Source organism: Anabaena sp. 54, from assembly GCF_017355725.1.
In the GTDB taxonomy this organism is placed as follows: Bacteria; Cyanobacteriota; Cyanobacteriia; order Cyanobacteriales; family Nostocaceae; genus Dolichospermum; species Dolichospermum heterosporum.
Genome location: NZ_JAAVWA010000009.1, coordinates 1 through 115,343, shown reverse-complemented (window position 1 = coordinate 115,343; position 115,343 = coordinate 1). Strand labels below are relative to the sequence as shown.

Below are 115,343 nucleotides of genomic sequence, written 5' to 3'. Positions count from 1 at the left end.
TATGTCCCCTATGTCAGCCGTTGGGACTACGCTGCGGGGATGTTTAATGAAGCGGTGACAGTTAACGCACCGGAAAAATTAGCGGGTATCACCGTTCCTAAACGTGCCAGCTATATTCGCGTGATTATGCTGGAATTAAACCGCATTGCGAACCACCTATTATGGTTTGGTCCATTCTTGGCTGACGTAGGCGCACAAACACCCTTTTTCTACCAATTCCGGGAACGGGAAATGATTTATGATCTGTGGGAAGCTGCAACTGGCTACCGCATGGTTAATCATAATTATTTCCGAGTTGGTGGTGTAGCTGCGGATTTACCTTATGGTTGGGTAGATAAGTGTTTAGATTTCTGTGACTACTTTATTCCCAAAGTGGATGAATATGAACGCTTAGTTACTAATAACCCGATTTTCCGCCGCCGGATTGAGGGTTTGGGAACTATTAGCCGTGAAGAAGCGATTAACTGGGGACTTTCTGGACCAATGTTACGGGCTTCTGGGGTAAAATGGGATTTACGAAAAGTTGACCACTACGAGTGTTACGATGATTTCGATTGGGATGTTCAGTGGGAAACTGTTGGTGATTGTCTTGCACGTTACATGGTACGGATGCGAGAAATGCGCGAGTCTGTTAAAATAGTTCGGCAAGCGATCGCTGGATTACCCGGTGGACCCTACGAAAACCTAGAAGCCAAGCGGTTAATGGCTGGGAAAAAATCCGAGTGGGATGCTTTTGATTACCAATTCGTTGCTAAAAAAGTTTCTCCTACTTTCAAAGTTCCCAAGGGTGAAATCTACTCCCGTGTTGAAAGTGGTAAGGGAGAATTAGGAATTTATTTAGTTGGTGATAATAATGTTTTCCCCTGGCGCTGGAAAATTCGCGCCGCAGATTTCAACAACCTACAAATTCTACCTCATTTACTCCGAGGAATGAAAGTAGCAGATATTGTTGTTATTCTCGGTAGTATTGACGTAATTATGGGTTCTGTTGATAGATAATCAATCTTGATACTCCAGGACAAGGACTTCAATGTGTATCTTCTGGAATTCTTGTAGAGACGTTCCATGGAACGTCTCTACATTACCTGCCACCTAATGTCTAATTGGCTACGAATTTTCAATTTTTAATTGTTGAAGGTGGGGTTTGATTTTGGAATAAAGGGCGCACAATTAAATACCCAGCGGCAAAACCAGTTATCATAATGAATATAATGGTTATTGCCAGCCACCAACCATTTAAGCCTTTACCCTCAGACTTAGATTGGGGATAGTAGCTAACTTTCTGTTCTTCTATAAATACTGTTTCTGATACTGGTAAGTTTATATTCATCCTTGGTGCAGTAGACTCCTGATGACGGTTTTCAGAAGGGGTAGGTTTTGTTGATGTTTTTGGTCGGGGACGATTTGTTGGCTGACGCGGAGATTCTGCGGTAATAGTTGGTTTAGATGTGTGTTTTACCTCCTGATGATAATGAGGTGTCGGCTGAGGCTGAGGTGGGTAATTAACTTCATGATCAGATAGAGATGGTGCGGGAGAACTGGGTGATGGTGTACTAACTAGCTTTTGCAGTTCTAAGCAAGACTGAATCACCTTAGTAATTTCTTGCCGCAGTTGTTGATTTTCTTGGACTAATTTCTGATTATGACTGGTAATGACATCCAATTTAGATTGGACTGCTTGTAACTCCGCTGTCAACTCTCGATAAACGCAGAGGGGAACAGAAGGGGGGTAGTTATTAGTTGGTTGGCTATAGTGAGATCCTGTAGTTGTTTTCATGGAGATTTTAGTATCAAAATACGGTAGTTAGAGTAAGGGTACGCAAAACCAGAATATGATTATTTATGAGATTATGCCCAAGAATCATAGAAAAATGCACAAAAGGCAAAGATGGGGAAAAATATCAGGAGTCGAGAATGAAAAAAGAAGCAAGAAGGGTTAAATAATTAAAACTACCAGTATATTAACTGATTTTATGTAATTAATACAACGATTAATAAATAAATTTATTTGATCAATAATGGGAAAAAGTGTCCCACTGGTCCTTGTCCTTTGCCAATATCCAAGGAATAGGTAAGGGCATTTGTCACATATTCCTTGGCTATTTGCACTGATGTCCATAGGTCTTTACCTAAAGCTAGATTAGCAGCGATCGCCGCTGATAGAGTACAACCTGTACCATGAGTATTTTTTGTCTCTACCTGTTTCGTTGTCAAAATCTCCAATTGTTCCCCATCAAACCAAACATCAACACCCCGCAAACTTCCAGACATTCCCCCACCCTTGACTAAAACAGCCTTGACTCCTAATTCCCTGTGGATAATTTCCGCTGCTGCTTGCATATCTGCTAAAGAAGTAATTTCTAACCCGCTTAAAATCTGCGCTTCATAACGATTTGGGGTAATAATAGCTGCTAAGGGAATTAGAGTCTTACGAAGAGTTTGTATGGCATCATCATCAATTAATTGCGCTCTTGTGCGTGATACCATCACAGGATCAACCACTAGATTCTCAATTTTATAAGCTGTTATTTGCTGGGCTACAGCCAAAATAATTTCTTGATTGAGCAACATTCCCGTCTTTGCAGCCTGTACGCCAATGTCCTCTACAACCGCCTGAATTTGAGCAACAATAGACCGGGGAGCGATCGCATCAACCCTACTAACTCCCACAGTATTTTGGGCTGTAATGCAGGTAATAGCACTTGTTCCGTGAACACAGTGAAAAGCAAAAGTCCGTAAATCAGTTTGAATTCCTGCACCCCCACCACTATCAGAACCAGCAATAGTTAAAGCCACAGGCACGAAAGTTTTGTTTATTGTCATAATAGAGTTTAATAGCAAATCGTCAAGTCTGTAGGGGCGCAGGGTCTGCGCCCTCGATTATATTACATATATAGCAATTCCCATGCAAGTGAGGTACAAGAAGTCAGAATTAAACGCAGATAAACGCAGATGAACACAGATAATTTTGTCCCTCATTAGACTAGGAAACGCTATAATTGCATCCTAGTGACAACGGCTATATCCTAAAATTTAGTCTGCTCAAAAATCATTACCAGATTAACCTTTACTTGGCATTTAGTTTCTCTAGTTGATTAACTCGAATTGTCAACTTATTAATTTTCTGATTTAATTCAACCACCAAAGTAGCTAAATTCTTAAACATCTTTTCCTGTTGTAACTGTGATAAATTCTGTCTTGCATTAGGAGAAGATTGAGGACTATTAGCAACAGGTGATTGATTATTTTTACTAACCATTAACTCAAGTTGTTGTAAGCGTAATTGCAAACTCCTAACATCAGACTCTAAATTATTAACGCGAAAATCAACTTGCTGCGGTAAAGCAGAACTTAATAAAACACTACTCCAAAAAATAAACACACACATCCCAGTTACTAACCATCTTTTTAAGATCATATTATCAATTACTTAAATAAAAAATAAAAATTGTAGGTTGGGTTGACAAAGGAAACCCAACAAAATTGCTAATTAATCAATTTCTATTTATCAGCTTGCAAAGAAGAAAATAGATTTTTCCAATCTAGATTATTAGCAATTGTTTCACTCTCCTTAACTTCAAAAGTGAGATAACTTGCTTTTGGTTCTTTAATTGCTCTAACACAAATTTCCGCAACATCATCACGGCTAACTTTTCCTTTAATATTATCACCTTGCTCAAAAATTAACTCCTTCCCTCCTGCTGCTTCCGTCAAAGCACAAGGTCTAATAATTGTATAGGGAATACCACTTGCTTTCAGACTTTCTTCTCCTCGCAACTTCCAAGTTAAAATTCCTCCCAATTGGTCATTTAATCTCACTGCTGGTGGTTCTTCATCTAAATTAATTCCTGGTCTTCCAGGACGAGTTACCCCAGCAGAACTGATTAATACAAATTGAGGTAAAGTTTCCCCCCCATAAGCTTGAATGGAAGCAACTTCCAGCGCGAACCCCCCCGGATTAAATGCAGGATTTAAAGCACCATCATATTCAAACTTACTCAACATTAATTGCACAGAACAAACTTTGCTAATGTCCATTGGTGGACAGTCTTTAACAATTTTGGCACGAAATACGGGAACTAAATCTGTAAAAGGAATCTGAATATCTAGCCAAGTATTAGCAACAGTATCAAAAGAATAGCTATAACCAACACCATCCCAAGTTGACTCTGTGCGGATAAATATTTTATAACGTTGTCCATCACCTTTAACCCGCAATTTCACACCTTGATAGCCAGATAAATCCAGCAGAGGTGAAAAATTCTTAGTTCTCACCGAAGCAAACCCCCCAGAATTAGCAGTAGAAACATTACCTGTAAATACTGCTGTATTTTCCCTAATTTGGAAACTACTAGCACTAACACCCCCCATAACCACATCATCTAAAGCACCCCAGATATTTTTGATTTCATCTGATGGTTTCGTAAAATCAAATATCGGTTTTTCACCCGCAGCAACCAGATATTTTGCGGCCGCTGTTACTAAATTTTTCACACCTTGATATTCAACATTTTCTGGTGTATCCCCGACAATTTCCGGCAGATAAAATTTCACACCTTGATTATATTTTGCTCTATCGGGTGTATCTCCCTCCACAGGTTGAACACGCACTGAGGTACAACAAATTACAGCTTGAATATTAGCTATAACTAAATTTGTCAAAGTCTCTGGTTTGGTAATATCTCCAACTACCAAATTAATATCATCACCCAAAACTTGCCGCGCTTTTTCAATATCCCGAACTAAACAGCGCACATTATAACCCTGTGTTATTAATTTCTTAACAACTCGTTTACCCACACCACCCGTTGCACCAGCTACCAGAATTACAGCCATATTTCCTCCTTGTTTTGGTCTATCTTGATAATCTGTGGAACTACCTGGAAATAATTTTTGAATCCAATTAAGAATCGGAAATACTTCAAAGTAAGTTAGGGTTTTAATGAACCTGCATAAATCCCATTGAGAACGGTTGTTATTATTCATAGTTACGATTTAAACATGGTATTTTAGTGTTATTGTATCAATTTTTTGTAGATTTAGATCCCCGACTTCTTTGAGAAGTCGGGGATCTGGATAGCCAGATTACTATTTTTTGGTATAATGCTCATAGAATATGATAATTGCCGTGATGAGCCAATTTGCCAACGCCCAAGCTGAATATGAAAAATTTCCTGAAGAATTTACCAGCATTATTATTAGTACGGTAAATACACAAGGCATCCCTAATGCTAGTTATGCTCCTTTTGTGATGGATGATGATAAGAACATCTATATTTATGTGAGTGGACTAGCTACTCATACGCAAAATATTCAAAATCATCCTTTTGTAAGTGTTCTATTTATTGATGACGAAATTAAAACTAAACAGATTTTTGCTCGTCGGCGGTTAAACTTTGATTGTACCGCAAATTTGCTAGAAAGGGAAACTGAAAAATGGCAGCAAATTGTTGATAAATTTCAGCTTCGTTTTGGAGAACTGATTTCTACATTACGCAGTTTACCAGATTTTCGGATTTTGCAACTGACACCGAATAGCGGACGGTTTGTAATTGGGTTTGGGGCTGCGTATAATATTAGTAATGATAATATAAATCAACTTGTACAAATTACCAAGGATTCACTTTCATAATTATGCTGAAATTTCAACCTCCGGGTTTTGGTAGTAAATTCATTCATACATCTTTGGGGGCAATGGTTTATTATACCCAAATTAGCACTCCTTGGGAAAATACCAAAAATCAAGATTTACCACCATTATTGTTTCTACATAACTTTGGTGGTGGTGCGTCTGCTTATGAATGGTCAAAAATTTACCCAGCTTATGCGTCAAAATATCGAATTTTAGCCCCGGATTTAATTGGCTGGGGAAAATCTGCTCACCCTGTGAGAGATTATCAAATTGAAGATTATTTAACGACGATTCTTGAGTTCATTTCGCAAACTTGTGATCAACCTGTAACCGTCATAGCATCTTCTTTAACTGCGGCTTTTACTATTCGTCTGGCTGTTACTTATCCCGATTTATTCAACGCTTTATTTTTAGTTTGTCCTGCGGGTTTTAATGATTTTGGAGAAGGTGCAGGGAGAAGATTACCACTTTCTTTAATTAATACACCGTTAGTAGATAATTTAATTTATGCTTTAGGTGCAGAAAATGAAATTGCAGTGAGAAACTTTTTGCAGAGTTTTCTATTTGCTAAACCGGAAAGAGTGACACAAGAAATGGTGTCAGCTTATTTAAGTTCTGCACAAAAATATCAAGCTAAGTTTGCAGCTTTGTCTTTTTTACGAGGAAATTTGTATTTTGATTTGAGTTTATATATTCAACAGCTTCAAGTTCCCACTGTGATGTTGTGGGGCGAAAATGCCCAATTTACAAATATGCAATTAGGACGACGGTTAGCAAATTTAAATACTGAGGCAATTCAGGGTTTTCATGAAATACCCGATACGGGAATTCTGCCTCATTTAGAAATACCAGCAGTTGTGATAGGAATTTTGCAAAAATACAACAAAACTGGAAAATTAGAAATCTAAAGGACTAAAATTATCTGTGTTCATCTGCGTTTATCTGCGTTTAATTCTGACTTCTTGTCCGCAAAAGGTTTACACCATCAAGAAAGTTGTAATATAGAAAAAGTAACATAGCTCTTCACTCACCACAACCAATGACATCAACTCTGCTGAAATTTCCACGCCTTAATGCACCTACGCTGCACTATTTACCCAACGGTTTGACGATTATCGCCGAACAAATGCCGATAGACGCGGTTAATCTTAACCTCTGGGTAAAAACCGGTTCTGCAATGGAGTCAGATGCTATTAATGGTATGGCTCACTTTTTAGAACACATGATTTTTAAGGGTACGCAGAAACTCATTAGTGGTGAATTTGAACGCCGGATTGAAGAGCGCGGTGCGGTGACTAATGCTGCTACTAGCCAAGACTACACCCACTATTACACCACAACTGCGCCTAAAGATTTTGCCGAATTAGCTCCTTTGCAAATAGATGTTGTTTGTAATCCGAGTATTCCTGATGATGCTTTTGAACGGGAACGATTAGTAGTTTTAGAAGAAATTAGACGTTCTGAAGATAATCCTAGACGACGAATTTATCGTCATGTCATGGAAACTGCTTTTGATTCCTTACCTTATCGTCGTCCTGTACTGGGACCTGAATCTGTTATTTCTCAAGTTAAACCGCAACAGATGCGAGATTTTCATGCTCATTGGTATCAACCTCAGTCAATTACAGCAGTTGCTGTGGGTAATTTACCAGTAGAAGAATTAGTAGAAATTATTGCGGCAGAATTTAATAAAACTTATCAACAAACTACCAATAAACTAACACAAACAGCAGCAATTCCTGAACCTGCATTTACAGAAATAGTCCGTCGGGAAGTTGTTGATGAAACTCTCCAACAAGCAAGATTAGTGATGATGTGGCGAGTTCCTGGATTGATGGAGTTAGATGAAACTTATGCGCTTGATGTTGTAGCGGGTATTTTAGGACATGGGAGAACATCTAGATTAGTGCAAGATCTACGGGAAGAACGGGGTCTGGTATCTTCAATTTCTGTGAGTAATATGAATAATCTATTACAAGGTGTGTTTTCGATTTCTGCTAAATGTGATGTAGAAAATTTAGCGGCTGTGGAAGCAGGAATTATTCAACATCTTCGCAGATTACAAACAGAATTTGTCAAAGAATCAGAAATTGCCCGTGTTCAACAACGAGTAGCTAATCGGTTTATATTTGGAAATGAAACACCAAGCGATCGCGCTGGGTTGTATGGTTATTATCAGTCATTGATTGGTGACTTAGAACCAGCCTTTAATTACCCCCAATATATTCAAGCACAAGCAGCCACTGATTTAATCCAAGCTACAAAAGATTATCTGTCCCCAGATGCTTATGGTGTCGTTGTCATCAAGCCTGTTTAGTTAAACCTCATCGAAGATAAAAATCGTAGATTAGTTGTTAAACCCTTACAGTTAAGTAGGTGAACACAATAAAACCAAACTGTGTAAAGAAATGTAAAATCCCCCAAACCCTCTTCACTCTTGCCTTTTGCCTTTTGCCTCTTGCCTTGCCATAACGACGATTTTCAATGCTAACCTACTTACCCAAACTATCAAAGATAGTGAATTCAAAGTTGACCAAATCCCCTCCACTAATTTGAGATTTGCGGCTGCTGTGGCAACTTTTGGGATGATATTACGTGATTCTGAATACAAAGGGAATGCTAACTATGATTTGGTGATGAAATTAGCAACTCAAGGTCAGGGGGAAGATCAGGAGGGCTATCGGGGTGAGTTTATGCGTTTGGTAGAGAAATCTAGAAATTTAATGATCAAAAAGTGATGCAATACTGAGCAGTTAAGGAAATATAGTAATCTTATTTGATTTGTGATAGCGTAGCGTGCCGTAGGTATACATTGCAAGAGTCAGATCCCCGACTTCTTAAAGAAGTCGGGGATCTTATTGCTATAAAACCATCCTCTAGAAAGATGATCTATATCAGCAGGGGAAATAAATTAGTGACCATATCAACTCAGAATTAATCTCAATTAAATTGTGAGAAAAAAGAGATTATTTAACTTTTTAGGATTGGTAATAACAATAGCGATCGCTCTTATTAGTTGTCATAATTTGCTATTACCAAAATCACCCCCACCCATTACCGTCAAACTCAGTGGTTGGACAGGTAATCCTCTAGAACAAACACTGTTAAAACAGGTAATCCAAGACTTTGAAAGGCAGGAGTCCCAGATCAAAGTCAAATATGAAGCGATCGCCGATCAATATATGGATGTGATTAAAACCCGCCTAGTAGGAGAAGCCGCACCAGATGTATTTTATCTTGACGCTTTAGAAGCCCCTTTTTTAATGGGTCAGAATGTCCTAGAACCCCTTGATAAATACATTAACCCCAAATTTGACATCACAGACATAGAACCCAACCTCCTCAACAATTTTACCTACCAAAATCATATTTATGGTTTACCTAAAGACTATTCCACCCTAGCCCTATTTTATAACAAACAAGCATTTACTCAAATTGGTTTAACCAATCCACCAACCACATGGGAACAACTCCGTACCTATGCCAAACAATTAACAGGCAAACTGAATAAATATGGCTTTGGTGAAATTCCCGAATTAGCCCGTCAGGCATATAAAATTACCGCTTTTGGCGGAGAAATTATTGATAAAAATGGTTATGCTACCTTTGCCAATGATCCAGGTTTGCAAGGTTTAGAATTAGTCATTAATCAATATCAAAAAGACCGTTCTTCCGCTCAAAAATCTGATGTCGGTACAAATTCAGGGAGTGAAATGTTTGGACAAAATAAGGTAGCAATGGTAATTGAGGGGAATTGGGCAATTCCCTATTTGCAAGAAACCTTTCCCAAACTAGAATTTGCCACAGCAGAGATTCCTAAAATTAATCATCAGAAATCTACAATGGTTTTTACTGTTGCTTATGTCATGAATAAACAAACACAGCATAAACTTGCAGCTTGGAAACTTATTTCCTATCTAACAGGAAAAGAAGGCATGAAAAAATGGACAAGCAAAGGATTTGCATTACCGGCTCGTAAATCAGTAGCACAGCAATTAGGCTATGATCAAGACCCTCTTAGAGCATCATTAGTAGCAGGAGTTAATTATGCCACACCCTGGCAATTAGGCAAGTATCCCGCCGCAATTATCAACAACTTTGATAATCAATTTATTAGTGTTTTGCTAGGACAACAACCATTGAAACAAGCAATGTTAAAAGCGCAAAATGCAGCCAATCAACAAATTCAGGCAGATATGTAGTGTTTGTAATTAAAACTTGTACCCGACTCCAATTTTTCTATTCCTTTCTTCCTTTGCGCCTTTGCGTGAGATATAAAAATGTGTTTCATTTACCAGAAAATCACTGTAATAGACAAATCAAACAAAATTTAACAGCTTATTTATTCATAACTCCCAGTATTTTAGTTTTAGGCACATTTGTAATTTTACCTATACTCTATGCCGTATTTCTTTCCTTACATAAAGTGCAAATGCTAGGAGGGATTCATTACCAGTTTTTCGGATTAGGTAATTTCCAAAGATTGCTAACAGATGAAAGAGTAGAAATTGCTTTAAAAAATACCGCAGAATATGTAGCCATTGTTGTTCCCACTCAAACTATTTTAGCTTTAGGTTTAGCTGTAACACTCAATTCTGGCATTCGCGGGAAAAATTGGTGGCGAATTCTTTACTTTTTACCAACAGTCACATCTTCCGCCGTATTGACACTAATTTTTATGTGGATTTATAACACAAATGGACTCCTAAACAATTTTTTAGCTTTCCTAAAATTACCTATTTATAATTGGTTAGGAGATCCATCTGTTGCTCTTAAAGGAATTATGATCATGAATATTTGGTCAACAGCACCGTTTTTTATGGTGATTTATTTAGCAGCTTTACAGGACATCCCCCAAACCCTTTACGAAGCCGCAGAACTTGATGGTGCTAATAGTTGGGAACAGTTTCTTTATATTACCTTGCCTTTATTAAAACCGGTGACTTTCTTCGTCATAGCAATGGGGATAATTGGGACTTTTCAATTATTTGATCAATCTTATATATTTTCTGGAGGAACTGGTGGACCAAATAACGCTACACTCACCTTAGTTTTGCTAATTTATCAAACCGTATTTCGGAATTTACAGATGGGATATGGTGCAGCGATCGCTTTTTTACTAGCATCTGTAATTATTATCCTCACATTAATTCAGAGACAATTCTTCGGAGGTTATAAAATTTGAATAAAATCCTTGATATTTTCTGGTTTAAAGTTCTATTATATATCTTCCTCACAGTTTATGGAATTATCACCATAATTCCCTTTCTTTGGGCATTTTCCGCATCATTTAAGCCCCTTCCTGAAATCATTAGTGGTGAGTTTAATTTCATCCCCAAACATTTTACTCTTGATAACTACAAACAGATATTTCTGCAAGAACCTTTATTTTGGCGATGGTTATTTAATAGTGTAATTATTGGCGTTACCGTCACAATTTTAAACTTACTATTTAACTCAATGGCAGGTTATGCCCTAGCCAGATTACATTTTCATGGTAAAAGTTTCTGGTTCTTCCTAATTTTGACAGTCTTAGTAGTTCCAGCGCAAATTACCCTAATTCCCACATTTTTAATTCTCAAAGCCATCGGCTGGTTAAATTCATACCCAGGGATGATAGTTCCGAGTATGGTTAATGCTACTTTTATTTTCATGATGCGGCAATTCTTTGTTAATTTCCCTAGAGAATTAGAAGAAGCCGGTCAACTAGATAGTTTAAATGCCTGGGGAATTTTTTGGCACATAGTTTTACCTCTAGCCAGACCAGCATTAGCCGCACAAGCGATTTTTGTATTTATGGGCAGTTGGAATAATTTTTTACTGCCCGTAGTCATTCTTTTTGACCCAGAAATGTTCACCTTACCCTTGGGACTAAACACCTTTAAAGGTCAATATATCAGCTATTGGAACTACATTATGGCAGCCTCAATGGTATTCACCCTGCCCGGTTTAGCCATTTATGCCTTCTTTAACCGCTACTTAATTCAAGGTATTACCTTTACCGGTAGTAAAGAATAATTCCTCAAACTCTTCCTCTCTGCGCCTCTGCGCCTCTGCGTGCAAAAATTCATCCTTTCCTGCCCACAGCAACACAATAAATAGCCGCATGACGTTGCCCATCAATCCCCAACATAGCGTTTAAACTCATATCATGAAATCCACCGAGACAAAGACTGTCCAGCCCCAATTGCACAGCCATTAAACTTATGTTTTCAGCTTGATGACCAGCTTCCAACAGTGCAAAACGATAGCCTCGCGCTCCATATTTGCCCATTGAGCGCATAAAAACCGACGTGAACACAAACAGAGCATTGGCATTGACAATATAATCTTGCTGCAAAAATGCTTCTATAAAATCTGTTGGTACAGCATCATTCACCCAATGTAAACCGTGTCCGCGAGGTTCATAGTGATAAAGTCCGGCAACCAAACCCTCCACTGCTTGTGTAGATACGAACACCTCCAGGGGATACAATCCTCCCGCAGAAGGAGAGTTGCGAGCCTCATAGCATTGATTATCTACCTCACGCAGTCCATTGAGTCCACACCCTGCATCCAGTAGTTGCGCTAAGGAGACAAGTGGCATCACCTGATTTTCAAATGATCGCACAGAACTACGCCGTGCTAAAAGTTCCGACAGCGGGTTATCACGTGGTGCTGGTGGCAATTCCAGAAAGGGATCTTCTGGCAGATATCGCAGTTCAGTAGCCGGAACACGCTTGACATAACTTTTGGGGACTGGAGAGTTCAAATGATAGAGAAGAGCTAACTCCAGAGGTTCATTGACTGTGTGCATTGTTCTAATTTCCTCGTTTTAAGCCATCGGATGTGGGCAGGGATTCAAGTCATTTTTGGTACGTCGGCCACCATAACCTAACCTTTCTGGGACTGCAAACAACCGTCGAGTTCCCAGTGGCTCTTGTCCATAACCAAAATAGATAGGAACTAATTCACTGGCTAAAGTCCGCACGACTCGGAAACCAAGAGAGGCGATATCAGGGGCGGTAATTTCCACTACATAAGGTTCAACACCCACTGAATTCAACTTGGCAACTACTGATTGCAAATTTTCCGCTTCTGATTTAGGTTCATAAATTGGTAAATCTTCAACTTGGCAAGATTGATGATGATGAAATAAGAAATCCAACTCACTCAACCGAGAGGTTGTATAGAAAAAAGCGTTGTGATCATCCAAATTCTGAACATCACTATATTGATGAAGATTAGCCCCAGCACCAGTTTTCATCCGTTCTATGTCGCCAAAGCGAGCCTGACAAACTTCAAAAACTGCCTTGTGAAAAGCCGTTGCTCCATCAAGATGACATCCCATACCAGTGGAAACAGCGGGACCTTTGCCCGAACGGTCAATTAACATAGCCATGAAAACTGGGACTTGAATATCAGTAATCAACTGGAAGACAACTAACTCAATGCCAAAGCGGGCATAGTGGCGGGCAATTTCCGTCTCAATTCCTGGCAGGTGGTCAAAATAGATGCGCGGAGCGGGGAGACGATTTAACCAAGTAATGATGAAAGCATCGCGTTCAATTAATTCGCACAAACCCCTGTAGGCTGCAAACTCCCAAGATGGTCCACTAGCCATACCGTTAGTAGTGACAGGTAAAATATGATCTCCTGGTTGGTTGCCATCCCAGTCTAAATAAACCAAAAACGCTGGAATTAAAACCTGTTGGTTACTAGATAAAGAAAGGGCATTTATCCACGAAGTCTGCATTGTGGGATTAAAAGCTGGAAAAGGGAAATTTGGATCAGAGTATTGTTGGTTAGAAAAAGGGGAAAAAACCGCAGGAGAAACGGCACGATTACCTAATTCTTCATAGTTACTAACAGTCAGTTGCCGATGATCAACAATACCACCGCAGTATCTTTCTATAGCTTCGCCCACAGCCCCAAAAATGGCTTGTTCATCCGTCATGCCTCTGCCGACACCGTAGCGTAAATCATCCTGCTGTTTGCGAAGCTGGAAATTTGCTAATTCGGCTTGCCACAAAACCGGGAAATCGAACTCTGTATAAGGCTTGGTGAATCTATCTAAGGATCGAATAATGCCAGTATGGGGGCTGACTAAATCTTGCCAGCGGGGACTGGCGATCGCCCCTGGTACTGCGCTCTGCGAAATCGCTGTATTCACTGTGTTCTCTCCTATCTCCTATCTTTTTCCGTTCCCTGTTCCCTGTTCCCTATTCCCTTTCTTTGGTGAACAATGGGGACAACCTGGTTTCTTGAGAACAACATTGTGAGTCAGCTTTGTACCAAGTAAGTCTATATGTAGTAATTTTCCGTCAGTAGCCATAGGTAGACCGAGCATCATCTTCACCGCATCAAGAGCCATATAACTTCCCACCAACATCTGACCTATTGGTAAATTTTCCCGTAGTCGTGGTTGAGAACGCCGTTCCCGGTTGAGCAACTGTTCAACCGCCAATTCCGCCTCTGGAAACTTAGAACAAGCCATAGACCGCATCCGATAGCATAGATAACAGGGTCCATCCTTGGCAAAAACCAGTGGACCGACATTTCCCTCAATCCCAGCCGCCCCACCCGGTAGCAATGGGCGCTGCATCTTCAGGCATAGTCTATTTAGACGATAGGCTAGATTTACAGATACGGCATCAGTAGCAACAATCACTAGATCAACATCCGCCAACAAAGGATTGATGGTTGTATCGTCATTTAAATTATCTGTAACAATCTCAGTTTGAGTAACTCCACCAATGGCTTCAATTTGTCGAGCCGCTTCCACACCCCGAAAAGCACCAATTTTATTCAATACTGAGCCTGACATCATCAAGGAATCCGACGGCAGGATACAGGCATCATCGCACAAACGGACAAAACCAATACCAGCAGTAGCCAGATTAATTGCTGCTATCAGTCCCGAACCTCCCAGTCCAAAAACAGCAATCCTGGCATTAGCTAAGTGTTTCCGAGCATCTTTTTGGTTAAAGCCTAATTCATGATAAAGACTAATTTGAGGCAGTAAATAAGCACGACTATCTAAATCATCTGGATTTTCCAAAGACTCTTCCACTAGGCGATTGTCCATCAAAAACTCTAAACATTGATTTAGAGAAGAATCGGTCAATTGTTCGCCAATAGCATCGCGGATTTCTCCTATTGTGCGAGAGCCGTCTAGTAAAGGTAAAACAATTTTTTCTACATTATGCAAAGCGTGACCCTGTACTCTCAGGGTTCGCCGTGTCGTATTAAATATCATACTTTCTTCGCCACTGCAATCTGCCGGCATTACATTAATGACAACGTGTTCTAGTAGCCGGAGCCGCTTACCATCATTTAATTTCATAGACTTTATTGCAAAAATTGAATCCTGCTATCAATAGCAATTAAAAGAATTAAAAACCCTGTTTTTGCTAACAAAAAATATTGAGAAAAAACAGGGTTTTTATTACGCTTTTTCAGCCAGATGTTGGGTATCTAAACTCAAAAAACTCGGTTTCTTGAATTACTGAATTGCTGTTCTATCTCTAGGTTTAGTTAGTATCCAAATCCAAGTTCATCAGTGTCTTCCAACACACTTGATACTGTTGCATGACATCCTCCACAACCACCACAAGGTCTACCACAACCACCGCAAGGTCTACCACATCCACCACAAGGTCTACCACATCCACCACAAGGTCTACCACATCCACCGCATCCACCACAGCCACCGCAATGAGCAAACCATCTTTGGGTGGTTTCAGAGTCAAATACTCCCGACATTGCTAATTTTTCTAAAGTTGCTATTTCCTCCTCAGACAACAGAAGTTTCTCTAATTTGTCGGCTTGATCTACCAAACGCATTTCTATTGTTGGTTGATTCAGTGTTTTTTCTGCCAGCATTGTCACTTACTCCTTTTAAATTGAATTCAATAACCTGTTTGCACATCTGTATTTGAGTTTATGAAAAGCTGTGATGATTTTTTGAGTCATTCAGTATTCACAAGTTTGAAGAATAATCAAAAAATCAAGCAATCACTAATGCCTAACTATTATCCCGATACAGATATAGTTAAAAAGCATGAAGACTCATTCTTAAGATTTCACTAGTCCACAAAAGAGCAAAACCAATTTATAATCAATGCGGGGAAGTATCAGATGAGATTTATATTTCGTAAAACCTTGTCTTTTAGGAAAATTGCTCTTGTCAGAATTGCCAATTATGTCTTCATTTGCTTATCCAACTTCTACAAGAATATCTTTTTCTAGACAATTTTCTTCTTTCTTGAGTAGTATTATTTTATCTCTTAATAGATTCAGGCTCAATTTATAAAATTGTGCTAATGATGAATCAAATTCTTATAATTTAAAGTAATTTTGTAGTTAAAGCCAATTTAAAATAATGCTCATAGGTAGGTGAACACAATAAAATCAAAGTGTGTAAAGAAAAGTAAAATCGCCCAAAGCTTCTTCACTCTTGCATGATTGCCTCTTGCCTTCCCATAACGACAATTTTCAATGCTAACCTACTTAGCTGATTTAAAAGCGTAGTTCTATTTCTTTATAGTTACTCCTTTAGTAAGATTGTCAGACAGCATACAGTTGAAAAATTTTAAAATATTCATCCTTAAGAAGTGGAGAACAAAAATTTTCAAAAGTAAGATATTAAGTTAATAGACAGCAAAATCCGAAAAATCTCTGATAAATTTGCTAGTAAATGATTAAACTTCTCCGGTAAAGATTGTAGAGACGTTCCATGGAACGTCTCTACAAGGGTTTCAAACTACGCACTAAAAGGGATGAAATTTGATCACTGCATATTTTATTTTTGAAGAATCTCTCCCAAGTAATAGATCTAGTTATTACTTAGAAAATATCAAACTTTTGGAAATCAGGGAATTATCTAACAGCTTATAAAAAAAATCAGGGTTAATTAATGAGTGATTTAAGAGTTTGGGTGGAAGATTATAGTAGAGTTTTATGGCGTTCCTTACCCTTGTTATGGACAGCAGCACCTCAAGAAATGGTGTTTTTGATTGCTGTAACCTTATTGCAAGGGTTTCTTCCTGGGGTTAGTGTTTGGATTACCAAACTAGTGGTAGATACTGTCGCTACAGCCTTAACAACTGGTAAAGCATTAGATGATTCAATTTTGTGGCTTTTAGTAGCAGCATGGGTGGGAGCTTTGCTATTAGAAAACCTTCTCTATCCTTGGATATTGGCACTTCAAGGAAATCTCAATGATAAATTAGCGGCTCACATTAGTTTATTATTAATGCGAAAAGCTGATAGTTTTTCGGACTTGAGCCGATTTGAAGATGCTGAATTTTATGATGAGTTACAAATTCTTCAACAACAAGTTAGCTATAAACCCTTAAACTTAGTTGAAAATTTGGTGGAATTAAGCCGCTCATTGATTACTTTAATCGTGGTAATTGGGCTATTAATTCCCCTGGCTGTTTGGATACCATTGGTAATTGCGATCGCCACTATACCCCAGATCGTAGTTTCTTCCCAATATGGTAGAGAGATTTGGATCACTTTATTTGAAAACAGTCCCCAATCTCGGAAAATGCAGTATTACACGACAGTAATGCTCACTGATACCTATGCCAAAGAAATCAGGTTGTTTCAGCTAGGTACATTTTTTATGCAGCTTTACGGGCAAGCATTTCAATCTTTACATCAATCTATGCGTCATCTGCGAGGTAAACAAGCATTTTGGTCATCTAGTTTAGCTATTCTCAGTACATTAGGAAACGGATTTTCTTTCTATTGGGTAGTCAAGCAAGCTTTTAGAGGACAGTTAAGCCCAGGAAGTGTCCTTTTATTCGTACAATCATTAACTTACTTCCAGAATAATTTAGAAAGATTTGTCAGTCATTGGTTGGATTTATTCGAGAATATTATCTATATGCAGCAGTTTTTCAACTTTCTCGACAGTCCCACCCCAATGGTATTGAACATACCTGGAGAAAAAATCCCCACTCCGATTCGTGCAGGTATTACCTTTGATCAAGTTGATTTTCACTACCCAGATGGTAGATTAGCACTCAAGGATATTTCCTTTACCCTTTACCCAGGACAAACAGTAGCCATAGTTGGAGAAAATGGCGCAGGTAAAACCACTCTAGTTAAGCTATTAACCAGGCTCTACGACCCCACCACAGGACGGATTATCGTTGATGGTATAGACCTGAGAGATTTGAACTTAGAGCAGTGGCGGCAGCAAATTGCGGGGGTTTTCCAAGACTTTGGACATTACTCGCTCACCCTGGGAGAAAATATCGCATTAGGAAACCTAGCCGCCCTAGAAAATCGAGAAATTCTCAGATATGCAGTAGAAAAAGCCGATATCGTCAAACTAGTGGATGATTTTCCCAGTGGAGAAGATACACAATTGGGTAAACAGTTTGGCGGTACAGAACTTTCTGGAGGACAGTGGCAAAAATTAGCTCTAGCTCGTGCCTTTGTCCGCCAAGAAGCCCAACTACTCCTTCTAGATGAGCCTACCGCAGCACTAGACCCCCGCAGCGAGTGTGATTTTTACCTACGCTTTGTGGAACTAGCGGAAGGGAAAACTACCATCCTGATTACCCACAGATTAGCCTCAGTGCGAATGGCTGACCGCATCTTAGTCCTCAAAGATGGTCATTTAATTGAAGATGGCACTCACCAAGAACTTTTACAACTGGGAGGCGAATATACCGCCCTCTGGAATATGCAGGTAGAACAGTACGGAGTGTAATACAAAAAAACTTAATTCTAGGACTTACGCAGAAATCATCTTCCACTCTCATTTCTCTGTGTCCTCTGCGCCTCTGTGGTTCGTTATTCCATCAGTCATGAACATCAAAAATCCGATTCCTTGGCTCATTGGGCTGACTGCATTTGGTTTATCTGGAATGGGTATTGCTTACTTCAGCCATTGGTATCAACCCAGCAAAAAAGATATTACAGATTTAACAGTCCCTGTGACTACCAGCAACTTAAACATTAAAATCAAAACCAATGGAGTCGTGCAACCAGTTCGCAAAATTAACATTAGCCCAAGAGAAGCCGGTCGAATTGCCAAACTCTATGTAGATGAAGGTAGTTCTGTCCAAAAAGGACAATTAATCGCAGAAATGGAGCGTCAAGCCTTTCAAGCCCAGGTGAATCAGTATCGAGCGCTGTTATGGAAGGCAAAAGCCGAATTACAAGAAAAGCGTAAGGGTTATAGACCAGAAGAAATTGCGATCGCTCAAGCTGATGTACGTAAGTATACAGCCCAAGTCCGGGAAGCTGAATCTCGCTTGGTATTAGCCTCTCAACGAGTTAAGCGTAGGCAATATCCTGTATCTCAAGGAGCAATCTCCCGTGATGAACTAGATGCGGCTTTAAATGAAGAAAAAAGTGCTAAAGATAACTTAGAACAAGCTAAATTTAGTCTGATATCTGCCCAACAACAACTGAAAAAACTACTTTCCGGTTATCAAACTGAGGAAATTACCAAAGCCGGTGCTGAAGTAGCTCAAGCAACTGCCCAATTACAATTTTACGAAAATCAGTTAGAAAATACTTTCATTCGCGCTCCTTTCTCTGGCTTAATTACCCGACGTTTTGCCCAAGCGGGGGACTTTGTAACTCCAAATACTTCTGTTTCCACTAATGAAGGGGGAACTAGTGCCTCCATTGCCGAATTATCCAGTGGTTTGGAAATAGAAGCTAAAGTTCCCGAAGTAAATATGGCGCAGATTCAGAAAAATCAGCCTGTAGAAATTCGCCTTGATGCTTTTCCTGATCAAGTTTTTCAAGGGAAAGTCCGTTTGATTGCCCCCAGAGGAGTTAAGGAAGAAAATGTCACATTTATGCGAGTCAAGATTGCTTTGGCAACGGGTCAAGATAAACTCAAGGTAGGGCTAAATGTGAAGTTAACTTTTCTAGTAAATGACATTCGCAATGCTTTGGTAATTCCTTCGGCTGCTGTGGTTTCTGGTAAACAGGGGCAAGTGGGTGTATTGTTACCAGATAAGGATAATCAAGCCAAATTTCATCCGATACAGGTAGGAATTACTTCTGGTGATAAAACGCAAATTTTGGGCGGACTTTCTGAGGGTGAACGGGTTTTTATCCAACCACCAGCTAATCAATTAATTGATGGTGTTGATCGTCCTATGGGATCTTAGGGATTTCTAATTAAAAAAATACTTAAATAAACGAACCACAGAGACACAGAGAACACGGAGGAATGAGAGTTTAAGAAATTTTTTGCTTTAGGTGGTTGGGTGTTTTTTATTTGCAGGTTTCTTGGTGTAAGGAGTCAGCAGAAGAAATTTATCTTTTTATCGTTTTAAATTATGAATTTGCTAGAAAGTGTGAACATGGCTTTTGCAACTCTCGCTGCTAATAAACTCCGTAGCGGACTAACTATGCTGGGAATAATTATTGGCAATGCTTCTGTTATTAGTATGATTGGGATTGGACAGGGCGCACAAAATCTTGTATTGGGCAAACTTGAGGCTTTTGGCGCAAATCAACTCACGGTATATAGTAATTTTGAAGATGATGAAGGCATGAAATTTCCTGATGCCCAATTGGTGTTATCAGACGCAGAAGCAATTAAAGCTCAAGTTCCTAGTGTTAGCAAAGTTGCTCCTATAGATGAGCAGAAAATGCCAATTAGCTTTAATAATAAATTAACATCCACAACTGTTAAAGGAACTACGTCTGATTTGCTCGCTGTGCAAAATCTTGTTCTTGCCACTGGTAGAATGTTTAATCAAAAACAACAGCAACAACAGGCTCAAGTCACTGTTTTGGGTGCAGAAACTAGCCGCAAGTTGTTCGGTGATGAAAATCCTGTGGGACAAGAAGTGATGATTAATAATATCTCGTTTCAAGTTATTGGTTTATTGCAATCAAAGGGTGCATTTGCTGGGGAGAATTTGGATCAAACTGCAATTGTCCCACTGACAACATTTGCTAATAGATTAGTTGGACGTAGATCAATATCTGATATTCCTCTCAGTTATATTTTAGTGACTGCCAAAAATAGAGATAGTGTTCGCGCGGCAGGTTTTCAAATTACTAATATTCTGGCTCGACTACATGGTAAGAAAGATGTGGCTGTTTTCGCTAATAAAAAGTTTCAAGAATTGGTAGTTCAGGTGACTAGTATTTTATCTTTATTATTAGCTTTAATTGCTGCCATTTCTCTGTTAGTAGGTGGAATTGGTATCATGAATATTATGTTAGTTTCTGTGACTGAACGCACTCAAGAAATTGGTTTACGCAAGGCAGTTGGGGCAACTCAGAATGATATTTTAGCGCAGTTTTTAATTGAGGCAATTATTCTCTCTCTTTCTGGCTGTTTGCTGGGGATAATTTTAGGAGTTGGGGGAACTATCCCCTTGGCATTTTTCACGCCTTTAACTCCTCAATTTCCTCTATATGCGATCGCTGTGGCTGTGACAATATCTGGTAGCATAGGCTTAGTTTTCGGTGTCTTTCCCGCCCGACAAGCTGCTATGTTAGACCCCATTGTCGCCCTCAGAAGTGGCTGATTATCTTAACTCCTGCTGTAATTCTGCCCGATAATCAGCTTGACAATGATATTGGGATAATTCTTTCCAGTTGAGTACGGCTTCTAACAAGTCCTGATAACCCAGTGTGTTGGGGTGCAGTCCGTCACTGGTGAGGCGATCGCTTCTCCATCCTTGACTCCGCTGCATCCATTGATCAAAAATATCTAAATAGGGAATTTGTCTTTGTTCACAAGCTTGTCGTGTTGCTTCTTTGTAGCGGTATTGGTCGGCATGATTATAGAATAAACAATCAAGGAAGGGCATTTTGCTTTCGTCTACGGGAACCATCCCCACAAACAGCACGGGGCAGAGTTTTTGAGATTGATCCAGCAATGTAGCGATTTCTGATTCAAACTGACTAAAATCTGTGTAATTTCTGCCGTTAGGACTTCTTAACCGAGGTGTATCGTTAACACCCACAGACAAAATAATCAAGTCAGGAACACGATTGCGGATTTCTCCCCGGTGACGAAATTCTGCTTCTAAACGTTGGCATATTTGTTGTGTGCGATCGCCCCTTACCCCCAAATTATAAAGCACATGACCCACACTGTCCGGTAACATCCACCACCGTCGCAATTGTTCCACCCAACCGCCTTTCTCTGGATCACCGTATCCATATACTAGGCTATCCCCCAAGGCGACAATCTTTAAAGGTTGACAAAGTTTTGGCGCTACAGATATTTGCATTAAGGTAGAAGTCGGAAAACTTGGCATTTCAAAAAGTAATGTAATGGATATTTCCAGAATATTCTATATATTTTTACACTATTACCACAAAGTAGGGGCGCAGGGCCTGCGCCCAATCATTGATTTTTTGCATTTCCCCAATTATAAATTAATTGGTAACACACTATAACTACCAAAAATTTTCAAAATTTCCGTATAATTTCGCAACTCTTCCAAAGCAGATTTCATAATTTGTGCATTTACATCTGCTTCAATATCCAAATAGAATAAATATTCCCCTAAAGAACGTTTTGTCGGACGCGATTCAATCCGACTCAGATTAATACCCAAATGAGCAAATACTGACAATACTTTCATTAATGCACCTGGTACATTGGCTGGCACGCTAAAGGCTAAAGATGTATGAGTACAATCAACGGGATGATTTTCTTCCCTGCTTACTACCCAAAACCGAGTGCAGTTTTCTGGATAATCATTAATCCCTCTGGCAAGAATAGGTAAATTATACAATTGTGCCGCCCGACTAGAAGATATAGCTGCTGTAGTGACCTCTTCTTCTAATCCCTGTAGTGCTTCAGTGGTTGAATTTCGGGGAATTAAATTGACATTTGGCAAGAACTGTGATATCCATTCTTGACATTGCGCTAACGCTTGAGGATGAGAATAGACAGTTTTAATATTATCTAAACTTGTGGCATAGGAAATTAATGTATGTTGGATTGGTAAAACTAAAGCTAATTGAATTTTTAAATTTCCTAATTGCCATAAGCTATCCATTGTCATGTTGACACTACCCTCAATAGAATTTTCCACCGGAACAACAGCTATGGCTGCTCGTTTATCGGCGATTGCTTGTAGGGACTGAGCAATGGTAGAATATGGACATAATTCAAAGCTTCTTTGAGAATTAATATCCGAATGGGCTTTTAACCAGTTGAGATAAAAAAAAGCCGCTTGTTCGGCATAAGTTCCTGGCGGACCTAAATGAGCGATTTTCTGGTTCATGCTGTTAAATTTGGCGAATTTGATGAATAATAAATTAAAAGTTAGATTTTTGGCAATTCAAATTGTTAAAAAATATTACAATTAAAAAACAAATGGTTTAATTTGCTCATGGTTACTAAGTTTATTGCCTCTCAATCGGTGGAAATTTCCCTTCCTAAGCAATCTATTCCTATTCAACACTACCTGCGGCAGCCTCAACGTTTAGTCAATGCCTTAGCTGATAATACAAGAATTCAACAACTTTCTGAAGAAGGTTTTCGATTAAAAATGCGTCCTCTGTCTTTTATGTCACTGAGTATTCAGCCGACTGTAGACATGAGAGTCTGGGCAGATGCCAGCGGTACAGTTTATTTGCGATCGCTCGGTTGTGAGATATTGGGTTTTGAGTATATTAACGAAAGGTTTGCACTGAATTTAAAAGGCTATTTGTCACCAGTTCAACTCAATGGTGAAACTTACTTGCAAGGGAAAGCTGATTTGGAAGTTTTAGTAGACATACCGCAACCATTTTCCTTTACACCCAAATCAATTTTAGAAACTACAGGGAATGGATTGCTCAAAAGTGTATTACTAACAATTAAGCAAAGATTGTTACATCACCTCTTAGCAGATTATCGTCATTGGGTAATCTCACAAACTCAAAATAACGAAACTGATCATAACATCACTGATAGCGGTAGTGTGGCGCAAGCCATATTACCAAGTTTAAATTTTGAGTAGTTTATGGAAAAATAAGGCAAATTTGGCAATTGTTCTCAAAAACTGGAAATCCAAAATCTCAAATCCAAAATCTCAAATCTCAAATTATTTGGCAGGGACGAAAAGAGCGACGATGTAAAGATGAAGGTCCGTATTTTTGAAGTGCGAGTAAATGACGCGGACTTCCATAACCTTTATTTTTTTCTAGATCATACAGGGAATATTTTAACGCTAACCGTTGCAGCAAATCATCACGCCAAACCTTTGCCATGATACTAGCTGCGGCAATATTAAGCGATCGCTCATCACCTTTGACAACTGTTTCTTGAGGTATTGGCAAATTCTTCACCAACTGATTACCATCAATCAAAAACAGTTCCGGCTTTACCCGCAACTTCAAAACAGCCCGCTTCATAGCCAAAAGAGTCGCCTGTAAAATATTCAACTCATCTATTTCCTTCGTTGTAGCATAACCAATTCTCCAATCTACAGCCAACGTGGCAATTTTTTGAGCCAGTTTAGTTCTCCGAGAACTAGACAACTTTTTACTATCCTTAATGTTATCTAACATCAGTATTGATAAAGCGTCTACTGGTAATATAACTGCCGCCGCTACCACAGGACCAAATAAAGCGCCCCTACCTACCTCATCTACACCCCCAACTGCACCCTGCATATTTGAGTAAGTAGAAAACTCTAACCAACTCGAATTATCCCAGGATGCAGGTTTAATGTCTGCCATTGTCTAAACTATGATTTGTTTGATTTATTTGATGTAGATGATTAATCGGAACTATGATTTATCTCATTGATTTGATTTACCTGATTGATTCATTAATCAATCAATTAATTAATCAATTAATTAATTAATCAATCACAAAAATCACACAAATCATGAAAATCACAGTCCAAAACCATCTGTATCTAAGGCTGATGAACGACGACGACGACGACGATTAGGAATAGAACTACTATTACTATCAGATTCTATTTCTTTTTCAATTTCCGTTTTTTCTTCAACTTTAGTTTCTTTCTCAGGTTCTATTTTTCCTTCAGCTTTAGTTGCTTTTTCTTCAGGAATTTCTGTCAATTCTGGAAATATTACTAATGGTGGAAAGGATGAATCTTCTTCTATCTCAAATTTTGATGTCGGTAGTTTAATAGCGACAACTTCAGGAAGTGTTTTTTCAGTAACAATTGGTTCAGGGACAACTTCAGATTCTTCAATAGGTGATTGTCCTGGTTGCACAACATTGATAATCACCGATCTAGGATTTTTTCCCTCCCGATCTAACTTGAGTAAAGGAGAAATTCCCATTTCAGCATAAGTATCCTGTTCCTTTGCTGACATTTCCACCGTAATCACCTCTGGTGGTTCTACCTTAATCGGGTCTAATTTTACCTTTGTCCGTTCTGGTCTTTCCGTCCAACCTGATTTATTAATAGTTGGGGGAGAGATTTCTGGTATTGGTAATTCAGGTTCTTCTAAGTCTAAATCTGGATCATTAACAAAAGCTAGAGGATTACTAGGTAAGCGGGATTCATCCTTACCGTTACCACCATTCACACTAATGCGGCTACGGCGGGTCCGGGTACGACGCTTATCATTTAATTCTTGGTAACTAGGATGATTGATCAGATGCAGAGAACTAAATTCCGGTTCAGTTTCAAATCCATCACCAAAGCCATCATAGACATCTTTTGGTGTCACTTGTGGCACACTACCAATATCAGGTATGCGAGTAGTGGGTGCAGGTGGACGAGATTCCCTTTGAGGCATGGGTACAAATCGCTCTGGGATGTCCGCAGCCGGGATAGGCAGACGGTTTTCTAGTTCTCCAGGTAATCTGACGGTATGTCCTAAGCCGCCACAAGTAGGACAAGTTTCGCCAAACAATTCATAAATGTTTTGACCTTGACGCTTACGAGTAAGTTCCACCAAACCTAGTTCAGTCAGTTGGGCAATTTGGGGACGGGCTTTATCAGCTTTAAGAGCTTTGTTAAAGTGTTCTAAAACTTGCATTTGATCACGTCGGGATTCCATATCAATGAAATCAACCACAATCACACCTGCAATGTTCCGCAACCGTAACTGACGAGCAATTTCCGCTGCTGCTTCGCAGTTTGTCCACAGCACTGTTTCTCTAGCAGTTGCCGAACGGGTGAATGAACCGGAGTTCACGTCTATGACTGTTAAAGCTTCCGTTGGTTGGATGATCACATAACCGCCTGATGGTAAATCTACCCTCGGTCTGAGGGCTTCACGGACGGCGGCATTGATGCGGAAATATTCTAAAATGGGTGAGCGATCGCGGTGATGATCAATTAACAGTCCTTGGGGTGTTTGTCCACCACTCCAGTTTTGTAAATACTGCTTCACTCGTTTTAAACCAGTGCTGGAATCAACAACTATGCGATTCACATCACTACCATACATATCTCTAAGAACGCGCTGAATAAAGTCATCATCACGATTCAGTAGAGCCGGCGCACGGGAAGTCACTGCTTCTTGCTGGACAATTTCCCACTGCTTTTGCAGCACTTCCAAATCTTCAATAATGGCTTCTTCTGGCTTACCTTCTGCTTCTGTGCGTACCAGTAACCCCATCCCTGCTGGTTTCACTAAAATAGCCAAAGCTCTGAGGCGGTTACGTTCACTTTCGCTTTTAATCCGTCTCGATAAATTTACCCCTCGTCCATAGGGCATTAACACTACATAACGTCCAGGTAATGTGATATTACCTGTGAGCCTGGGACCTTTTGATCCGGTTGGCTCTTTCATCACCTGCACTAAGGTTTTTTGTTGTGGTGTCAACAGTTCTGTGATTGCTGCTGCACTACGTTTCAGCCTTAATGGACCTAAATCAGTGACGTGAATAAATCCGTTGCGTTCTGGATCGCCGATATTGACAAAAGCCGCATCTATCCCAGGTAATACATTTTCTACTACACCCAGATAGATATCACCAATTTGGTGATGACCCGTAGCTACAACTAGTTCTTGTATTTGATCTTCTGAAAATACAGCAGCAATTTGATACTGCTCCGCGATGATAATTTGTTTTGGCATTCAATTTCCTCAAAAATTGGCAGCACCGCTGGGAATTACCAGGAATTTCTTTGTTATCCCGCTTGTCCTAACGGTCGCTGCTACAAGACGCTACTAGTAATAAAAAATTCCAACTTGAGTAGCTCTGCAAAGTTATGAAGAGCTAATGATACTGTGATTGCGTTTACACGCCGGATTATTCCTGGATAACTGCATATAGTTTAAGAACTTCCATCAACCGCCCTTGGCTGATTTCCCCTACTATACGCTGCTATTTAAACTTTGGATATCCGTAGATATCTGTTTCAAAGTTAAGATTCATTAAGTAAAGCTGACCATATCTAAATATAGCAACACACAAGGTAGTTAGGACATCAATTAATCATGAAACTCATCCCCAACCAGGGTTTTACTCCTGACTCGCTGACTCCTGACTTCTGACATCACACACGCATGGTAAAAAACCTCTGCGTCTAGATACGGTATCTCTTTGGGTTTACCATCTGCCGATGTAGGGAAATCTGCCTTAATCACTGGATTCACTATCCGTGTTTTTACTAGAAAGTCTAGCTAGGTGCAGATAACTCATGTGGTCATCCTTGTAAGAATTATGGCAGGGTTGTAATCTCTGTCAATACTTGTGTTGTACTTTTACAATTTAACACACTTGCATTCATAGCAATTGCTTAAAAGCCCGCAATAAAAGCAAGTCTTATTTAAGAGATGGACTTGGATCGGTCAATGGAGAAGTTAACGAAAGCTATTGTTATTGACACTCTGCGGTCTGAAGACACGCGGATTCTTTAAGACTTGCTTAAAAGGGACAGTCAAGTACCCCTTAGACACTCAAAACAATTACTAGTACGACAGGTATTGCAATTGTGCTTACTTTTAGATTGATTTAGTGCTTTCCGATGCCATCAGTTTTTAGTGTTAAACGCTCCATGCTTCACCATTGCTTGTTTACCCAGGCTACGGCTATGCCGAGACGAGATAAATCAGGGGTTTCTCCTTAATAAAACACTTCTTTGCGTTGATAGTTACTCCTACTAGCTCATTAATTCTATCATGTCACTGCGAATAAATTCGCCGTTGGCACTTCCTCCATTGTCTAAAGCCAAATGGCTTCCGTGCCATTCGTTATTTCTTGTGATTTGTAATCAGCAGTAGAGTTTCTCTGGGATACAATCTTAGAAGTGACATTCTTACAGCAGAATTCACCGAGTTAGGAGTAAAACTGGCTTGCTGTCCGGCTTTGAATTTAGATCCTGTACCTCATTAATTTGCAATCTACTGTATATCTTTGCCTTCGTTCCTGTGATGATCGCAGGTAGTGAATCAAGTCATTCAATGCAGTGCCAGAAAATTTCTCTTGATCATCATTCTAACGCAACCTTGCCAAAAATCAATTCCTACAATGTTCTAATTTTTGACAACTACTAGCAAGTTAGCCAATAACTAGAAGTTCGTCAAATTTATTTTGACGGGTAATGAGCGGAAAAAACTTCTGTTCTTCCCTCCCCTGCCCCCCCTTGCCTCTCTTCTCCCCCTGCTTGCCTTCACCCGTCATTTTCGGGTTGACAGACTACTAGACGCTGGCGGTGGATATGCAAGATGTGAAATTCTACATTTGCCACTGTTTCCAGCATAGACAAGATTTGCTCAGTACGCAAGATTACTCCATCAGGACGACAGCTACCCAAGTAACGCACAACGGCTATTGAGTCCAATTCTTGGTGAGAGACTGAAATTAATTCTATCTCCCACAGGCGATCGCGCAGATTTATTAATTGCTGTTTACCGGATTTGGTTGTATGTGCCGATAAAATCTCCTCTTGATGTTTAATAGTCTCAATCCAGTTTTGCCATTGTGCCGATTGTCCCTCGCTTTGGGCTGTAGACAATGTGAGTAAATACTCGGCTGCTTCTAGCTTTTGGGTAGCGGAGGGAGACTTAATGTCTATTTCTACCACATTATACACAGGAATGTCAGTAGGTAGTTGTTTAACCAATTGGGTATGAAAAGTTGCCACATCAATTGGTTCAGTCAACTCAAAATCAACTATTTCTCCACTACTGGTAGCACCTAAACTTAAAGCACTGGCTAAAGCAATCCTCGGTCCAGGATGAAAACCACCTGTGAAGGTGATGGGTAAACTGGCACGGCGCATAACTCGATCAAATAGACGCATCAAATCTAAGTGACTGACTAAAGCCATATTTCCTTGTTTACCAAAGCATACTCGCAATCGTTGGGCTTTGGTGGTGTTGGGGACAAAATCGCCGGCAAAGCTGGGAATGGGTGGTGCAGCCATAACCACATTATGACCGAAATCAGTGCCACAGACTCCACAATGAGAACAACCTTCAAAAGAGCAGTCAGGGACAATTGCAGCTTCTAGAGCGCGTTGTAGGTCTTGTTGCAGCCACTTTTTATCAATGCCAGTATCAATATGATCCCAAGGTAAGGGAGTATCCAGAGGTGATAGAGTTTCTTGTTCGTTGTTGCTGACAGCAAACAGATTCCATTCGCCATTTTCCACTTGACGGTATTTCCAGTCTAGACCGGCTTCGGTAATGGCTGTTCCCCAAGCTGTAAAGGCTTTATCTACATTATCAAACCAAGCATCCATGCCTGCACCCAATTTCCAAGCCCGATGTAACACTTTCCCCAGAGTGCGATCGCCTCTACCAATAAAGTCTTCCATCGCCGAGATCCGAAAATCCGTGAAATTTACTTTCACATTCCGCATTCCCCGAAATTCTTCTCTGAGTAGGTTTTGCTTTCTCGCAAACTCAGTTGTGGAAACTGAATGCCATTGAAAGGGAGTATGGGGTTTGGGGGTAAAGTTGGAAATGGTCAAAGTGAAGTTTAAGGATCTTCTGCCCTTTTCCCAACATTCTTGCTTTAACCATCTTACCGTTTCCACAATGCCAATCACATCGGCATCTGTTTCACCGGGTAAACCAATCATAAAATACAGCTTAATTTTATCCCAACCTTGTGACCACGCTGTTTTTACACCCCGCAATAACTCTTCATTTGTCAAACCCTTATTAACAATATCCCGCATTCTTTGTGTACCCGCTTCTGGGGCAAAGGTTAACCCACCTTGGCGCGTACCTCCCAGGATATTGGCAATATTTTCATCAAACCTATCTACTCTTTGACTAGGTAAGGTGAGGGAAATGTTGTCATTTTTTAAGCGATTTTTTATTTCCATCCCCACCGCTGGTAGGGCTAAATAATCTGAACAACTTAAAGACAAGAGGGAAAACTCATTGTAACCAGTTTCCCGCATTCCCTTTTCTATAGCTTCTACCACTTTTTCCGGTTCGACATCCCTCGCTGGTCTAGTTAGCATTCCTGGTTGACAGAAGCGACAACCGCGAGTACAACCGCGACGAATTTCAATGGTGAGGCGATCATGTACTGTTTCTACATAAGGAACTAAGCCGATAGAATAGGCAGGAATGGGTGTGGCGACTCTTCTGAGGACTCTTTTGGGTACATCTGGACGCAGGGGATATACAGCCCCACCTACACCCATCTCATAGAACTGCGGCACATAGACACCAGGAATTTGCGCCAAGTCTAATAATAGTTCTTGACGACTCAAGCCTGATTTTTTCCCTTCTTCTAAAACCAAGCCAATTTCGGGAAGTAGTTCTTCACCATCTCCCAAAACCATGAAATCGAAGAAATCTGTATAGGGTTCGGGGTTAGAGGTTGCTGTTTGTCCACCGGCAAAAATTAGCGGGTAATTTCCCTGTAACCGTTCTTCTCTAGTCACGGGGATTCCGGCTAAGTCCAACATTTCTAAAATATTGGTGCATCCTAATTCGTAACTGAGACTAAAGCCTAAAATATCGAAGTCCGTCAACCACCGTTTAGATTCCACTGCAAACAGGGGTGTCTGCGTGGTGCGAAGTTTGGCGGCTAAATCCGCTCCTGGTAGATAAGCGCGATCGCATAACTGGCGAGGCTGGGCATTCAAAATATTGTATAAGATGATATGCCCTAAATTTGATGCCCCTACCTCATACACTTCTGGATAGGTCAAAACCCAACGGATTGTTGCCGTATCCCAAGGTTTATGGACTGCTAAACGCTCATTACCCAGGTAACGGGCAGGTTTTAAAATATCCGATGTTATTAATTGTTCAACTAAAACAGCCACTTTGCTATCTTCTAGCTACCATAAATTACAGCTAACCACCCCAACACTAGCATTAATTAGAGATTTTGACTGGAGTTCAATAATTTTATTTAGGTTATGCCTACACGCTGCGCGTTAACGAAGTTCCTCTGAAAGAGTCACGTGCAGAGGCTTCCAGAAGCAAAGGCGCAAAATTTTAGGAATTATATTGACATTATCGTCTAAGCTTTTATAAGTGTAAATTTGCATCTTGTTTAAAGATCAACTTTTTTTTCTGACTTGGCTACAAGTTTGAAGTCTCTTTACTCAATCTTTATAGCTTGACTGGGTTTATTTAAAGATTGTCATAAGTCAATGGTAAAGTGTAATTATATATACATTTTTTTTTAGCAAGTTAAAAAACAATCTACTTATGCCTTCTGAATGCAGATTAATCATCTGTCCCTATAGCAGTTACTCTTGCTGAAACTGTGAATGGAGGTAGTTCCAGGAAAATTTCTCTGTGATTGTCCACCTTGACTTTTACCCTTGTCATTGATAAAAACAGAGTTATAGAATAACTGGTCTTGATTATTTAGTAGTGATCTAAATCACAGGGTTGAGAGGTATAAATCACCTTTTATACCGAGCATTGTCTTAGATAATGACTAGTAACTGCAATTTGGTTTATTTGTTATGAAAACTCGATACGTGATTCGTCAGTTGGTAGAAAAAGCCCTGCATATCCGCAAGCTAACGCCAGAAATCGAAAATGAGATTAACTCGGAATTAACAAAGCTAGGTCATATCTCTGATGTTGACTATGAAGCTTTAGAATTACTAATGGCAGAGATGGATGCTGGTCGGGTACAGTTAGTTCCTACCTGGGGATAATACTCATACTGGAAGGTACTGACAATGCGTATTGACATCCTGTATTGCTAGTATTACCTATGCAATTAAGTCTCTTTATGTTTCTTGTCCTTGTTGATATGCTTGCCACAGTTGATGAATAAATAAATTAAATTGTTGTTTAGCTACTAAATCAGGCTCAAATTTTAGTTCTTTAGGAAAAAGTTGCCCTAAAAAAGCAATAACTTCTGTATCTAAAGCCGGTTTAAACAAATCTAGTGGCCAGAACAAATCTGATACACCTTGTAAATCAATTATAAGTGGTAATTCTGAGGTAGAGTTCACAAGCAGTAAAGGACGCACCCAACACAATTGTCGGGAAACGACGATTTCAATAACTTCTGCATAAAGATGCTGATGGCTATAATCCAAGGATACAATTTGTCCTGGTTGAAATTTTGGGCTGATATCCATAACTATCTAGAGTATTGACTTCTGTGTGGCAGTTTCCTTAATTTTAATAATTCCCGTTGCCAGTGATGAGATAGAAAATAAGGGAAAATTTTTCTGTCCCAATTATTAATGTAAATTTCTTGTGTTTGTGCTATGATGTCATAGGAAAAGCTTCTCAGCAACGCCAAAGGTATTTTAAGATGGAAATACGGCAATGCAGAAGTAAATAACTGTTCAGCATTTGCTTAACAGGAACATATTCTAGTAAATCAACGATAAAAGAGCAAAGAACCGTGTCAGTCGAAACCATTGAGAAGCGTTCTACATCCCGCAAGCTTGCGCCTCAGTATCGCGTCTTGCTCCATAATGATGATTATAATCCGATGGAGTATGTTGTACAAGTGCTAATGACTACTGTTAATAGCATTACCCAACCGCAAGCTGTTAGTATTATGATGGAAGCTCACCATAACGGGTTAGCTTTGGTTATTACTTGCGCTCAAGAACACGCGGAGTTCTATTCTGAAACCCTCAACAATCATGGTTTAAGTAGTACGATTGAACCAGAAGAATAGTTTTTGGTCATTAGTCATTGGTCATTAGCAGTATATTGTTGACTGATGATAATTGACTAACTTTATGAAAATTAATCTCACTCAACTTACCCAATACCCCGTTCCTGTGAGGCTAGTTTGTTTTATACTGGCCTTACTGTTTTTATGGCTACCCCTAGCTGTACCAATTTATTTGCTAGTCAAAGATACTAATTTAGAAAGTATTTTGACGCTGGTGATATTATATGTAGAGTTTATTTTTCTGCTGAATATTTGGGGTAAGCAAGTTTATCAACAACCAAAAATATTCAGCCATTATGGTTTAGAATTTACACGCCTGAATGGGGTGAATGTGTTGCAGGGGTTGGCTATTGGACTAACTACTGTTTTAGTTTTATTTGGTTTAGAAGGTGTACTGGGTTGGTTGATATGGCAACAACCACAAGTATTTTTAGGGAGAATAATTTTAGAAGGTTTATTAGTTGGTTTTGGGGTGGGTTTTGCAGAAGAATTATTATTTCGGGGTTGGTTATTGGATGAGTTACAACGAGATTATAAATTAAATATCGCTCTCTGGATAGATGCAATTTTATTTGCTGTATCCCATTTTATTAAACCTTTGGAGGCAATTATTCATACTTTACCCCAGTTTCCGGCTTTGGTGTTGTTGGGTTTAACGCAGGTATGGGGAAAACGTTGGAGAAGGGGACGTTTGGGTTTACCTATTGGTTTACATGGTGGGTTGGTTTGGGGTTATTATATCATTAATGTCGGGCAATTAACTAAATATTCGGGACAAGTTCCTGACTGGGTGACTGGTGTGAATAATAATCCTTTACAGGGAGTTATGGGGGTATTATTTATGGGTGGTTTGGCTTGGTGGATAGGGAGTAAACAGCAGGTGACAGGGAAGAGTATAGAATTTGAACATAAAACCTGATTCAGAAAAAAGCGTTGCTGATTAAGGGTAGGAATTTTAGTCTCACGCAAAGGCGCAAAGACGCAAAGGTAAGAGGTTAAAATTTATCCTGTCAATCCTCAAATCCTGGACATCCTGATTCTGACAATTTAGGCTTGACAAAGCTCAAGTCTTGAGTTATCCTTATGTTATGGGTGGGGAAGTGTGCGCCCATATATATAGACTTTTCAACCACCAATATAATTATGATGATTGTTTGTGGGAATTTGGGATTTTTCAGGATGTTGTTTAATGATTGTTTGTGGGGATTGTGGAGATGATTTTGTCTGAATCAGGATATCCAGGATTTGAGGATTTTCAGGATGTTGTTTAATGATTGTTGGTTGAGATTTTGGAGATGATTTTGTCTGAATCAGGATATCCAGGATTTGAGGATTTTCAGGATGTTGTTGGATGATTGTTTGTGGGAATTTGGGATTTTTCAGGATGTTGTTTAATGGTTGTTTGTTGAGATTTTGGAGATGATTTTGTCTGAATCAGGATATCCAGGATTTGAGGATTTTCAGGATGTTGTTTAATGGTTGTTTGTTGAGATTTTGGAGATGATTTTGTCTGAATCAGGATATCCAGGATTTTCAGGATGGGTAATTGGTAATTGCGAAAATGCTGTAAACTAACCATCTAAAGAAGAGCATAAAACAATCTTTCCATCACATCCTGAAAATCCTCAAATCCTGGATATCCTGATTCAGACTAAAAAAATCACCACTTCATCAAAAACAATCTTTCCATCACATCCTGAAAATCCTCAAATCCTGGATATCCTGATTCAGACATTTAAGCGACAAAAGGATACCCAAATTCTTGAAAGTATGAATCATTTATAAATAAAGACCCTATATATGGGCGAACACTTTTCCACTCGTAACATAAGTGTAATCGAAACTGAGAATTTTGTCAAGGGTTAAAATTGTCAGAATCAGGATATCCGGTTACTGAGCGGAGTCGAAGTACAGGATTTCAGGATTGACAGGATAAATTATTTGTGTATGGTTTGCACAATTTCCCAGCCATAACAGAAGCATGGTGGAAACTGAGAATTAAGGTAAATACTTTTGCACAACAGTCCAACCACTGAGAGATACCCAAGCAAATCCTAATAATAAGCAGAAATTACACCCAAGATGTAATGGTCTAGCCCAAGGTTTGATGGTACTAATTTGAGTGGCACTAAAAGCGGATACTAAAACTAAGATGACGACTATTAAACCAGCGACTAAATGTGGTGAGTGTCCTAGTGAACCGAAGTGTCCTAATGTACCAACAATGCCAACGGCTAGGAGTAGTAATACTAGGCTAACTATAGTTATGCCGATTATATAATGGAGCGATCGCACTTGCGGACGATACGAAGGTAATAGAATACCGAAAGATTCTGGGTTTGTTCTGACCCGTAACATCCAAATACCAGTTATGGCTAAAAATAAATAGGCTAGTAAAGATAATCCCATTGACCAAGCGGCTATTTTCCATAACCATAGAAAGGAAGGTAGGTGCATAAAACAGTTCAGTTCCAGAAAGTTACCTATTGAGCTTAACAGGACTTCGGCTTTTTTCGGTATGCACTTGAATGAAATCCAGAATTTACCTAAAAAACAATCCACCAAAAGACTTTTAATTCTGTTCCCTGTTCCCTGTTCCCTGTTCCCTGTTCCCTACTATAAACATAAATCAAAATTATGGCTGGTTCTAGAAATGACTGGTTTCCCACTTCTGTTTGGCATTTTTCCCTAGAAAATTATCAACAATTAAATCCTCCACTCTTACAAACTATCTATGCAGAGGAACGTCGAGATAGTCAGGGTGAGAAGTGGTCAAATATACTAGGATGGCATAGTACAGATAGGTTGCATGAAAGGGATAGTTTTGACAACCTGATACAAATCATTAATCAAAATGTCTTAGAAGTTGCCACATTTTTACAATGGGACTTACAAAAGTTTAGTCTCAAAATTACAACTTGTTGGGGAATTATTAATCGTAAACTTGCTTCCAACTCTGTACATAATCATCCCAACTCAATTTTAAGTGGAGTTTATTATCTGAAAACTCCTGAAAATTGTGGTGGCATATTTTTCTCTGATCCGCGACCAGCTTCACAGATGATCGTACCACCATCTATAGAGTTTAATCTCTGGACTTTCCCCAAAATCACTTATAAAGCTCGTGAAGGGACAATGTTAATATTTCCCAGTTGGCTGTTACATGGTGTGGAAATGAATACGAGTAATGAAGATCGGGTGTGTATTAGTTTTAATATTGGCATAGTACCTATAAATAGATAATCTTGCCTTAATCAAAAATTAACTTTTAGAAGGATTTTTAATTAAGAAATAGCCAATTCATAGTGCCTTCTTAACCTCTGAGTGAGAGGCTAATAAAAAGTGATATTCGTATTCGGTAAATATAGGTTTTCCTAAATTTACCAAACATTCATTCAGTAAGCACTACACAGAGAATTGAGGGATTTTATGGCTATATCATTCGATACAACCCAACCATCTCAAGTTAAAGGGCTAAATGGTTACACAGTCGATCCTATTTTTACAGTTGGTGACAAAATTGGCAACTATGTTGCTCCTGGGATTCTTGACGGTATTGGCGCTTACTCACTCAACGATACAACTGTTCGTATATTAGTTGTTAATGAGGTAGCGGCTACTGATGGTTATAAGTACACCCTGAAAAATGGGACACAACTCCCCGGCGCAAGAGTTAACTATTTTGATGTTGACAAGCGCACATTGCAAATCGTTGATGCTGGATTAGCCCATGACACAATTATCAACCGCAAAGGTGAAGTTGTTGATGCTGCTGCTGACTTAGAATTTGGTGGTATTCAACGTTTTTGTTCTGCTGCTTTGTTTGAAGCCAATCAGTTTGGTGCGGGTATTGGTTTAGCTGATCGTATTTTCTTCTCCGGTGAAGAAACCAGTAATGGTACACAATTCGCCTTAGATACACAAACAAATACTTTATATGCAGTCCCGGCATTTGGTCGCGCTTCGTGGGAAAACGTCACAGAACTAAATACAAGCCGCACTGATAAAGTTGCCTTTTTAATTGGTGACGATAGCAATAACGCGCCTTTATATCTCTATGTTGGCGATAAAAAAGCTGGTGGTTTCCTGGAACGTAATGGTTTAGCACAGGGTAAACTATTCGTATGGGTGGCTGACGATCCTGCAAATGCTACTGATGCGATTGAAGCTAATCCTAGCCAGTTCAAAGGCAGTGGTAACAGCACAAACGGTCAATTTGTAGAAATTTCTTACTACGATCCCACAAAAGCAAATACTACAGGTTATGACGCTCAAGGTTTTGCTACACAAACAAAACAAAATGAGTTAGCTACCGCCGTTAATGCCTTCAGATTCTCTCGTCCTGAAGATATCGCTACCAATCCTTTCGATGGTACTCAAGCTGTTTTAGCCTCCACTGGTATTACTGCAGGTCCTGATGTTTGGGGTACAACCTACAAAATTGATGTTGACTTTAGCCAACTTCTTTCTACTACTGCTACTGTTCCTACAGCAGAAGACACTGCACCCTTTTTACTACCAACAGGATTCACTCAGACAGAAATTGTTGACCGCAACAAAGCTAATCTAGATCCTCAATTTGCTGCCACCTTTGGTAACTGGGACATGGTGGCACTCGATCCCACCAACCGCTACATCTACATTCCGATGGAAGTAGGTCAAGGCGCTGGTTTAGCTCGCTACGACACCCAAACTGGTGACTTTGTTTCAGCCTTGACTGGTCAAGCGGCCTTACCCTACACCACCAATCCTACGGTTTGGGATAAGAATAATGATGATTTTGGTCCTTTTGACCCTGCTGTATATACTCCTTACGGAACAGTTCTTACCGCCGAAGAAAGAACCAATGGTCGTCTATTTGAGTGGCTTAACCCCTTGATGGCTGCTGGTGATCCAGCCAATGTGGTTTGGCGCAGCAATATTCCTGCGGTTTCCCATGAAGGATTGAAGTTTGACACCTCTGGTACTTTGTACTTTATTGATGAGAGCAACACTGGTTCTATCTACAAGTTTGTACCTAAGACTGTTGGTGATTTGAGTGTTGGACAAAGTTTTGTCTTGAAGGTAACTGCCTTTACAGGTAATGCTTCGGAAAACTGGAACTCTACTGCAAATGCAGCTACTACTCGCACTGGTGCAGCTACTTGGGTGGCGATTACCGATGCTAATGGCGTGAAAACCACCACCGCCGATCCCTTTGACTTTAGTAGCACTACTACGGGCGGACGGGCAGCAGCGGATGAAGTTGGTGGTACACCCTACGGTCGTCCAGAAGACTTAGAAATTATTGGTGACATTCTTTATGTAGCTACAACTAGCGAAAACGCAGTTTATGGCATTAACCTCAAAACTAATGAAGTTAAGCTTTTTGCTAGTCGTAGCACAATTGATGGTGGTACTGCTTTAGCTGCGGGTACCAACCTCAATAACCCTGACAACTTGGCTAGTGATGCTGCTGGTAATCTTTACATTATCGAAGACAACGGTCCTGGCGATATCTGGAAAGCATCTGATAGCAATAAGGATGGTGTAGCTGAATCCATCACTCGTTGGGCTAGTTTGGGAGTTGCAGGATCTGAACCTACTGGGTTGATTTCTACAAACAATCCCAATGAATTTATCGTTGCCATTCAACACCCCACATCTGGAAATGATGCTCTGTGGAAGATTACAACTGCACCAGAAATCACTGCAAAAATTGACATCCTTTACGATGGCAACGACGCTGGTAAACAAGATTTCGGTATGCGTAGTCCTGATAACCTCGACTGGGCTGATAATGGCAAAATTTACTTACAAGAAGACCGCGCACTAGGAGCAGATATCTGGGGTGCAACTTCTAAGCAAGAAGCCTCTATTTACGTTCTTGATCCTGCTGCTGCCAATCCAGCGGACAGCTTAACTAAAATTGCACAAGTTGATCGCTCGGCTGTTCCTTCTGGTCAAACTGATTCTAGCCCCACTGATATCGGTAACTGGGAAACTTCAGGTATTCTAGACGTTTCTAGTCTTTTTGGTAACGCTCCTGGTACACAGTTTGTGTTTGATGTCCAGGCGCATAGTATTCGTTCTGGAACAATTATTACCGCCACAAATATTGATGGTAATGGTGATGGCACAAAAACTAGACAAGAAAACCTGGTTGAAGGTGGTCAGTTATCTTTCTTGACTGCGCCTAATGCCAATTTGATTCAGGATACACAATACTTTGCCGGTACACCTAATGCCGATACAATTGTCGCCAAACAAACTCCTGGCTTTAGTGGTATTAAGGATGTCGTGTTTAGTGGCGCTGGTAATGACGAGATTGATAGTGCGGCTGCGGGCGCTCTTGCCAGTAATAACATTATTGACAGTGGTAGCGGCAATGATACCGTGTTTTTAGCCAGTAGCGATCGCGCTTTTGGTAGTGATGGCAATGACACATTTTTCGGAGATGAAGCCAGTAATTTCCGTGCCTCTGGTGGCACTGGTAATGATCTGTTCTTCCTGGGTAATGGTAGTAATGGTCGTGCCTTGGGTGGTGATGGTAATGATACCTTTGAAATCGGTCTTGGTGGTGGTCACACCCTATCTGGTGGTGCTGGCGCTGACCAATTCTGGATTGTGTTTGGTGAATTAACCAAAGCTACTAACACCATTCTAGATTTCCAAATTGGTACTGATGTAATTGGTATTTCTGGTGCTGCCAGTTTAGGTATCACTACAGCCAATCTTACTTTGACTCAAGTTGGTGCTGATACTGCGGTTATGTTTGGTGGTCAAACTTTAGCCACTTTAACTGGTATTCAAGCGAGTGCTTTGAGTGTAGCTAATCCTAATCAGTTTGTTCTGGTTTAATTAAAGCGAGGATTTAATAGTAATTACTTGTAATTAAATACCTTGGCAGAACTTGATATTTTTCGAGGTTTTGCCAAGGTTTTTTATGATGATAGGAGTTAGGAATTACGGAGTTAAATGGGAATGATTTGTAGGTGGATTAATCTGACTTGGGGATAGTTTCAAAGCCACAATAGGTATTATAGGTGCGGTGTTGTAAGTGATTTTTACAAAAGTTTACGTAATAAAATGTAGGCTGCTGTATGTTTATAGGGTAAATTTTAAAGTTTAATAAAATAATCTTTTCATAACTAAAAATTAATTTTAAAACCAATTTTTTAATCAATAAATTGTTAAATCATAGTCCTAGCTTAACCTTTACGTGAAATTTTGAGAAAGCGTAATATTCATACTCAGCAAATTAGATTTACCTAAGTTTGCAAAAACAGGATTTATTCATTCAGTAAGTATCATCAAGGGAATTAAAGAGTTTTATGGCTAAGAATACAATTATCATGATCGGCGACGGTTTAGGCTGGGAAATGGCTCGCGCTGCGGCTATCTACCAACAAATCAGTGAAGGTAAGACTGGTACAACCCTCAATGACTTTTATACATCTGGCAAGGGAACAGGGCTTAATTTCCAAACCTTGACAGGTTATACACAAGCAACTACCTACGGAACTACAATTGCAGGTAGTAACGGTATATATAACGTATCAAACTCAGCCCTCAATGGTAATACCTTCACTAATGTGACAGGTACAGCACCTATCCGTCCTGGGTTTGAATTTAATCCCACATTTAACCCTGGAACTACCCCTAATGGAGGAGCAAACGCTAACAATGGTGTTGTTGGCAACCTTGTGGGTTACGATCCAGTTAGAGGTGGTATAAATCCTTGGACGGCAGGTATTGATGCTGAGTATATTAAGTACAGCTATCCTGACTCTGCTAACACAGCTACCACCCTTTATTCAGGGATTAAGACCTATAACGCCGCTATTGGTGTTGATATTTTTGAAAATCCTGTTGAAAGTGTGCTTTCTAGAGCGGCATCTCTTGGTAAATCAACTGGTATAGTGTCATCTGTTCCTGTTGATCATGCTACTCCTGCTGCTGCTGCTGCAAATGTCAATAATCGCAACAAGTTTGATGGTGAATTTCCTTCACTAGATAACATCTTGCAGCAAGAACTCCGCATTTTCCAACCAACTGTACTCCTTGGTGGTGGTCATCCTCTTTCTACACCAGGAAATCCTTTACCAGTAGGTGTTGAACCAGATTCAATCAGAACCAACACTTACATTACACAATCAACCTATACAGAGTTACGTACCAAGCCTACCAGCAACATTTACGACTACACCTTTTTGGAACGTGGTGCAAATGCGGCTGAGGTATTGGCGAATACTGCGGCTCAACTTGATCCCGAAAAAGGCGATCGCCTCCTTGGTCTCTATGGTGCGCGTGGACAAGATGGTAACTTGCCCGTTAGTTCTGCCGATGGTGACTACAGCACCACTGGTTTGGGAATGTTCACCGTCTACTCAACCAAGGGTCTAAATCCAGATACCCTGAGACCTCTCAATCCTGGTGAAACAGATACACAGTTCATTGCCAGAGAGACTGACGAAAACCCAACTCTTGATGACCTGACTAAAGCCGCTTTATCTGTATTAGGTAAAGATCCCGATGGTTTCTGGTTGATGGTTGAAGCTGGTGATATTGACTGGGCAGCCCACGACAACAACCTTGACAACCTGATTGGCACAATTTTAGACTTTGACAAAGCGATTGGCTCTACCATTGAGTGGATTAACCAAAATGGTGGTTGGGCGGATAACCAACTGATCGTTACTGCTGACCATGACCATTACCTTACCCTTAATGGCGACTACCCTACATTAGTCAGAAACCTCGGTGCTGAACAATTAACTACCATTGACACAATCTCTGGTTCTGGGCAATTCTGGGGAACTAGCGCCACCGATAAATACGAATGGGGAACCCATACCAACCGTCCTGTCCCTGTTTACTATCAAGGTGTTGACTCTGAAACACTAACAAATTCAATCGGTACAGGTTTTGAATCCTACGGTTTTCAAATCCCCGGTCTTGCTAATACCGTTGATCAAGTCCACATTGCTAAAACTTTGTTTGCCTCAGTAACTGAAGTTAATCAGGAAGACTTTGTTTCTGGAACTACTGGCGCAGATACCTTAATTGCACTTCAAAATATAGATGGGGTTCAAGACACTGTATTTAGTGGTGCAGGAAACGATGAAGTTGATTTAGCATTCAATAGCAATGCTCGTAACAACATCATTGACACTGGTAGCGGTAACGATAAAATCTACGTTAGTCGCAACGACGTAGCCTTCGGCAGTGATGGCAATGATGAATTTGATGCTAGAGATGGTAAAGGTGAGAATCGGATGTCTGGTGGCGCTGGTGATGATACTTTCTATTTAGGTAGCAATGACCGGGCATTAGGTGGTAGTGGTAACGATAAATTCTTTGTCGGTTTAGGTGGTGGCAACCTGTTATCTGGTGGTGTTGGCGCTGACCAATTCTGGATTGTCAACGCTGAATTACCAAAAGCCGCTAACACAGTTCTAGATTTCCAAGTTGGTTCGGATGTGATTGGTATTTCTGGCGCTAAGAGCTTAGGTATCACCACCGCCAATCTTACTTTGACTCAAGTTGGTGCTGATACTGCGGTTATCTTTGGTGGTCAAACTTTAGCCACTTTAACTGGTATTCAAGCCAGTGCTTTGAGTGTGGCTAATTCTAATCAGTTTGTTCTGGTTTAATTCCAAGAACCCCACCCCCAACCCCCTCCCCGCAAGCGATGAGGGGGCTAAGATGCAACTCATAAGAGCAAAAATCGCTGTAAAGTTGGGATTTCATAGTAATTACTGATAACTAAATACCTTGGCAGGACTTGATATTTTTCGAGGTTTTGCCAAGGTTTTTTATGATGGTAGGAGTTAGGAATCACAGAGTCAAATGGGAATTATTTGTAGGTGGATTGATTTGACTTGGGGATAGTTTTATAGCCACAATGGGTATTGCAGTTGCTACAATCAAAACCGCAATAGATAAAATCACAGCAACAGGTTTACCTCCAAATGTTAATAAGTCTTTGAAAATGGTTTCTGTGGTCAAGCTGAGGAAAATAATGATAATACTCAACAAATACTTTTAAGTCACCTGGCAAAACACACCGCAGGATTAGGTTTAAATGAATGAATTAATTGAGTTGACGGGAATAGATGAAACTGATTTACAGAAAGCTTTAGAAGTTTTGAAACATCATGATGTGATTGTAGAAAATCAGGGACGCTGGAGAATAATCGTAGAACTATTTCGGCATTGGGTTGTTAATATGTTTTGTTGAACCTACAAACAGATATAACCCACATTCCGCACCCTTGACTGTCACAAACGGTGATTACGGAGGTAAATTGATGAAAAATGAGTGAAAGAATACATTTATCTATAAAAAAACAAATTTTAGATAGGAAAATTGATTCAGATACATTCTCAATAAGAAGCAATAAAGAATGAGGGTGGTTTCTGGCAGAAAATATAATATAATTTTATTGTTAGTCTATCAAGACTTAATCATAACTTATATCCTTCTAGAAATAAACTTAAAAACAGCATTAAAACTTAAACTCATTAATAAAATCAATGAGTCAAATTGTATAATTAAACTATTAATAATGTTGATAAATCAACTTATATATCTGTAGTAATTACGGCAAGCTTCTGGGAGGAATAGGAGAATGTACTTCATTTCTGATGTCAAATTATAAAATTCTCTTTTTCCTTGAAAAGTCACAAGATGAACTGATTGAAAACATTGAAATATCCACCGCATAGTTGGATTGTTTATGGCCTTTCCTAATTGATTTTTTACAGTATAGTTTAAAGATTTTAAAGCTGCTCTAATTTCTCTTTGTGCTAGAGTATAAACTAGCAAACATAACCCCATTATCATTGCCAATGCTTCTATTCTTTCTGGGCTTTTTAGAAAAATACTATCTGCTAAAAATAAAGGATTTTTGAGAAAACTAAATCCCCTTTCACAGGATTGCTGCGCTTTATATTCAGACAGCATTTTATCTTTACTCAGTTCCTTTTCTGATAAAACATTGGTGGCAATTATAAACCTTCCTGCACTTGACATTTCTTGCTCAATAGTATCTTTATTTTCAACAACTGTTGCTAAGATTTGATAGTATTTTGATTGATTTTCTTCTTTGATTTTAGGACTTTTTTCGATAACTTCAATATTTTCTACTTGATGATATTTAAATTCTTTACTTATTTTTGTTAATTCCTTTCTAGCATCAGCCGCACAAGCAAATTTTTCTTGCGATAGGTTTTTTAACTTACTTTGAGTATTAGTCAAAGCTTTTTCTATTCTCTTTGATAATTTCTTTAAGTCAGATTTTTTTCTATCTTGACTTTGTACGATTAACCATCTTTGCTCTATATCTCCATAAGTTATTTTCTTCTCGGCATAAGAATATCCTGCTTTTTCACTTTTAACAAATTCCGATTCTGCTAAACTCATCACTAAGTTTTTTGCTGATTTTATCGTTAAGGGTACTCTGGTTAACCATTTGAGACTCGACATTAACTTGATATTTGATTCTGTATATAATGCGCTATCTGCTACTATCAAACTATCAACTTGTATTCTTTTCTGATATTCAACTGCGATTTCTCCAAATTTTTTAGAATCAACTTCATTCCCTGATACTGCTTTTATATATATTGGTATATCTCCATCTCCTGAACATACTAATTGTGTAATAAATTGTTTTAAATCTGGACGATGATCTCTAGAATAACCGTAAGTCAGCTTTATCGCTTGAGGTGATTGACTCTCTTCATTTTCTTTTTCTAATGAACCTGATTCTTTTGAATCTTCAAATATTACTGATGGTAAACTATTTTCATATTCTCCATGTACATGAAATGATGTTGAATCCAAGTGTGATGATGAGAGTGATATCTGATATATTTCTACTGCATTTAAACTGACGGCTAAAAATACTGTATCTAGTCCTTTTATAAATAATTTATCTAATACTCTCCCCAGCTTGTCATCATTGAGATATTCTGCTTTTACTCCTACACCAATTAAATGTTCACAAGCAATTAATTCAAAGAATTTTGGAAACATATATAACGGCTGTGACATCATACTTAAGCCGTTCAAAATCATCGCCTTTACCACCTGACCTGCACTGACTTTTTCTCCTGGCTCTGAACCTACTAAATTATTAATTATTTCTACAATCCCTATTGAATCTACTATTCCTGCTACTATCCCTAAATGGTCTATCTTCTTCAATTCCAGGTCTTTTGTACTAAACATGGTAACAGAAACTCCATATAAGTATCTGTTACCATGTTCTCATTTTTCTGTTGATTTAAAACGTTTTTTTAGTTTTTTATAGTCATTGAGGATAAAGCTTTCAATGATTCTGGACTAGGTTTTCCATTACAATCACCTCAGAATCAAAATTTCGTACTTAGTCGTTTTATTGACTATATATCTGCTTTAATAGTAATTATTCCTATTTAGCCTCAATAAATTTTAATCACCCCTCACAGGTATTAGTTCTTATGTACTAAATATATCGGTTTTCTTGGGGTGTGACACTTGGGGGTGCGGAATGTGGGATATAAATTTGATTAAAATATGAATTTGGTAGGAAATATTGCTACTATAGAGCAAAATAGAGGTATGACCTATGCCTAACGTCGAAAAACTTAGCATTGCCCTAACACCAGAAATGGCTACTTTGGTTCGTGATGCGGTAAAATCTGGTGAATATGCCAGCAGTAGTGAAATCATCCGCGAAGCACTGCGGGACTGGAAATATAAGCGGTTTATTCAATCCCAAAATATTGAGGAAATACATCGTTTGTGGCAAGAAGGTATTGATAGCGGTACTGGAAAGTATGCAAACATAGACGCTATTAAGCTAGAAGCACGAAAGCGTTTCGCTCAGATTTCTGAGAGGGATGTGTAATTAGATGGCATATTTGCTTCGTACTACCAAAGCGGAAGAGGACTTGATTCAAATATGGTTGTATATTGCTACTGATAATCAAGTAGTAGCGGATAGAATTATTGACCTTTATAACATTACGGAAAACCCATAGCCCGCCTGGGAATGAATTCCCAGTCTAATAGCAAAAGTCATCTGAAGATGACTAAAAATCCCCATAAATCTATAGTTTACTTTAGTAAACTTTGACTATTAGCCATGAAATTCATTTCATGGCGGGTGCGAAAGCCAATAAATAAGACATTTTTCGGTTAAGTTGACAATCTCTAAAAATCATTAAGTCAGATTTAAATACTATCAGGATCTACACCCAAAGCCTTTAACTTTTCTGCTAGTAATTGAGCGCGTGCTTCGGCATTTTTAGCCCGTTCATCACCAGTTAGTAAAATATTACCATTTTGATCACACCAACGTAACCAAGAATCATTTCTACCTTCAAATTCTCCAGTCCATAAAGTTATTCCTAAACCAATATCTTCTAACCAGTTATTTGTAGTTTCTATATAACGTCTACCCTGGATAGAATAAATTCTGAGAATCTCTTCTCCTAAATTTTGATGTGGGTCATAGACAATATAGTAAGAAACTCGCATTTTTTCATAAATTTGCAACTTTTTATCTAGTTCTGCACCTTCTCGATTTGATACAATTTCAATAACAACTTCTGGCGATTTACCAAATTTCCAAACTAGATAACAACGATTTTGTTTTTCCCACCAGTTGTCAGGAGTTTGTACATCAAAACTAACAAATACATCAGGAACGATCGCAGGTTCACCATAAGTATGATAAACACCAACATTGGCTTCAGCTAAAAAAACCTGATTTTGTAAAGAACTGTAAAGAGAACCGACTAGAAGGCGTTGTTGTTTGGCAGATGCAAAATCATCCACAGGTGTATCATCTTCAGTGACTAGCAGGTTGGCATCTGGTACATCACAATCATCAATTTCAGTTTTGATGAGAAGTTGGTCAATCATGATTGTATCCACTAGTTGAGATATGGAAATTATAACACTAAATACAGGAATACTATGGTTGTTTTACAGTTATGAAATAGAATGTTTAATACCTATATTCTACATGGGCAAATACAAGGGAAATTTGGACAAAGTTCTGTCTCTAGCGTAAAGTCCGAAATATCACTCTTCCTGGATACTGTTGCTGATTAATTTTGGCATAGACTCGCAAACAGGTTAATACCTCGCCAGGATTACCACCACAGTCTAATTGCAGGTCATCTTTAGAAAATTCACAAACATCAGCATACAGTCCTGATAATTGTTTGAGTCGGACTTCATTACCTGCTTTAACTGCTTTATCAGCGGCTTTTTTTAACAGATGCCGGGATTCTTTTTGTAATTTTCCCCACCAAGAATAACGTTCAGCAGGGGGGATAAATACTAAGGAATGAATGGCTTCATCCATGTCAATCCAAGCACATAAATTAATAACTGCATCAGTATTTTCATCTATTTTTTGGATGCGGTGCAAGCGATCGCTTAAAGCATCAATATATTGATGACGTTGTTCCAATTTGGCAGATAAAGAAACTATATCAAAGCTAAAAACACTTTTTAAAGCATGATATAAATCTGGATCTATTTCTATAAACTTAATATATAAAAGTAAAAATCCGGCGATTAAATATGAATTTTTAGAAAGATGAGTTTGGGCAATTTCTGAATTTATCAAAGCTGTTTGAGATAAACATAGTCCTTTGGCTTGAACTGTACCACTCAACCCCGGATAAATAATTTCATCACGCACAAATGGCAATTCATTCAGATTTATATTATCTACAACTGCCCCTACTTCCTGTGCTAATTCTAAAGCCTTATGTCGCCAAGATGTCGCTACATCTTCAGGAACTCGCAATAGTTTTCTATGAATTTCGTTCCATATTTCTCCATCAGTTTGACCTTGAATATGAGAATTACCTAAATAAGAATTTAATTCTGGATTGTTATTGAAAATATCTTTTAATTTTAATAATTTTAATTCATTTATTAATTCAGGTTGTTTTAGATCCCCGACTTCTTTAAGAAGTCGGGGATCTGGGGATGGTACAGGTTCTAATAATTGATGAAGTTCCTGCAACAGTTCTTCGCATACCTGACATCCGGCATCAAATGGATATTCTTGATTTGCTTTTGTTAAAGTTGCAGCTAATCCATATAAATTAAACCGCAATATTTTGGCTAATTCTGAGTTTTCTATAGTTAATAGTTTATGTAGATTCTGCATAATTTTATCAGGATGAAAATAAAAGATTTTAGATCCCCGACTTCTTCAAGAAGTCGGGGATCTTGAACTTAATGAATACCGCAAAAAGGATCACGTTCTTTATCAACTTCATTGGGTTGTAGTTCCAATTCTGCCCGATAAACACATCCTTCTTGTTCGAGACATTCTTGATTATTAGATGTCCAATAAGGAACTGCCCCCGCGTGCATTCTTAATATGCCTGTATTATCAAGAGTTACATGATATTGACAGGGATAATCTGTGATAATATCTGGTCTGCTGAGTGTACCAATCCGTAGCCATTTTTTAGTATTTGTCTCACTATCAGTTTGATAAATGTAGAAAGTATGTTGACCACTTTGAGGAAATGGTGGCAAAGGTTTACTAATTAATCCTGTGCCTGGTTGCTTCACCCCATCTTGTAAATAATGAAATGTTTCCATTGATTTACTTTCATTATTATCAATGGCAAATACTAAATGATAAGCATGAGGTTGATCAACTGTGGCAGATTCTAAAACATTGACAGCAATATCACCATCATTTAAGTTGTGTTGGTGGTTTTCTACAGCGATATTCCACTTTAAATTACCATCAGTAAACAAGGCATTTTCAGTAGATTTAGATATGACTGAATTAATATCAATACCAACCACGTCTATTAAATAATGGGGATTACCTCGACATAGTAAAATACTAAATTGTAAAGCTTGGTCAATCTCAAATTGGACTTTGATTTTTTTGAGAAATTCCTGTTCTTCCATGCCCAACTTATCCATCAATATTTTACCGTCGAAACTACCCCACAGACGAAAAGTTCCATTTTCATAATCTTGACGATGGATAATATTAGTTAATTGAATGCCCTGCCAAGGTGTCCGCACTTTAGCAACCGTATCCCAAGGTGCAAGCTGATATAGTTCTTGTCCAGCACTAAAAATGGCTAATGGGTCGTTACTTTGGGTTTTGCGTTTGAAGTTGCAAGGAAGATAATAAAACAGGTTTTTGACATCAATTTCTAATTGATTTGCACCTTTGCGTAATAGACTTTTAGATTCTTCAGGATCAAATCGAAAGCGGCGCAGTTTTTCGGCATAACAAGCACCTGCGGAAGTGGCAAGTTTAGTAAATTCTAAAACAAAAGTAATTCGTTCGGGATTCCAAACAAAATATGGTGATTGACTAAATTCCTCGTAAATTTGTTGTTGCACAAGATCAAGACTACAGGTTTTTCCAGAAAGAATTAACCAATCTACTTTTTGATTAGGTTCTGAACTGAGACGGCTTTCTATTAAACCTTTAGCAATCCCAATTGCTTCTTTAATTGACGAAGTTGCTGCCCGTTCAAATTGCTGATGATCTAAAGTTAAATAAATAGATTCAGAACTTCTAACTTGAAATTTAACAGCACTTTGGGCAAGCAGTTCGCCAATTTGTTGTTCATTTAAAGTGAAAGTTAATAAAGAACCATCTGTGGTTGTTTTTTGTCCTAATTTGAGTTTGGCAGCTTCCGCATGATCCCACAATGTGTAAAAGGTTTGTAGGCGTTGGGGTGCCTGTTGCCAACGAGTTGGTAAGACTTTTTCCGCAGTATCCAGGGCATCTTTAAAGGCAACATCACCTTCAGGATTTTCCTTATCTATACATTTTAATAAACTACCAGTTTTAAATTTCCCATCTTCTAAAAAACGGTCGTTTAATTCGGAGTTAATTAAGTCTTCTAATTTATCGCTTTCGATATCACCTGTAGTGACTGCGGTAAGGAGAAAATCAGAAATTGCAACTTTTAACAAACGGAAAATTCGTAAAGTAATTAATTCACCACCTAATTGTAAATGTCCTGAAGAACCTAATAATTTAGGAGTCAGTTTATAGTAACGTCCTCCTAAACCTCGATCTTCATGATCTGCAAAGAAAGGGGTTTTATCTTCGAGGGTAAGTTCAATTAAAGCTAAGTCAGTTGTGCCGCCACCAATATCTAAAACTAGGACATTTTGTGACCATTTATTCCCATTTTGACGACAACGAGTTTTAAAAGATTCAATGCCAATATTCAGATTTCCGCCAAATTCTCGCCACAGGAAAAAGATAGCAACAGACACAGCTTCATCATAGGCTGTTTGCACATCATCAATGCCTAATTCCTGTACCAATTGCTTGATTTCTTTACGAACTACGGGAGGGGCAACGGTGGGATAGGTAACAACTGCTGTTAAAAAATCGCCTTCTGAAAATCTGCGTCTAGCCCGTTGCCGATAATCTTCTGTTAATTCAATTAATTGCGCCCAAGCTGCTTGAATGAGGCGATTAACTTGAATGTTTTCTTCGTCGTCTTCTAAGATAATGGGAAAAGATCGATCTTGTCCAAAATAGCGTTTGGGTGAATGATGAAATCTGCTAATAATTTCTTTGACTGAAACAGTTGTTCCTTGGGCTATGGCTTTTTTTCTATTATCTCTTGCGTCTCTACCCATGCGTAGTTTTAAAGGGATTAATTGCGATACTTCCATTTCACTGGGAATTTCTGTACTGCGTCGGTCAATATCTAAAACTACAGGAATTAAATTTTGTGATTCTAATGTGGGAACACGAAAAACTTCATGATATATAGCATAAAGCTTTTTGCTAACAGCCCGCCGAAATCTATCACTTGTTCCTAGACATAATTCAATTTGCCGAATTGCTTCTAAAAATAATTCTTTGTTATCGCTTTCAAAAATTTCACTTAATTGATCTGATTCTATTTCTAAGTTTTTGCTAATATCAACCAGGAATTTTTCCCACTCACCACTACTAACATCTGGTAAGGCTAAATCTGGGGAGGAATTAAACCATTCCGCCATACGTTCTCTTAATCTCAGTTCTTGTTCTCTGGGTAAAACTTCGGCAATGGGAACTTCTATGGGGTCAAAAAGTGTCACTGTAGAATTGGAAGTACCAAAATCTAAAGCTAACCAACCAGGAAATCTTTTTCTTTGTTTTTCGTTGAGTTTTTCACTGAGTTGTTGACTTAAATTATGCAAATAGTGATCAAATTGTGAAGTATTCATGGGTGGATGATTTTTTGTAGATGAACTTGATGATGTTTGTAAATTGGGTATAAACCAAAGATCACATTCAGCACATACATGATTAGATATGGACAAATTTGGTTTTCCCGCAGCGTCAGAATCAAAATATTCGACAATTACCTTTAAGATACAATCAACTATTGTGGTTAAAGGTGCATCTAACTGACAGGAGTTTTGTCCTAGTTGAGAAATATTATAAATTTGTTTGGGTGTATCTGAGTGAAATTGTCTATAGCTGCTTTGAATTTTTGCTGCTAATTCATTTGGTGTACCTCTGACTATGCAGGTAATTCGAGAAATGTAGGGAATGTTGCTTTTAATAGGGACAATTTGGATGGTGGGTAGATGCAACTGTGCGTTTTCTTTCATACCTAATTTAAAGCTAGGTAGAAGCTGAATTTCCACAGGCATTTTTATTTTCCTTTTTTGTTTGTTAATATTTCATTGATAGTGCATTTCCCTAAATTTATTTGATAACTAATAGAAGAGTACGGATTATATCAATTCCTATTTCATTGAGGTAGATAAGGAAGATTTTAACCGCAGATGGAGGAGGATAAACGCAGATGAACGCAGATGAATTTGTACTTTATTAGATGTTATACCAATTTTGTATAAAGATGCGCCAAATTTAGAAAGGAACGTTAGCGAAGCGTGGCGTTAGCCATACCACAGAGGCACAGAGAACACAGAGGAGGAAAAGACAAGGTTACAAAATTCAGCGCAGTCTCATAAAGAAATGGTATTACCAATTAAATGCAGGTAAATAATTCTTCTTCATTAATTGTGGCAATATCGGTTAAGATTTCTAGCCAAGCTGGAATGGCTAATTCGGTTTGTGAATCTCTTGCAGCAATATATCTTAGTAGTGCTTCTTTTTTGGAAAGGTTTTGCAAGCTGGGAATAATTTGATCTAAAATTCCATTGATTTCTATATTTACTTGCTGATTGCTTTCACTGACATATTGCACAAGGTGAAGACTAGCACTAGCGGTAATTTCATCTCGCAGTCGTAATACGAAAAGTTGATGATTGACACTTCTTGATGGGTTTTGGTTTCTTTCTGGTGACCAATCAAAAATTTGCCCAACACTGTGTTTTTCGTCTTGTCTAGCTAGGGGAAAAATACTTTCTGGTTTGATGGTTTGATTATGGTTATTGATTTCGGCAATAATTGCTTCTTTCCATTGACGAGGATCAGATCCTAGTAACAGTTTATAAAATAAATCTGCTTCTTCAAGTCCAAATTTTGATTCAATTTCTTGTTCCATTTCTGGCTGAAGAATGGCTTGTAGTTTTTCTCGTTCTAAGGTGATTTGATGTGCCAATGAGCTTAATAAGTCTATCACGGCTTGACGAATGCGATCGCTCGCAAAGTTTTCCAGTTCTCTAACTGTTTTCTCAAAGGCTGGATAAAAGTCATCACTCTTAGTCGGTATGGAGGTATTAACCCGATTTCCTCTATCAAATAATTTCCCCGCTGCACCTTTAAATTCTGCTAAGGTAATTGTGCCATTTTGGATTTTATTAAATAATAATGTCCACTGACTCCAATTCAAAATTTTTAAAGTTAGTTCATCTTTAATGACATCAGTAACTACAATACCTCGGCGGTCTTTCAACTGTTCTTTACCTAAATCTTTTTGAAAGTTTCTGTAGGTTCTATCTAAACTTTCTATAGCTAATCTCAATTCTAGTAAAGCCGGAGTATCAACTGTTGGTATACCTTGTTCGTGAATTTCGGCAATAATTTCTTTGAGATATTCTTGTTGTTGACGAATACCATCAGCCGCCCGACGGGTATCTTCATATAATTGCTTTAGTCCGTGATTAGCAACATGAGTTTGAATTAGTTCTCTTAATTTACTAATACCACCATCTTGAGCAAAATAACCCAATTGTTTCCCTAATTGATTTCTCCCATCTGCTGCTAATAAAGATTCACTTAAATCTCTCCATTTCTGTTGTAATTTTTTCGGTCTTTCCAGATATTCTGGATAATCTAAATTAGCGAGAAATTCCTCAGAACCTGCTTTCACTTGACCAGAACGTTTGGCTAATTCAGCTAATCCTAACAGGGGTGATAATAAAACAATTCTGTCTTTTTGACTGGTAAATGCTTCCGCTCCATCAATAATGGTTTTGAGAACTTTTAATTTTTGGAAAACTGTATTTGTTTGTAACGGTTGAGAATCAGATTGATTATTAATTAATAAATCTAGTTCTCTTTCTCCACCTTCACTTTCTAAAGGCAGTTGATCAAAACGTCCCACACCGACGAGAATTAAATCCTTGAGGTCTTGTCCTGGGCGTTGTTGCTGCATCATTGTGAAGATTTTATGGGCGCGATCGCTCCCCGGCGATTTACCATTCAGTAAGACTAGAATTGTCTGTACCTGTGCCAATTCTCGCAACGATAAAAATGTATCCCTAGCCCCAGAATTAGCAGCACCCAACCCCGGAAAATCCAACAACACAAATTCTTCTGCACCCGTAACATCCCAAATTTCCCGTGATATTTTCACTTCAATATCAACGCGACGAATTAAGAGAAAACTGGTTTGTAATAATTGCGTTCCTAATCGTTGTGGCGCATTTGGTAAGCGAACATTCGCCGCTGGTAAATCCTCAAACTTGAGAGATTGAATCGCCATTGGCATTTCTGCCAGTTGTAAACCCTCACGAGCAGTAATACCATCAATTTGGTAAAAGCGACCGCATAAAGCCTCACCATAAGCCTGATAAGCCCGCAAAAATAGCACTAACTCCCGCACCAAATAACGCAACTCTAAATTATTTGAGCTTTTCCAAACTTCCTCACACCAAATACTGATATCCTTACCAGTTTTAATTTTAGCTACCTGTAAAGGTGTCACCCCAGCGGACGTAGCGCGACGGTTTGCTTCTTTGAGAATGAAGTGTAAGCACTCATTTACCCCTTCATGGGATAAATATTCCACCGTATAATTATTTACTTGAGTAGTTGCAAAATCATCCTGGGTTTTAATATGAATAGCTGTGACATTACCTGTTGTCGGATTTTCACTCACAGGTAAAGCATCTGCATAACCAATCAGACTGCCTAGCAGCAAACTTTTTCCGCTGCTAAACTCCCCCATTACGCCAATTTTCACTGGTGAGTTGGCTAGTTCAACAGTTTTCTGTGCCGCCTCTCGCAGCCGCAACAGACAATCATCAAGGCTAGTGGGAACCCAATCTTCCTCTTGGGAAGGGCGTTGGGGAACTGAGTCAATTTTGCGGAGGATAAATTCACCGTACTCTTTCAATCGCGCCAGCTTGTCTGGTTCCATAGAGTAGTCTTTCGTTTGAGTTCATTTTCACAACTGGGTTATAACACAAAACCCAGAAACCACCACCACTGATACAACAAAAACAGACAAGACTGTTCGGTTAAGGCAATGGTTTACGAATAATCTTTAACAAAAAACATACATGACTTGTTAAAGCAGAAGATAATGTTATTTAGAGAACTCCACAAAAAAGATAATCCAATGTTGTGGGATGGGCATCTTGCCCGTCCTTGTATTATTAGCGGGCAAGATGCCCGCACCACAAGAAATTTTGAGATATTTTTTTAATTGGAGAACTCTTAATTTTGTTCAATTTGTCAATTATTGACCACCAGAAAAAAACAAAGGTAAAATAAATGCTGAGATAATTCCCCCTAAGACAATTACCTCAATAATTTGCAATAATAAACCACCCTTCATAAACTGATTAATTTCTTCCCGAAGATTATGGGAAAAATTACCCAACCAAACACAGAGACGACTATACCAGTTAGTAGGACTATCTTCTGGACGGAATTTCCAGGATAATATTGATAATAATAATGGCGCACCACCAACTTTAGCCGACATCAAAACATGAATTGCTAAACAAAAAATTATGATTACCCAAGCTATGAGATGAGCATAATACCAAACATGATCAAGTTCTCCTAGTGGTAGCCATTCTTCCTTCATCATTCTCCCAGATACCACCACTAAAACAGCAGCAAGCAACATTTTAGTATTCACTAAACGTTGCAGACTTACCCACCAAATTGGTTTACCAAATTGAGTTAGATTTTGGATAGAGTCTGGTTGTAACAGTCGTCTTTTTCCAGCATGAAAACTATAAACAGCAAAAAATGGCAGTAAAATCAAGAAAAATACTGCTAATGTCCCATGAATATCCTGTATAGGATTGATTTTGGGAATTGCGATATATCCAAATCTTTTGTCAAAAGTATTGTAAACTAAGAATCCGCTAATAATTGCACCAATTCCTAAAATCCCGCTTATACCATGCAGGATTCGGAATATTAATGGTTGATAGGGGGCTGAACGATTCATAAGTTGATATAGTAAGTTTCCACAAAAGCTAATTTTAGCTGAGTATATTAAAACATAGGATTTATATTACAGCAAATTGCAGATTAATTAGGTACAGGATCTAAATTTAAAGCCGAACAGTAGGTTGGGTTGAATGAAGTGAAACCCAACATTCGCAGTAATATAGTAAGAGTTTGTTGGGTTTCCTTGCGTCAACCCAACCTACAATAAATGTTGTTTTACTGAATCCTGAATTCTGCTATATTCCCTCTGCAAACTCAAATAACATGAATATCAAAAGTCCTCTCCGTTATCCTGGTGGAAAATCAAGAGCAATTAAAAGCATCGCTGAATGTCTTCCAGAAAAGTTTTCTGAATTCAGAGAACCTTTTGTTGGTGGTGGTTCAGTTTTCATTTATCTCAAACAACGATTTCCCAATTTAAAGATTTCCATTAACGATTTAAACCCAGAATTATTTTTATTTTGGCATTTGGCAAAATCTGATTTACCAAAATTAGTTTCCGCAGTTCGTCAAGTTAAAGAAAATTCTCAAGATGGAAAATTACTTTTTGCCGAATTAGCTCATGTAAATGTTAACACCTTATCAGAGTTAGAAAGAGCGGTCCGGTTTTTTGTTCTGAATAGAATTACATTTTCTGGAACTATAGAATCCGGTGGATTTTCTTTAGAATCTTTTCATAAAAGATTTACCAATTCATCAATAGATAGACTAGAAAAATTAGAAAATATACTAACACAAGATATCAAAGTTACTAACTTAGATTATAGCCATCTGATTAATGAACCAGGAAAAGAAGTATTCATATTTTTAGATCCTCCTTATGTTAAAGCCGAAAAATCTAAATTATATGGAAAAAAAGGAGATTTACATACAGGATTTGATCATCAAAGATTTGCTTCAAATTTAAAACAATGTCCCCATAACTGGTTAATTACCTATGACGATTGCCCAGAAATCAGAGAAAACTTTAAATGGGCAAATATCATTACATGGGAATTACAATATGGCATGAATAACTATAAACAAAAAAAAGCCGAAAAAGGCAAAGAACTATTTATTAGTAATTATCAGATCCCCGACTTCTTAAAGAAGTCGGGGATCTAAACCTCTAAATCTGGTAAAATCACATTCAACATCATAAAAAAGCCGAACAATGGATTTTACTATTTGGTCTAACTTACTCAAACAATTATTGGAACGGCAATCATTATCCCGGACTCAAGCCGCAGAATTGATGCAAGGATGGATAAATGAAACGATTCCCCCAGAACTGTCAGGGGCAATTTTAATGGCCTTGAACTTTAAAGGAATTTGTGCTGAAGAATTAACAGGAATGGCAGAAGTATTAAAATCCCTGTCTTCTATATCCATGAACAAGGGCGGGGAAACACCATCCCAACGGTTAATTGATACTTGTGGTACAGGTGGTGATGGGGCATCAACCTTTAATATTTCCACCGCTGTCGCCTTTGTAGTGGCTGCTGCTGGTGTACCTGTGGCTAAACATGGTAGTCGTTCTGCTTCCAGTCTCACGGGAAGCGCGGATGTTTTAGAAGCCTTGGGAGTAAATTTGACTGCTGCCAGTGAAAAAGTCCAAGCAGCAGTGCAAGAGGTAGGAATTACATTTTTATTTGCCCCTGGGTGGCATCCAGCCCTGAAAGCCGTTGCCCCATTACGGCGAAATCTCAAAGTGCGGACTGTGTTTAATTTACTAGGACCTTTAGTAAATCCCCTGAATCCTACTGGTCAGGTAATTGGTGTTTTTGATCCTCAACTGATAGAAACCGTTGCTGAAGCCTTAAATCTCTTGGGAACACAAACAGCGGTGGTTCTCCATGGACGAGAAAAATTAGATGAAGCTGGTTTGGGCGATATTACCGATTTGGCGATTTTAAAAGATGGTAAAGTATTCCTAACTACTGTTGATCCCCAGGAAATTGGTGTGATTCCTGCTCCCATTACCGCTGTTAAGGGTGGTGACGCACAAGAAAATGCGGTGATTCTTAAAAAAGTTTTGCAAGGGAAAGGCACACAAGCGCAACAAGATATAGTGGCGTTAAATGCTTCCCTGGCATTGCAAGTAGCAGGTGTAGTTCCCTGGCTAAATCATGCCCAAGGGGTGACTGTAGCTAAAGAAATTTTACAAAGCGGTAGCCCTTGGACAAAGCTGGAACATTTAGTGGATTTTCTGAAGGATTAGCTTCTGAGTGGCCTTGGGGACGAAATTCTACGACATTACGTTTGATAGTTACATCGTAATTACCGAAAAAGTCATGTCCTAAAAGTCCTGTTTCTAATTCTGTACCAGCGATCGCTACTGGGACCTTATTTACGATCATGCCCCCGGCTTCCATAGAATCAAGATAGCCAATGGGGAATTCTACCGCTTTGGCACTGGCAGTATTCGCTTTAGCTTTGCCGACAGTAACTACACCCAAAGCCGCTGCTATCTTCTGGGTAATCACAGTCCCACTCGCCCCCGTATCTACAATCATCTCAAACTGCTGTGTCCCATTGAAAGTAACTTCAATAATTGGTGTACCACCAACTCGCCGTTTAATTGGGGCAATAAATACCTCGTGGTTGCGAGGGAGGGTGGGTGGTTGCGAGAAACTAGGCTTAGATTTAGATAAGGATGGTTTTAGAGCTTTATCAGAGGGACGAGCCGAAATTATCCCATTACCCGGTAGTTGAGGAACCTCAATGACCACTGATTGCGGCTGAGTTACAGAAGATGCTAAATTTTTGGGGTAAGCCTTCCGGCGAGCTAAGGCAACTTGACGGCGGTATTCAAGGATTTGACGTTGAGCAAAGGCAAAATTGCCACTATTGCGCCTAACTTGCTTCATGAGAGCGATCGCATCTTGCCACTGATTCACCACCAACTTCCAATCATCCACAGATACAGCGGATTGGCTGATACTTTTAGCACCAGCAGCTTTATCTAGTGCCATTTCCAAAGAACTTAATTGGGTGGAAGCAGATGCTCGTGGCGTTGAATTTGGACTAGCTAACAGTTGTTTACGTTGACTGGAAGAACGGATAGCTGCCAAACTCCCATTTGATAAAGATTGTTTAGACTCACCAGCTATCTTTGTCTGCTGATCTTGATTACAAGCAACAGTCAAAACCGCTAAACTAACGGAACAAAAAATGAGGGCTGTCCGGGACAAAAAATACTGAAGCATAGTGAATGTTTTAACCGCCCTGGCTGCTCTTCCCAAGTGTACTCCTCCCACCCAATTAAAAATGCTTGACTATTGAATCATTTTAAAATTAAAGTTTTGATGAAGAATTTCTGGTGATTTTATATACATATATATGATTTATAGGATTTTTTTTGTAAAGGATTGTATAGTAACTACAGGAAGGTTCTGAGTTTTCGATCAATATATGAATATATTGTCTGTCTGGCATTACCAGATATTATCCGTGAGGAGTTATATTCTCTAGAAAGGTATTTAAGGTTGTCATTTATATACAAGTAGAGGTATTAACCATGTCTAGCGCAGTTTTAATTGATTTTGGTCAAATTTATCAAGTTCGAGGCAACAAGGTTGCTTCTGCTTCAAAATTTGATGAAATTACTTCACGTTTAAAAAAAGCATCTAGAGAGATCAAGACTGAGTGGAACAATTTTTCTTCTGAACAACGTGATTACTTAACAGATTTTGCCTACTCTTTCATTGAACAAACGCAGGGAGCTACAGGGTTTTTGGATATCCTCAAATCAAAAATTTATTTGCTTTTTTTGAATCTTAGCTCCCAAAGAGAATCTTTTGATGCTTGTATTGATGCTATTGATTTCTTGGTTGATACAATTCTTGATTGTATTGAGCAAGATGATCCCGGCTATCAGGCTGTTTTATCTGATACTTTAGAGGAATTGCGTTTAAATTACGAACGGATTCCAGAAGTAAAGCCGGAGGATAGTAGTGCCTGGTTGCGAAATATATTCGATAAGGCCATTGCAGAAGTTTGAGATTAGTCTTGTTAAACTTGTTAAAACTCACTACAAAAAAAATAAAAGAGCTAGAGATTCATTTGAGACTTTGATACAAAAGTATATAGAGACTCTTGCAAAAGATCCGCTTTTTGATGAATCAGATAGCGAGAATTTTCCTAAAGGTGCTTACAAACCAGATTTTGAATTTAGAAAAATTCGGTTTTTGATGGCAGAACTTCAATGTGCTTCTCGTAGAGGCCGATTTATGTATGTTGTTCATCAAAATTCTTGTTCTGTCTATCCTGTATGGGTTTATACCCATGAAGAATACCCTAAAAGACCTAGCGACCAGGACTTGAAAGAGCAACTGACAATTATAGAAATGAATATTGTAGATATAGACTCTCCACCTTCATAAACCATGAGAAGATATACCTTTGCTGTCTTCTAAAAAAATAAGTTATAGAAGATATAAAACCCTCTTTTCTCTCCAATTACTAATTACAAATGATCTATGTCCTTATCTGACGCAGTACCTGCTCTACTTGTCCTAGCAGATGGCTCTACTTATCGTGGTTGGTCTTTCGGCGCTACAGGAACTGCCATTGGCGAAATCGTATTCAACACTGGTATGACCGGATATCAAGAAGTGTTAACCGATCCTAGTTACTGTGGTCAAATCGTCATTTTTACCTATCCCGAACTAGGAAACACTGGTATTAATTCCGAAGACGAAGAATCAAATCAACCCCATGTTAAGGGAGCGATCGCTCGCAATATATGTCATAAACCTAGTAACTGGCGTTCCAGCCAATCCCTACCCAACTACCTGCAACAGCACCACATTCCCGGTATTTACGGCATAGATACCCGCGCCCTCACCCGGAAAATTCGGATGTTTGGAGCCATGAATGGCGGCATTTCCACCGCAATTCTCGACGAAACAGAATTGTTAGAAATGGTACAAGCAGCACCCAACATGACAGGCTTAAACCTAGTCAAAGAAGTCACCACACCAACCGTTTACGAATGGATGGAAGCCACAACCACCCCTTGGGAATTCAACCCCGAAGCCGTAGCTAAAATTAGCGAAACCTTCACCGTCGTCGCCCTAGACTTTGGAGTCAAGCGGAATATCTTACGCCGTCTCGCCAGTTATGGATGTCGCGTCATAGTTGTTCCTGCCGATACACAACCAGAAGAAATTCTCAAATACAATCCAGATGGTATTTTCCTCTCCAACGGACCAGGAGACCCCGCCGCCGTCACAGAAGGTATCAACACCACCAGAGCCTTGCTAGAGAGCCAAAAACCCATATTTGGCATTTGCATGGGACACCAAATTTTAGGTCATGCCCTGGGAGCAGAAACCTTTAAACTAAAATTTGGACATCGCGGTTTAAATCAACCTGCCGGCTTACAAGAAAGAGTGGAAATTACCAGCCAAAACCACAGTTTTGCCTTGAACCCAGACTCCTTACCCACAGCCACAGTTGAAATCAGCCATTTGAACCTCAATGATCTGACCGTAGCTGGAGTCCGTCACAAGACCCTACCTGTGTTTTCTGTCCAGTACCACCCAGAAGCCAGTCCTGGACCCCATGATGCCGATTACTTATTTGAGCAGTTTGTACTAAAAATGCAAGCAGCACGGCAATAAATTTTAGATTTGGGATTGCCGATTTTAGAAGAGCATCCGGTAAGCGTAAAGCGAGCGTGTCTTTAGACCTGAGATACAAGCGACACTTCGACAAGCTCAATGACCGCTCGTGCGGTTTTAACCGCATAGAGTCTTTTTTTCATGAAGATTGGTTGAGGTGCGCGAAGTTTTGTTATCTTTGCTCTCAATGGTGTTATACTGTTCACAACAGGAATGGTAATCAACCTGTATAAAAACCTAACTGCCTAACCGCAATCTGTACCTTGACTCTTGTTGATATGGGGTTCTATTCCATAGTTCTAGTGACTGCCCTCCGAATAGGTAAAATCTTCATGGGAGCTAGACGACACAGAATTTAAACTCAATCAAAATTTGCAGTAATGCAACTACCTTCGGGCAGGAGGAAAGTTAACGCTTGGGGAGAGAACCACCTCTGGCTTAGATACCGCAAGGGTTCTAAGTTAAGTGGACTCGTTGAACCAAGAATCTCAGTGGCTTTAGCCAGTGAGAGTGTCAAATTCACAAACTTGGATTCATGCCAGCAGAGGTAAAGCATAAACCCATAAACCCCAAAAAATCTAAAATCTAAAATCTAAAATTCCCAGGTCATGATGGACATTGGTAACTAGTAAAAAATTTTGCCAGTTCCCAACATAGACAAATTGCTCAAAAACCATCTATACTAGAACGTTTACTTTTAGTAAAAAGAACGAGGAGAAAATCATAGCTGAACCACTAAATCTAACCGTGAGCCTGAGAGGTACACGCGAAGTCCGCGATAGCTGTCAGCTATTACGCCTCACAGGTTTATTAGACGCTTTCTCTGAGCCGACATTCACTAAAGTAATTGGCAGTAAAATCGAGGAAGGTCCAAAAAACATCATTTTAGACCTCTCACGTATTGACTTTGTGGATAGCTCTGGCTTAGGTGCGCTTGTAAGACTAGCCAAACTGGCTAAACCTGAATCTCAAAGTGAAGGCAGTTTCCAAATTGTCACTAATGCTCGTGTCACCCAAACGGTTAAGCTTGTTCGTTTAGAAAAGTTTCTCTCCCTACAAGTTTCAGTTGAGGCAGCCCTAGAAAACATCCCAGCAGATTGATTGCTTGAATGGAAAATCTAAATTAAGCTATCCGATGTCAAATCTGGATAGCTTAATTTTTGGATTACAGTAGAAGTTAGGAGTCTCTTTCCGTATGGCTTTTATCTCAGATTCTGGATCTCATTCAACTACACACCCCCATCTCAAAGAAGAACCCCCATTTAATGTATTATGTTGAGAGTTAAATATAATTTAAGTTGTTTTAGATAATGACGGCAAAAATTGTCTCCCGATGTAGTGCTTTCTTAAGGAATGATTAATCTGTGAAGTCCAAGGAGGAAACAGGCGAACACGAAGAAGATGAAACCGCTACACAGCATTCATCAGAGATTTACCCGTGGTTGGTAAATGCGACGCAACTACCCCAGCAAATATCCCCAGCCCAAATAAAACAGATATCTCCTTCAGCATTAGCCTACTTGGGGGACGCAATTTACGAATTATATGTTAGAATGTTTTATCTGTGGCCACAACAACGATTGGAAAATTACCATCGTTCCGTAGTGGATCAGGTAAGAGCAGAAACACAAGCGCTACATTTGCGAATGTTAACTCCTTACTTGAGGAGTAACGAATTAGAAATTGTTCGCAGAGGTCGTAACTCTGCTACGAGTCGTCATAAACGACTAAATCCCGAAATTTATCAACAGGCAACTAGTTTAGAAACCTTAGTTGGCTACCTATATCTTACTGATTACCCCCGTTTAACCGAGCTATTACAAAAACTTCCCCTAGAGAAATAGTGAGAAGCTACATCTGGCGATTGTTACTGATTTGTAATGGTTCATTAAATTGATGTCATCGGGCTGTTCACTCATTTAAATCAAACCTCAATACTGTTATGACAAGTCAACCAAAGAAAAATCATGCCGGCGGACAACCAAAACGTGGTCAGCCAGTGAAAATCAAGGGCAAACGCGTTGTGCCTCAACCTAGCCGTAATCAAGGCAAAAGTGATGGTAAACCCCTTTCCGTTAAACCCCGGACATCTCGCTATGCTTCTGAACCATCTCCAGAAGTTAGAGGAGACAGAGAAGGTAAATCCTATTCTGCAAAACCCCGCTCTCGCTACGGTTCTGAACCATCCCCAGAGGTTAGGGTAGACAGAGAAGGTAAATCCTATTCTGCTAAACCTCGCTCTCGCTACGGTTCTGAACCATCCCCAGAGGTTAGGGTAGACAGAGAAGGTAAATCCTATTCCGCAAAACCCCGCTCTCGCTATGGTTCTGAACCATCCTCAGAAGGTAGAGGAGACAGAGAAGGTAAATCATTCTCAGTTAAACCTCGGACATCTCGCTACGGTTCTGAACCATCCCCAGAAGGTAGAGGAGACAGAGAAGGTAAATCATTCTCAGTTAAACCTCGGACATCTCGCTACGGTTCTGAACCATCCCCAGAAGGTAGAGGAGACAGAGAAGGTAAATCATTCTCAGTTAAACCTCGGACATCTCGTTATGGTTCTGAACCATCCTCAGAAGGTAGAGGAGACAGAGAAGGTAAATCATTCTCAGTTAAACCTCGGACATCTCGCTATGGTTCAGAACCATCCTCAGAAATCACCTTAGCAAATGAAGGTAAATCCTTCACCAGTAGATATCGTCCTTCTTATCAGTCTTCCCAGGAACTTCCAGAAATTACATCCACAGAAGAGACTGATTTAATCTATGGTCGTCATCCAGTTTTGACGGCGTTGGAAAATGAACGCAGTATTAACCGTCTTTGGATTACTACTCGTCTTCGTTATGATCCCAGATTCCATCATTTGATTTTGCAAGCCAAGGATAATGGCGCAGTGATTGATGAAGTTGAACCAATGCGGTTAGACCAAATTACTGGTCGCGCTAACCACCAAGGAATAGCGGCTCAAATTGCTCCTTATGCCTATATTGAATTAGAAGACCTGATTGCTAAGTCCAAATCTATTACTGATCCTGTCATTGTAGTTGCTGATGGTATTACTGATCCCCATAACTTAGGGGCGATTATTCGCACGGCGGAAGCTATTGGCGCTCATGGTTTGGTGATTCCCCAAAGAAGAGCAGCGGGAATTACTTCTACTGTCGTAAAAGTGGCGGCAGGTGCATTAGAAACCTTTCCTGTATCTAGAGTTGTCAACCTGGGTCGCGCTTTAGAACAGTTAAAAGAACAAGGCTTTTGGATTTATGGAACTGCGGTTACAGGTAGCGAACCATTACAAAGTGTTAAGTTTAGCGGACCGGTGGTTTTAGTTGTGGGTGGTGAAGGCGAAGGTCTGGGGATGTTGACACAACGTTCCTGTGATGTTTTGGTGTCTATTCCCTTACAAGGTAAGACTCCTAGCCTCAATGCGTCGGTGGCAACTGGTATGGCACTTTACGAAATTTATCGTCAAAAATCGCAGAATACACTGTATCTTGATAAACTACAGACAATTGCTTTGAAAAAACAATAGTACAAAAGCTGATCTCGTGGATATTTGTCTGCGAAGTCAGCAACTGTAAAAGACAATAAATTTAATCTATTTGCACACGCCCAGTTATCACGTTTATAAATCGGCGAAAACTATGACAACGATTTGGCATAACTTCCAAGAGAGGTTAATTAGCACATTCAATGGACTCGGTCTTGCTTGGTGGGTAGAAGTTGTTACACAAAATCCCAGTTGTACATACTACTTCGGTCCATTTTTCAGTTCTGCGGCAGCTACTAAAGCCAGCAATGGCTATGTAGAGGATTTGGAAATTGAAGGGGCGCAGGGAATTATAGTGAATATCAAACGCTGTAAGCCTACTGTTTTAACAATTGCTGAAGATTTGGGGGAATGGATTGACCGTAAAGTAAAGCCTGTCTTTAGCGGTCAAAATTAGTCTAATTACCAATTCCAGAGGCTGTTATCGTTCCCAGGCTAATCCTGGGAACGAGTTATGCCTAATTTAAACTTTCATGATTTGGTGGTTATTGGCTAACCAATTGTCAATGTCTCCTAATAACTGTTGGGGTATTTCCCAAGGAAAAAGATGGGCTGTGTTGGGGTAACATTGCCATTGGGAGTTGTTAATGTGTCGGGCTGTTTCTAAACTGGCATCAGCGGTAATGTGGCGATCTTGTTCACCAGCAAGCACTAGGCTGGGACATTGAATTTGCCAAAGGTCTGGGGTGCGATTATAACCTGCTCTAATGGCACTGTAGAGGGCATTTGTAGCGGCTGATGAGGTTTGTAAGTAGGCTGGTAGGGCATCCCTAGCTATGTAATTGTAAGCTGTGGATGTGTGTTGTTGAATCAAGTAGCGAAAGAGCGATCGCTTGCCAAAAGTATTAATATTCCATTGCCAACTGGGTTTTATATAGTTTAATATACCTGCAATTCCTGTATAAATATTGTCTTTCCAAGAAATTCGGGGATGATTGCCCCAAGGTCTAGCGGCTGTGGCTACTAAAATTAAGCCTGTGATGCGTTGGGGTAGACGCATGGCTAGTTCCATCGCTAAAATGCCTCCTAGCGACCATCCCAATACTAAGCATTTTTCTATTTTCAACCGATCTAATAGGGCTTCTATATCGTCTAAATGGTCTTGCATTGCAAATTTACCCTGAAACCGACTTTTGCCGTATCCGCGTAAATCTGGGGCAATGGTTTGGTAGTGTTGTGATAAATGATTGGTGAAGACGGAAAGGCTACGTCCCGAACCAGGATGACCATGTAAACCAAGTATGGGAAATCCTTGACCTTGGGTGTAGAAGTTAAGTGGTACGGTTCTAGGTGTGTGATTTCCCATAAATGTCCATATAAGTTATGTTTCGCGCAATCTCTCTTAGAGATCCCGCAGGGTAGGCGCAAAGAAGCAAAGGCGCAAAGGTTAACTCTTTATTGGGCGTAGACCCTGCGCCCCTACGTTATTTATTTTTCGATGTAACCGCCAGCGTAAGTAATTACACACATAGTTGCATAGGTGATGTGATTGCCGTAAGCAACGCCAGTTGTATGAAAAGCTGGGTTAAAAATGTTTTTGCGATGGCCACGGGAGGGGACTCCATCATCAATTATCAATTGCATGATGATATCTGGGGCTGTTTTCTGACCATAGCTGATGTTTTCGCCGGCGGTGCTTTGCCATTGACCATAACGATTTAAACGGGTAAAGGGATCACTGCTGTCACTACCATTATGACCGATACCACCTTTTACGCCTTGGTCTTTGACGTGATCTTTTGCGGCTAAAGACATTCCTGTGGAGGGATGTAAGACAATGATGGGAGTGGTAGATTTAAGGAAAGCGATCGCCTCATCAACAGCTACAACTCCTTCTTTGGTTTGTAAATAGGAATTTGCCGCGATTTTGATTTTTGTGCCTTCAAATTTCTGTTTCCAGCTTTCTAGAAGTGGTATATAAGCGGCAGGATTTGTCCGCACCAGGTTCATTTCGGCAATTACTTTCTGTTCTAAATCGGAGAGAATGGTCAAATTTGCCTGAGTCATTGATTACCTACAGGTGGAAGATAGACGCTATGGGTTAATCATAAATCTTCCGTGTAAATCTTGAGAATCAAAAATCTATTTTTCTATATAACCACCAGCATAAGTAATTACACAGATAGTTCTGTACTGTTTATGAGAACCATAAGCCACACCAGTTACCCGAAAAGATGGATTAAAAATATTTTTCCGATGTCCACGAGAAGGTACACCATCATCAATTATTAGTTGCATGACAATATCTTGGGCTGTATTTGGTCCATAACTGATATTTTCCCCAGCGGTGTTTTGCCATTTACCATAACGATTGATGCGAGTGCTAGGGTTACTACCATCACTACCATTATGACCTGTTGCGCCCTTTGGTCTTTGGTCTTTAACATGATCTCGCGCACCTAAAGACATTCCTTTCGAGCTACGTAATGCACCAACGGGACGGACGGATTTTAAAAAAGTTATAGCTTCATCCACAGGTTTTACACCTTCTTGGGTAATTAAATAGGTATTACTAGAAATCTTGACGCGATTCCCCTGAAACCGTTTTTTATAATTTTCTATAATAGGTATATATGAACGGGGATTTGTTCTAACTTTGTTAGTTTCCGCAATTACTTGTTTTTCTAGGGTGGACAGATAATTTGTTTGTGCTAATGAAGTTTGATTATTTTTATTAGCAATCAGTGGCAGAGTAGATTCTGGATGTTTGAGTAATTGATCAGAAAAAGTTGTTGCCAGCGTAATAGGTAATAATACCAAAAATCCCAGGTAACGCATTCATAACCTCGTTTTTTGTTTAATGTAGTGATCTTTTTGGATAACTACTTATTACCTGTTGTAATCTTATTTGCTATTAAATGTAAAGTATGATCGGATTAATAATTTGATTTTTGAAATAGGTGAACACAATAAAACCAATCTGTGTAAAGAAAAGTAAAATCGCCCAAACCCTCTTCACTCTTGCCTCTTGCCTTGCCATAGGTTACTGAGCGAAGTCGAAGTAACGACAATTTTTAACGCCCACCTACTTAATTTATTCTGACTCCTGACTCGGTGACTCCTGCTTCAAAAGAGGAATTGAGAAGCGAAAAGTTATCCTCATCACTCCTCATAAGACTACTCCTTACACTTACTGCAATTAGAACAGTTAATCAATACGTGCTACCTCTAGCTAAAGGTGCAGATTTATTGGCAACAACCATTAAATTGGTATAAATTATTGCCTAACATCAGATTTCAGCTAACGGAATTCAGGAGTCACCGAGTTAGAATACCCTTTCAGGGAAGCAAGGCCGGATGAATAACCGGCGTTTTTGCACCCCACCAAATCATAGATTTAGTGGTCTTTAATCAGTGGCAAGTCCCAATTCTCGACTGATTGCTTCTGACTCCTGACTCCTGACTCCTGACTTCTGACTTCTGACTCCTGACTCCTTCTTCATTGTTTACCTTGCAATATTTCTTCTACTTCTGTGAGTTTTACAGGTCCAGCAAAATTTGGACTGGTGATAATAAAAGATGGTGTACCACCTAATCCTAATTGTTGGGCTAATAATAGGTCTTTTTCGATGGATTTATTAGCTAATTTGCGATCATTGTCAAATTTTGTGAGGTTTAAATTGAGCTTTTTGGCAATATCTAAATATAAAGTCTCACCCAATTGTTTCTGATTGGTAAACAGGGCATCATGATATTCCCAAAACTTACCTTGTTTATATGCTGCTGTAGCTGCTGTAGCTGCGGGTAATGCTTGATCATGAATTTGATAAAGGGGAAAATGTTTATAAACTAAGGTGAATTTATTCGGATATTTTGCCAATAAATCTTTGAGTGTTTGATGTGCTTCGGCACAATAAGGACATTCAAAATCTGAAAATTCTATCAATACCGTTTTTGGTTTGGTTGCACCAATTGTGGGAGAATCACCAATTACGGATTGAGGATTTGCTTGAAAATTATTGATAAATTCTTGCCGTGATTTTTGGATATTCTGTTGCTGTTGCTGCTGATATGCTCCCACAGATTCAATAATGATTTCTGGGTGTTTGCGGATAATTTCTAGAACTTGTTTTTCTAGTTGGGGGTCTATTTTAGTCTCAGCTTGGACGGGAAGTGACCAGCTTAATATCAGACAGATCAAGCTAACAATTGCTAAATTGCGAAAATGAGTAAAAATTTTGAACATTTGTCAAAAATAGATAACTAGCAATGTAATTTTATCAAGTAGCGGAGAAAACAGCAGTTGTAAAAATTATCTCTATGTCTTTTATCATTATCAGTATTATTGGTTTAAACTTGGCTGAATAGGGAAGAGATAGAGGGGTAGGGAGCAGGGGGAAATAATTACCAACTGACAACTGACCACACTAAACCAAAAACTTGGATTAATACAAAAATAAATTATGAACAGTAAAATTTTGGCAACATCTGTATTTTTACTCAGTGTGAGCTTATCAGGTGCAGTTCAAGCTGCAAGTTATGAGGATATTAGGCAGTTATTGGCAAATAAAAAGTGTCCAAAATGCTTTCTTGGTAACGCTGGATTAGTCATGGCTGATTTAGCTGGGGCAAATTTAAACGGTGCTAATCTTGTGGGTGCTAATTTAAGTCGGGCAAATTTAGCCGGTGCGGATTTGCGGGGTGCAAATTTAAGCGGTGCAAGTTTATTTGGTGTGAATTTAAGTGAGGCTAAACTCAGTGGTGCAAATTTAACTGGTGCTGATTTAAGAGATACCTATTTAATGAATGCTGAATTGAAAGGTGCGAATATTACAGGTGCAAATTTTCAAGGTGCGGTAGGAATACCTTCGCAAATTGCTAAATCAGAAGATTTTTATGCTTGGGGTGTAGCAGCAGCAGAAAAGGGGAATCTTAAACCAGCTATTGATTATTTTAGCCAAGCGATCGCCCTTAAACCAGACTATGCCGGGGCATATTTAGCTCGTGGTGTCGCTAGTTACCAAAGTTTAGACCGGAAAAACGCCTTACTAGATGCTCAAAAAGCCATAGAACTATTTGAAAAAGAAAAGAATACTGAAGGAACACAAACAGCCAAAGCATTTATTTTAGAATTAAAAACTGCTTATTCAGAGACAATTAATACAGGCAAACCCAGCTTTATGGATTTTGCGGGGAGTTTAGGTTCAGTTTTATTAAAGTTTTTGCCTTTCTAATCACCATTTTATCCAGAAAATTAGGTTTTAAACCCTTTTCTAATTACTGAGAAACAGGTATTATTGTCAGTAGGGATATTCCGCAACTATCAGGATAATCATACTACTGACAAAATGGATATTAAGGATTTTTATAAAGCCACTAACCCCGCACGCACTCTGAAAGCGCAGAATGTTGAAGATCAAAAATGTTATATTGACTTTTCGGGAGTGCGTGGTGAGGATATCATCAGCACTCTTAAAGATAGTATTACTATATGGAATCCAGATGAGCCTACCTGTAACCTATTTACTGGACATATTGGTTGCGGTAAATCCACAGAATTATTACGTTTACAGGTAGAATTAGAAGCAGCAGATTTTCATGTTGTCTATTTTGAGTCTAGCGAAGATTTAGAAATCACAGATGTAGATATTGCTGATGTATTTTTAGCTATTGCTAGTCGCATTAGTAAAAGTCTTGAGGAAATTGTTCTCGAAGAACCGAAAAAATTTCAGGAATTACTTCAAGGTGCATGGAATATTTTAAACTCTGAAGTTACAGGTGTTAAAGGTAAATTTGCTGGTCAAGATATTGGTTATACTGTTGACGGACAAAAATTATCTTTGTCATTGGGTATTGGGGAAATCACCACCAAAATGAAAAGTGATCCCACATTAAGAACCAAAATAAATCAATATTTAGCACCACAGAAAACAAACTTAATAAAAGCAATTAATCAAGAACTTTTAGAACCTGCCATTTCTAAACTCAAACAACAGGGTAAAAATGGTTTAGTTGTCATAGTTGATAACCTAGACCGCATAGAGAACACGGTTAAACCCTGGGGTCGCACACAACAAGAATATATATTTGTAGACCAAGGTGAATATCTAACTCAACTTAATTGTCATGTTATTTATACCATGCCTTTAGCTTTGAAATTTTCCAATGAATATGGCATACTAACTCAACGATTTCCAGAACGCCCAAAAATATTACCAATGGTTCCTGTTAAGTATTCAGATGGTAGCATCCATCAACAGGGATTAGAGCTAATGCGACAGATGATTTTAGCTAGAGCATTCCCTAATTTAGCACCAGAAGACCGCTTAAATAAAATTACCGACATTTTTGAGACTCCAGCAACTTTAGACCGTTTGTGTCAGGTTAGCGGTGGTCATGTGCGCGATATTTTGCGGTTATTAAAGTCCGTCAGATTATTGAAACCACAGGAGTTTCCGTCTTATTGGTAGAACAGCACTTGCATTTTGTCCGTCAGGCAGATTACTATTATGCTATGCAAAAAAGGGGGATTGTTGCTTCCGGTATAACTCAGGAACTTAGTCAAGATGTGATTCAAAAGTTTTTGACGGTTTGATTAATATTGATATTACACATTTCAAGTTACCCCCCTTAGTCCCCCATTGTCAAGGTGGGGTAAAAACCTTATTTATACCAGGAGTGCATTTGATGAAATTCAATCGGGATTCAAAAGTCAGTAAATTTCTTGAACAAATAAATTTTGTGCATGTACCTGGTAAGACAGATGATTTTATAGTCTTTAGTTCTCTAGATAGCAGTAAAGTCAGACCTGAAATAATAGTTCATACGAAGAGAAGACTTGCTAACTACAAGGAGAATTATATACCAGAAACACTTGCAAGGAAGACTGGTTATTGGAGCTACGAAGAAATACTTGATTCTCAAAGTTTAGCTTTACTCAAACTACCTTCGCCACGAGTAGTAACCAAAGAAGGTGTTGAAAGAATTCTTGATTCTGACAAAATTACTGAGGGTGATTCACTTCGATTTTTCAATTATGTGGCATCAAGCTCTATTAAGATGCCTGAAGAGTTCTGGTGTGTAATGGTACTATGGCTTTGTGATGAGATGAATCATTGCGCTGGGTTCAAAACTGCGTATTCTCAACTATTTGGCATTAATCCAGAAAGGGAAATTACACTTGATATAGAGAAATCTGATTTTATACAGTTTAATTCGATTATGAAAGACTCTTTTAAGCTTCTCGTAGCTCTCACATACGATGAAATTTCCACTATTAATGCATATATACATGACCTGCCAATTTATCAACAAATTGGGCAACCACTCAGTAATTTTGTCAGAAGAGTCATTGCTGATGAAAGTTGGCATTTCTCAAAGTTTGCAAATCTTCTTGTCAAGTACTTTCCTGAAAGAATATATGAGATTCCTGAGATTTTAGAAGAAGTAAAATTACTTGATGGAAGACCTTACAAGCGCACTTTTTTTCTTGACCATGACCCCTCGATAGAAGCTCAGTTCACTAAAGCAGCACAAGATAAAGCTTGTAGTATTGTTTTAAAAGTTTTAAATAAGAAGGCGAATAAACAAAAAAGGCGTTGCTGATTTGAGGTATGAAAATGATTTTTGATGATTTCAAAACCCTTGTAGAGACGTTCCATGGAACGTCTCTAGACCTAAATTCATACCTGGTTTCAGCAACGCCACAAAAAATAGTAAGAGCATTATCACAAAATTAATCTCATGCAAGCATTAAGTGGTGTAATTTTAAACCACATTCCGCACCCTAAACTGTCACACAAGGAAAATTGGTCGTTTGAAGATTTGGAACTGGCGAACATCTATTCTTTATACAAAAACGAAACACTGACCACTGAAACTAATATTAACGCTGTCCCTACCCACTGAATAGAAGAGAGTTTTTCATCTAAAAATAGATGGGAACCGATAATAGTAAAAACAGGAATGAGTGTAATGAATAATGAGGCAAAACTTGCCTGTACGTTTTTAAGGACAAAGGTGTACAACCAAAATGGAAGACCATGAAGAGTTATACCAGAAATGACTGCCAGTGTCCAAACGCCAAAGCTAATATCTTTTAGTTCAGTATTACTACCCATGAACTGGCTAAACAGCCAAACAAGTGATATCCCTACAAGCCCAACGCTTTGATTTAGAGCAACCAAAATCAGTGAGTCGAGGTTTACCACGAGTCGTCGAGTTATGATAGTGTAAAGTGTAGCACAAAATGTAGCAACAACGATTAATAAGTTGCCAAGGACTGAAGAGCTACCATTTACTGTGCTATTAAAATTAACTGTTACCAAACATACACCAAAGAAAGCTATGAACGAAAAAACGCTTGAGATGAAGCTCACTTTTTCGCCAAGCAGCAACCAAGCAAAAACAATAATAAGAATAGTTTCTGTTGACCAAATTAATGATTCAACACTAGCGTCTGTAAGTGATAAACCTATTGTTCCTAATGTATTGGCAATCCCCGGTTGAAGGAGACCAGGTAAACCCAATTTAATGCCGCGTCCAGCTGGTGGAATTGGTATTTTTCGTAGCCATATTATTACCCATAAAAAAATGTTGCTAGATATAAGTTGAATAACAAGCAGAGTGAGAGGAGGAATGTATTCCAGTAATCCCTTAGTCATTACAGTAGAAAAACCCCAGCTAGCTGCTGCTGATATGCCATATACAAAAATTTTCCACCGAGAAAAGCCAGAAGGAGAAGATAAATTTGACAAGTTTGATAATTTTTTATTTAGATTAGGAATATTCTTAAATCATATCAAAATTTTTAGAAAAATTATTTTTTATGATTAGGGAACACCAAAAAATAAATTACCCAATTTTGTGTGATGGGCATCCTGCCCGTCCTTGATGATTAGCGGGCAAGATGCCCGCACCACAAGAGATTTTTGGGGATTTTATTTCTTGGAAGTCCCTTAATGAATCATAGCAGGAGTCATGAGTCAGGAGTAAAAACCTGTTTTAAACTAAGTTTCACTATAAATTTAGCAGCCCCGACGGACAACAACTGGCTTCTGGGAGTGAAGACAAGACGATCATTTTATGGGATTTGGATTTAGATAATTTAGTCACCAGTGGTTGCAGTTTGCTGAATAATTATTTGATTGGTAATCCTCAAGTGTTGGCAGAATTAAAAGATTGCCAAACTCCATCTCGGTTATTATTAGCAGCAACGGTGTTAGTGATCCAAGGTGAGAACTTAGCAGAAAATGATGATATAAATGGGGCTTTGGCTAATTTCCGCCAAGCTAAAGAATGGGATAAGAATTTACAATTTGACCCTCAAGCAAAGGCAAAGGAGTTTGCTAAGAAGGGATTTTAATTGTCTGAATCAGGATTTTCAGGATTATGGGATTTTCAGGATTTATTTTTTGGTTTGAGTTGGGATTTTTTGGATTTTAAGGATGTGGAGGATTTATATGAAGTTGGATGAGATAACATATAGGGTTAATGGTTGTGCGATGAAGGTACATAATACTCTGGGTAATGGTTTTCAGGAGGTTATTTATCAAAGATGTTTGGAAATTGAGTTGAAAAGGGCGGGTTTGAATCTTGGTCGGGAGGTGGAACAAGTTATTTATTATGATGGCATTGATGTGGGTACGCGCAGGGCAGATTTTCTGGTGGAAGACCAGGTTATTGTGGAGTTGAAGGCGCTGATCAATTTGGAGGATGTGCATTTATCACAGGTGAAAAATTATGTTGTCGCTTATGATTTCCCTGTGGGGTTGCTGATTAATTTTGGTGCTGTTAGTCTTCAGTTTAAAAAGGTATTTAATCCTAAATATAAAGGTGTTTTTGTCTGAATCAGGATTTTCGGGATTATGGGATTTTCAGGATTTTTTTGTCTGAATCAGGATTTTCAGGATTAAAGGATGTACAGGATTTATTTAATTCATCCGTCTTTATCTGCGTTTATCAGCGTTTATCAGCGTTTAATAAATCCAAAAATCTGATTCTATGCAGCTACATCTTAATTTGGTATAAGGAATACTGAAGACTAAGCGACAATAGATAGTAAACAAGGAAAAAAGATGTCAGAAAATCTTAAAAGTAAAGCTATCACACAAGGGGTACAGCGATCGCCTAATCGTGCCATGCTGCGGGCTGTAGGTTTTCAAGATGAAGATTTTAACAAAGCCATAGTCGGTATAGCCAACGGTTACAGCACCATCACCCCTTGTAACATGGGGATTAACGAACTGGCACAAAGGGCGCAAACTGCTGTAAAAGCCGCCGGCGCAATGCCCCAAATTTTCGGGACAATTACTGTCAGTGACGGGATTTCTATGGGAACAGAAGGGATGAAATACTCCCTAGTATCACGGGAAGTCATCGCTGATTCCATTGAAACAGCCTGTAGCGCCCAAAGTATGGACGGTGTATTAGCAATTGGTGGTTGTGATAAAAATATGCCTGGGGCAATGTTAGCAATGGCGCGGATGAATATCCCTGCTATCTTTGTCTATGGTGGAACAATCAAACCCGGACATTATGAGGGTAAAGATTTAACCGTTGTCAGTTCCTTTGAAGCCGTTGGCCAATACAGTGCCGGCAAAATTGACGAAAATGAACTGTTAGCAGTTGAACGCGGCGCTTGTCCCGGTGCAGGGTCATGTGGTGGGATGTTTACAGCCAATACCATGTCTTCAGCATTTGAAGCAATGGGCATGAGTTTACCCTATTCCTCGACAATGGCCGCAGAAGACCCAGAAAAAGCCGACAGTACGGAAAAATCTGCTCAAGTTCTAGTTGAAGCCATTCGCAAGCAGATATTACCCCGACAAATCATCACCCGTAAATCCATAGAAAACGCCATATCTGTAATTATGGCTGTGGGTGGTTCAACCAATGCAGTATTACATTTTTTAGCGATCGCCCGCGCTGCCGGTGTAGAATTAACCATAGACGACTTTGAAACCATTCGCGGTAGAGTTCCCGTCATTTGTGATTTAAAACCCAGTGGTAAATATGTCGCCACAGACTTACACAAAGCCGGCGGCATTCCCCAAGTCATGAAAATGCTTCTGGTTCATGACTTACTGCATGGAGACTGTATCACCATTTCCGGGCAAACCGTCGCCGAAGTTTTAGCAGATATCCCCGCCGAACCACGCCCAGACCAAGACGTAATTCGTCCCTGGAATAACCCCATGTATGCCCAGGGACACCTAGCCATTCTCAAAGGCAACCTCGCCACAGAAGGGGCAGTAGCCAAAATTACCGGAGTCAAAAAGCCAGTTATTACAGGACCTGCCAGAGTATTTGAATCTGAAGAATCCTGTTTAGATGCCATCCTCGCCGGAAAAATCAAAGCCGGTGATGTCATTGTGATCCGTTACGAAGGACCAAAAGGTGGACCCGGCATGAGAGAAATGTTAGCCCCTACCTCCGCCATTATTGGTGCTGGTTTAGGAGACTCCGTAGGCTTAATTACCGACGGACGTTTCTCCGGTGGTACTTACGGCATGGTAGTCGGCCACGTTGCCCCAGAAGCGGCTGTAGGTGGTGCGATCGCCCTAGTAGCAGAAGGTGATAGCATTACCATAGATGCCCATAATCGTCTATTACAACTGAATATATCAGATGCAGAATTAGCCATCCGTCGCGCAAATTGGCAACCACTTCCACCCAGATATACCAAAGGCGTACTTGCCAAATATGCCAAATTGGTATCCTCCAGCAGTGTAGGTGCAGTCACAGATTTGGACTTATTTGCTAACTAGCAGCAATAAGTAATTGGACAAAAATATTTACAGTCATTGCGAGCGAAGGGAAGCAATCACAACCCTTGGAATTGCTTCATTTCACTTCGTTCCATATAGCTAACGCCACGCTGCGCTAACGCAATGACATTGTGTAATTAATTCTGTCTCACTACTTACCTTGTACACTTTCTGTAGTTGGGTTAAGCGACAGCGCAACCCAACGCATTTGTTGGGTTTCATGCTGATTGCTCCGTGAACGTTTACCAGAGAAATTGATTTATACATTAAAAAAATTTTAAATATCCTCTTAGTTTAGTCGCATTAATACTTTGACAATCCAAAAACAAAAATACATCACATCAACCACAAATACTTAAGTAGGTTAGCATTGAAAATCGTCGTTATGGCAAGGCAAGAGGCAAAAGGCAAGAGTGAAGAGGGTTTAGGCGATTTTACTTTTCTTTACACAGATTGGTTTTATTGTGTTCACCTACTTATAGATAACTAACTATACTAAACACGGTTGAGACATGGACTTTTACAAAATTACGAAAAACCTAGATTTGTAGGGGTAAAGCAAAAGCTTAATGGTGTCAACTTAAGCTACAGATGTCTTATTTGTTGGCTTCCACACCCACCCAGAAATGGATTTCCGGGCTAATAGCGAAAGTAAACTTTAGTTTAAGTAGGTGAGCGTTGAAAATTGTCGTTATGGCAAGGCAAAAGGCAAGAGGCAAGAGGCAAGAGTGAAAAGGGTTTGGGCGATTTTACATTTCTTTACACAGTTTGGTTTTATTGTGTTCACCTACTTACTCAAAAATTTCCGGGTTATTTAGTCATCTTCAGACAACTTCTGCTATTAGACTGGGAATTCATTCCCAGGCGGGCTACAGGTTTTACGTTAAGTTGACACCAATGAAGCTCTTGCTTTACCCCTACCCACAGAATCAAATTATTAAGCCGTGTTGAGTATATCAAACTCTTTCTAGATATACATGGATATAGAAAGATGACTTTTTATTTTTTACCATCTGTCCAATGTTTCAACTACCATCCTAATTATGACCACTACTGTAAGCATATAAACCCTGCCGTTGCTGTATTTGCACAAACTCAAATTAAGCCTGCTATAACGCCTGGAGTTAAAGAGTTTACCGATACAGTAGAGCTTCCGCGAGTGATAGATTCAAATAAGCTATACTCGGATAAAATCTCTAACAAACCACTCAATAAAGAAGAAACAAATAGTAAAAATCAGGAAGTTACTCAAGAAGTTCCTAAAACCGCAGCAGTCTCGCCAGTTAATGAGTCTGCCCCTTCTCCCCCCAACCCATCCCCCCAACCCATCCCCCCCATTGATCCTAAAAATATTGCTGCTCAATGGGGTGTTTTGCCTGTTGGAATTGAAGTAGATGGACGTATGGTTGTTAAAAGTACATTGATAAGGGGAACTGAGGATGGTTCTCAGGCAATTCAATTTGATGATTGGCTTGTTCCCTATGATTCAATGATCAAGGCGTTAAATATTCGGGTGACTAATTTGCCTAATGGTCAGGTACAGTTACGATCACGCACAGTTATCTTCAATCTTGATCTTAGCCGCCTCAAACTCGACCCCGAAATTGGTGCTGTGTTGTCTATACGGGATGTTAAAGACTGGTTTGGTATTACTCCAGAATTTGACATTAATAATTATGGCATCCAAATTAAATATCCTGCCACAAACCAATCTGACCCCACCAAAGTCCCCGTTGAACCGCCCATTGACTTCACGAATATCCCCCATCTTTCCGCGCCTCGATTCACTGTCACCACCATAAATAAACAAGAAACAACCGAAAATTCCCCTTCTCGTGGTAGTCAGAACCGAACATTTACCAGTAGTGGTAGCTTGCTAGGAGGATCATGGCTTCTTACTCTCAATCAAACACGAACCCAAGACAAAAATAAAAATGAAACCATTTTGAGATTAGGTTCAGCCAGCTATACTCTCAACAAAAGCTCCACCGATTTATTTATAGGCTCACAACAGCCCTTTTGGCGTAGCACTAGCCCCAAACCTTTTTGGGGTGTAACTGCCGTCAAACGCTGGGGATTTACCATGCCCCTGGGGAACGGTGGAAACGCAAATACTCGTGTCCGGCCAACCAGTTTCGGTCAAACGGTGAGAGGTCAAGCCGCTCCAGGAACTTTAGTACAATTACTTTCTAGGTATAATCAGCAGCTTTTTGCCGAGGTTTTAGTGGATGAATCAGGAAAATACAGCTTTAACGATGTCACCCTTTCTGAGGTGCGATTACTGTTATATCCCCAAGGAAAACTGACATCTAAACCCGAAGAAAGGATTGTCAATCTCCCAATTATCCCTGGACAGTCGCCTTCCCAGACTTCTTCTCTAATGGTATCAGCCGGGACACGACGCAATAATTTTACTAATAACAAACAGTTTTTAGGAACTTTCAGTGATTTGTCTTTAGCTGCCAGCTATCGTTATGGGGTATCCCAAGAACTGACATTGGGAGCGATCGCTAGTTATGACAATGGTTTTTCCGCCTCAACAGAGTTGTTGTTTCAACCCGAAAATACTCCCCTACAAATTACAGCTTCGGCTTTAACTCCAACTCTGAACACAGATTGGGACTTTAATGCTAATATTCAGTATAATCCCACTCCTAAAATCAAAGCCAATTTAGCTACAGATTTACAACGCAGTAGTTTGAATATTAGTGGAACTATTTTACCCCGTCTATCGCTATTTAGTAATTTTAACTATGACTACACTGCTAGTTCGCCATTTAGGTACAACATTGGCGCGCGAACTAATATATTAGTCCGGAAAATTTCTGCTTCCCTAACTCTGCAATGGAATAGTGTAAGCAAACTAAAATGGGATTTAACTGGCAAAATAGGTAATTTTGAACTCCAACATTCTCGTAGTAATTTTCTTACCAAAACTAACCTCACTTACAATCTCTTAGGTAACTCTAGATTAAAAGCAGGCAATTCCTATAATTCTCTGGGTTTGAGTTATCAAACTCTTGCATCACCTGGTTCTAGCAACTCTAAAGGGGACTCTTTACTAACTCTCAATTGGCGTTTTCAGCCAAATAAATCTAAATTGCAGGTAGAATTAGGTTATATTATTGGCTCAAATGGGTCGGGATTTATGACTAATTTCTCCCACGAAATCTTTTCCGGTTTATTTTTGCAAGCTAATTATAGTAATGTTGGTTTGGGGTCTAATAGTGGTAGATTTGAACTTTCACTATCAACTAATTTTGACTTCAAACGTGGTGTTTACCTAAAAGATTCTTCTCCACCTATAGGCGACATTTTTAGTGGTATTCTACTTAAACCATTTTTAGATAAAAATAATAACGGTACTAGAGAGCCAACAGAGCCTTTAATTGTCAAAAAATTCGACTCACTCTTGATTCTCAATAACAAGCCTATTTCCCAATATCCATCAGAAGTTACTGATAATGAGATTGTTGTACCCATTGACCCAGGACTTTATCGCCTTGACTTAGATCCTTCTAGCTATCCTCTAGATTGGTATCCTACTAAAAATACTGCTGTAGGGATTGAAGTTACAGGGGGAGGTTTTACAGAAGTCCTGATTCCCTTTGCTAGATCCTATACGATATCAGGAACTGCAACTGATTCTCAAGGAAAAGTTATGTCTGGTGCCAAGGTTGAAGCTGTGTCTTCTACCTCTAGTCACAGAGTCTTTTCTATTACTAGTGCGGACGGTATCTATTATCTAGAGGGATTAATAGACCCTAATTATAATCTTTTCATTAATAATATCCCCGCAGCACCGAAAACAATAGATCTAAGCCAATCCTCCGAACCATATCAACAGCTAAATTTGAGACTTAAACCGTAATATAACTGAGTTAGACATAAAAGAAAAAGTATTGATCTAAAATAGATTATAGTGTATTTTATTAACAATACCTTGTCCATTTTTTGTAGGTCGGGTTAAACGACAGCGCAACCCGACGCATTTGTTGGGTTATGGCTGATGCCACACTTCGTGAACGTGCCTCAACCCAACCTTGTATCTTAGAGGTATGTTATACTCAAAACGGCTAGAAGCTGGACTTTTTTATCATACAAAGAACAAGGTTCAAAGCCTCTCCCCGTTGCGGGGAGAGGTTTACCAGAGGGGTTTCATATTTGGTTAAATTATGAACCGTTTGCAGTATAGAAGAAGTGGTAGACCGTCCCAACCTGGGTCAGAAAAGATGGTAGAGACGTTACATGGAACGTCTCTACTACAGGGGGTCAAGGTCAAGGATCTTTAATCTCTGGAGATGTCTATTGAACAGTTAAATCTGTTTGCTTGTTAATAGTATGTTTAGAGACAACTAATGTACTTTTACCGTGTTTAAAGTAACTCTGCCCGTACAGGGTGAAAAAACGCCAGAATGTCTAAAATCCCAAAAAAGTTTTCCACATACCGTGAGGTTTTATGAGTAACGTTAAACAGACCGTTTATCTGATTACAGATCGTCAACGGGACGGATTGATTGGCTATCTGCAAAATTGTCCTTACAAAGAAGTTGCAGGAGCAATTCAATTTCTAACTAGCGCCCCTAGTGCTGTTTTAAATGTAGATGTTCCAGAAGACCAGTCTGCTCCCAATAACGGAGAATCAGCGACTCCTGCTGCAAGTCTTGAGTTAACATCTGTCGCTTAGAGTAAGCCACAAAATATACTCAAAACGGCTTGATTGTTTGATTCTAAACGTAGGGGTAAAGCAAAAGCTTAATGGTGTCAACTTAAGCTAAAATCCCCACCACATCTCGTTCCTAGTCTCTGACTAGGAATGCAGTTAATGAGGCTCTGCCTCTAATATCATTGAAGGCAGAGCCTTCTAGAATTCATTCCCAGTCAGAGACTGGGAATGAGATGACTTGAGTTCTTTGCGGGATAGATGTTTTACGTTAAGTTGACACCAATGAAGCTCTTGCTTTACCGCTACACATCTGGGTTCTTTGTCATTTGGCAAAAGTTTAAATCTCACCCGTGTTTAGTATACTCAAAACGGCTAGAAGCTGGACTTTTTTATCGCCAAACCCGTAGGGGCGCAGGGCCTGCGCCCTCCATTCTATTTCATGAGAACGAGAATTGCTGTAAATATTATTCCTTTTCCCTCTCCTCTTAGGAGAGGGTTAGTGAGAGGGTTAGGGAGAGGTTTACCAGAGGGGTTTCATATTTGGTTAAACTACTAACCGTTTTCAGTATAGATGCGTTTCCCCTGTCACACTACCTCTCCAAAATTCGGCTGCTTTTCGGTTAACTTCATCCCATTCTTGACTTGATTTTAACCTTTTTACGCTCTCTTCTGTAATCAGTGGATGCAGCCAATACTTCCCCTTGGCAAATTCAAACAAACGCAAATTTTTTAAACTTCTAATTATATACATACGCTCTTGCTGGTCAGGAATATCCCACAACAAAGCCAGTAAGGCATCTTCGGTAACTTGCGGTATATCTTGATAGCGATAACACCCTAACCGACACAGTAACTTATAAGCATTTGGATTTAAACTTTGCAATCGGTTAAATTGATTGACAACTAAATTTTTTAATCCTCTTTCCACCAAAGTACAATTTTCTTGCCAATAAGCAGTTGCATCTCCTTCATAATCTGTTTTTATTGACCTAACTAGGACGTGCATAGCTTTTGCATTACTCCCATATTTTATGTGCATTTCTTCTAGTAAAGAAATATCAATCTCGACTTCGTGAAATGCAAAAAATTCTTGCCACGCTGATACACCTAATCTACTTAAATAATAATGATAGATTATATCAACACGGTCATCAAATAAACATTCTCTACTAGTAATTATCGTAAATGACTGCACAGTTGCATCAGCTAAAACCCTGAATAATTCTAAATAACGACTATAATTTTGAATGAACCTACCATGTTTATCTAGTGCGGGTTCTAAGTTATCAATTAATATCCCGACTTGGCGATTTTGCAAGTGTTTTTTTAATCTTGCGAGTGCAATACCAAATTCCCTTCCTGGTTCTTGTTCAAAGTATTGTTGCAGCCATTCTTCAACTACGCTTTCTACGCTAATGATGTTCCCAGTCTCCCTAGCCATTTCTAGGGATAAAACTAAATCAAACCCTTGATTATCTAAATATTGCCTGGCTAAAGTTGTTTTACCTAGTCCTCCTGGTCCCTGAATAACAATCACTTTTTGATGTTGATTGATTAGAGTATTAAGCCTTGCTATGTCATCATCTCTACCGAAAAAATTAGACTGTTTGTTGTCAACAGGAAAGAAGTCTTGATGGCAACTCTTCGCAGTATTTGTATCTTTTGAAACTAGAATGACATCTACGTTACGCTTATATGATATATTCAATGCCTTAAATACTATTTTAATTGCATACTCTTCAACACCCTGCTTTGTTAAAATTTTACGAATTGTATTTTCACTTATAATTTTATCAGTATTTTGCATCTTTTTCTTTACCCAAGTAACTCTATTACGAGGGTTTACGTGGTTTGCAGTAAGAGTATTAATTATTTTTTTCTCACCCAACTTGGTTAATAAGTATGTAGGGCGATTTCTTTGGTTTTTCACAACTGGGTGCATCTAAGGCTTGGGAGATATTTAGTATATCTAACTTTCTTACTTATTTCCTCTATCTTTCGGTATCCCCCACCCGCTCTCTGCGCCCATTCACGACTCAACTTAAAAATGATGAATTTAAGGAAGTTAAGGAAAATTGTACTAAGTTTATTTTTTTTCCTGAATAGCTACAACCAAATTATAAACCGATTTTCAGAATTGTAATTAATGAACTTTACTTAACTTTCTTAAATTCGTCCATACCATATAGAAAAAGGATTATAGTGATAACACTGGAGTTAATTATTTTGTTTATCAAAACTAACTTCGGCAGATACATCTACTTTAGGTATTAAAAAAATGAAACGTATTTCTTTAATTTCTGCTCTTGTATTATTAGGCGGTTCTTTTTTATTAGCACCCGTAGCTAAGGCTGACCAAGAACTGAATCTGGACTTTACAGGTGTTGCTCAGGCTAACTGTTTGTTCACCAATATCCAATCGGGTACAATTATAGCCAGAGGTCGTGACCTGGGAACTATTGGCGCTGTCAGTAACGCCGCACTGGACCCAGTTAGTGGTGTCTCCCCAGTCGCAGCAAAATTTACATCTACATGCAACTCAGGCACAGTATTTTTTGTAGACACTCCTGTTGCTGATGCAGCCAACAATGGAGGCAATGCTCTTACTCTAATTAGTACCAAGTCAGTTTTAACTACTGCCACTACCGCTGTCGCTGGGAACGTAGTAGCTTATACCGCATCCCCTGGTACAGGCCTTGCTGGTACCTCTGTCAGAAGCGATGGTTTCATTCTTGGTACTGACCTTACTGCTGTTACTGACCCAATAGAATGGACTGTTGATATGAACGCTCAAGTTAAGTCTACTATTCCCGTAGGTGTCTACAAATATACAGTTTTAGTAACTGCAGTTCCTCTATAGACAGCACTTAATCTGCGTTCCCATAGCCATGTAGATACCTGCCATGAAAGGTATCTGCATGGCTAGATTAAATTACAGCGATTTCCAATCATAAGTAATTGGACAAAAATATTTACAGTAGACATCTCCAGAAATTAAATGTGCGTATCCTAGAACTCTTGTAGAGACGTTCCATGGAACGTCTCTACATTCTTTTTTGGAGATATTTAGTCATTGCGAGCGAAGGGAAGCAATCACAACCCTTGGAATTGCTTGATTTCACTTCGTTCCGTATGGCTAACGCCACGCTGCGCTAACGCAATAACATTGTGTAATTAATTCTGTCTCACTACTTACAAGGTACATCCTAGCCCCATTCATCGCTTGCGGAGAGGGGGTTAGGGTTCTTGTTCTGGGTTTGATGACAATTTGCTATAACCTTAAAAACAAGCAATGCACCTGACTGACAAAATCAGTAGAGTTATTTTCAGTATACCTACAGCAATTCTCATTCTTATGAAATACAATGGAGGGCGCAATGGAGGGCGCAATGAAGGGCGCAATGAAGGGCGCAATGAAGGGCGCAATGGAGGGCGCAATGGAGGGCGCAGGCCCTGCGCCCCTACGAGTTTTGCGATAAAAAACTGTACCTCATAACATCAGAAAGTGCTTTATGTTTACTATTTACCCTTCTTCTCTGCAAAATATCCTTAATTTTGGTATCCGCGTCCTTACTTGGGGAAGTTTTATCGGACTCCCTCTGGTGCTATCTGGCCAAATGGCTCAAGCACAATCCTTAAATTTGATTCCAAGCATTGTCGAGTTAAATAGCGAAGGTGGTAAGTCCGAAGGGGCATTTACCATCGTCAATGCCAGCACTACTGACCCTGTTCGCGCTCGACTCTATACCGAACCTTTTTCCTATACGGATGGAGGATTCGCTTCAGAACCTAATAGTAAAGCCGACCTTTCCCCCTATATTGTATTTTCTCCCCGTGAGTTAACAGTCGGACCAGGACAATCTAGACAGGTGCGACTAGTGACTCGTATTCCCAGAAATATCACTAATAAAGAGTATCGGGCGGTAGTGTATGTTCAATCATTAGCTAAATCTCCTGATAACCCCAATGCACCTAAGGATGTAGTCACTGTAAAAATGGGTCTTGTAACCAGAATTGGGGCAACCGTTTATGCTCGTCAAGGTAAAACTGCCGCCAATCTCAACATTACAGGCGTTGAATATAATCCTAAAGAACGAAAAATATTAGTTGGTGTCCAAAATACTGGTAATGGTTCAACTCGTCCCTATATTGAATGGACACTTAAACAAGGGGATAAGGAAATTGTCAGTCAGGTAGGCCTACCTACATCAATAGTAGCTGAAAGTAGCCGTAAATTCCCGATTAGTTATCCGAAAAAGGATGAACAGCCTCTTCCCGCTGGGACTTATAATTTTTCTGGAAAACTTGTTTGGGTTAATAAAGGTTGGGCATTAAATTCTAGGACTAACCAAAATGTTCTCCCTTTCAATTTTTCCTTCACTGTACCTAGTAAATAATCACTGAGTAAGGATCAAAAAATCAAGGTATACTAAACACGGGTGAGATTTAAACTTTTGCCAAATGACAAAGAACCCAGATGTGTAGGGGTAAAGCAAGAGCTTCATTGGTGTCAACTTAAGCTCAAATCCCTAACACATCTCGTTCCTAGTCTCTGACTAGGAATGCAGTTGATAAGGCTCTGCCTCTAATATCATTGAAGGCAGAGCCTTCTAGAATTCATTCCCAGTCTCTGACTGGGAATGAGATGAAGGGAATTTAAACCCACGCACCATCTGGGTTTTGCCTGTGTAGACGCGGTTTCTAACCGCCCAGTTAACTATTTACAGAATCAAATGAATAATTCGTGTTGAAAATATATAATTCCTAATGACTTCGCTTGAATGAGCATAAATGATATCACGAACCTAAACTCCTATAATTCTGACCCGCTACAGCCACTAAATTCAGAATTAGAAGATCCCTTGTATCAAAAACCATATAAATCCAGGAAAGCATCATCATCATGAAACCTAACACCATATTTCAAGACCTCAGCATTATCATTGCCACCAGCAACCACAACCCACGTATTCTGACTCACGATTTCCTCAAATGCAGCGATATTATCCCTATGGATTGGGAACTAGCGCAACAGCCAATAGTAGGAGATCAAGGTTCTCAAGTTATTTTCACAAATGCCCTGAGTTTGGTTGCTCAACCGGAACGTCTGATGTTTGTAGAAGTATTTGGAGATAAAAATATTGCAGATTTACAAATTGCGGCGATCGCTCACAAATACCTCAAAGCATTACCAAATATAGAATGTCAAGCCATAGGAATTAATCTTCGCAGCTATGCCAGTCCCACAGAAACAGATGGAGAAGCAGAAGTGCAAAACTATATGCAAGGTTTACTAGCTCCAGGACCTTGGCAAACAGTGGGACAAGAACCTATTCAACCAACAATCAGATTAACATTTACCCTAAAACATACCCAATTTAACCTCAGCATCAACGAAGGTCAACTCCACCAACCAGAACAAGCATCAAGTCCCATTGTCTTATTTTCTGGCAACTTTAGCTACAACGTTACAGGTGAAACTAAGGAAGGCAGACTTGCATCACTTACACAAAGTTTAAACAACTGGAAAACAGATTTAGAAACCTATCAAGAAATCATCAACACCAAATTTATAGCTCCTAAATTTCCCATTCTACAAGACGCACCGGAAGCCTTAAACCAGGAATTAATCACAGCTAGATAAATACCCTCTCTTAGTTATCCGAGAGCTTAATATATCCCCTGAAAATGGGGGTATTTTGGAATTTTTATTGTAAGTCACTTTTCCAGTATCAAGTTTTAATATCATCTCACCAAGTTCGCTTATTTATTACTACTAACAAAAAGGAACAAAATCATGTCATTACCAGAAAATTACAATCCCTTGGATCTCAATCCCCAAAGTTATAACCCCTTGATTCCTAACGGCACCACAGACCATTTAGGATTAAATCATCCCAAGGAAATCCTCTTTATTGCTCCTAACATTGACAACTATCAGAGTTTGATAGATGGGATTAATCCCAATATCGAAGTAATTAAATTAGACTTAACCCAAGATGGAGTCTTTCAAATCAGCGAAGTCTTGCAAAGATATCAAGGAATAGAGTCTGTTTATATTGCCACTCACGGTAGTCAAGGTGACTTAGAACTGGGTTCTACCAACTTAAACTTCAACACATTAGACAGTTACGAAAGTAACTTAACTAGCTGGGGTCAACACCTCACCCAGAATGCAGATATTATCCTTTATGGGTGTGACTTTGCTGCTACTGAAGAAGGTGTCAGCCTAGTCCAAAGGTTGAGTGCAATTACTGGTGCTGATGTAGCTGCATCCGACGATTTAACAGGTGGTACAAATAAAGGTGGAGACTGGGATTTAGAGGTACAAACAGGACTAATTGAAGCAGGGCTGGCTTTCAAAGATAGCGCGATCGCTGGCTATGATTCCGTATTTGCTTCCCTTTCTGGCAATATCAGTGGAAAACAACAATATGGAAATGTAGTTGCACTAGGTCCTGTAGAAAATAGAGATAATGTCACCTTTGGTGGTAACGTTACTCTGACCGGAGATGTTACCTTGGACGTAGTTGGTAACTTCACCTTAGATGGAGGCTGGAAAATTTCTGGAGATGGGGTAGGCGATCGCGACAGCCTAACTATTAATGCCACAGACACAGTGACAATTAACGGTGATATCGGTGGTGGCGGCTTTAAGAATATTACCATTCAAGCCCCCAAAATTAAAATTTTAGATAATGTCGTCATTTCTACCCGCTTAGTCAATGGAACTACTAGCGCTAGTTGGTTAACAGATGCCTCCACAGGTGATTCAGGTAGCATTAACCTAAATGCCATAGTTGATTTAAGTGATCATCCTGATTTCTTCTTTGCTGCTGCTATCAAAGATGCACTGACACCAGATCCCCAAATTGAAGTCAAAACTGGATCAAAACTCCTAGCTCACGTTCTAGGCAGCGATACTACTAATAAAGCAGGTGACATAACCCTCAAGGGAGAAGCTTTAGTATTAAGAGCCGGTCTTTCGATCTGGGATTACTCCGATAAGAAAGTTGATATAAACCTACAAGGATCAACAATCAAGGGAGCTAAGGTTACAATAACTGCTAACGCTGAAGATAAAAACCCTTATTCAGAAGTCCCCGAAGGAGTGCAAAAAGCAATAATTGCACCTTTTGTGCAATCTACTTTGTATGAATTACAAAATTTATTAATTCCTGTATCCGTACAAGTGCGTGGTTCGGATACGCAAATCACCATTAATAACACCTTCATATCTGCCAGTGGCAAAGTTGATATTGCCTCTACATCGGTTGTAGATAGTAGTGTCCAAGCAATTAGTACAGTCAATAGCGTTAAAGCCATTACAGGTACGAGTAATCCCCTCTCTCACTTTGCAGTTGCCTATGGTAGAGCTACAGGTACAGCCGAAACCTTTATTCAAGGTAGCACCACCATTGAAGGTGGCTCTGATGTCAGTGTCGGATCAAAAGTAACAACAACCGCATTAGTAGGTGCTAGAGTATTTGCTAATACTTTAGGTTCGTTTGTCCCTGCCAATGCTAACGAATTTGGGGCTTCATTCGCCTTTGCCAATACCGCTACCACATCTAAGGCAATTATGGACAATGGCTCCAGTATTATTGCCAAAGGGAACGTCAGTTTGAAGGCAGAGGGATCAGTCAAAAGTGATGCCAAAGCTACCACAGCAATCTACATTAGTGGCAACGCGGGTATTGGGATTGCCGCTAATTGGGACGACACGAATATTGAGGCCCAAGCCAATGGTTCAATTACCTCCGGTTCTGCCTTTGTCGGTAAGATCATTGATCTATCAAATGTCAACAACAACACCATTACAATTCCCAATCATCAATTTAAAACAGGGGATGAGTTTATTTATAGTAATGGGGGCGGTACAAGTATTGGTGGTCTGAGTGATGGAGAAACCTATACAGTCGTTAAAATAGACGACAATACCATCAAGTTAGTAAAAGAAACAGCTATAGATTTAGATAACACCGGACTTAACCCTGGAGTTAAACAAAGCCTAACTCCCCAAGGTGGATTATTCTTCGATGCCGCTACAGCGCTGAATGTTAATACAGAAGAAATCACACTAACTAATCATGGCTTAATAACCGGTCAGGCAGTAACTTATTTCAGTGATGATAATGGTAATGATCTTGATGGATTAACCACTCAAGGTGAATACTATGTGATTGCAGTAGATCAAAACAAGATTAAATTGGCATCAACCATTGATAGAGCAGCCACAGGAATAGCAGATATTGATCTAATTGATAGTGACAAAACTGCTGGTTCATCGCAACTGCTGAATTACCTGAAACTAGACCAGGTAGTGAAAACCATAGATGCTTCTAGTAACAGTATAGTTAATTTAACCGATAGCAAAATTGCGATCGCTAATCATGGTTTAGTAACAGGGCAAGTAATTAACTATGATCCCGCATTAGGAACTGCCATTGGTGGACTTTCCAAAAGAGGTTATTTTGCCATTGTTCTGGATACAAACACAATTAAATTGGCATCCACCTACGACGATTCTGTTGATGGCACTGCTGTTACTCTGACTGGCTTAGGTTCGGCTTCCCAAACATTCACTTTTACCAAGACTCCCCATCAATTCGACCCTACCAATAGCACTGTTGTAAGTAAAGACAACGACACCATCAAAATCACCAATCATGGTTTTACTACTGGTGATGCGGTTTACTATGAAGTCGATCCCCAGTTCTCAACCACCCAAACAATGAGGATGAACTTGTCATTTGATCCAGCAACTGACGTGGATCTGACAAGCAACACCATTACATTCAGTAGTCTGCACCACCTAACAACAGGCGATGCCGTTACCTATCAAACAGGCTACTTGGGTGAAACTTCCACAGCGATCGGCAACCTGGCTAAAGACACAGTTTATTATGCAATAGTCATTGACGATACTCACATAAAACTTGCTACTTCCAAGTCCAGCGCAGAAAGCTACACTGCCACCAACGACACCTCCATAGATATACAAGCCGGAGGAACTGGCTCGCTTCATAATTTTAAAACCACCAGAAATGTCACAGTCAAGGATACACCGCTACGTGGTTTAGAGAATCAAACCTATTATCATGTTGTTGTTATTGATCAGGATACAATTCAATTAGCTGAATCCTTGCCAGAAGCCATTAATGCTGCGGGAATTGATCTAGATGCCACCGTTGCCAGTGCGGGTACAGAACATACCCTGAAAAATCCCCGACAAGGCAGCAGTGGTATTTCTGTAACAGCCTCTTTAAAAGCAACTGATAAATCATCCTCTAAAGGAGCTACTGGTTCTAACCCCACAATTAATGACCTGCTTGCCAATCCTGTCTCCCTACTCCCAGCAGCCACAGCAATTTTTAAGCCTGCCGAGACAAAGGATCTGTTAAAAAAACCTCCAGGGGCGAAAAAAATGGAAGGTGAGGAAAGTTCCTCTGTTGGATTTGGTTTTGCCTTAAACTTGTTTGAACATGATGTATTTGCCACAGTCGGTCCATCAGCAGTTTTAAAATCCACTGGAAATGTTACTGTTAAGTCCTCCATAGAACAAAAACTGCAAACCTTCGTGGACGCTGCTACTGGTAAAGACGGAGATGGGATTGCTGTAGCATTTTCCTTTGGGCTGGGACTCTATACCAATACTGTTAAGTCCAGAATTTATGATGGAGCGATCGTTGATGCCAGCAATCAACTTTCAGTTACATCTGACCTCATTTATCCCTTTTTGTTGGATTTCAAGAAAGACTATTCCTTTAAGGATGACCCAAAGACTCCAGCAATAAATGAAGCAGAACAAGGCATAGGAAATGTGATTTTACTAACCAAGGATATTCTCTTTGATGGTAAACTGGGTTTCCCTAGTCGGATTTTTAATACCTTCGTCACTACAAAAAATAAAGGTAAGAAAGATCCGAAAACAGGAGGAGAAATATCAGGAGGCACAATAGGTTTTGCCTTATCTGGATCATACCTGGATTACAACAACACATCTGAAGCGATTATTGGTTATAGAGATCCCAACGATTCAACTATTACTGGAACTCAAATTAATCAGGACAATAACTATAGCTCTGACCGGAACTTTGATGCCGCTAGTTCTAGCGTAGTTAGTCTCAACGATGGCACGATTAAAATTGCTAACCACGGTTTAACAAAAGGGCAATTAATTAACTATTCCTTTGTTGGCGGAAATGCTATTGGTGGACTTAGTAATCGTGCCTATTTTGTGATTGTTGTTGATGCCAACACTATTAAATTGGCAGATACCTACGCTCAATCCATTAGTGATACGGCAATTCAATTTACAGCATTAGGTTCTGGAGTCCAAAAAGTTAGCTTAACTAATTCCTGGTCAAAGAAAACAGTAACAATAGTTGACACATCTAGTTTGAGTGGTGATGACAAAACCGAAGCTGATGATGAGAATAAACTAAAAATTAATACCAGCGATAACCTAATTAAAATTAGCGGTCATGGCTTAAAAACAGGAGACATGATCAACTATTCCGTTGGTACAGGTGGAACTGCGATCGGTGGACTCACGGCTAATAGGGGATATTTTGTCATTGCTGCTGATGCGAACTACATTCAATTGGCAAATAGCTATCAGGATGCCTTGGGTGGTAATGCTGTTGACTTAACTGGAGTTGGTATTGGCTCTCAAGTCTTTACAATCATTAATACACAATCTGTACTAGTAAAAGCTAATACAGAAATGACGATGGTTAATGTTGTTGGTATTATCCACCTTGCTGTAAATGTTGATTCCACTATTAAGGCTTATCAAAAAGGAGATCCCACTGAAGCATTTAATATCTTTGGTAATCGAGCAAAAAATGGTCTTGGTGCTTCGGTATTAGTTCAAACAGTAGATAACAATACGATCGCTAAAATCAATGATGGCGTTGTCATCACCACAAGCCCACTGGGTGATACTGGCATTGACCCCCTGAAGAAAACAGCATTAGCAGTCATCGCCAAAGAAAATGTATTCTTCTTTGACCTAGTGCAGGGGGGTGGTGATGCCGAAAGCTATGGATTTACTGGTAGTGGTATTGGCGTAGGGCAAACCAGTACAACCATCGCCCAAATTGAAAGCGGCGTAAAAGCTGATGGTGGAGGAGTTGCAGTCAAAGCAGAAAGTGATAACACTCATGTGACAGTAGTTGGTGCTGCTCAACAAACGGACAGTGTAGGTGTTGGTATTAGTGTAGGAGTTAATGATGTAACTCGATATACTAAAGCCATTGTTGGCAAAGAACAGCAAGATAATGACCAAACACCAGGTAACAAGGGAACTTATATTATTAGCACTGGTGACATTGATGTATCAGCAAAAAATACGGGAGATTTTGTCGTAGTAGCTTTAGCTGCTGCCATCAATGCTGATCCACCTAAACCCAAACCAACCGAAGGAACCCAATATGATTGGACTGTGGCGGGTAATGTGGCAATCAATATCATAGATGATACTACTCTAGCGTATATTAATGATATTGGCACAGTTAGAGCCTATAACGGCAATATCAAACTTAATGCCAACGATGATAGTTTTGTTGGGACATTTTCTGGTGGAGCGGCAATTAATACCTCTAAACTGAAAACTCAAAAATCTACAAATATTGGGTTATTTGGCTCTTATAGTTTGAATGAGTTTGACAGTACCACCCAAGCATTCATCCTTGGGGCAACGGTAGCAGGTACAGACGTTACCCTAGAAGCTGATCAGGATAATACTGTTATTTCTCTCTCCATAGGCTTGGCGGGTTCAAGCACAACAGCCGCCACTGGTTCAGACACATCGGTAAATGTGCCGGGTTCCTTCTCCCAAAATATTATTAAGAACAAGAAGACAGAAGCGTTCTTAAAAGATGCGATCGTTGATGCCACAGGAGACTTAAAACTACTGGCTGATGATACTTCCCAGATTTATGCCATTGGAGGTGTGATTGGATATAGCCTTTCCTTGGCTGGAGCAGGGGAACAAACTACTGCCGTAACTGCTGGATTCTCAGTGGCTACAAACGATGTAACAAATACGATCCGAGCTTACAGTCTCAACTCGGTGATCAATAATTCTGTAGCTACCACATCAGGCAATATTGAACTAAAAGCAACAGCATCAAACACAAGAATAATTGCTATCAGTTTAGCTGGTGCTGGTTCTAATGCCAACAATCCTGCCAACAGTAGTTTTAGTGTTGCCGGTGCTGGAGCAGGTTCTAAGAATACCATCACTAGCACCATTGCAGCATTTATTAGTGAAGGTTTGGTTAAGACTAAAACCAGTGGTAAAACCTTAAACCTGACAGCCAAGGATAATTCAGAAATTTATGCTGAATCTGGTGGTGTGGGTGTGGCTTTGGCTCAAGGAGGAAAGGGATCAGGTTCTATTTCCGTAGGTGCATCAGCATCAGTTAATAAAATTACTGACTCCTCTATCAAAACTTATATAGATAATGCCACCATTATCTCGGCAGGTACTATCACCCTCACCGCAGATTCCACTGCAACTATCCAAGCGGCGAGTATAGGTGGTTCAGTTTCCAGCACTCAAACTACCAGTGGATTAAGTGGTGCTTTTGCTGGGGCTGGGGCCGGGTCTGGAAATACAATTAGTACCACCATTACAGCGATTATTGACAATTCTGCCGATGTCACCAGTGTAGGCACAGTGACCCTCTATGCAAAAGATGAGTCGAAAATCACTGCTGACGCTGGTGGTGTGGCTATTGGGATAGCTGCTGGAAAGGAATTTACTGGGGCAATCACAGTTGGAGCATCCCAGGCAACCAATACAATTGACAATAATGTTAAAGCCACAATTGACAAGGCAAAAGTTAATGCCACAGGCGGTAATATTAGCCTGAAAGCTGAATCAAAGTCCACTATTGTGGCACGAAGTATGGCGGGAACTGTATCGGGAAGCCAGAGCAGCGGTACAACGGGATTGAGCTTGTCTGGGGCTGGAACTGGTTCTGATAACGATATCACTAATGTAATTGAAGCAGCCATTCGGAATGGCGCTGATGTTGATGCCAGTGGAGAAATTAAACTGGAAGCTATTGATACTCCGACCATTACTGCTGATGCAGGGGGAGTGGCAATTGCTGTAGTCTTGAATTCTAAAACTGGTATAGCAGGTACTATTGGTGCCTCGATCGCTACCAATGATATAGATAATACCATAGCCGCTGTCATTGAAGGAGTGAATACAAAAGTTGACTCTTCTGCGGGCGGAGTCACCTTGTCTACTACTTCTACCGCTAAGATTGATACGTTGGCATTGTCAGGTAGCATTTCTGCGGCTAAAGGTGGTAGTGAAACCGGAGTTAGTCTAGCCGGATCTGGTGCTTCTACTAATAACGAAATCAACAATACCATTGAGGCCGCAATTAGAAATCAGGCTGTTGTTACAGGTAGCGGCAAAATTGCCCTGACAGCAACAGATAACTCTACGATTATTTCTGATGCAGGTGGAGGATCTCTGGCATTTTCCGGTGGGAGTGGTAATAATTCAGGAGCGATCGCCATTGGTGTCGCCCAAGCACTCAACACCATTGACAACAAAGTTTCTGCCTACATTGACAACGCCAAAGCCTCATCTAGTAGTAATAATATAGATATTACGGCTGATGCCAATGCTACTATTACTGCCAAGAGTGTAGCCATATCAATCGCGATCGCTGTGGGGAAAGAGCTTTCCGCCGGACTTAGTGGTGGAGGCGCAGACGCAATCAATATCATTCTCAGTGATACCAACGCCTACATTAAAAACAGTGACATTATCCAAGTTAAGGATCTCACCCTCCTAGCCGAGAATACATCCACAATTACTGCCGCTGTAGTTGCTATTGCTGCTGCAGGTTCAAGCGGTGGACCAGGAGGAGCAGCATCCATCGGGGGAGCAGTAGCTAAAAACTACATTGGTTACGACAAAGATGGGAATAAAGCCGCCACAGACATTAGAGCCTACATTGAAGGTTCAAGTATCAAAGCTAGTGGTAATCTCACCCAAACAGCCACCACAACCAATCAAACTATTACCGCCGATGTGGGAGCAGGTTCATTAGCCGTATCAGTCAAAGGTAGCGGTCCAGTTAATATTGCAGCCAGCGGTGCTGGTGTATTAGCAGACAATAAAATCGCCCAAATAGTCAGTGCATTTATCGAAGGTGATGGAACTGGAGCAGACGGAATTTCTGCCAATGCGATCGCCCTCACAGCCAAAGATACCTCCACCATCACAGCCAGAGCCGGAGCAGTATCAGTAGCAGCAACATTCCTGGGGACAAGCGAGGTGGCAATAGCTGCCTCCATCGGTGTCAGCTTGGCCCGGAACGATGTTGGCAACGAAGTCAAAGCATATATCCAAAATGCCGACACCAAAGTCGAAGCGAAAACAGGCAATCTGAAGTTAGAAGCCTTTGATAAAGCCACCATTAATACTGATGCCGTGGCTGTATCTATAGCTGTAGCCGTTTCCGAGAAATGGTCTGCCGCCTTGAGCGGAGTCGGTGCTGAATCCACCAACAAAATTCATAACACCATCGAGGCATACCTAAAAAATAATCCCGTGGTGACAGTGGCAGGAGCAATCACTATCACCGCCACAGACGATTCAGAAATCACCTCCGATGCTGGTGGCGGCTCCTTGGCGGTGGCAGCCGGTGGGAATAATAGCATTGGTCTTTCCATTGGTGTGGTACTGGCAGACAACACTATTGATAATAAAGTTTCTGCCTATATTGACAACACTAGCCTCACCGCCAACACCACAGATATCTTGATCAAAGCCGAATCCGATGCGAAAATTACCGCCAGAAGTGTTGCCGTCTCCATCGCCGTAGCTGTGGGTAAAGAATTTAGTTTGGGACTCAGTGGTGGGGGAGCAGATGCAGAGAATATCATCCTCACTGACACCAACGCCTACATTAAAAACAGTACCATTACTCAGGCAAAGGATGTCACAATCACCGCCGATAACACCTCCACCATTACCGCCGCCGTGGTTGCCATATCCGGTGCAGTGTCTGGTGGTGGCCCTGGTGGTTCAGCTTCCATTGGTGCAGCCGTAGCTAGAAACTACATTGGTTACGAGAAAAACGGCAATAAATCAGCCACAGATATTAGAGCCTTCATCGAAAATTCCAGTATTACAGCCAGTGGCAATCTCAGCCAAACAGCCACCTCTGATCAAACCATTACCGCCGATGTGGGTGCAGGCTCGGTAGCCATAGCCGCCTTTAGCCAGGGATTCAATGTGGGTGTGAGTGGTGCTGGTGTGTTAGCTGACAATCAAATCGCTGAAGTGGTCAGTGCCTTTATTGATGGCGACGGAGCCACGGGAATTTCTGCCAATTCTGTCACCCTCAAGGCTGACGACACCTCAGACATCACAGCTAGAGTTGGTGCTGCATCTGTGGCAGCCGCATTCCTGGGTAATGCCGCGATCGCCGCCGCCATTGGTGTCAGTTTAGCTCGTAACGACATTGGCAATGAAGTCACGGCTTACATCAAAAATGCCAACAATAAGGTAGAAGCCACAAATGGGCAACTGAAAATAGAGGCGATTGAAGATGCAACTATTGATACCGATTCCGTTGCTGTTGCCATCGCGATCGCAGTGTCCGAGAAGGGGGCATTGGCCTTAAGTGGTGCGGGAGCAGAAGCCACTAATAATATTGAAAACACAGTTCAAGCTTATGTTGATGGCAGTACGATCATTGCCAATAATGGATTAACCACCATTAAGGCTAAGGACACATCAGACATCACCGCCGATGCGGGTGGCGGAAGCTTTGGCCTATCTGTGGGGGGAGCTACATCCGTCTCCATTTCTATAGGTGTCTCCTTAGCCAGAAACACCATTGACAACGACATCAAAGCTTACATCAACAATTCCACCGCTTCTTCCACAGCTAACAGCATCTCCATCATTGCCGAATCCGATGCCACCATCGAGGCTATTTCCGTGGCCGTTGCTATATCGGTAGCAGTGGGCAGCAACACAGGTATAGCCCTTGGTGGTGGGGGAGCAGAAGCCACCAACGTCATCCTCACCGATACCAACGCCTATATCAAAGGCAGCACCATCAGTGATGTTGATAATGTCACTTTAACAGCCGACTCCGACAACGACATTGATGCCGCCGTGGTGGCGATCGCAGGCAGTGGTGCAGGCAACGCAGGTGGAGGAGCGGTAGCCGCCGCCATAGGTGGGTCTTTAGCCAAAAACTACATTGGCTATAAATCTAATGGTGACAAATCCGCAGCCCAAGTCAGAGCCTATATTGAAAATTCCAGCATCACAGCCACAGGTGCATTGAGCCAAACCGCCACAGCCGAAGATACAATCACCGCCGATGTGGGAGCAGGAGCATTAGGTGTAGGGGCTACGGGAGACTTCGCCGTTAGCCTAGTGGGTGCGGGTGCGGTAGCTGAAAATAAAATCGCTGCCGAGGTGAAGGCATATATAGACAGGGATGGGGTATCAGGTATTTCCGCCAACAGCATCGCCCTCAAAGCTGATGACACCACAGACATTACAGCCAGAGTGGGCGCAGCTTCTGTGGGTATATCCTTTGCTGGTAATCTCTCTGTGGCAGCCTCCATTGGGTTAAGCATTGCTCGCAACGACATTGATAACGATGTTCATGCCTACATCCAAAATGCCGACAATAAAGTAGAGGCAAAGAATGGTTCTTTAATATTAGAGGCAATTGAAGACTCGACCATCACCTCCAATGCCGTAGCCGTATCCGTCAGTGTTGCCATATCTCCCAACATCTTCTCAGGAGCGTTGGCTCTGACTGGAGTTGGGGCAGAATCCACCAATATTATTAACAACAGTGTTAAAGCTTACGTTGATAGCAGCACCATAGAAACCAAAGGTGGAAATGCCAACGATATCAAACTAGATGCCCAAAGTACATCACATATCTCTGCATTGGCCGGGGCTGTGGGCGTGGCTGGTTCTGGCGCATTAATAGCAGCATCAGGAGCCATTGGCGTTTCCCTGGCTAGAAACCTAATTGGTTACGACTCCATCACTGATGACTCTGGTTACGGTAACGAAACCCTGGCATATATCAAAGATTCTACCGCCACCTCCACAGGGGATATCAAAGTTTATGCCAATAGTAAAGACACCATTGAGACAGTATCCTTCGCCGGTTCAGTGGCGATCGCTGTGGGTATTGGTTTATCTCTAGCCGGGGCTGGGGCAGAATCCACCAGCAAAATGGCCAGCAATATCCACGCCTACCTAGAAAATACTAAGGCTACTGCCGGAGTTGACATAAAAATCAAGGCCATATCCGATAGCCAAGTGACCAAAGCCCATGCAGTTGGTGCAGCGATCGCAGGTGTTTTGGGAGGAGGTGCAGTATCCGTAGCTGTATCTCAAGTAGTCAACGAAATTACCAATAGTGTCCAGGCTTACATTAAGAGCAATACTGCCAAAACTATCCAAGCTACCACCGGCAATGTTCTCATTTCTGCCGATGTTGAACGCGCCCGCATTAGCAACGTCACCGCGGTAACAGCATCAGTAGCAGTTGATGTCAGTGGTCGTGGATTTGCCTTCGCCGGTGGAGGTGTGGGTTTGTATAACACCATCAATAACGATATTGATGCCTATATTACAGGACCAGTGACAGTCACCAGTGGCACAAATTTGGATGTCCTAGCCGCTGAGAACGCATACCTCTCCAGTGATGCCACAATAGTCAGCATAGCGGCATCTATCATCAGTGCTGCCCTGGGTGGAGCCATAGTTAAGAACGAGATTAATAGCAGTATCCAAGCCTGGATTGATAGTGATTCCGTCGCGGACAACTGGACAAGTGGAACTCCCATCACCACAACTATTAACTCAGTCAATACCACAGTTTACGTAGAATCCATTGCCGACATAGATAAGACCCTCACCGCCGGGGTTTCTGGTGGTACTGTAGGCGGTGTGGTTAATATTGCTACTGGCAATATTGCCATCCTCCTCAAAGCCTTTGTCGAAGGCACAAAACTTACATCCACTGGTGATATTGACATCAGATCAGCCGCTAACACCAGAAGCAGAACCTCCTCCAACGGTGGCACTATCGGATTAGGGGCTTTAGGCGCGATGGAGTCCAATGTTACCTTAGGTAAGGGCAATGATTTTGATGAAGTGCAAGCAACCATCGGGGATGGTACACAAGTAACTGCCAATGCCCTGACAATTGCAGCCGTTAGTACCGATGATTTATTAGCAGAAAGTATAGCTGCCTCTGGTGGTGCTGTTGCGGTAGCGGGCGCTCAATCCAACGTGACTACCGACTTCGCCACCCTAGCCAAAATTGGTAATAACACAGCGATCGTCGTAGATAACCTATACATTACATCCAGCCATGATCAAGATGTAGATTCCTCCGCTGACAGTTTTACCCTAGCAGCATTAGCTGGGACTGGAGCAGGAACAAAAAATCTAATTACCAGTAAGGCTAATGTAAATATAGGAACTAGCACTAGTATTACTGCTGATAATGTGATCATCAATGCCATTAACAGAGTATCTAAAGACGAAACCGCCGGGAAACCAAGCCTCATCGCTGCTTCTGCATCTGGCGCGAACGTTACTGTCCTTACAAGTGGTACAGACATTGGGACATCGGATAATCCCTTCCAGGCAGTAGTTAACATTGGTAGCGGCACTAACATTACCGTTAACGGCACAAATGCCAAGAAAGGAGTCTTGAAAATTGAAACCCTGAATCAAGCAACTGCCGTTGACAATGTCCGCATTGAAACCGTTGGTGGTTACAGTCTGGCGGTAGGTTTATCGAGAATTGATGCTGAAACCAATGCCGCCATCAATCTTAACGGCGCAACCTTAGAAAATAAATCTGGGGATGTTTACCTGACTACCCGGACTGATACGGGACTAAGACCAAGTGCGAACCTCCTCTCCGTCACTGCATTTGGCGGAGTTGCCGCCGGCGATGCGAAGACAACTACCAACGCCAAAAACCAAATCACAGTAGATAATGCCACCGTCAAAGGTAGTGACATTTATCTATTTACTGGACGAGATAGTTTTGCCGTTCCCAACTTGCTAGATAGTTCCGCCAATGCTGAAATTACGACCGTTTCCTTCGGTCCTGGTTTAAGTATTCCCGTCTTGAAAGCCGAGATCAACGAAACCAATAAAATTGACATTAAAGGCGCATCAAAAATCAGAGCATTAGGGGATGTCAGTTTAGTTGCGAAAGAAGGATTAGACGGGAATAAACGGGCTGCAACTGATGGTTTAGTATTGAATCTTTCTGCCCTTCCCTACGGATTTAATGTTCCAGATGGTAGTTCCGTCAGCAGCAGCAATCAAATTGAGGTTGGTCGTAGTGTCAGCATTGAAGCCGGAATTAATAACAAAACAGTAGTACAAATTAAACCCATCAGTGTCGGTGGTACTCAACAGTTAGACCCAGCAAAATTAGGGCATGAACTAATTGCTAGTGAAAAAACCGCCCTGGGACTTGATCAAGAGACCAACTATGAATATGCCGAATTGGATTTAGCTAAAATTAGCTTTAGCATTTCCACTGGTACAGTCGTACAAGCCATAGCTAATGCCTATGAAAGTGGTACAGCCGGGCATTACTACAAATACAAACCTCTAACCAAAGATGGCGCTGACTCAATTATTTTAGAAACCCAGAACTATACCAATACTTTGATTTGGGAAGACCTTGGCACTAGTCCGAACTTGGAAGACTTGACTGTTTATACCAGTGATGTTACCAATAACTTAAAAAGCACCCTCGAAAACAAATTCTACGTTGTTAAACCAGTAGAATTAGACGACATCACAATGTCTTATGCGGGTTTAGGTAGTCTCTTACTAGAACAAAGAGAGAAAATCCAAGGTTGGATTAACAGTCACTCCGGTAATTCCGAGGCAGTAGCTCGTTATCAAGTACAATTGGATGCCATCAATCAAGCGATCGCTGATTCTGGACTAATTGATCCAGAATCAGCGACAGTTCAAAAAGAAATAGACCTATTATTCATCAATCTGCCCAATATTTATGCCGCGCCAGGTTCCATCTTTATTGAAGCAGACAGAACTAGTTCCACTGCCTTCACACCTCTAATTAGCAACAATCAACTAATAGCCAGAGGCGGCGCAGAAATTAAAATTACCAACCAGTCGCCATTCACCCTCAACGTCAACGATGCAGTCATTCGTGACAACAAACGAGTCAGAATAGTTGATGGTCAATACACAGTTCTCCAGCCCGGTAACGTTTATCTCAACAACGCTCTCATCTCCAACGCAGTTAACAACACTGGCGCTAAGAACATCTCCATCGTTCAAGATGCCTATCCCAACAGTCAATATGACACAGGCAGTCTTGTTATCCCCTCTGTTGACCAAGATATCTACATCCTTGGTGATGTAATCAACGAATCCGGCAACCTGTTAATTGACAACAAAGAAGGTAGTATCAACGTTTCCGGGGAAATTAGAGCCGAAAACGTCACCATCAATGCCGCCAGCAACTTTAACTTGAATACGGATGATTGGTTCCACAGCAATCAAGACCCCCGTCAATATCTCGACTATGACCGACTACGTCAAACAGTCTATAACCCAAATGGTATTGCCGATAGTGAAACCTACAACAGTGCTACTAACGTCAATGGTCAAAACCTAGAAACCTCCATTAACCGTAATCAATCCCGCATTCTCTCTCAAGGACCAGTTACAATCACCGCTCGTTATCTAAACGTCAACGGACTCATTCAAAGTGGTGTTAGTACCATTGAACTTGATATTGCTGCCACCTTTAATCCTGGTAAGAAAACCAGAAATTTTGTGGATGATAATGGCAATGTCTTAGCAGGAATTAGTTTCGGCACAGAAAATGTCCCTGTAGATGGTTACTTTGACGTTAATCAACAGGCAATCATCCTGAATGACATCGTTCCCAAGGGTGGAGAAATTACCCTGGCTGGTCAAATCTTCAGTACAGGAAATGGTCAATTGAAAGTTGCCAACGGTTATACCAACGTTGATATTAACAACCAGAGCATTTATCAACTGATCCTCAACCGCATTGACACCACCACCAACCGTCAAGGTAAAATTACCATCATTGACACAGAAACCCTCAAGAAGGTTCAGTACACAGTTGATGCTAATAATATTAAGACCACAAAATTTGACGGAGTATACGATAGTGTCAACAAAACTGTTACCTACACAGCAACCGGAACTCCAGTAACAAATAGCTTCACTGATGACATCAAGTACCAAACCCCACTAGGTCGCCAGTATGTGTGGACAGAGGGACAGGAGAAAACCCAGGTTGAAGTCAGAAAATATGAGAAAAAGAGCTTTAACCTCTTTGGTTTTGATTGGGATGCTTTAGTTGCAGATGATAGTTATACCTGGAAAACCGTAGAGTTCCGTGATGAAAAGCCACTGCTAGAATCGGAGTCATTAGTATCTAATGCTACAACTATTCTACCCGCCTACACTATCGAGTATCAACAGGTAAACGACAGTAGCGTAGACTTGATCAAAAACGTTTCCGAGGTCAGAAATGTTGCCAATAACAAGGTTTATCGTTATATCGGCGATAATGATGACTTAGTTCTATCTACCCAAGATTTCACTGACACCGATAAATGGACAGAGATTGGCACTAACTTATCAAGCATTACAGATAGAGTTAATAACAAGTTTGATAGCAACTACGTCAATTCTTCTACCAAGGTTGAAAATTGGACTACAGGTGGTGGTTGGCTGAGAAAGAAAACTTTACACACGCGAACAACTACTATTACTGGACTCAAAGACTTCTATACCAACGCCTTAAAAGCTGATTATCCAATTGATATAGATTTCATCCAAGGGCCTAATAAAAATGCTGCTCAAATATCTATCACCAGCAACAGAGTCCTTTATCTCCAAGGTGACATCGAATCTCCTAATAGCAAGGTGTCATTAATAGGTAGTTCCATTAATAGTAATAGTTCCAGTGTTGTTTATGCCAACACCATAGATAACGCCGATGTGCAAAACGGACTTCAAGCCTTGAAATTCAAGGCTCAGTCTGGTGGTATTGACTTAAAAATACAAGGTGGTCTACAACCGGTCAATGCTACAGCAGTAGGTGATATCAATTTAACAATTGTTTCTCTTGATAACATTAATAGCAACCTGGTGGCTGGTAATATTGCCTCCAGTAATGGTACTGTCACATTAAACGCACCTCAAGGCATCACCGCAGGAAATTCCAGTTCATTAATCAGTGGTAAAGAAATTAAACTTGAGACTTCTGCTGGAGCATTAGGAAGTACAACAGATTGGTTACGAGTAGACAGCGGTACACGTGGTATAGGGGCTGAATCTCAAGGTGATATTTATATTCGTGAAATAGCAGGAGACTTGAACCTCAATGCAATTGTGACTCCGGCAGATATTTACTTAGAATCTGTCCAAGGTTCGATTTTTGATCATCTTGTGGAAGGAAGTTCCATCAGTTCATCAGAAGTTAGTGAGAGAGCGCAAGAACTATTTGATGCAGAGTCCTTAAAATATCCCTTGTCCGCAGGTTTATATAGCTTCCTCTATCCCAATGCCAACTTACTAAGGACTACACCAACTGCTGGTAACACAGAAGGTTCTAACATTATTGGTCGCAACGTCACCCTCAAAGCCCAAGGACAGTTAGGACAAGTCGGTAACATGGTTGCCATTGACCTATCTGGTGGCTTTAACAACCTAGCAACTGATAAAAAGAAAACCCTCTCCAGTGCCTCTGTAAGTGATGTAGTGGGCGTAAGTTATGCCACCTACAAATATTTAGGTAGCGATGACACAGATGTTGATCTGACTCAGGCAAATTTCAGCAACACTTCCTTGTGGGAGAAATTGCAAGCGAATTTTGTTAGCGGAACCAATAAATCCATCAAGCAAGAAGTTTCCTTAGCAACATATCAAACTGTTCTAGTGCAGTACAACGCTGTTGAATATGGACTTTATAAATATTTAGGTCAAAATCAGACCCTTGATTTAGGGAAGCAAATCTATGGTGATACAACCCTTTGGCAAAAACTAACAGCAAATCATGGATCAGACGGAGTAGGGAACGTCAACCTAATTCAAGGAGAATTAGTACAAGACAAGTCTGTGGTAGAATCCCTAACCCTGCAATTAACTGATGATATTGACATAGAAATTACCAACATCACCACTATTGATGCCGGTGATGCCGTTGCAGTACAGGCTGCTGGAACTTTAAATATCAATCACGTTAATGCTCGTGGAGATGTGCGCCTCCAGGCGGGTGGTAGCATCATTGATAATTACGCCGGAGGAAGTACGGCAGCTATTACCACTACTGGTGATTTATTAGTGGTGTCTCAAGGTACTATTGCTGGAACAACGACTAACACTTCGTTCCGCATTGATTTGTCCGGTGCTAATAGCCAATTAAGTGCAGAATCATTAACTAGCACTTACATTCGTCAAGTTGCCAACACATCCTTATTTATTGATAAGATTAACGCTGGCAGTTACGTGACAGTTGAAGCTCCTGGTGGCGATATATTCGTCAATAGTATTCTCACTAATGGTTCTGTAGATTTACAGGCTCAAGGTTCAATCTTTGATATTAATGAGAATCTCCTGAATATTCGTGGTTCGGCAATTGATCTACAATCAACAACAGGTTCTATTGGCGAATACACCAACTACCTTGATGTTGATCTATTGTTAGATGGTGCTATTAATATCACGGCTCAACAAGGTGATATTTACGTTAACTCCCTAGATCATGACTTGAAAGTTGGTGTAATTGAAACTCAATTTGATGTCGGTTTACGGGCATTAACCTCGATTGTAGACACGGGAGATACGACGGCTGATGTTATTGGTAGAAACATCACATTAGAAACAGTGGGTAGTATTGGTACTAACTCTGATGTTTTAGAAATTAACACTAACTCTCTAACTGATGGGAAATTAACTGTTGTCAGTGGAGGTAACGTCTATGTTCAAGAGGTAACGAATGACCTGTTTGTTAATCAAGTAAGTGCAGTTGGTCATGCAGGTATCGAAGTCATCTCCGGTGATATGCGAGTGGGGTCAATCACTTCAGATACCCTAGATTTAACAGCAAATAATGGTCTGTTTATCCAGGGAGCAATTACCACCGCCAATCAAATCAACATGGTGGCTGGAACTTCTCGGTTAGATAAATATGATGATTATTTGAAAATAGGATTACCCAGTGACCTCTACCTGAAACCACTACAACCAGATGCGTTCTCCCTATTCCTGACTGGAACTATTACCAATAATGCAGACAATGCGGTGGTTAATTTGGAATTTCCCGATGATGTAATTCTCCGAGGTAATATCAACGTCAACGGTCAAAACTCTGACCTGAAAATTCGTTCTGAAGGTTGGGTGTACATTGAAAGCTTCTTAACCGTTGAAGATAAAATTGACATTTTAGGCGGTTATCTAGCAAATGGAACAAGCACCAACACTCCAAATAGTCAAGGTTCTAGCGTTTATGTTCATACTACATCGAGAGTTAATACCAAAAAAGCTGGTAGTGCCATTAACCTCCAAGGTGCGAAAGATGTTGATATCTTAGGCACAGTTGTCGCGGGGGGTAGTATTGGTGCAACCGGTGTAACTTGGGCAGGAAATGACGCAACCATCACCGTTAAAGCAGGTCAACAAATCTTCTTAGATACAGGATTACTAGCTTCCAAATCTGTTAGCTTAAATGGCGGTACAGCGGGCGCAGACGATAACGGACTTGGCTTAATTATCACCGCAGCAGGCGGTGTCACCGCCATGGGTCTAACTTCCGATAATAGTGGCGCATTAATTTCCATGAACAACACCGGCAACATGGAAATGATGGGAACCTTGGCATCAGGCGGTAAGTTAGTCCAAACTTTTGATGCCAACGGTAATATGTTATCTCAAACCATTGACTGGTCAGGTAACTACGGCAAAGTTGAGATCACATCTCTTGGACAGGCATTTATTGGTGGTCATACCATTAACCAACAAGGTCAAGCAATTGAAACAGGTGGTTACATCTACGCCAATAACAACATCACGATTAACGGTGGTGGTAACAGTTCCGGTACAGGTGCTTATGTTCAAGCAGCCAGTGAATTAGTTACTCATGCAGCAGATAGTTCCATTATTATTAACGCAGCCCAAGATGTTGACATTCAAGGCTTAGTCTTACCAGGTGGTGAAGTCCAAGATGTCCGCGACACCACCGGCAAATATATGGGACGTTACGCCCATAATTTCGGCGGTAATTCTACCATAAGCGTTCATGCAGATAACCAAATTCGCATCGGTCAAAGCCTGAAAGCCGGAAAACAAATAGACCTTGTGGGCGGTATTGACTCTGTAGAACCCAACCCAGCAGACGGTTCTACCAATTATTCTGGTAGAGGAATGGTTCTCTATGGTTCAACCCAAATTTCCACTTGGCGCGAAAACAGTCAAATTAACCTGAGTGCGAAGGGAGAAGTTGATATACTCGCCCCTGCTTACACCAACGAAATTGAAGCGGCTGCTTTTTATGAACTAGCCACAGGCGTAGTTAGTCAAGATGTCACCTTGAAATTACGTTTAGATAAAGTTGGTTACTTCATTGAAGCCACTGTCACCTTACCCAAATCTGTGACAAATAATAATACTCAAGTAGGAAATTTAGTCGAAGACTTAAATACTGCTATTAAGAATGCGACTTGGACAGTTGTTAGTAGTCAAGATACTACCGCTCATGCTATTGGTAGTACCTACACTGGTTTTGATAATAATGATTTACAGGTAAAACTCCGTGAAAGTCGTTTATTATTAACCAGTTCCTATGCAACCACATTAGTTAAAACTGGTTCAACTAATGCTGATAAACTAGGTTTCACCAATCTGACTACCGATTTAACTTCAACCCTACCTTATACAGTCAAAGCCGACCAAGTAGGTTCAGTTGTGACTATTGGTTCGCCAACCGGACTAAACGGTAAATTGTATATTGCTGGTAAAGTATTGGGTTATGAAACTATTAATTTGAATAGTGGAAATTCGCCCGATGGTGTGGATATTGACTTAGACTATACAGGTTTATTAGAAACTCGTAATAGTTCAATTACCTTAAATGTTGGTACTTATGGAGTTGTTAAAGGTAATGTTATCGCCGGTGGTACAGGTTCTGATATTACTATTAACGCTACCAACACTCTTGATTTAAAAGGTAGTCTCACGGCTACTGATCAAATTAACATCAATGCAGGTACAACTATTACTACTGGACAAACCAGTGTTCATACTTTTGGTACAAGTAAAATTAATGGTAAATCAGTTAATATCACTGGTTTAAATGACGTGATTATTGACAGCACTATCGGCGAAGGTAGTGTGGGTATGACTGGTATTAATATTACCGCAACTTCTGGAGATCTAACCTTAGCCAGCACTTCTGGACGCATTATTACTGATACAAATTTGGTAATGACTGGTAAAAATATCAACTTTGAAGGAGTATTACAAAGTACCAAAGTTGATAATAATGCTAATACCAATGAAGTCTTAATTACTGCAACTAATAATATTTTGTTGATGACAGATATTATTAGTCAAGGAACAGTGAAAATGACCGCAGCTAACCAAATTCAGGGTTATAACGGTCAAATATTAGTCCAGGGAACAGGAGAAGTCCTGAATATTAACCAAACCAATGCTAACGGTAGTATTTCCTTTGGTCGGACCATCTTAACTAACGGTAAATATCAACAACAAGGCTTTGATTTAGCCAGTATTGGTAATCTCTCCATTAACGGTACAGGGACAGTTGATCTTAACTCTGGTGTGCGTCTTTTCAGTGGTACAGACAACAGTAATATTAACGTCACTGGTAATATTATCAACGTGGGCGGTTCACTCCTCGCCGGGGCGAAACTGGTTAACAACACCGTCACCTGGACAGGAAAAACCGCCAATATCAATCTCACTGCCGCAGATATAGTCACATTTGGTGGTTCAGGTGCAGACAACACCACAGGTTTAGTTGTCACCAGAGGAGGGACAGCGATCGCCACAGGTAACATCAACATTAATATTACTGGTGGTAGCAGCACCTTAGACTTCACCATGAACAGTCTAAGTTTAATTAAGAGTGATGCTACAGCCAGGTTTGCGGAAACTGGAACTCTGATTTTTGCAGATAGCACCGACAGCAAAATCAATATCACTGCTGGTAAACAAGTAGAAATTGATGGTTTAATTCAGGCTTATGATGACGGTGCAGACATCACTATTGATAGTGCAGGAATGTTATTAATTAACGGCTACCTGAAAGCAGATGATGTTCTTACCGTTGATGGTGGTGTTGGTGCTTCCGGTTACGGTTTAATGCTAACTCCCTTAATTTATCAAGACCCTCAAGGACGTTTTGTGAATAGTTCTGGGTTCTATATCAATACTAACGGTGATTATGTCAGTGCGACAGGAACTGTACTAGCTGTAGGTGCTGCACCCGTTGCCAGTGCCGAACTCCCCGCTAACCTCACCCGTGTTGGTGGCGGTACATTAGAAACAGCCACAAGCGGTATCATCAATATTTCGGCTGAATCCGGTCTGGTTTTAAGTGGTCAAATTGCACCACTTAACGATGCTAGCGTCAATCCAGATAAGGTATTTATTACCAGTGAGAATAATGCGGGTGATGTCTTTATTGACAATGCTGTGGGCGCTAAGAGTCAGATAGTCATTAAAGGTAATAATCTCTACCTACTGGACTACCAAGAAACCAACCCACTGAATGCAGTCCGTCCCAATAATGCCTTAATTCAAACCTACGGTAGCGAAACAGAAACAACCACAATTGATCCGAGTATCCAAATTAACGCATTAGGTCAAGGGATTATTGCTAAGAGTAAAGCCCCCTTATCCCGTGCCTTGGTTGACTCCCATCAGAATTTGGAAGTTATTGCTAATTCTTTAGTAGTTCAAGGTTTCTTAGATGCCAGCACCAATATTAGTTTAAATGTCTTCACCGATTTAACTGTTAACGGTTTAGTGACAGCCGCCCAAAACCTCGATATTCGGGCTGGTATTAACGCCAGTTGGACACCCAGCACCATTCGCGGCACAATTACCCGTTCTCAACTCAGTGGTGGTAATGTCTTAGTTAATGGTTCAGGTACATTACAAGCTCAGAATACTGCTACCATTCTCGCAGGGGGAACAGTCACCATTGATGCAGACTCAGCATTAGGCGCAGGTACAAAACCAGTACCTATCCCCTTCATCACTCAACGCGCCGTTACTGTACCTGTTGTCACTGGCACAAGACAAGTTGCTGATGGCACAATTCAGGTAGAAGTAGTTAACTGGATACCCAGCACTTTCACAGAACAAGTCGGTACAGATAGCGTCAGAGTTGGTAATGAATTCTTCACGATGGATACCACTCTGAGTCAAGATAGTTACTGGAATCCTACTACCAATACAGAAAAAGAATGGTTTGTAGCTGGAGTTGACTATGACGCTTCCAAAGGGAATTTTAACGAATTAACTGATGATGCAAAAAATGCCCTTTTAACCTCACTGGGTTACTATAAACTCTATGATTTTGGTTTTAGTAACGCCAAACGTGAAACTACAAGAGACGGTAATCCTACTTCTGCTCAAATTTATTGGAATCTCACCGAAACCAATGAATCTTATGCAATGGAAACCGCTAACGGACAAAGTTACCGGAAAGAGTTTATCGGTGGTAGTGACTATCAACTAAGTTCAGCCGCAGGTTATTACAACTCCTACAATACAGCCACAAATAATAGCGTTGCTACCACAATTATCAAGATTAACGTTGATGGTTGGAATGATAAATATATTAGAGTACCTGTAGGAATTGCTGGCGATTTACCCGCATTACTTCGAGTCGTTTCTCAAGGTGAAGCGAAACTATTAAATGACAGCAACAAAAATAACTTTAATGAATTGAGTACGGGAACATATTCACCTTCACAAACATGGGTGTCACAAACTGGCGGCACAACTCCTACTGGTGAGTATGTAGGTTATTACTGGGATCAAGCTACTGTTTATTATGATCAACTTACCTCAGCATTTGGAGCGTATACTAATACTTATGACCGTGGTATTGACAATGATAATACGACGGTAGTTCGCTGGGGAGTTAGTTATGATAGCAATGGTAAACGTTTGTATTCTATTAATGACGGTAGGACAGGTGGTAATGTAGCACAGACATTGCAGAATCCTGCTTGGAGAGTTCAGAGTTCAGTTAATAATAATGATATAAATGGTGTTGTGATCTCTGCACCCACAGAATATGTCTCTACTACTCGTCTAATTAATAACAGAAATCAAGTTGCAACATACACACAGTTAGTGGGTCAAATTGAGGAAAAACTTTTTGACGTAGGTATTAAAGTCACCCAGATTCAATTTGATGTTAATACAGAGAGAAATTCTGAAGAACCTTGGTATCGAGTTTGGGCAAAAATTAACAGTGAAGAGAATTTTAAAGAGTGGACATGGAACGATTCGTCCCGTACGGATAATCTTAATGATATACTCATATCCAAGTCAGATCTAAAATATAATGCCACTTACCGGTTATTCTGGGAATTCCGTGAAGATGATGGTGATGGTAATTGGGTTGTCAGTAGTAATGACACTATTATTGGTACCTATGACAGTAATATTGTGACTATTCCCCAAAGCACCACTTCTTATAGTCGCGAGGTTTCCAGTAGTACTAGTTGGGACAGTAGTTGGGGAAAACTATCTTATTCCATTGATGTCAATTCATCCTGGAGGAAAACTAGCGATAAGTCTGAAACATTTAATGACTATAAATACAATTGGGAATCTGTTTACAAACCCATTTATGACACCCGGTTACAAACTTCTTGGCAGTGGGTAACAAATACCCAAGATATTTACGATAACCGTCCCCGTTACGAAACTCGTGATATTCAAGTCAAGAGCGTTTCCATAGACACCCAGACTAAATGGCGTACTGATAACATTACAGAAGATCAAACCATTTGGGTAACAGAACGTCAAACCTCAAATGACCAAACGGCTTACGGTCAATTTGCAGGTGACTCCATTAGTGCAGCTAACGGTATTACCATTGATGCCACAGGTAACATCAGCATCACAGGTAAACTGGCCGCTAACGGGACAACAGGTAACATTAATATCAGCAGTTTGGGTCAAGTTAATATCCAAGGTAAACTCCCTACAGGCAGCAATACAAGTAATACCTTAGCTGCACCTAGCTATATTTATGCCAAAAATAACCTGGATGTTACAGGTACAAGTGTTTCCGTCCTTGATTCCAGCGAATTATATGCGATTAACAATACTGGTAAAGTTACTATCACCAGTACCTCATCCACCGGTGACATCAACTTTGCCGGTGCAATTAATGCCGGAACAACGGCTACATCTGGAACTCAAATCCAATTAAATGCAGGTAATGACCTAATTATTAAGGGCATACTGAATGCAGGTAATGGAATTACTGGTTTGGCTGGTAATAATGGAGGTAACGGTAATATCACAGGTGATGTTAATACTTATATCGCCACAGGGACAAACGGCAATATTACCTTAACTGGGGAAACAACATCGGGTAATAAGATTGACTTACCTTCTGGTTTATTAACTACCGGAACCCTGAATTTAACTGCATCTCAGGGCAGCATTAACAACTATTTGGTTACTAATGGAGTAATTCAAAATGGTTTAATTAGTGCTACTACCATGAACCTCAATGCTAAATCTGGTATTAGTGCTAACCTGACAGCCACAACTTTGAATGTGACTAACAGCAGTAACGGTAATATTGACCTAGTTGTAGATCGGAAATCAACTACCGATGTTCAAGCCACAATTACCACAGCTAACGGTAATATTGACATTGATTCTGTGAACGGGATTCGGTTATTAAATGTCACTGCGTTAGGTTCAGGTAACGACATTAATATTACGGCTGGTGATACTGTTACTGTTGATAAACTCAAAGCGGCTGATCTTCTCAACATCACAACCAACGGTGCATTAACTCTGGATCTTGATACAGCCTTGGATTTATCTGCGGGTACTTCCATGACTCTCTCCGCAGGTAGCATCACTCGCAATAATACTAACCGGATTAGTGCCAATAGCTTAGATATTAATTCTGCTGGTACTGTTGATCTTCTTTACATCCAAGTTAGCAACCTCAGCTTTGAAGTTGGTGGCACAGGTAACGTAGATATTGACAACATTGGTAATCTTAACCTCACTGCCGGTCAAGTTGGCAATGGTAACTTTACCCTCAGCAATAGCGGGACATTAACTGCAACCTTAGTTCAATCAACTACCAACTCTCAGGCGCATACCTTCAATTTAACTTCCTCTGGTAACATGACCATTGGCAAGATAGACGCTGGAGTTTATAGTGATTACGACGGTAGCGGTAACTTAATCTCCTACAGTCAGATTAACCTGACTGCGAATAATGGCGGTGACATACTTGCACTCAACTCTAATGATAATATTGCTGAATTAGTCGCTGTTAAAGCTAACCTTACCGCCACAGCTACAGGTAGTGATATTGGTTTGTTAGAAGTTGATTTATCGGAAATTACCGCCACTGCTGATGGAACTATCAACATTGAAGGTATCGGTAAATTAGCATCGGGCGCGAATCGCACCTTAAATGTGCCGAGTATGACATCTAACGCAGGTAGTATTTATCTATCCAATTTAGGCACGTTAAGCACTAACTCTGGTTTAAGCGTTCCCACTAGCTCAGGAACTATCCAATTAGTCAGTAAACAAGATGATTTGGTCATTGATCCTGCTGGTAGCGATAAAACCCTGAGCGCCAATACTTTAATTCTTCAAGCTACCCAAACCTTAGATATTGACTCAACCATTACCCTAGATGCTATTAACCTCACCCTTAATGGCGAAGGTGGTGTGCGTCTACCCATCATCAAGACAAATGATCTCACCTTTGAAGTAGGTTCAGATAACATCATCATTTCGCCTGAATCCTTTGCTAATCTGACTGCTAAGACTCCTGGTGGAGAAACTATCATTAATTTAGTGGCACGAGGTAACTTACAAAGCTCTGGTACTTATGCAGGTTATTATCAGTATCGAGATATCTACACCAACACGACCTATTATCTCGATAGCGCTGATATTTCCCAAGCTACTGTTTATAACACCGCTCTAACGGCTCTCACACAAGCACAAAAAGATAGTCTCACCTTAGCAGCCGTATTAAGTACCATTTCTTCCCAAGAACGGGAAACCCAAAGCGGTATGTATGCTTACTTCGATGACACTGACAATAATAATGTCTTCGATGGTAGTGAACGAGTTTATTATAAAGAATCTCCCGATAGCAGCACAGTTTATAGTCGTCAAATCAATCAATCTGGAAACTATAGTTCTGGTTACTATGCTTACTCTGTCACCGAAAATATAGCAGGTCAAGTTCCTGTTAATAAAATTATCTATACTACCGAGTCTGACTATAATGTAGTCGCACAAAACCCTAATTATACTGACGTACAAATCTTCTTTACCGCAGTTAGTAATGGCTTGAACCTGAAAGCGAAAACAGTCAGTAAGCTAGCCGGTAGTATTGAATTAGCACAACCTGTCGGCGAATTACAGGATAACACTACTAGCAGATTTAACGTCACTGCAACTAACCTCATCCTCAACGCCCAAAAAGACTTAGGTAATATCAACTTCCAGCAAATGTTAGCTACTGCTAGTTATGTGGAAATTAGCATGGGTGCTGATTTAGTCTTTAATGGTTCACCTAGTACATCTCAACTGGTTGTTGGTTCTACGGGTTACTATAATGGCAATAGCCTTATTGGTGGTAGTGTCACCACGGCTGAGGGTACAACCTTAAATGCGGGGACGATTGAAGTTACAGCCCTGAAAAATATTGATATTGACACAAACTCAACTAACCTGACAGCCACAGCAATGGGTAACGGTTACATCCGAGTTGACTCCACTGGGACTCTGACTCTCAATCAAGTTCAAACTGATGGAAGTGTGACTCTCACAGGTACAGGAATCTTCGGAGGTAACAACTCACGAGATATTCAAGCTAATGCTGTTAGTTTGACTTCTAGTAGTGGTATTGGTAGTAGTAGCAATAGTCTACAAATGACTGCTAATAGCCTGACTGTTCCCAGTGGTAGCGGTGCTGTGTATGTGGATAATTACGGTGCATTGAGTGTTAATGGAGTTAGTTTGAACAGTGGTAATCTTAATATTGCTACCCATAGTCCTTTGACAATTAGCGGAAGTATCATCACATCTGGTACCATTACCTTGAATGCAGGAGAATCTGCTAGTAGTGGCGATGATTTGACCATTAACAGCGATATTCAAGGTAGTAGCATCATTTTAACCGCAGGAGACAATTTCACACTGAACAACGCTTCAATTAAGGCTTCTGGTGCAGTCCAAATTACTGTAGACCAAGGTACAACAGATGTGGGCGTTGGTAGTACAGTCGGAATTTACGGTTATATCACTTCTACAGGCGTAACCATCAACACAGGTAACGATAACGATACCATCAATTTAGGCAGTTCTAGTTCTCCTTACAGTGGCGCGACAGGAACATTTACTGTTAATGGTGGTAGTGGCACAAATGCCCTCAATATTGATAATAGTGGCGATACAGTTGGTCGTTCTGCCACCGTAAGTTCAACCCAAATCGTCGGTTTGGGTGCAACTATTAACTACAGTCAATTTCAGGACATTAACATTAAATTTGGTTCTGGTAATGATGTGATCAATCCCAATTCAAGCGTTACTGCAAACTTAGTAGTTGATGGTAATACTGGTTATGATGTCATTGGCCAAGACTATTCCACCCGCACAGATAACCTTAACCTGACAATTGATTTAGTTAACTTTATCTCCAGTGGTGGTTTCGACTCTCAAGACTTTGAAGAATACGGTATTATCTTAGGCTCTGGTAATGATACTGTCACCTTAATTAATCCCAGTGTCAGCAATATTGGTGGTAACTTAAACTTCAGTATTAAAGGTAATGCAGGTAGCGATAACTTAAATCTCGACTACTCTAGTAATACCAGTGGTTATAACCAAAATGTGACGGTAAATAATACCTACGTTGACGGATTTGGTTTAAGTAGTCGTCTGCAATATAGCACCATTGAAGCTTTAGCTGTTCAACTCGGTTCTGGTGCAGATACTATTAATCTCACTAATAACTTTACTGCTGGTACATTAGACTTCAACACCGGCAGTGGTAATGATGCACTCACTCTCATAAGTAATTCAGGTCAAACAAACTTGTATACAGAAGCGGGTGCTGATACAGTCCGCATTAAGACTATTAGTGGTGCAACAACAGTAAGTTCGGGTACAGAAGACGATAATATCCAGATTTATAACGACAGCAACACGGTAGATAATATTGCTGCTTCATTAACAATTAGTGGGGATGCTGAGACT

Annotated in this window: 70 protein-coding genes and 3 pseudogenes (1 of these 73 running past the window's edge); 43 read left to right on the top strand and 30 right to left on the bottom strand. The window is 40.1% G+C overall.

The genetic code is table 11. The annotated features are described in order from the left end of the window. A protein-coding gene (locus HEQ36_RS11680) for an NAD(P)H-quinone oxidoreductase subunit H (RefSeq protein ID WP_053538882.1) crosses the window boundary here: on the top strand, window positions 1-999 show its 3' portion. The gene continues 186 nt to the left of window position 1, outside the view; only the last 999 of its 1,185 coding nucleotides appear in the window; its start codon lies off the left edge, out of view; the stop codon is at window positions 997-999. Between the two features lie 118 nt (window positions 1,000-1,117). Here the strand turns inward: HEQ36_RS11680 and HEQ36_RS11675 are convergent, their stop codons facing one another. From HEQ36_RS11675 to HEQ36_RS11660, 4 genes are all read right to left on the bottom strand, one after another. Next, complete coding sequence (locus tag HEQ36_RS11675) at window positions 1,118-1,777, bottom strand: hypothetical protein (protein WP_168636123.1); 660 nt, start codon at window positions 1,775-1,777, stop codon at window positions 1,118-1,120. Between the two features lie 227 nt (window positions 1,778-2,004). Continuing rightward, window positions 2,005-2,823 carry a bifunctional hydroxymethylpyrimidine kinase/phosphomethylpyrimidine kinase gene (gene thiD / locus HEQ36_RS11670; protein WP_168636124.1) on the bottom strand — a complete coding sequence of 273 codons (819 nt, stop codon included), beginning with the start codon at window positions 2,821-2,823 and terminating at the stop codon, window positions 2,005-2,007. Window positions 2,824-3,067: 244 nt separating this feature from the next. Further along, on the bottom strand, window positions 3,068-3,418 hold the full coding sequence (locus tag HEQ36_RS11665) for a hypothetical protein (RefSeq protein WP_205748520.1): 351 nt from the start codon (window positions 3,416-3,418) through the stop codon (window positions 3,068-3,070). Window positions 3,419-3,501: 83 nt separating this feature from the next. Continuing rightward, on the bottom strand, window positions 3,502-4,986 hold the full coding sequence (locus tag HEQ36_RS11660) for a CIA30 family protein (protein WP_168636125.1): 1,485 nt from the start codon (window positions 4,984-4,986) through the stop codon (window positions 3,502-3,504). 145 nt (window positions 4,987-5,131) lie between these two features. On the opposite strand from HEQ36_RS11660, the gene HEQ36_RS11655 reads away from it, so the two are divergent. The 7 genes from HEQ36_RS11655 to HEQ36_RS11625 all read left to right on the top strand — a co-directional run bounded on the left by HEQ36_RS11655 (window position 5,132) and on the right by HEQ36_RS11625 (window position 11,650). Next, on the top strand, window positions 5,132-5,632 hold the full coding sequence (locus tag HEQ36_RS11655; RefSeq protein ID WP_168636205.1) for a HugZ family protein: 501 nt from the start codon (window positions 5,132-5,134) through the stop codon (window positions 5,630-5,632). 2 nt (window positions 5,633-5,634) lie between these two features. Continuing rightward, complete coding sequence (locus tag HEQ36_RS11650; protein ID WP_168636126.1) at window positions 5,635-6,540, top strand: alpha/beta hydrolase; 906 nt, start codon at window positions 5,635-5,637, stop codon at window positions 6,538-6,540. Window positions 6,541-6,671: 131 nt separating this feature from the next. Continuing rightward, window positions 6,672-7,949, top strand: a complete 1,278-nt coding sequence (locus HEQ36_RS11645; protein WP_168636127.1) for a pitrilysin family protein — start codon at window positions 6,672-6,674, stop codon at window positions 7,947-7,949. 127 nt (window positions 7,950-8,076) lie between these two features. Next, window positions 8,077-8,370 carry a YfbK domain-containing protein gene (locus HEQ36_RS11640; RefSeq protein ID WP_233455480.1) on the top strand — a complete coding sequence of 98 codons (294 nt, stop codon included), beginning with the start codon at window positions 8,077-8,079 and terminating at the stop codon, window positions 8,368-8,370. Window positions 8,371-8,583: 213 nt separating this feature from the next. Beyond that, complete coding sequence (locus HEQ36_RS11635; RefSeq protein ID WP_168636128.1) at window positions 8,584-9,834, top strand: ABC transporter substrate-binding protein; 1,251 nt, start codon at window positions 8,584-8,586, stop codon at window positions 9,832-9,834. A gap of 80 nt (window positions 9,835-9,914) precedes the next feature. Further along, window positions 9,915-10,817, top strand: a complete 903-nt coding sequence (locus HEQ36_RS11630; protein WP_168636129.1) for a sugar ABC transporter permease — start codon at window positions 9,915-9,917, stop codon at window positions 10,815-10,817. Continuing rightward, on the top strand, window positions 10,814-11,650 hold the full coding sequence (locus tag HEQ36_RS11625; RefSeq protein WP_053538873.1) for a carbohydrate ABC transporter permease: 837 nt from the start codon (window positions 10,814-10,816) through the stop codon (window positions 11,648-11,650). Before HEQ36_RS11630 ends, HEQ36_RS11625 begins: the two co-directional genes overlap by 4 nt. A gap of 49 nt (window positions 11,651-11,699) precedes the next feature. On the opposite strand, the gene HEQ36_RS11620 is transcribed toward HEQ36_RS11625, so the two are convergent. The 4 genes from HEQ36_RS11620 to HEQ36_RS11605 all read right to left on the bottom strand — a co-directional run bounded on the left by HEQ36_RS11620 (window position 11,700) and on the right by HEQ36_RS11605 (window position 15,496). Then, complete coding sequence (locus HEQ36_RS11620; protein ID WP_168636130.1) at window positions 11,700-12,428, bottom strand: SagB/ThcOx family dehydrogenase; 729 nt, start codon at window positions 12,426-12,428, stop codon at window positions 11,700-11,702. Between the two features lie 18 nt (window positions 12,429-12,446). Continuing rightward, window positions 12,447-13,784 (bottom strand): YcaO-like family protein, encoded by a 1,338-nt coding sequence (locus tag HEQ36_RS11615; RefSeq protein ID WP_290707767.1) that lies wholly within the window; start codon window positions 13,782-13,784, stop codon window positions 12,447-12,449. Between the two features lie 18 nt (window positions 13,785-13,802). Next, complete coding sequence (locus HEQ36_RS11610) at window positions 13,803-14,957, bottom strand: TOMM precursor leader peptide-binding protein (protein WP_053538871.1); 1,155 nt, start codon at window positions 14,955-14,957, stop codon at window positions 13,803-13,805. Window positions 14,958-15,148: 191 nt separating this feature from the next. Next, window positions 15,149-15,496, bottom strand: a complete 348-nt coding sequence (locus HEQ36_RS11605; RefSeq protein ID WP_053538870.1) for a hypothetical protein — start codon at window positions 15,494-15,496, stop codon at window positions 15,149-15,151. A 1,033-nt stretch (window positions 15,497-16,529) separates the two neighbouring features. Here HEQ36_RS11605 and HEQ36_RS11600 point away from each other — a divergent pair. The 3 genes from HEQ36_RS11600 to HEQ36_RS11590 all read left to right on the top strand — a co-directional run bounded on the left by HEQ36_RS11600 (window position 16,530) and on the right by HEQ36_RS11590 (window position 21,138). Next, window positions 16,530-18,341, top strand: coding sequence for an ABC transporter ATP-binding protein (locus tag HEQ36_RS11600; protein ID WP_168636131.1), 1,812 nt, complete (start codon window positions 16,530-16,532; stop codon window positions 18,339-18,341). 97 nt (window positions 18,342-18,438) lie between these two features. Continuing rightward, the gene (locus HEQ36_RS11595; RefSeq protein WP_053538868.1) at window positions 18,439-19,761 is read left to right on the top strand and encodes an efflux RND transporter periplasmic adaptor subunit; all 1,323 of its coding nucleotides are present in this window, start codon (window positions 18,439-18,441) and stop codon (window positions 19,759-19,761) included. Between the two features lie 171 nt (window positions 19,762-19,932). Continuing rightward, window positions 19,933-21,138, top strand: coding sequence for an ABC transporter permease (locus HEQ36_RS11590; protein ID WP_027401440.1), 1,206 nt, complete (start codon window positions 19,933-19,935; stop codon window positions 21,136-21,138). On the opposite strand, the gene HEQ36_RS11585 is transcribed toward HEQ36_RS11590, so the two are convergent. After that, on the bottom strand, window positions 21,139-21,876 hold the full coding sequence (locus HEQ36_RS11585; RefSeq protein ID WP_053538867.1) for a GDSL-type esterase/lipase family protein: 738 nt from the start codon (window positions 21,874-21,876) through the stop codon (window positions 21,139-21,141). A gap of 114 nt (window positions 21,877-21,990) precedes the next feature. Beyond that, window positions 21,991-22,854, bottom strand: coding sequence for a prephenate dehydratase (pheA, locus tag HEQ36_RS11580; protein WP_053538866.1), 864 nt, complete (start codon window positions 22,852-22,854; stop codon window positions 21,991-21,993). Between the two features lie 108 nt (window positions 22,855-22,962). On the opposite strand from pheA, the gene HEQ36_RS11575 reads away from it, so the two are divergent. Beyond that, a complete protein-coding gene (locus HEQ36_RS11575) occupies window positions 22,963-23,574 on the top strand; it encodes a DUF1997 domain-containing protein (protein WP_053538865.1) in 612 nt (203 codons plus the stop codon). A gap of 79 nt (window positions 23,575-23,653) precedes the next feature. Here HEQ36_RS11575 and HEQ36_RS11570 read toward each other — a convergent pair whose 3' ends face one another. The 3 genes from HEQ36_RS11570 to HEQ36_RS11560 form a co-directional block, all read right to left on the bottom strand. Further along, complete coding sequence (locus tag HEQ36_RS11570; RefSeq protein ID WP_053538864.1) at window positions 23,654-24,295, bottom strand: ribonuclease HII; 642 nt, start codon at window positions 24,293-24,295, stop codon at window positions 23,654-23,656. A 159-nt stretch (window positions 24,296-24,454) separates the two neighbouring features. Next, window positions 24,455-26,623, bottom strand: a complete 2,169-nt coding sequence (locus HEQ36_RS11565) for an Rne/Rng family ribonuclease (RefSeq protein ID WP_168636132.1) — start codon at window positions 26,621-26,623, stop codon at window positions 24,455-24,457. A gap of 1,538 nt (window positions 26,624-28,161) precedes the next feature. Beyond that, window positions 28,162-30,783, bottom strand: a complete 2,622-nt coding sequence (locus HEQ36_RS11560; protein ID WP_168636133.1) for a TIGR03960 family B12-binding radical SAM protein — start codon at window positions 30,781-30,783, stop codon at window positions 28,162-28,164. A 654-nt stretch (window positions 30,784-31,437) separates the two neighbouring features. On the opposite strand from HEQ36_RS11560, the gene HEQ36_RS11555 reads away from it, so the two are divergent. Then, window positions 31,438-31,635, top strand: coding sequence for a hypothetical protein (locus HEQ36_RS11555; protein ID WP_015078743.1), 198 nt, complete (start codon window positions 31,438-31,440; stop codon window positions 31,633-31,635). A 75-nt stretch (window positions 31,636-31,710) separates the two neighbouring features. Here HEQ36_RS11555 and HEQ36_RS11550 read toward each other — a convergent pair whose 3' ends face one another. Beyond that, a complete protein-coding gene (locus tag HEQ36_RS11550; RefSeq protein ID WP_205748521.1) occupies window positions 31,711-32,067 on the bottom strand; it encodes a hypothetical protein in 357 nt (118 codons plus the stop codon). Between the two features lie 272 nt (window positions 32,068-32,339). Here HEQ36_RS11550 and clpS point away from each other — a divergent pair, with 272 nt between their 5' ends. Together clpS and HEQ36_RS11540 are read left to right on the top strand one after the other, a co-directional pair. Next, window positions 32,340-32,621: an ATP-dependent Clp protease adapter ClpS gene (clpS, locus tag HEQ36_RS11545; protein ID WP_027401430.1), complete on the top strand. Its 282-nt coding sequence runs from the start codon at window positions 32,340-32,342 to the stop codon at window positions 32,619-32,621. Between the two features lie 64 nt (window positions 32,622-32,685). Next, the gene (locus tag HEQ36_RS11540; protein ID WP_053538861.1) at window positions 32,686-33,540 is read left to right on the top strand and encodes a CPBP family intramembrane glutamic endopeptidase; all 855 of its coding nucleotides are present in this window, start codon (window positions 32,686-32,688) and stop codon (window positions 33,538-33,540) included. A 417-nt stretch (window positions 33,541-33,957) separates the two neighbouring features. On the opposite strand, the gene HEQ36_RS11535 is transcribed toward HEQ36_RS11540, so the two are convergent. Together HEQ36_RS11535 and HEQ36_RS11530 are read right to left on the bottom strand one after the other, a co-directional pair. Further along, entirely contained in the window at window positions 33,958-34,200 is a 243-nt protein-coding gene (locus HEQ36_RS11535; protein ID WP_053538860.1) for a hypothetical protein, read from the bottom strand. 419 nt (window positions 34,201-34,619) lie between these two features. Continuing rightward, window positions 34,620-35,078 (bottom strand): DUF4079 domain-containing protein, encoded by a 459-nt coding sequence (locus HEQ36_RS11530; protein ID WP_053538859.1) that lies wholly within the window; start codon window positions 35,076-35,078, stop codon window positions 34,620-34,622. A 180-nt stretch (window positions 35,079-35,258) separates the two neighbouring features. On the opposite strand from HEQ36_RS11530, the gene HEQ36_RS11525 reads away from it, so the two are divergent. The 3 genes from HEQ36_RS11525 (at window position 35,259) to HEQ36_RS11515 (ending at window position 42,256) form a co-directional block, all read left to right on the top strand. Then, the gene (locus HEQ36_RS11525) at window positions 35,259-35,864 is read left to right on the top strand and encodes a TIGR02466 family protein (protein ID WP_168636135.1); all 606 of its coding nucleotides are present in this window, start codon (window positions 35,259-35,261) and stop codon (window positions 35,862-35,864) included. Between the two features lie 186 nt (window positions 35,865-36,050). Beyond that, on the top strand, window positions 36,051-39,461 hold the full coding sequence (locus tag HEQ36_RS11520) for an alkaline phosphatase PhoX (protein ID WP_168636136.1): 3,411 nt from the start codon (window positions 36,051-36,053) through the stop codon (window positions 39,459-39,461). Window positions 39,462-39,934: 473 nt separating this feature from the next. Next, the gene (locus HEQ36_RS11515) at window positions 39,935-42,256 is read left to right on the top strand and encodes an alkaline phosphatase (RefSeq protein WP_168636137.1); all 2,322 of its coding nucleotides are present in this window, start codon (window positions 39,935-39,937) and stop codon (window positions 42,254-42,256) included. A 184-nt stretch (window positions 42,257-42,440) separates the two neighbouring features. Here the strand turns inward: HEQ36_RS11515 and HEQ36_RS11510 are convergent, their stop codons facing one another. Next, complete coding sequence (locus HEQ36_RS11510; RefSeq protein WP_290707759.1) at window positions 42,441-42,641, bottom strand: hypothetical protein; 201 nt, start codon at window positions 42,639-42,641, stop codon at window positions 42,441-42,443. 46 nt (window positions 42,642-42,687) lie between these two features. Here HEQ36_RS11510 and HEQ36_RS11505 point away from each other — a divergent pair, with 46 nt between their 5' ends. Beyond that, complete coding sequence (locus HEQ36_RS11505) at window positions 42,688-42,843, top strand: hypothetical protein (protein ID WP_168466477.1); 156 nt, start codon at window positions 42,688-42,690, stop codon at window positions 42,841-42,843. Between the two features lie 339 nt (window positions 42,844-43,182). Here HEQ36_RS11505 and HEQ36_RS11500 read toward each other — a convergent pair whose 3' ends face one another. Further along, the gene (locus tag HEQ36_RS11500) at window positions 43,183-44,838 is read right to left on the bottom strand and encodes an IS1634 family transposase (protein WP_053538824.1); all 1,656 of its coding nucleotides are present in this window, start codon (window positions 44,836-44,838) and stop codon (window positions 43,183-43,185) included. Between the two features lie 379 nt (window positions 44,839-45,217). Here HEQ36_RS11500 and HEQ36_RS11495 point away from each other — a divergent pair, with 379 nt between their 5' ends. Together HEQ36_RS11495 and HEQ36_RS11490 are read left to right on the top strand one after the other, a co-directional pair. Further along, window positions 45,218-45,499, top strand: coding sequence for a type II toxin-antitoxin system ParD family antitoxin (locus tag HEQ36_RS11495; RefSeq protein WP_053538853.1), 282 nt, complete (start codon window positions 45,218-45,220; stop codon window positions 45,497-45,499). A gap of 4 nt (window positions 45,500-45,503) precedes the next feature. Continuing rightward, on the top strand, window positions 45,504-45,632 hold the full coding sequence (locus tag HEQ36_RS11490) for a hypothetical protein (RefSeq protein WP_257720901.1): 129 nt from the start codon (window positions 45,504-45,506) through the stop codon (window positions 45,630-45,632). Between the two features lie 193 nt (window positions 45,633-45,825). Here the strand turns inward: HEQ36_RS11490 and HEQ36_RS11485 are convergent, their stop codons facing one another. The 5 genes from HEQ36_RS11485 to HEQ36_RS11465 form a co-directional block, all read right to left on the bottom strand. Further along, on the bottom strand, window positions 45,826-46,518 hold the full coding sequence (locus HEQ36_RS11485; RefSeq protein WP_168636141.1) for a Uma2 family endonuclease: 693 nt from the start codon (window positions 46,516-46,518) through the stop codon (window positions 45,826-45,828). A 142-nt stretch (window positions 46,519-46,660) separates the two neighbouring features. Further along, the gene (locus HEQ36_RS11480; RefSeq protein WP_168636142.1) at window positions 46,661-47,785 is read right to left on the bottom strand and encodes a hypothetical protein; all 1,125 of its coding nucleotides are present in this window, start codon (window positions 47,783-47,785) and stop codon (window positions 46,661-46,663) included. Window positions 47,786-47,853: 68 nt separating this feature from the next. Continuing rightward, window positions 47,854-51,267: a virulence factor SrfB gene (locus HEQ36_RS11475; protein ID WP_168636143.1), complete on the bottom strand. Its 3,414-nt coding sequence runs from the start codon at window positions 51,265-51,267 to the stop codon at window positions 47,854-47,856. A gap of 341 nt (window positions 51,268-51,608) precedes the next feature. After that, entirely contained in the window at window positions 51,609-54,167 is a 2,559-nt protein-coding gene (locus tag HEQ36_RS11470) for a dynamin family protein (RefSeq protein ID WP_053538849.1), read from the bottom strand. Between the two features lie 321 nt (window positions 54,168-54,488). Then, the gene (locus tag HEQ36_RS11465) at window positions 54,489-55,214 is read right to left on the bottom strand and encodes a cytochrome b/b6 domain-containing protein (protein ID WP_053538848.1); all 726 of its coding nucleotides are present in this window, start codon (window positions 55,212-55,214) and stop codon (window positions 54,489-54,491) included. 266 nt (window positions 55,215-55,480) lie between these two features. Between HEQ36_RS11465 and HEQ36_RS11460 the strand changes: the two genes are divergently transcribed. Next, complete coding sequence (locus HEQ36_RS11460) at window positions 55,481-56,320, top strand: DNA adenine methylase (RefSeq protein ID WP_053538847.1); 840 nt, start codon at window positions 55,481-55,483, stop codon at window positions 56,318-56,320. 49 nt (window positions 56,321-56,369) lie between these two features. Beyond that, on the top strand, window positions 56,370-57,416 hold the full coding sequence (gene trpD / locus HEQ36_RS11455) for an anthranilate phosphoribosyltransferase (RefSeq protein ID WP_053538846.1): 1,047 nt from the start codon (window positions 56,370-56,372) through the stop codon (window positions 57,414-57,416). Here the strand turns inward: trpD and HEQ36_RS11450 are convergent. Continuing rightward, entirely contained in the window at window positions 57,346-58,404 is a 1,059-nt protein-coding gene (locus HEQ36_RS11450) for a TIGR02281 family clan AA aspartic protease (protein ID WP_168636144.1), read from the bottom strand. The genes trpD and HEQ36_RS11450 overlap by 71 nt on opposite strands. Before the next feature lie 311 nt (window positions 58,405-58,715). Here HEQ36_RS11450 and HEQ36_RS11445 point away from each other — a divergent pair, with 311 nt between their 5' ends. From HEQ36_RS11445 to HEQ36_RS11415, 7 genes and pseudogenes are all read left to right on the top strand, one after another. Beyond that, a complete protein-coding gene (locus tag HEQ36_RS11445; RefSeq protein WP_039200380.1) occupies window positions 58,716-59,198 on the top strand; it encodes a hypothetical protein in 483 nt (160 codons plus the stop codon). Further along, on the top strand, window positions 59,185-59,580 hold the full coding sequence (locus HEQ36_RS11440; protein ID WP_205748522.1) for a hypothetical protein: 396 nt from the start codon (window positions 59,185-59,187) through the stop codon (window positions 59,578-59,580). The genes HEQ36_RS11445 and HEQ36_RS11440 overlap by 14 nt, the downstream gene beginning before the upstream one ends. A 96-nt stretch (window positions 59,581-59,676) precedes the next feature. Further along, window positions 59,677-60,822, top strand: coding sequence for a glutamine-hydrolyzing carbamoyl-phosphate synthase small subunit (carA, locus tag HEQ36_RS11435; RefSeq protein WP_168636145.1), 1,146 nt, complete (start codon window positions 59,677-59,679; stop codon window positions 60,820-60,822). A 747-nt stretch (window positions 60,823-61,569) separates the two neighbouring features. Beyond that, on the top strand, window positions 61,570-61,923 hold the full coding sequence (locus tag HEQ36_RS11430) for an STAS domain-containing protein (protein ID WP_053538841.1): 354 nt from the start codon (window positions 61,570-61,572) through the stop codon (window positions 61,921-61,923). 263 nt (window positions 61,924-62,186) lie between these two features. Next, window positions 62,187-62,666, top strand: coding sequence for a ribonuclease III domain-containing protein (locus HEQ36_RS11425; RefSeq protein WP_053538840.1), 480 nt, complete (start codon window positions 62,187-62,189; stop codon window positions 62,664-62,666). A gap of 902 nt (window positions 62,667-63,568) precedes the next feature. Next, window positions 63,569-64,354: pseudogene (rlmB, locus tag HEQ36_RS11420) on the top strand (23S rRNA (guanosine(2251)-2'-O)-methyltransferase RlmB); the annotation flags it as partial. Between the two features lie 112 nt (window positions 64,355-64,466). Further along, complete coding sequence (locus HEQ36_RS11415; protein ID WP_027401408.1) at window positions 64,467-64,769, top strand: DUF1816 domain-containing protein; 303 nt, start codon at window positions 64,467-64,469, stop codon at window positions 64,767-64,769. Window positions 64,770-64,835: 66 nt separating this feature from the next. On the opposite strand, the gene HEQ36_RS11410 is transcribed toward HEQ36_RS11415, so the two are convergent. From HEQ36_RS11410 to HEQ36_RS11395, 4 genes are all read right to left on the bottom strand, one after another. Next, window positions 64,836-65,678: an alpha/beta hydrolase gene (locus tag HEQ36_RS11410; protein WP_168636146.1), complete on the bottom strand. Its 843-nt coding sequence runs from the start codon at window positions 65,676-65,678 to the stop codon at window positions 64,836-64,838. 122 nt (window positions 65,679-65,800) lie between these two features. Beyond that, complete coding sequence (locus HEQ36_RS11405) at window positions 65,801-66,379, bottom strand: CAP domain-containing protein (RefSeq protein WP_053538838.1); 579 nt, start codon at window positions 66,377-66,379, stop codon at window positions 65,801-65,803. A gap of 75 nt (window positions 66,380-66,454) precedes the next feature. Next, window positions 66,455-67,150, bottom strand: coding sequence for a CAP domain-containing protein (locus HEQ36_RS11400; protein ID WP_053538837.1), 696 nt, complete (start codon window positions 67,148-67,150; stop codon window positions 66,455-66,457). Between the two features lie 661 nt (window positions 67,151-67,811). After that, a complete protein-coding gene (locus HEQ36_RS11395; RefSeq protein WP_168636147.1) occupies window positions 67,812-68,558 on the bottom strand; it encodes a DsbA family protein in 747 nt (248 codons plus the stop codon). Between the two features lie 217 nt (window positions 68,559-68,775). Here HEQ36_RS11395 and HEQ36_RS11390 point away from each other — a divergent pair, with 217 nt between their 5' ends. From HEQ36_RS11390 to HEQ36_RS11375, 4 genes and pseudogenes are all read left to right on the top strand, one after another. Then, the gene (locus tag HEQ36_RS11390) at window positions 68,776-69,546 is read left to right on the top strand and encodes a pentapeptide repeat-containing protein (protein WP_168636148.1); all 771 of its coding nucleotides are present in this window, start codon (window positions 68,776-68,778) and stop codon (window positions 69,544-69,546) included. 114 nt (window positions 69,547-69,660) lie between these two features. Further along, a pseudogene (locus HEQ36_RS11385) lies at window positions 69,661-70,740 on the top strand (P-loop NTPase fold protein); the annotation flags it as partial. Next, window positions 70,737-70,907: pseudogene (locus HEQ36_RS11380) on the top strand (ABC transporter ATP-binding protein); the annotation flags it as partial. The pseudogenes HEQ36_RS11385 and HEQ36_RS11380, both read left to right, overlap by 4 nt. Continuing rightward, complete coding sequence (locus HEQ36_RS11375) at window positions 70,904-71,917, top strand: hypothetical protein (RefSeq protein ID WP_168636149.1); 1,014 nt, start codon at window positions 70,904-70,906, stop codon at window positions 71,915-71,917. The pseudogene HEQ36_RS11380 and the gene HEQ36_RS11375, both read left to right, overlap by 4 nt. Window positions 71,918-72,153: 236 nt before the next feature. Here HEQ36_RS11375 and HEQ36_RS11370 read toward each other — a convergent pair whose 3' ends face one another. Further along, window positions 72,154-73,068 (bottom strand): DMT family transporter, encoded by a 915-nt coding sequence (locus HEQ36_RS11370; RefSeq protein WP_168636150.1) that lies wholly within the window; start codon window positions 73,066-73,068, stop codon window positions 72,154-72,156. 335 nt (window positions 73,069-73,403) lie between these two features. Here HEQ36_RS11370 and HEQ36_RS11365 point away from each other — a divergent pair, with 335 nt between their 5' ends. The 5 genes from HEQ36_RS11365 (at window position 73,404) to HEQ36_RS11345 (ending at window position 80,767) form a co-directional block, all read left to right on the top strand. After that, a complete protein-coding gene (locus HEQ36_RS11365) occupies window positions 73,404-73,676 on the top strand; it encodes a hypothetical protein (RefSeq protein ID WP_233455481.1) in 273 nt (90 codons plus the stop codon). Window positions 73,677-73,773: 97 nt separating this feature from the next. Then, on the top strand, window positions 73,774-74,160 hold the full coding sequence (locus HEQ36_RS11360; RefSeq protein WP_168636151.1) for a GxxExxY protein: 387 nt from the start codon (window positions 73,774-73,776) through the stop codon (window positions 74,158-74,160). A gap of 228 nt (window positions 74,161-74,388) precedes the next feature. Continuing rightward, window positions 74,389-76,080: a dihydroxy-acid dehydratase gene (ilvD, locus tag HEQ36_RS11355; protein ID WP_168636152.1), complete on the top strand. Its 1,692-nt coding sequence runs from the start codon at window positions 74,389-74,391 to the stop codon at window positions 76,078-76,080. A gap of 991 nt (window positions 76,081-77,071) precedes the next feature. Then, on the top strand, window positions 77,072-79,951 hold the full coding sequence (locus HEQ36_RS11350; protein ID WP_168636153.1) for a carboxypeptidase-like regulatory domain-containing protein: 2,880 nt from the start codon (window positions 77,072-77,074) through the stop codon (window positions 79,949-79,951). Between the two features lie 588 nt (window positions 79,952-80,539). After that, window positions 80,540-80,767 carry a hypothetical protein gene (locus tag HEQ36_RS11345; protein WP_053538830.1) on the top strand — a complete coding sequence of 76 codons (228 nt, stop codon included), beginning with the start codon at window positions 80,540-80,542 and terminating at the stop codon, window positions 80,765-80,767. Window positions 80,768-81,308: 541 nt separating this feature from the next. On the opposite strand, the gene HEQ36_RS11340 is transcribed toward HEQ36_RS11345, so the two are convergent. Further along, a complete protein-coding gene (locus tag HEQ36_RS11340; RefSeq protein ID WP_205748523.1) occupies window positions 81,309-82,634 on the bottom strand; it encodes an ATP-binding protein in 1,326 nt (441 codons plus the stop codon). A gap of 390 nt (window positions 82,635-83,024) precedes the next feature. Between HEQ36_RS11340 and HEQ36_RS11335 the strand changes: the two genes are divergently transcribed. From HEQ36_RS11335 to HEQ36_RS11320, 4 genes are all read left to right on the top strand, one after another. Continuing rightward, window positions 83,025-83,606 (top strand): hypothetical protein, encoded by a 582-nt coding sequence (locus tag HEQ36_RS11335; protein ID WP_168636155.1) that lies wholly within the window; start codon window positions 83,025-83,027, stop codon window positions 83,604-83,606. Window positions 83,607-84,258: 652 nt separating this feature from the next. Beyond that, the gene (locus HEQ36_RS11330; RefSeq protein WP_168636156.1) at window positions 84,259-85,143 is read left to right on the top strand and encodes a hypothetical protein; all 885 of its coding nucleotides are present in this window, start codon (window positions 84,259-84,261) and stop codon (window positions 85,141-85,143) included. Window positions 85,144-85,649: 506 nt separating this feature from the next. Further along, complete coding sequence (locus tag HEQ36_RS11325) at window positions 85,650-86,390, top strand: hypothetical protein (protein ID WP_053538826.1); 741 nt, start codon at window positions 85,650-85,652, stop codon at window positions 86,388-86,390. 153 nt (window positions 86,391-86,543) lie between these two features. Further along, window positions 86,544-115,343 (top strand): DUF4347 domain-containing protein (locus tag HEQ36_RS11320; RefSeq protein WP_290707734.1); only part of this gene is annotated, 28,800 nt, incomplete at its 3' end.

What these genes read in the sequence shown, in the direction of transcription:
- HEQ36_RS11675 (WP_168636123.1), bottom strand. Translation starts at nt 1,777, where the DNA reads ATGAAAACAACTACAGGATCTCACTATAGCCAACCAACTAATAACTAC.
- thiD (WP_168636124.1), bottom strand. Translation starts at nt 2,823, where the DNA reads ATGACAATAAACAAAACTTTCGTGCCTGTGGCTTTAACTATTGCTGGT.
- HEQ36_RS11665 (WP_205748520.1), bottom strand. Translation starts at nt 3,418, where the DNA reads ATGATCTTAAAAAGATGGTTAGTAACTGGGATGTGTGTGTTTATTTTT.
- HEQ36_RS11660 (WP_168636125.1), bottom strand. Translation starts at nt 4,986, where the DNA reads ATGAATAATAACAACCGTTCTCAATGGGATTTATGCAGGTTCATTAAA.
- HEQ36_RS11655 (WP_168636205.1), top strand. Translation starts at nt 5,132, where the DNA reads ATGAGCCAATTTGCCAACGCCCAAGCTGAATATGAAAAATTTCCTGAA.
- HEQ36_RS11650 (WP_168636126.1), top strand. Translation starts at nt 5,635, where the DNA reads ATGCTGAAATTTCAACCTCCGGGTTTTGGTAGTAAATTCATTCATACA.
- HEQ36_RS11645 (WP_168636127.1), top strand. Translation starts at nt 6,672, where the DNA reads ATGACATCAACTCTGCTGAAATTTCCACGCCTTAATGCACCTACGCTG.
- HEQ36_RS11620 (WP_168636130.1), bottom strand. Translation starts at nt 12,428, where the DNA reads ATGCACACAGTCAATGAACCTCTGGAGTTAGCTCTTCTCTATCATTTG.
- HEQ36_RS11610 (WP_053538871.1), bottom strand. Translation starts at nt 14,957, where the DNA reads ATGAAATTAAATGATGGTAAGCGGCTCCGGCTACTAGAACACGTTGTC.
- HEQ36_RS11605 (WP_053538870.1), bottom strand. Translation starts at nt 15,496, where the DNA reads ATGCTGGCAGAAAAAACACTGAATCAACCAACAATAGAAATGCGTTTG.
- HEQ36_RS11600 (WP_168636131.1), top strand. Translation starts at nt 16,530, where the DNA reads ATGAGTGATTTAAGAGTTTGGGTGGAAGATTATAGTAGAGTTTTATGG.
- HEQ36_RS11595 (WP_053538868.1), top strand. Translation starts at nt 18,439, where the DNA reads ATGAACATCAAAAATCCGATTCCTTGGCTCATTGGGCTGACTGCATTT.
- HEQ36_RS11590 (WP_027401440.1), top strand. Translation starts at nt 19,933, where the DNA reads ATGAATTTGCTAGAAAGTGTGAACATGGCTTTTGCAACTCTCGCTGCT.
- HEQ36_RS11585 (WP_053538867.1), bottom strand. Translation starts at nt 21,876, where the DNA reads ATGCCAAGTTTTCCGACTTCTACCTTAATGCAAATATCTGTAGCGCCA.
- pheA (WP_053538866.1), bottom strand. Translation starts at nt 22,854, where the DNA reads ATGAACCAGAAAATCGCTCATTTAGGTCCGCCAGGAACTTATGCCGAA.
- HEQ36_RS11575 (WP_053538865.1), top strand. Translation starts at nt 22,963, where the DNA reads ATGGTTACTAAGTTTATTGCCTCTCAATCGGTGGAAATTTCCCTTCCT.
- HEQ36_RS11570 (WP_053538864.1), bottom strand. Translation starts at nt 24,295, where the DNA reads ATGGCAGACATTAAACCTGCATCCTGGGATAATTCGAGTTGGTTAGAG.
- HEQ36_RS11565 (WP_168636132.1), bottom strand. Translation starts at nt 26,623, where the DNA reads ATGCCAAAACAAATTATCATCGCGGAGCAGTATCAAATTGCTGCTGTA.
- HEQ36_RS11555 (WP_015078743.1), top strand. Translation starts at nt 31,438, where the DNA reads ATGAAAACTCGATACGTGATTCGTCAGTTGGTAGAAAAAGCCCTGCAT.
- HEQ36_RS11550 (WP_205748521.1), bottom strand. Translation starts at nt 32,067, where the DNA reads ATGGATATCAGCCCAAAATTTCAACCAGGACAAATTGTATCCTTGGAT.
- HEQ36_RS11540 (WP_053538861.1), top strand. Translation starts at nt 32,686, where the DNA reads ATGAAAATTAATCTCACTCAACTTACCCAATACCCCGTTCCTGTGAGG.
- HEQ36_RS11535 (WP_053538860.1), bottom strand. Translation starts at nt 34,200, where the DNA reads ATGGTTAGTTTACAGCATTTTCGCAATTACCAATTACCCATCCTGAAA.
- HEQ36_RS11530 (WP_053538859.1), bottom strand. Translation starts at nt 35,078, where the DNA reads ATGCACCTACCTTCCTTTCTATGGTTATGGAAAATAGCCGCTTGGTCA.
- HEQ36_RS11525 (WP_168636135.1), top strand. Translation starts at nt 35,259, where the DNA reads ATGGCTGGTTCTAGAAATGACTGGTTTCCCACTTCTGTTTGGCATTTT.
- HEQ36_RS11520 (WP_168636136.1), top strand. Translation starts at nt 36,051, where the DNA reads ATGGCTATATCATTCGATACAACCCAACCATCTCAAGTTAAAGGGCTA.
- HEQ36_RS11515 (WP_168636137.1), top strand. Translation starts at nt 39,935, where the DNA reads ATGGCTAAGAATACAATTATCATGATCGGCGACGGTTTAGGCTGGGAA.
- HEQ36_RS11505 (WP_168466477.1), top strand. Translation starts at nt 42,688, where the DNA reads ATGAATGAATTAATTGAGTTGACGGGAATAGATGAAACTGATTTACAG.
- HEQ36_RS11500 (WP_053538824.1), bottom strand. Translation starts at nt 44,838, where the DNA reads ATGTTTAGTACAAAAGACCTGGAATTGAAGAAGATAGACCATTTAGGG.
- HEQ36_RS11495 (WP_053538853.1), top strand. Translation starts at nt 45,218, where the DNA reads ATGCCTAACGTCGAAAAACTTAGCATTGCCCTAACACCAGAAATGGCT.
- HEQ36_RS11490 (WP_257720901.1), top strand. Translation starts at nt 45,504, where the DNA reads ATGGCATATTTGCTTCGTACTACCAAAGCGGAAGAGGACTTGATTCAA.
- HEQ36_RS11485 (WP_168636141.1), bottom strand. Translation starts at nt 46,518, where the DNA reads ATGATTGACCAACTTCTCATCAAAACTGAAATTGATGATTGTGATGTA.
- HEQ36_RS11480 (WP_168636142.1), bottom strand. Translation starts at nt 47,785, where the DNA reads ATGCAGAATCTACATAAACTATTAACTATAGAAAACTCAGAATTAGCC.
- HEQ36_RS11475 (WP_168636143.1), bottom strand. Translation starts at nt 51,267, where the DNA reads ATGCCTGTGGAAATTCAGCTTCTACCTAGCTTTAAATTAGGTATGAAA.
- HEQ36_RS11470 (WP_053538849.1), bottom strand. Translation starts at nt 54,167, where the DNA reads ATGGAACCAGACAAGCTGGCGCGATTGAAAGAGTACGGTGAATTTATC.
- HEQ36_RS11465 (WP_053538848.1), bottom strand. Translation starts at nt 55,214, where the DNA reads ATGAATCGTTCAGCCCCCTATCAACCATTAATATTCCGAATCCTGCAT.
- HEQ36_RS11460 (WP_053538847.1), top strand. Translation starts at nt 55,481, where the DNA reads ATGAATATCAAAAGTCCTCTCCGTTATCCTGGTGGAAAATCAAGAGCA.
- trpD (WP_053538846.1), top strand. Translation starts at nt 56,370, where the DNA reads ATGGATTTTACTATTTGGTCTAACTTACTCAAACAATTATTGGAACGG.
- HEQ36_RS11450 (WP_168636144.1), bottom strand. Translation starts at nt 58,404, where the DNA reads ATGCTTCAGTATTTTTTGTCCCGGACAGCCCTCATTTTTTGTTCCGTT.
- HEQ36_RS11445 (WP_039200380.1), top strand. Translation starts at nt 58,716, where the DNA reads ATGTCTAGCGCAGTTTTAATTGATTTTGGTCAAATTTATCAAGTTCGA.
- carA (WP_168636145.1), top strand. Translation starts at nt 59,677, where the DNA reads ATGTCCTTATCTGACGCAGTACCTGCTCTACTTGTCCTAGCAGATGGC.
- HEQ36_RS11415 (WP_027401408.1), top strand. Translation starts at nt 64,467, where the DNA reads ATGACAACGATTTGGCATAACTTCCAAGAGAGGTTAATTAGCACATTC.
- HEQ36_RS11410 (WP_168636146.1), bottom strand. Translation starts at nt 65,678, where the DNA reads ATGGGAAATCACACACCTAGAACCGTACCACTTAACTTCTACACCCAA.
- HEQ36_RS11405 (WP_053538838.1), bottom strand. Translation starts at nt 66,379, where the DNA reads ATGACTCAGGCAAATTTGACCATTCTCTCCGATTTAGAACAGAAAGTA.
- HEQ36_RS11400 (WP_053538837.1), bottom strand. Translation starts at nt 67,150, where the DNA reads ATGCGTTACCTGGGATTTTTGGTATTATTACCTATTACGCTGGCAACA.
- HEQ36_RS11395 (WP_168636147.1), bottom strand. Translation starts at nt 68,558, where the DNA reads ATGTTCAAAATTTTTACTCATTTTCGCAATTTAGCAATTGTTAGCTTG.
- HEQ36_RS11390 (WP_168636148.1), top strand. Translation starts at nt 68,776, where the DNA reads ATGAACAGTAAAATTTTGGCAACATCTGTATTTTTACTCAGTGTGAGC.
- HEQ36_RS11360 (WP_168636151.1), top strand. Translation starts at nt 73,774, where the DNA reads ATGAAGTTGGATGAGATAACATATAGGGTTAATGGTTGTGCGATGAAG.
- ilvD (WP_168636152.1), top strand. Translation starts at nt 74,389, where the DNA reads ATGTCAGAAAATCTTAAAAGTAAAGCTATCACACAAGGGGTACAGCGA.
- HEQ36_RS11350 (WP_168636153.1), top strand. Translation starts at nt 77,072, where the DNA reads ATGACTTTTTATTTTTTACCATCTGTCCAATGTTTCAACTACCATCCT.
- HEQ36_RS11345 (WP_053538830.1), top strand. Translation starts at nt 80,540, where the DNA reads ATGAGTAACGTTAAACAGACCGTTTATCTGATTACAGATCGTCAACGG.
- HEQ36_RS11335 (WP_168636155.1), top strand. Translation starts at nt 83,025, where the DNA reads ATGAAACGTATTTCTTTAATTTCTGCTCTTGTATTATTAGGCGGTTCT.
- HEQ36_RS11330 (WP_168636156.1), top strand. Translation starts at nt 84,259, where the DNA reads ATGTTTACTATTTACCCTTCTTCTCTGCAAAATATCCTTAATTTTGGT.
- HEQ36_RS11325 (WP_053538826.1), top strand. Translation starts at nt 85,650, where the DNA reads ATGAAACCTAACACCATATTTCAAGACCTCAGCATTATCATTGCCACC.